The 109,987-nt window shown below is 61.1% G+C and carries 96 protein-coding genes and 2 pseudogenes; 57 read left to right on the forward strand and 41 right to left on the reverse strand.

The window, feature by feature from the left end; genetic code table 11:
- Positions 1 to 150 precede the first annotated feature (150 nt).
- Complete coding sequence (locus AC0QUY_RS28600) at positions 151 to 1,377, forward strand: glycosyltransferase family 4 protein (protein WP_475389569.1); 1,227 nt, start codon at positions 151 to 153, stop codon at positions 1,375 to 1,377.
- Here AC0QUY_RS28600 and AC0QUY_RS28605 read toward each other — a convergent pair.
- From AC0QUY_RS28605 to AC0QUY_RS28620, 4 genes are all read right to left on the reverse strand, one after another.
- Entirely contained in the window at positions 1,365 to 2,039 is a 675-nt protein-coding gene (locus tag AC0QUY_RS28605) for a hypothetical protein (RefSeq protein WP_475389570.1), read from the reverse strand. The two genes, AC0QUY_RS28600 and AC0QUY_RS28605, sit on opposite strands and share 13 nt — an antisense overlap.
- Before the next feature lie 9 nt (positions 2,040 to 2,048).
- Positions 2,049 to 2,525 (reverse strand): type II 3-dehydroquinate dehydratase, encoded by a 477-nt coding sequence (locus AC0QUY_RS28610; protein WP_475389571.1) that lies wholly within the window; start codon positions 2,523 to 2,525, stop codon positions 2,049 to 2,051.
- A 167-nt stretch (positions 2,526 to 2,692) separates the two neighbouring features.
- Positions 2,693 to 3,886: a CgeB family protein gene (locus AC0QUY_RS28615; protein ID WP_475389573.1), complete on the reverse strand. Its 1,194-nt coding sequence runs from the start codon at positions 3,884 to 3,886 to the stop codon at positions 2,693 to 2,695.
- Between the two features lie 1,754 nt (positions 3,887 to 5,640).
- Complete coding sequence (locus tag AC0QUY_RS28620; RefSeq protein ID WP_475389576.1) at positions 5,641 to 6,834, reverse strand: CaiB/BaiF CoA transferase family protein; 1,194 nt, start codon at positions 6,832 to 6,834, stop codon at positions 5,641 to 5,643.
- A 342-nt stretch (positions 6,835 to 7,176) separates the two neighbouring features.
- Here AC0QUY_RS28620 and AC0QUY_RS28625 point away from each other — a divergent pair, with 342 nt between their 5' ends.
- The 8 genes from AC0QUY_RS28625 to AC0QUY_RS28660 all read left to right on the forward strand — a co-directional run bounded on the left by AC0QUY_RS28625 (position 7,177) and on the right by AC0QUY_RS28660 (position 18,895).
- The gene (locus AC0QUY_RS28625) at positions 7,177 to 10,191 is read left to right on the forward strand and encodes a M10 family metallopeptidase C-terminal domain-containing protein (RefSeq protein ID WP_475389577.1); all 3,015 of its coding nucleotides are present in this window, start codon (positions 7,177 to 7,179) and stop codon (positions 10,189 to 10,191) included.
- 272 nt (positions 10,192 to 10,463) lie between these two features.
- Positions 10,464 to 11,642, forward strand: a complete 1,179-nt coding sequence (locus AC0QUY_RS28630) for an acyltransferase family protein (RefSeq protein WP_475389579.1) — start codon at positions 10,464 to 10,466, stop codon at positions 11,640 to 11,642.
- 377 nt (positions 11,643 to 12,019) lie between these two features.
- Positions 12,020 to 13,573, forward strand: a complete 1,554-nt coding sequence (locus tag AC0QUY_RS28635; protein ID WP_475389580.1) for a lipopolysaccharide biosynthesis protein — start codon at positions 12,020 to 12,022, stop codon at positions 13,571 to 13,573.
- A 3-nt stretch (positions 13,574 to 13,576) separates the two neighbouring features.
- Complete coding sequence (gene asnB / locus AC0QUY_RS28640) at positions 13,577 to 15,412, forward strand: asparagine synthase (glutamine-hydrolyzing) (RefSeq protein ID WP_475389581.1); 1,836 nt, start codon at positions 13,577 to 13,579, stop codon at positions 15,410 to 15,412.
- Positions 15,391 to 16,005: an acyltransferase gene (locus tag AC0QUY_RS28645; protein ID WP_475389583.1), complete on the forward strand. Its 615-nt coding sequence runs from the start codon at positions 15,391 to 15,393 to the stop codon at positions 16,003 to 16,005. The genes asnB and AC0QUY_RS28645 overlap by 22 nt, the downstream gene beginning before the upstream one ends.
- Positions 16,006 to 16,010: 5 nt before the next feature.
- On the forward strand, positions 16,011 to 17,078 hold the full coding sequence (locus tag AC0QUY_RS28650; protein ID WP_475389585.1) for a glycosyltransferase family protein: 1,068 nt from the start codon (positions 16,011 to 16,013) through the stop codon (positions 17,076 to 17,078).
- A gap of 33 nt (positions 17,079 to 17,111) precedes the next feature.
- Positions 17,112 to 17,969 (forward strand): class I SAM-dependent methyltransferase, encoded by an 858-nt coding sequence (locus AC0QUY_RS28655; protein ID WP_475389586.1) that lies wholly within the window; start codon positions 17,112 to 17,114, stop codon positions 17,967 to 17,969.
- Positions 17,966 to 18,895 (forward strand): NAD-dependent epimerase/dehydratase family protein, encoded by a 930-nt coding sequence (locus AC0QUY_RS28660; protein WP_475389587.1) that lies wholly within the window; start codon positions 17,966 to 17,968, stop codon positions 18,893 to 18,895. Before AC0QUY_RS28655 ends, AC0QUY_RS28660 begins: the two co-directional genes overlap by 4 nt.
- Here the strand turns inward: AC0QUY_RS28660 and AC0QUY_RS28665 are convergent.
- On the reverse strand, positions 18,883 to 19,272 hold the full coding sequence (locus AC0QUY_RS28665) for a hypothetical protein (RefSeq protein ID WP_475389588.1): 390 nt from the start codon (positions 19,270 to 19,272) through the stop codon (positions 18,883 to 18,885). The two genes, AC0QUY_RS28660 and AC0QUY_RS28665, sit on opposite strands and share 13 nt — an antisense overlap.
- Here AC0QUY_RS28665 and AC0QUY_RS28670 point away from each other — a divergent pair.
- Entirely contained in the window at positions 19,246 to 20,055 is an 810-nt protein-coding gene (locus tag AC0QUY_RS28670) for a glycosyltransferase family 4 protein (RefSeq protein ID WP_475389590.1), read from the forward strand. The genes AC0QUY_RS28665 and AC0QUY_RS28670 overlap by 27 nt on opposite strands.
- A 95-nt stretch (positions 20,056 to 20,150) precedes the next feature.
- On the opposite strand, the gene AC0QUY_RS28675 is transcribed toward AC0QUY_RS28670, so the two are convergent.
- Positions 20,151 to 21,488 (reverse strand): hypothetical protein, encoded by a 1,338-nt coding sequence (locus AC0QUY_RS28675; protein WP_475389591.1) that lies wholly within the window; start codon positions 21,486 to 21,488, stop codon positions 20,151 to 20,153.
- 721 nt (positions 21,489 to 22,209) lie between these two features.
- Between AC0QUY_RS28675 and AC0QUY_RS28680 the strand changes: the two genes are divergently transcribed.
- The 7 genes from AC0QUY_RS28680 (at position 22,210) to AC0QUY_RS28710 (ending at position 30,024) form a co-directional block, all read left to right on the forward strand.
- Positions 22,210 to 23,271, forward strand: a complete 1,062-nt coding sequence (locus AC0QUY_RS28680; protein ID WP_475389592.1) for a Gfo/Idh/MocA family protein — start codon at positions 22,210 to 22,212, stop codon at positions 23,269 to 23,271.
- Positions 23,268 to 23,735, forward strand: coding sequence for an acyltransferase (locus AC0QUY_RS28685; protein ID WP_475389594.1), 468 nt, complete (start codon positions 23,268 to 23,270; stop codon positions 23,733 to 23,735). Before AC0QUY_RS28680 ends, AC0QUY_RS28685 begins: the two co-directional genes overlap by 4 nt.
- 12 nt (positions 23,736 to 23,747) lie before the next feature.
- Entirely contained in the window at positions 23,748 to 24,848 is a 1,101-nt protein-coding gene (locus AC0QUY_RS28690) for a DegT/DnrJ/EryC1/StrS family aminotransferase (RefSeq protein ID WP_475389595.1), read from the forward strand.
- Between the two features lie 196 nt (positions 24,849 to 25,044).
- Positions 25,045 to 26,046: an NAD-dependent 4,6-dehydratase LegB gene (locus AC0QUY_RS28695; protein WP_475389596.1), complete on the forward strand. Its 1,002-nt coding sequence runs from the start codon at positions 25,045 to 25,047 to the stop codon at positions 26,044 to 26,046.
- A 5-nt stretch (positions 26,047 to 26,051) separates the two neighbouring features.
- Positions 26,052 to 27,275: a LegC family aminotransferase gene (locus AC0QUY_RS28700; protein WP_475389598.1), complete on the forward strand. Its 1,224-nt coding sequence runs from the start codon at positions 26,052 to 26,054 to the stop codon at positions 27,273 to 27,275.
- 65 nt (positions 27,276 to 27,340) lie between these two features.
- Positions 27,341 to 28,663, forward strand: coding sequence for a hypothetical protein (locus AC0QUY_RS28705; RefSeq protein ID WP_475389599.1), 1,323 nt, complete (start codon positions 27,341 to 27,343; stop codon positions 28,661 to 28,663).
- Between the two features lie 59 nt (positions 28,664 to 28,722).
- The gene (locus tag AC0QUY_RS28710) at positions 28,723 to 30,024 is read left to right on the forward strand and encodes an MATE family efflux transporter (RefSeq protein ID WP_475389601.1); all 1,302 of its coding nucleotides are present in this window, start codon (positions 28,723 to 28,725) and stop codon (positions 30,022 to 30,024) included.
- Positions 30,025 to 31,654: 1,630 nt separating this feature from the next.
- Here AC0QUY_RS28710 and AC0QUY_RS28715 read toward each other — a convergent pair.
- A complete protein-coding gene (locus AC0QUY_RS28715) occupies positions 31,655 to 32,644 on the reverse strand; it encodes an NAD-dependent epimerase/dehydratase family protein (protein WP_475389602.1) in 990 nt (329 codons plus the stop codon).
- A gap of 168 nt (positions 32,645 to 32,812) precedes the next feature.
- On the opposite strand from AC0QUY_RS28715, the gene AC0QUY_RS28720 reads away from it, so the two are divergent.
- Positions 32,813 to 33,613 (forward strand): FkbM family methyltransferase, encoded by an 801-nt coding sequence (locus AC0QUY_RS28720; RefSeq protein WP_475389604.1) that lies wholly within the window; start codon positions 32,813 to 32,815, stop codon positions 33,611 to 33,613.
- A 28-nt stretch (positions 33,614 to 33,641) separates the two neighbouring features.
- Here AC0QUY_RS28720 and AC0QUY_RS28725 read toward each other — a convergent pair whose 3' ends face one another.
- The 3 genes from AC0QUY_RS28725 to AC0QUY_RS28735 form a co-directional block, all read right to left on the reverse strand.
- Entirely contained in the window at positions 33,642 to 34,796 is a 1,155-nt protein-coding gene (locus AC0QUY_RS28725; protein ID WP_475389605.1) for a phytanoyl-CoA dioxygenase family protein, read from the reverse strand.
- Positions 34,797 to 34,885: 89 nt separating this feature from the next.
- Positions 34,886 to 36,079 carry a UDP-N-acetylglucosamine 2-epimerase gene (gene neuC / locus AC0QUY_RS28730; protein ID WP_475389606.1) on the reverse strand — a complete coding sequence of 398 codons (1,194 nt, stop codon included), beginning with the start codon at positions 36,077 to 36,079 and terminating at the stop codon, positions 34,886 to 34,888.
- Positions 36,076 to 36,822 (reverse strand): acylneuraminate cytidylyltransferase family protein, encoded by a 747-nt coding sequence (locus AC0QUY_RS28735; RefSeq protein ID WP_475389607.1) that lies wholly within the window; start codon positions 36,820 to 36,822, stop codon positions 36,076 to 36,078. The genes neuC and AC0QUY_RS28735 overlap by 4 nt, the downstream gene beginning before the upstream one ends.
- A 182-nt stretch (positions 36,823 to 37,004) precedes the next feature.
- Here AC0QUY_RS28735 and neuB point away from each other — a divergent pair, with 182 nt between their 5' ends.
- From neuB to AC0QUY_RS28775, 8 genes are read left to right on the forward strand one after another with little or no spacing between them, the layout of a single operon-like run.
- Positions 37,005 to 38,087, forward strand: a complete 1,083-nt coding sequence (gene neuB / locus AC0QUY_RS28740) for an N-acetylneuraminate synthase (protein ID WP_475389609.1) — start codon at positions 37,005 to 37,007, stop codon at positions 38,085 to 38,087.
- Positions 38,084 to 38,722, forward strand: coding sequence for an acetyltransferase (locus AC0QUY_RS28745; RefSeq protein ID WP_475389610.1), 639 nt, complete (start codon positions 38,084 to 38,086; stop codon positions 38,720 to 38,722). The genes neuB and AC0QUY_RS28745 overlap by 4 nt, the downstream gene beginning before the upstream one ends.
- Complete coding sequence (locus AC0QUY_RS28750) at positions 38,722 to 39,762, forward strand: nucleotidyltransferase family protein (protein ID WP_475389611.1); 1,041 nt, start codon at positions 38,722 to 38,724, stop codon at positions 39,760 to 39,762. The genes AC0QUY_RS28745 and AC0QUY_RS28750 overlap by 1 nt, the downstream gene beginning before the upstream one ends.
- A complete protein-coding gene (locus AC0QUY_RS28755; RefSeq protein ID WP_475389612.1) occupies positions 39,759 to 40,571 on the forward strand; it encodes an SDR family oxidoreductase in 813 nt (270 codons plus the stop codon). Before AC0QUY_RS28750 ends, AC0QUY_RS28755 begins: the two co-directional genes overlap by 4 nt.
- Before the next feature lie 37 nt (positions 40,572 to 40,608).
- Positions 40,609 to 41,793: an N-acetyl sugar amidotransferase gene (locus AC0QUY_RS28760; protein WP_475389613.1), complete on the forward strand. Its 1,185-nt coding sequence runs from the start codon at positions 40,609 to 40,611 to the stop codon at positions 41,791 to 41,793.
- Positions 41,794 to 41,841: 48 nt separating this feature from the next.
- Positions 41,842 to 42,480, forward strand: a complete 639-nt coding sequence (gene hisH, locus AC0QUY_RS28765) for an imidazole glycerol phosphate synthase subunit HisH (protein WP_475389615.1) — start codon at positions 41,842 to 41,844, stop codon at positions 42,478 to 42,480.
- A 13-nt stretch (positions 42,481 to 42,493) separates the two neighbouring features.
- The gene (locus AC0QUY_RS28770) at positions 42,494 to 43,270 is read left to right on the forward strand and encodes an imidazole glycerol phosphate synthase cyclase subunit (protein WP_475389616.1); all 777 of its coding nucleotides are present in this window, start codon (positions 42,494 to 42,496) and stop codon (positions 43,268 to 43,270) included.
- 4 nt (positions 43,271 to 43,274) lie between these two features.
- Positions 43,275 to 43,940, forward strand: coding sequence for an LbetaH domain-containing protein (locus tag AC0QUY_RS28775; protein ID WP_475389617.1), 666 nt, complete (start codon positions 43,275 to 43,277; stop codon positions 43,938 to 43,940).
- On the opposite strand, the gene AC0QUY_RS28780 is transcribed toward AC0QUY_RS28775, so the two are convergent.
- From AC0QUY_RS28780 to gmd (AC0QUY_RS28795), 4 genes are all read right to left on the reverse strand, one after another.
- Complete coding sequence (locus tag AC0QUY_RS28780) at positions 43,941 to 45,254, reverse strand: aminotransferase class III-fold pyridoxal phosphate-dependent enzyme (RefSeq protein WP_475389619.1); 1,314 nt, start codon at positions 45,252 to 45,254, stop codon at positions 43,941 to 43,943. It lies immediately after the preceding gene.
- 169 nt (positions 45,255 to 45,423) lie between these two features.
- Positions 45,424 to 46,659 (reverse strand): glycosyltransferase family 4 protein, encoded by a 1,236-nt coding sequence (locus AC0QUY_RS28785; protein ID WP_475389620.1) that lies wholly within the window; start codon positions 46,657 to 46,659, stop codon positions 45,424 to 45,426.
- Between the two features lie 14 nt (positions 46,660 to 46,673).
- On the reverse strand, positions 46,674 to 47,645 hold the full coding sequence (fcl, locus tag AC0QUY_RS28790) for a GDP-L-fucose synthase (RefSeq protein WP_475389621.1): 972 nt from the start codon (positions 47,643 to 47,645) through the stop codon (positions 46,674 to 46,676).
- Positions 47,626 to 48,702 carry a GDP-mannose 4,6-dehydratase gene (gene gmd, locus AC0QUY_RS28795; RefSeq protein ID WP_475389623.1) on the reverse strand — a complete coding sequence of 359 codons (1,077 nt, stop codon included), beginning with the start codon at positions 48,700 to 48,702 and terminating at the stop codon, positions 47,626 to 47,628. The genes fcl (AC0QUY_RS28790) and gmd (AC0QUY_RS28795) overlap by 20 nt, the downstream gene beginning before the upstream one ends.
- Before the next feature lie 427 nt (positions 48,703 to 49,129).
- Between gmd (AC0QUY_RS28795) and AC0QUY_RS28800 the strand changes: the two genes are divergently transcribed.
- On the forward strand, positions 49,130 to 49,603 hold the full coding sequence (locus AC0QUY_RS28800) for a hypothetical protein (RefSeq protein ID WP_475389625.1): 474 nt from the start codon (positions 49,130 to 49,132) through the stop codon (positions 49,601 to 49,603).
- 158 nt (positions 49,604 to 49,761) lie between these two features.
- Here the strand turns inward: AC0QUY_RS28800 and AC0QUY_RS28805 are convergent, their stop codons facing one another.
- From AC0QUY_RS28805 to AC0QUY_RS28820, 4 genes and pseudogenes are all read right to left on the reverse strand, one after another.
- Entirely contained in the window at positions 49,762 to 50,262 is a 501-nt protein-coding gene (locus AC0QUY_RS28805) for a D-glycero-alpha-D-manno-heptose-1,7-bisphosphate 7-phosphatase (RefSeq protein WP_475389626.1), read from the reverse strand.
- Between the two features lie 134 nt (positions 50,263 to 50,396).
- Positions 50,397 to 51,272 (reverse strand): NAD-dependent epimerase/dehydratase family protein, encoded by an 876-nt coding sequence (locus tag AC0QUY_RS28810; protein WP_475389627.1) that lies wholly within the window; start codon positions 51,270 to 51,272, stop codon positions 50,397 to 50,399.
- A gap of 449 nt (positions 51,273 to 51,721) precedes the next feature.
- On the reverse strand, positions 51,722 to 51,967 hold the full coding sequence (locus AC0QUY_RS28815; protein ID WP_475389628.1) for a hypothetical protein: 246 nt from the start codon (positions 51,965 to 51,967) through the stop codon (positions 51,722 to 51,724).
- Positions 51,951 to 52,121: pseudogene (locus AC0QUY_RS28820) on the reverse strand (YqaJ viral recombinase family protein); the annotation flags it as partial. The gene AC0QUY_RS28815 and the pseudogene AC0QUY_RS28820, both read right to left, overlap by 17 nt.
- 106 nt (positions 52,122 to 52,227) lie before the next feature.
- On the opposite strand from AC0QUY_RS28820, the gene AC0QUY_RS28825 reads away from it, so the two are divergent.
- Positions 52,228 to 52,644, forward strand: coding sequence for a hypothetical protein (locus AC0QUY_RS28825; RefSeq protein WP_475389630.1), 417 nt, complete (start codon positions 52,228 to 52,230; stop codon positions 52,642 to 52,644).
- A 1,188-nt stretch (positions 52,645 to 53,832) separates the two neighbouring features.
- A complete protein-coding gene (locus AC0QUY_RS28830) occupies positions 53,833 to 55,764 on the forward strand; it encodes a calcium-binding protein (RefSeq protein WP_475389631.1) in 1,932 nt (643 codons plus the stop codon).
- A gap of 766 nt (positions 55,765 to 56,530) precedes the next feature.
- Here the strand turns inward: AC0QUY_RS28830 and AC0QUY_RS28835 are convergent.
- The 3 genes from AC0QUY_RS28835 to AC0QUY_RS28845 all read right to left on the reverse strand — a co-directional run bounded on the left by AC0QUY_RS28835 (position 56,531) and on the right by AC0QUY_RS28845 (position 58,769).
- On the reverse strand, positions 56,531 to 57,658 hold the full coding sequence (locus AC0QUY_RS28835; protein WP_475389633.1) for an ERF family protein: 1,128 nt from the start codon (positions 57,656 to 57,658) through the stop codon (positions 56,531 to 56,533).
- 3 nt (positions 57,659 to 57,661) lie between these two features.
- Positions 57,662 to 57,901, reverse strand: coding sequence for a hypothetical protein (locus AC0QUY_RS28840; RefSeq protein WP_475389635.1), 240 nt, complete (start codon positions 57,899 to 57,901; stop codon positions 57,662 to 57,664).
- A gap of 61 nt (positions 57,902 to 57,962) precedes the next feature.
- Positions 57,963 to 58,769, reverse strand: coding sequence for a YqaJ viral recombinase family protein (locus AC0QUY_RS28845; protein WP_475389636.1), 807 nt, complete (start codon positions 58,767 to 58,769; stop codon positions 57,963 to 57,965).
- A gap of 111 nt (positions 58,770 to 58,880) precedes the next feature.
- Here AC0QUY_RS28845 and AC0QUY_RS28850 point away from each other — a divergent pair, with 111 nt between their 5' ends.
- The 3 genes from AC0QUY_RS28850 (at position 58,881) to AC0QUY_RS28860 (ending at position 61,214) form a co-directional block, all read left to right on the forward strand.
- On the forward strand, positions 58,881 to 59,123 hold the full coding sequence (locus AC0QUY_RS28850; protein ID WP_475389638.1) for a helix-turn-helix domain-containing protein: 243 nt from the start codon (positions 58,881 to 58,883) through the stop codon (positions 59,121 to 59,123).
- Between the two features lie 353 nt (positions 59,124 to 59,476).
- The gene (locus AC0QUY_RS28855) at positions 59,477 to 60,784 is read left to right on the forward strand and encodes a site-specific DNA-methyltransferase (RefSeq protein ID WP_475389639.1); all 1,308 of its coding nucleotides are present in this window, start codon (positions 59,477 to 59,479) and stop codon (positions 60,782 to 60,784) included.
- Positions 60,777 to 61,214 carry a DUF5681 domain-containing protein gene (locus AC0QUY_RS28860; RefSeq protein WP_475389640.1) on the forward strand — a complete coding sequence of 146 codons (438 nt, stop codon included), beginning with the start codon at positions 60,777 to 60,779 and terminating at the stop codon, positions 61,212 to 61,214. Before AC0QUY_RS28855 ends, AC0QUY_RS28860 begins: the two co-directional genes overlap by 8 nt.
- A 629-nt stretch (positions 61,215 to 61,843) precedes the next feature.
- On the opposite strand, the gene AC0QUY_RS28865 is transcribed toward AC0QUY_RS28860, so the two are convergent.
- Positions 61,844 to 63,067: a phenylacetate--CoA ligase family protein gene (locus AC0QUY_RS28865; RefSeq protein ID WP_475389641.1), complete on the reverse strand. Its 1,224-nt coding sequence runs from the start codon at positions 63,065 to 63,067 to the stop codon at positions 61,844 to 61,846.
- A gap of 89 nt (positions 63,068 to 63,156) precedes the next feature.
- On the opposite strand from AC0QUY_RS28865, the gene AC0QUY_RS28870 reads away from it, so the two are divergent.
- On the forward strand, positions 63,157 to 64,317 hold the full coding sequence (locus AC0QUY_RS28870) for an AGE family epimerase/isomerase (protein ID WP_475389642.1): 1,161 nt from the start codon (positions 63,157 to 63,159) through the stop codon (positions 64,315 to 64,317).
- 125 nt (positions 64,318 to 64,442) lie between these two features.
- Here the strand turns inward: AC0QUY_RS28870 and AC0QUY_RS28875 are convergent, their stop codons facing one another.
- From AC0QUY_RS28875 to AC0QUY_RS28900, 6 genes are all read right to left on the reverse strand, one after another.
- Entirely contained in the window at positions 64,443 to 65,282 is an 840-nt protein-coding gene (locus tag AC0QUY_RS28875) for an ABC transporter ATP-binding protein (RefSeq protein WP_475389643.1), read from the reverse strand.
- Positions 65,283 to 65,465: 183 nt separating this feature from the next.
- Positions 65,466 to 66,746: an ABC transporter substrate-binding protein gene (locus tag AC0QUY_RS28880; RefSeq protein ID WP_475389644.1), complete on the reverse strand. Its 1,281-nt coding sequence runs from the start codon at positions 66,744 to 66,746 to the stop codon at positions 65,466 to 65,468.
- Between the two features lie 58 nt (positions 66,747 to 66,804).
- Entirely contained in the window at positions 66,805 to 67,878 is a 1,074-nt protein-coding gene (locus AC0QUY_RS28885; protein ID WP_161855880.1) for a branched-chain amino acid ABC transporter permease, read from the reverse strand.
- Positions 67,879 to 67,884: 6 nt separating this feature from the next.
- Entirely contained in the window at positions 67,885 to 68,778 is an 894-nt protein-coding gene (locus AC0QUY_RS28890) for a branched-chain amino acid ABC transporter permease (protein ID WP_475389645.1), read from the reverse strand.
- Positions 68,779 to 68,926: 148 nt separating this feature from the next.
- Positions 68,927 to 70,858, reverse strand: a complete 1,932-nt coding sequence (locus tag AC0QUY_RS28895) for an AMP-binding protein (protein WP_475389647.1) — start codon at positions 70,856 to 70,858, stop codon at positions 68,927 to 68,929.
- A complete protein-coding gene (locus AC0QUY_RS28900; protein ID WP_065756420.1) occupies positions 70,855 to 71,676 on the reverse strand; it encodes an ABC transporter ATP-binding protein in 822 nt (273 codons plus the stop codon). The genes AC0QUY_RS28895 and AC0QUY_RS28900 overlap by 4 nt, the downstream gene beginning before the upstream one ends.
- A 292-nt stretch (positions 71,677 to 71,968) precedes the next feature.
- On the opposite strand from AC0QUY_RS28900, the gene AC0QUY_RS28905 reads away from it, so the two are divergent.
- From AC0QUY_RS28905 to AC0QUY_RS28925, 5 genes are all read left to right on the forward strand, one after another.
- The gene (locus AC0QUY_RS28905; RefSeq protein WP_161855877.1) at positions 71,969 to 72,643 is read left to right on the forward strand and encodes a Crp/Fnr family transcriptional regulator; all 675 of its coding nucleotides are present in this window, start codon (positions 71,969 to 71,971) and stop codon (positions 72,641 to 72,643) included.
- A 182-nt stretch (positions 72,644 to 72,825) separates the two neighbouring features.
- Positions 72,826 to 73,980 (forward strand): aromatic ring-hydroxylating oxygenase subunit alpha, encoded by a 1,155-nt coding sequence (locus AC0QUY_RS28910; protein ID WP_475389648.1) that lies wholly within the window; start codon positions 72,826 to 72,828, stop codon positions 73,978 to 73,980.
- A 76-nt stretch (positions 73,981 to 74,056) separates the two neighbouring features.
- On the forward strand, positions 74,057 to 75,139 hold the full coding sequence (gene gmd, locus AC0QUY_RS28915) for a GDP-mannose 4,6-dehydratase (protein ID WP_475389649.1): 1,083 nt from the start codon (positions 74,057 to 74,059) through the stop codon (positions 75,137 to 75,139).
- Positions 75,120 to 76,064, forward strand: a complete 945-nt coding sequence (gene fcl / locus AC0QUY_RS28920) for a GDP-L-fucose synthase (RefSeq protein WP_475389652.1) — start codon at positions 75,120 to 75,122, stop codon at positions 76,062 to 76,064. Before gmd (AC0QUY_RS28915) ends, fcl (AC0QUY_RS28920) begins: the two co-directional genes overlap by 20 nt.
- 117 nt (positions 76,065 to 76,181) lie before the next feature.
- On the forward strand, positions 76,182 to 77,159 hold the full coding sequence (locus AC0QUY_RS28925; RefSeq protein WP_475389653.1) for a Bug family tripartite tricarboxylate transporter substrate binding protein: 978 nt from the start codon (positions 76,182 to 76,184) through the stop codon (positions 77,157 to 77,159).
- Between the two features lie 138 nt (positions 77,160 to 77,297).
- Here the strand turns inward: AC0QUY_RS28925 and AC0QUY_RS28930 are convergent, their stop codons facing one another.
- From AC0QUY_RS28930 to AC0QUY_RS28940, 3 genes are all read right to left on the reverse strand, one after another.
- A complete protein-coding gene (locus AC0QUY_RS28930; protein WP_475389655.1) occupies positions 77,298 to 77,753 on the reverse strand; it encodes a hypothetical protein in 456 nt (151 codons plus the stop codon).
- A gap of 258 nt (positions 77,754 to 78,011) precedes the next feature.
- Complete coding sequence (locus AC0QUY_RS28935) at positions 78,012 to 78,770, reverse strand: outer membrane protein (RefSeq protein ID WP_475389657.1); 759 nt, start codon at positions 78,768 to 78,770, stop codon at positions 78,012 to 78,014.
- 301 nt (positions 78,771 to 79,071) lie between these two features.
- Entirely contained in the window at positions 79,072 to 79,308 is a 237-nt protein-coding gene (locus tag AC0QUY_RS28940; RefSeq protein WP_475389658.1) for a hypothetical protein, read from the reverse strand.
- A 257-nt stretch (positions 79,309 to 79,565) separates the two neighbouring features.
- On the opposite strand from AC0QUY_RS28940, the gene AC0QUY_RS28945 reads away from it, so the two are divergent.
- Positions 79,566 to 79,841, forward strand: a complete 276-nt coding sequence (locus AC0QUY_RS28945; protein ID WP_246738337.1) for a hypothetical protein — start codon at positions 79,566 to 79,568, stop codon at positions 79,839 to 79,841.
- 65 nt (positions 79,842 to 79,906) lie between these two features.
- Here the strand turns inward: AC0QUY_RS28945 and AC0QUY_RS28950 are convergent, their stop codons facing one another.
- Positions 79,907 to 80,752 carry a uroporphyrinogen-III synthase gene (locus AC0QUY_RS28950; RefSeq protein WP_475389660.1) on the reverse strand — a complete coding sequence of 282 codons (846 nt, stop codon included), beginning with the start codon at positions 80,750 to 80,752 and terminating at the stop codon, positions 79,907 to 79,909.
- A 140-nt stretch (positions 80,753 to 80,892) separates the two neighbouring features.
- On the opposite strand from AC0QUY_RS28950, the gene purU reads away from it, so the two are divergent.
- A complete protein-coding gene (gene purU, locus AC0QUY_RS28955; RefSeq protein WP_475389661.1) occupies positions 80,893 to 81,756 on the forward strand; it encodes a formyltetrahydrofolate deformylase in 864 nt (287 codons plus the stop codon).
- Between the two features lie 87 nt (positions 81,757 to 81,843).
- On the opposite strand, the gene AC0QUY_RS28960 is transcribed toward purU, so the two are convergent.
- Positions 81,844 to 82,122 (reverse strand): hypothetical protein, encoded by a 279-nt coding sequence (locus AC0QUY_RS28960; protein ID WP_475389663.1) that lies wholly within the window; start codon positions 82,120 to 82,122, stop codon positions 81,844 to 81,846.
- A gap of 345 nt (positions 82,123 to 82,467) precedes the next feature.
- Between AC0QUY_RS28960 and AC0QUY_RS28965 the strand changes: the two genes are divergently transcribed.
- The 6 genes from AC0QUY_RS28965 to AC0QUY_RS28990 all read left to right on the forward strand — a co-directional run bounded on the left by AC0QUY_RS28965 (position 82,468) and on the right by AC0QUY_RS28990 (position 88,339).
- On the forward strand, positions 82,468 to 83,640 hold the full coding sequence (locus tag AC0QUY_RS28965; protein ID WP_161855867.1) for an ABC transporter substrate-binding protein: 1,173 nt from the start codon (positions 82,468 to 82,470) through the stop codon (positions 83,638 to 83,640).
- Positions 83,641 to 83,819: 179 nt separating this feature from the next.
- Positions 83,820 to 84,689 (forward strand): branched-chain amino acid ABC transporter permease, encoded by an 870-nt coding sequence (locus AC0QUY_RS28970; RefSeq protein ID WP_057835590.1) that lies wholly within the window; start codon positions 83,820 to 83,822, stop codon positions 84,687 to 84,689.
- A gap of 7 nt (positions 84,690 to 84,696) precedes the next feature.
- Complete coding sequence (locus AC0QUY_RS28975; RefSeq protein ID WP_161855866.1) at positions 84,697 to 85,728, forward strand: branched-chain amino acid ABC transporter permease; 1,032 nt, start codon at positions 84,697 to 84,699, stop codon at positions 85,726 to 85,728.
- The gene (locus AC0QUY_RS28980) at positions 85,725 to 86,477 is read left to right on the forward strand and encodes an ABC transporter ATP-binding protein (RefSeq protein ID WP_161855865.1); all 753 of its coding nucleotides are present in this window, start codon (positions 85,725 to 85,727) and stop codon (positions 86,475 to 86,477) included. The genes AC0QUY_RS28975 and AC0QUY_RS28980 overlap by 4 nt, the downstream gene beginning before the upstream one ends.
- A complete protein-coding gene (locus AC0QUY_RS28985; RefSeq protein WP_161855864.1) occupies positions 86,470 to 87,186 on the forward strand; it encodes an ABC transporter ATP-binding protein in 717 nt (238 codons plus the stop codon). Before AC0QUY_RS28980 ends, AC0QUY_RS28985 begins: the two co-directional genes overlap by 8 nt.
- 34 nt (positions 87,187 to 87,220) lie before the next feature.
- Positions 87,221 to 88,339, forward strand: a complete 1,119-nt coding sequence (locus AC0QUY_RS28990; protein ID WP_475389665.1) for a cobalamin-independent methionine synthase II family protein — start codon at positions 87,221 to 87,223, stop codon at positions 88,337 to 88,339.
- A 105-nt stretch (positions 88,340 to 88,444) separates the two neighbouring features.
- On the opposite strand, the pseudogene AC0QUY_RS28995 reads toward AC0QUY_RS28990, so the two are convergent.
- A pseudogene (locus tag AC0QUY_RS28995) lies at positions 88,445 to 88,564 on the reverse strand (caspase family protein); the annotation flags it as partial.
- A complete protein-coding gene (locus AC0QUY_RS29000) occupies positions 88,543 to 89,109 on the reverse strand; it encodes a tetratricopeptide repeat protein (RefSeq protein WP_475389666.1) in 567 nt (188 codons plus the stop codon). The pseudogene AC0QUY_RS28995 and the gene AC0QUY_RS29000, both read right to left, overlap by 22 nt.
- Positions 89,110 to 89,279: 170 nt before the next feature.
- Between AC0QUY_RS29000 and AC0QUY_RS29005 the strand changes: the two genes are divergently transcribed.
- The 5 genes from AC0QUY_RS29005 (at position 89,280) to AC0QUY_RS29025 (ending at position 95,439) form a co-directional block, all read left to right on the forward strand.
- Positions 89,280 to 90,632 (forward strand): hypothetical protein, encoded by a 1,353-nt coding sequence (locus tag AC0QUY_RS29005; protein WP_475389668.1) that lies wholly within the window; start codon positions 89,280 to 89,282, stop codon positions 90,630 to 90,632.
- Positions 90,633 to 90,692: 60 nt separating this feature from the next.
- Entirely contained in the window at positions 90,693 to 91,886 is a 1,194-nt protein-coding gene (gene metK / locus AC0QUY_RS29010; protein ID WP_475389670.1) for a methionine adenosyltransferase, read from the forward strand.
- A 126-nt stretch (positions 91,887 to 92,012) separates the two neighbouring features.
- Entirely contained in the window at positions 92,013 to 93,440 is a 1,428-nt protein-coding gene (gene ahcY, locus AC0QUY_RS29015) for an adenosylhomocysteinase (protein ID WP_161855861.1), read from the forward strand.
- 222 nt (positions 93,441 to 93,662) lie between these two features.
- Positions 93,663 to 95,129: a flavin-containing monooxygenase gene (locus AC0QUY_RS29020; RefSeq protein ID WP_475389672.1), complete on the forward strand. Its 1,467-nt coding sequence runs from the start codon at positions 93,663 to 93,665 to the stop codon at positions 95,127 to 95,129.
- A gap of 157 nt (positions 95,130 to 95,286) precedes the next feature.
- Complete coding sequence (locus AC0QUY_RS29025) at positions 95,287 to 95,439, forward strand: hypothetical protein (protein ID WP_202639137.1); 153 nt, start codon at positions 95,287 to 95,289, stop codon at positions 95,437 to 95,439.
- Between the two features lie 726 nt (positions 95,440 to 96,165).
- Here the strand turns inward: AC0QUY_RS29025 and AC0QUY_RS29030 are convergent.
- Positions 96,166 to 96,567, reverse strand: a complete 402-nt coding sequence (locus tag AC0QUY_RS29030) for an ACT domain-containing protein (protein WP_475389673.1) — start codon at positions 96,565 to 96,567, stop codon at positions 96,166 to 96,168.
- 79 nt (positions 96,568 to 96,646) lie between these two features.
- Positions 96,647 to 96,961, reverse strand: a complete 315-nt coding sequence (locus tag AC0QUY_RS29035) for an EthD family reductase (protein ID WP_161855840.1) — start codon at positions 96,959 to 96,961, stop codon at positions 96,647 to 96,649.
- A gap of 479 nt (positions 96,962 to 97,440) precedes the next feature.
- Here AC0QUY_RS29035 and AC0QUY_RS29040 point away from each other — a divergent pair, with 479 nt between their 5' ends.
- On the forward strand, positions 97,441 to 98,397 hold the full coding sequence (locus AC0QUY_RS29040) for a fatty acid desaturase (RefSeq protein ID WP_475389675.1): 957 nt from the start codon (positions 97,441 to 97,443) through the stop codon (positions 98,395 to 98,397).
- 280 nt (positions 98,398 to 98,677) lie between these two features.
- Here AC0QUY_RS29040 and AC0QUY_RS29045 read toward each other — a convergent pair whose 3' ends face one another.
- From AC0QUY_RS29045 to galE, 3 genes are all read right to left on the reverse strand, one after another.
- Entirely contained in the window at positions 98,678 to 99,379 is a 702-nt protein-coding gene (locus AC0QUY_RS29045) for a fumarylacetoacetate hydrolase family protein (RefSeq protein WP_475389676.1), read from the reverse strand.
- 46 nt (positions 99,380 to 99,425) lie between these two features.
- Positions 99,426 to 101,246, reverse strand: a complete 1,821-nt coding sequence (locus tag AC0QUY_RS29050) for an ABC transporter ATP-binding protein (RefSeq protein ID WP_475389677.1) — start codon at positions 101,244 to 101,246, stop codon at positions 99,426 to 99,428.
- Positions 101,247 to 101,349: 103 nt separating this feature from the next.
- Positions 101,350 to 102,363: a UDP-glucose 4-epimerase GalE gene (gene galE / locus AC0QUY_RS29055; protein ID WP_161855836.1), complete on the reverse strand. Its 1,014-nt coding sequence runs from the start codon at positions 102,361 to 102,363 to the stop codon at positions 101,350 to 101,352.
- Positions 102,364 to 102,509: 146 nt separating this feature from the next.
- On the opposite strand from galE, the gene AC0QUY_RS29060 reads away from it, so the two are divergent.
- Complete coding sequence (locus tag AC0QUY_RS29060; RefSeq protein WP_475389679.1) at positions 102,510 to 103,538, forward strand: glycosyltransferase family 4 protein; 1,029 nt, start codon at positions 102,510 to 102,512, stop codon at positions 103,536 to 103,538.
- On the opposite strand, the gene waaF is transcribed toward AC0QUY_RS29060, so the two are convergent.
- Positions 103,520 to 104,584 (reverse strand): lipopolysaccharide heptosyltransferase II, encoded by a 1,065-nt coding sequence (gene waaF, locus AC0QUY_RS29065; RefSeq protein ID WP_475389680.1) that lies wholly within the window; start codon positions 104,582 to 104,584, stop codon positions 103,520 to 103,522. The genes AC0QUY_RS29060 and waaF overlap by 19 nt on opposite strands.
- A gap of 163 nt (positions 104,585 to 104,747) precedes the next feature.
- On the opposite strand from waaF, the gene rfaD reads away from it, so the two are divergent.
- The 4 genes from rfaD (at position 104,748) to AC0QUY_RS29085 (ending at position 109,900) form a co-directional block, all read left to right on the forward strand.
- Entirely contained in the window at positions 104,748 to 105,725 is a 978-nt protein-coding gene (gene rfaD, locus AC0QUY_RS29070) for an ADP-glyceromanno-heptose 6-epimerase (RefSeq protein ID WP_475389681.1), read from the forward strand.
- Positions 105,726 to 105,744: 19 nt separating this feature from the next.
- Positions 105,745 to 107,217: a D-glycero-beta-D-manno-heptose-7-phosphate kinase gene (rfaE1, locus tag AC0QUY_RS29075; RefSeq protein WP_475389683.1), complete on the forward strand. Its 1,473-nt coding sequence runs from the start codon at positions 105,745 to 105,747 to the stop codon at positions 107,215 to 107,217.
- 23 nt (positions 107,218 to 107,240) lie between these two features.
- Entirely contained in the window at positions 107,241 to 108,503 is a 1,263-nt protein-coding gene (locus tag AC0QUY_RS29080; RefSeq protein ID WP_475389684.1) for an O-antigen ligase family protein, read from the forward strand.
- A gap of 86 nt (positions 108,504 to 108,589) precedes the next feature.
- Complete coding sequence (locus AC0QUY_RS29085; RefSeq protein ID WP_475389686.1) at positions 108,590 to 109,900, forward strand: O-antigen ligase family protein; 1,311 nt, start codon at positions 108,590 to 108,592, stop codon at positions 109,898 to 109,900.
- Positions 109,901 to 109,987 lie beyond the last annotated feature (87 nt).

Consider the following 109,987-nt stretch of genomic DNA (forward strand, 5'->3'; position numbering starts at 1 on the left):
ATGGATCGCGGCGCTGGAGGATGCGATTGCGCGGGATGACCGTTCCACCATCCGCGCGGTGCTCAAGGACGCCGTGCCCGAGTTCGGCTCGAACGCCGCCTGATCTTTTTTCGGTGTCCGCCGGCCACGCGGGCCGGTTCGAAAGCCAAGATGCAGAAGTCCGGAAAAGTCGTCGTCGTCAGCCAGCATTATCCGCCGGACCCGAGCACGACGGCGGCGATCATGGCGGCGATTTCGGAACGCGTGGCGCGGGAAGCCGAAGTTCTGGTGCTGTCGGGAACGGCAGGCTCCGCCGCCGCAGCGGCCGCCGGCAAGCCTGCCGTCGTCGAAGTCAGGAACTGGATGCCCGGCAAGGCCGCATTGCTCAAGCGCGCCTTGGCCGAACTGCTGTTCACGATCCGGACGTTCATTGCGCTATTGGTGAAGTTGCGCCGTGGCGACGTCGCGCTCACCGTTCCCGCGCCCTTCATGCTGCCTTACGCCTTTGCCGCCGCCGCCAAATTGAAGGGCGCGAGGTCGGTGCTGATCATGCACGATCTCTATCCCGACGTTCTCGTCATGGCCGGCCTGTTGAAGCCGCAGTCGATCGTCGCGAAAGCGATGCGCGCGTTGAACGCGCCGATGTTTCGCGCGCTGGGCGCCGTCGTCATCATCGGCCGCGACACGGAGAAACTGCTGCTGCGCTATCGCGGAATGACCAGCGACAGGATCCGCTTCATTCCGAACTGGGCGACGCTTGCGCGTGGTGTCCGCGCGATCGAGCCTGACAATCCGTATCGGCGTTCGTTGTCCGCCCGTTTCGTCGTCGGGCTATCGGGCAATCTCGGCTTCACCCACGATCCCGTTATCGTATTCGAGGCGGCGCGGTTACTGCGGGACGATAAGGATGTCCATTTCCTGTTGTCGGGCTGGGGAGTGGGCTTCGAGCAGTTGAAGACGATGCAGGCCGAGGCAAGGCTTCCGAACGTCACGCTGGTCGACCGCGTCGAGGACGACCAGTTGGAGATTTTTCTTTCGGCCGCGGACCTTTGGATCATTCCGTACCGCAAGAGCGTCGCTGGCGTATCTGTCCCGAGCCGGTTCTACAATCTGCTGGCGATCGGCCGTCCGGTCGTCCTGGTTTCGGAAGCGGATGCCGAGGCGGCGCTGACGGTGACCGAACACGATGTCGGCTGGGTCGTCGAGCCCGGCAATGCTGATGAACTGGCGAAGACGGTCAGTCGCGCCGCCCGTTCCATCGACCCACAGCGGGCCGAACGCGCGGCCGAAATCTCCAAACGTTTCGAATTTGCCGCAGCCATGACAGGTTATTGTGAGCTGATCCGCGAGATCGCGCAGAAAGATTCTGTCGAGGCGCGGAAAAATCACGCGGAATAAGTGGTGCCCGGCAGGAGCCGCTTCGGCAAGCTGAACGCCAGCCGGTAAAGCGGCATCCCGTCGATCGCGCCATGATCCTCGGCAGGAAGCGTCTTGCGCAAGTGAGCGAGGGCGTCACGGACCGCGGCTTCGTCCAGTCCCTCGATCAGCAGCAAGGCGGCAAAGGAGCCGTCGTTGGCCCGCATGCCCTTTTCGCGGGTCTTGATCGAGGTCTGCGCGGCGTCGGTGAGCAGCAGGCGCGCGGCGATGATGCGGTTAAGGCGGGCGAGTTCGGCGACGGCTGTGGCGGCGTCCCAGGATGGCGCCGCATCGAGGCGCAGGGGCGCGACGACGCCGCCCTGGCCGGTGCCGGCCGAGGCTTTGATGCGGCCGCCGCCGCGCGCGAAATTGCCGAGCCTGGGCATGATGGCTTGCGACCATGGCGTCGGTGCGTTCAGCCGGGCCAGATAATCCGGCCCGCCGACGACGCGCTCGTCCTCGAGTTCGTAGAGGATGAAGTAACGGTTCACGGCGACGCCCAGCGCACGAAAGATTCGACACGCCAGAAATCCGTTGATGCCGACGCGCTCGGCGGCATGTTCGCGCGTGATCCAGTGCGCCCAGTCGGTTTCGTCCTGCGGCGTCAGATCGCTCCAGATGGCAAGATAGCCGGCTCCCTGCATGTTGTGATCCTACTTCGGGCCGAGGCGCAGGGCCGTCGGAAGGGCCGCCGGCAGCTTGCCGGCGCCTTGCAGCGCGGCCTGCATGGCGACGATGTAGCCGTAGGGGCCGAGGCCTGCGATCACGCCCTTGACCGCGGCCGAGAGCTTGGAGTGCCGGTGCAGCTCATCGCGGGCGTGGATGTTGGAGATGTGCACCTCGTAGATCGGCCCTTCGAAGATCTTCATGGCGTCGTACATCGCAATCGAGGTGAAGGAGTAGGCGGCGGGGTTGATGATGAGGGCGTCCGCCGAGGTCCGCGCGGACTGGATTAGGTCGACCAGCACCCCCTCGTGGTTCGATTGGTGAAACGCCAGCTCCGCGCCGGCAAAAGCGGCGAATTCCTCGCAGGAGGCCTTGATGGCCTCGAGCGTGGTCGAGCCGTAGATGTGCGGCTCGCGGATGCCGAGCATGTTGAGGTTCGGGCCGTTGAGGATCATGATGCGCATAAAATTTCACAGGATAATGGTGGGGCAGTGTAGCCGATCGCGGCGGCATGTCAGCCGGTGAACCATTTCGCCGGCACGGTGACAACGGAGGGATACAGCACCATCGGGAACAGCACGATAAGTTACGCGACCAGGCTTGTCGATCTGTCTGACGAAGCGCGGCAGCTTCATCGCGGCGCCCGCAAGGCTTCGACGAAACCCAGGATTTCGGCGGCACGGTGGCGGTAGGTGTGCTGAGCCATGGTTCTCGCTTGGCCCGCAGCGGCCGTTGTGGCACGGCTTTCGGTTTCGTCGAGGGCGCGGCCGATAACAGCCAGGCAATCGTCGATCGAGCGCCAGACGGCGACCTCGCGGTCCGGCGCGAACAGGGTGTTCAGATTGTCCTTGAAGTCGGTCAGCAGGAAGGCGCCGACGCCGGTCGCCTCGAACAGCCGCATGTTTCCGGCTTCCCGTCCGGCCATGTCGATGTGGGAATTGAGCGTGATCTTCGAGCGCCGCAGTGCCTGATACATGTCCGCGCCCCAGACTTCGTCCTGGAAGCAGCGATGCAGCGGGGAGGAGGCCGGCAGCGTCTGCGGGCAGTTGCCGAACAGCTTGAGATCGTAACGTTCGGCAACAGCCTCGAGCAACGCAATCCGCTGCTGGTGATCCGGCGACACCGTGCCGACAAAGGAAACCTCGATGTCGACGGCAGGCGCCGGCGGCAGCGCCTCGAGAATGGCGGGCTCGAACGCCAGATGATTGACCTCCGCGCGCACGCCGAGGCGGCGGAAGAAATCCACCGTCGCCGAAAGCTGCGACATCATCAGATCGTAGACCGACCAGTCCACGCCTCGGGATGGCGCAATCCCGATCTGTCCGATCAGGATGGGGTTACCGATCGCCTTGATGCCCCGCATCAGGCCGGGGTCGATGTGAAAAGTGTCCTGGTTGAGCACCACGTCGGGTCTGAAATCCTCGATCTGGGCCAAGAGGATTGCCTCGGCCTGCGCGTCGAGGCTGGGGCTGAGGCCGACCTTGCGGGCCAATGGCCGCAGCATCGGCTTGAGTGGCGTCACGGCGCGTTGCAGCCAGGCCGGCATCGAGGTGCTTCCGCTCGTTGTCTCAGGCCCCGCCGCCTTGACGGCCACGCCATGCTCGCGCGCCCATGCCGTCTGAAGCCAGGCGTTATTGACATGGATCTCCGCCGCCGAATGGCCGAGCGCGGCAAAGCTCCGCGAATAGAAGTCGGCGACGCCGAACAGGCTGCTGTTTCTCGCCGCCATCTGGGCGGCGTAACCGGCGCTTCCGAGCCCAGGCTGGCGGCGATAGAGCCAGCTCAGGAAGCGCGGGTAGTCCGCATTGAGCACAAGGATGCGCATGAATGGCTAGACCGCGTGACGGAAGCCGTAGTTCTGGTCGATCCACGCCTGGTAGGCGCCGCTGCTGACGTCACGCCATGGCTCGTGACCACTGCACGGCCTGCTTCACCCCGTTCTCGAAACCGACGCTGCAGCGGCTGCCGAGTTCGCTCGCAAGCTTGGTCCGGCGCAAAACGCTTCTTCAGCCAGGAGCTTTCATTCTCGGACGCCACGCGCGGCAACATGTCTGCCGGTGTACCATTTTGCCGGCAAAGTGACGAGTGCTGGAAACAGGGAGGAACAGGGCTGCTTGCCGGATCCCGCAGGGACGCGGCGGAACCTTCCGGATTATCCTGTCATGCTTGCTACAGATGAGATATCAGCGGGCGCGGGGGCTGCGAATCCCCATATCTTCCGCACCTGGCCATTGGAATGACGCGCCTCTCCCAACTGACTCGCCGCAACTTTCTGTTGGCGCTGCTCGCAAGCTTCTACCCGCGGTTTGAGGGGGCGAGGCCTCCGTCAGAGAATATCGAAGATAATTACTGGAAGGACGCAGCGATGGAGCCCCAAACTACGCCCGCTATTCGGCTGCGGGGCGCTTCGGGGATCGCTATGAGGCGCTGACGCTTGAGGCTGAATGCCGTAATTCGCGGAGCGAAAGCTATCGAAGCACTGCCGGGCGCCCGCAAACGCGCCGCCAACGAGTAAATGCGTAATAGAGGGATGCTGCATCTCCCTAGGAAGATCTCGGACAGCTTCGGGAAAAATGCTCTCTTGATGTGTTGATGTGTCCAAGATGGATTGAAAGACCTCTCTTCCGGCTTCAGCCTCTTTTAGTTGTGAAAGACAATCGTGAGCGAAGGCGATCTTCCATCTCGTTGGATTACAAATCCTGGCCCGGAAACCGTTTACCTTTGTCAATCTCTTGGATCTCACCCGCGTTTCATGCCATCATATTCCTCCAGCGATGTTCGCGGACGTCCTATCTCACGTTGTAGGGTTCGAAATAGCCCCCGAAGATCAAGAACAGCGAGAGCAGGATGCAACCTAGACGTTAAAGGGCCCTGACTTCCGAGACGTGCCGGTTCACGCTGGCGGGCCCCTTCGCCCAGTACTAGGTTATATTTGACGATCGATTCGGATGGATCCGTTACATGAGGATGAGCATCCCAGTGATGATGAGTGCGGGGGTGATAACTCTTGTTGGTCCACTCGTCGCTGCTTGCGTGAATTCGGATCAAGCGACGACATCGAGGACGACAGTTCGAGCAGGCGCACCGTGGGCACGGGACCTTAATGAGCCACCCCCAAGGCGGGAACCGGCCAATGAAGCGGTGCCACGGATAAAGTCCGATTTGGATGCTGCGCGAGAGAGAGTTAGCCCTTCATTGCGGAGAACGAATTGAGCCGGTCCCCCGTAGGACCTCAGTTCAGCTAGGGTTTGGCCGTCGACATTTCGTCGACTGCGGCCTTCAATGAATCCAAATCCGCCCAAATTGATCTTGTTTCCCTCCCGTTGGCCAGACCGGCTTCGGTAGCTTCTTCACCCTGTTCGTGCGAACGTTCAACTCGGGCAATGCCCTATAGATCAGATCCAGATACATCGTTGTCGCTCTTCTTGGCCTCAGCTAATTCCTTGGCCAAGAAGTCATACCGTTCGGTCGATGGTCTCTCTCTTCAGCTTGCGCCGGCCCCAATGCGGTTCTGTTCCTTTCAGTCCTTCTAAGAGCGTAGGCGGATAGAAGATTGTTTCGTGGAACGCTTGAATCGCCTCACACCACCTTGCGCTGGCGCAATTCGGCGATCTCGTCCGTGTCAAAGCCGAACTCGGCCAGCACTTCTTCGGTCTGCTCGCCGAACTCGGGTGGCCGTGCGGCCATGCTGCTCGGCGTGCGCGACAGTGTTACCGGCTGGCCGACGAGCTGGATGTGGCGATTCTCGTCGTTCGGCACGTGCTGGGCGATGCCGAGGTGCTTGACCTGGGTGTCCTCGAACATCTGGTCGATCGAATAGATCGGGCCGCAGGGCACGCCGGCCTCGTTCAATTCCTTGACCCAGGTTTCCGTCGATTTCTTCTCGGTGAGCTTACCGATTGCGGCGTTGAGCGCATCGCGGTTCTTCGAGCGCGCCGGCGCCGTGGCGTAATCGGGGTTGGTGATCAGTTCGGGCGCGCCGATCGCCTGCGCGCAGCGCTCCCAGATTCGTCCGCCCGTGGTCGCGATGTTGATGTAGCCATCGGAGGTCTTGAAGACGCCGGTCGGGATCGAGGTCGGATGGTTGTTGCCGGCCTGCCTGGCGACGTCCTGTTCCATCAGCCAGCGCGAGGCCTGGAAATCCAGCATGAAGATCTGGGCCTGCAGCAGCGAGGTCTGCACCCACTGGCCCTCGCCGGAGACGTCGCGCTCGAGGAGGGCGGTGAGGATGCCGAGCGCGCAGAACAGGCCGGCGGTGAGGTCGGCGACGGGAATGCCGACCCGCATCGGGCCCTCGCCGGGGGCGCCGGTGATGGACATCAGCCCGCCCATGCCCTGCGCGATCTGATCGAAGCCCGGCCGTTTGTGGTAGGGGCCGTCCTGGCCGAAGCCCGAGATGCTGCCATAGACGAGGCGCGGATTGACCTGGCGCAGGCTCTCATAGTCGATGCCGAGCTTGGCCTTCACGTCGGGACGGAAGTTCTCGACCACCACGTCGGCCTGCTCCGCGAGCCGCTTGAATACGTCGAGGCCCTTGGGGTCCTTCAGGTTCAGCGTCATGGCCCGCTTGTTGCGGTGCAAATTCTGGAAATCCGAGCCCTGGCGCGGGCCGCCCGGCTGCTCGCCGCCGCTGTCCTCCAGCAGCGCGTCGATCTTGATGACGTTGGCGCCCCAATCCGCCAGTTGCCGAACACAGGTCGGCCCGGAGCGGACGCGGGTGAGATCAAGCACGGTGAAGCGGGAAAGGGCCTGCGAAGCGCGTGGGAAAGGCATTGAGAAACCTTGTTTTTTTGGATTTTCGCTGATGGAAGGGCAGCCCGGCCCGACTTAAACAAATCTGGCGATGATTTCCAACAGCTTGTTCGGAGCCCGGCCGAAGGCACGGCGTGGCGGCACGCCGGTTCCGAAAACCCGCCTGCGCGGCAAAGCGGAATCGTACCCCCGCAAGACTACGGGGGTAATACCGAAGAATTTTTGCTTTTCGCCGCAATGGGTCGAAATTGAAGCGCGTGCGACAAGCCCGCTGGTAAACAAGCATTAACAAAGCGATTCTAGCGTCCCGTGTGCTTTTGCGAATTTCACGCAGTCATACGACCCTGCTGACGGGCTTGATCGATGAAGAAAAACCTTTCGCTGTTTGATGACGTCTGGACCTTTGCGGCGCCGGACGCCGGCAACGACGCGTCCATTGCGACGCCCGAGCCGGCAGACGACACGCTCTTCACCGATGACGGCGATCCGTTCCCCGTCGCGGCCGAAACCGTCACCACGATAGTGACGAGCGCAGCGAAACCGGTGGCGTCGATCGCGACGCTTGCCAACTACCTCGTCAACGGCTTCTGGCAATACAACGGCACCATCGCCCATCACTGGGCGTCCAACACCATCACCTACAATATCAATGCGCTGAACACGGCCGAGAAGTTTCTGGCCCAGTCGGCGCTGCAGGCGTGGTCCGAGGTCGCCAACATCACGTTCGTCCAGACGTCCGGCACGGCGAACATCACGTTCAGCAATTCCGGTACGATGCAGGCTTATGCGAGCGGGTCCTGGAATGGCTCGGGCGCAATCACCTCCATGAACATCGTGATCAGCTCCGACTGGGTCACCACCGACGGCGGCGCCAACGACGGCAAGACCGGCATCGACAGCTATGCCTACCAGACCTACATCCACGAAGTCGGGCACGCGCTCGGGCTGGGCCATCAGGGCCCGTACAATGGCAGCGCGTCGTACGCGACCAACGCGACCTACGCCAACGACACTTGGCAATATTCAATCATGTCGTATTTCTCGGAGCCGAACTATTCCGGGAGTTCGTACCGCTACGTCGTTACGCCGCAAATGGCCGACATCTACGCGGTGGCCTCGGTCTACGGGGCGGCGACCACGACCAGGACAGGCGACACCGTCTACGGCTTCAACGGCACTGCGGGCGCGGTATTCAATTTCGGCAACTACACATCGGCGCCGGCGCTGACGATCTACGATGCCGGCGGCAACGACACGCTCGATTGCTCCGGCTATTCGGCGGCGCAGACTATCGATCTGCATGCAGGCGTCTTCTCCTCGGTTGGCGGGCTTGTCAACAACATCGGAATCGCACTTAGCGCGACCATCGAGAAAGCCATCGGCGGCAGCGGCAACGACAGATTGATCGCGAGCAACACCAGCAGTACGCTATCGGGCGGCGGTGGCAGCGATACGCTGATCGGTGGTGCCGGAAACGACTCCATCTTGGGCGGCTCCGGTACTGACGTCGCCGTATTTGCGGGCTCCCGCAGCAATTATCTGATCGTTTTTAACTCCGCAAATCAGACATATACGGTGATAGATCAGCGAACTGGATCGGCCGACGGGGCGGACTCCCTTACGGAGGTCGAGAATTTCCAGTTCTCCGACGGGACCTTTGCGAGCTCGACCTTCACCAACTCGCCAACGGTTATCGAGGCGCAGGGATCGACCAGTCTGGTCCAGGTCTCCTCATATTACTTTCTTCAGAGCAATAGCAGCGGTCCCGGCCCCGAGCTGTATTGTTACGGAGCGCCGGTCGTAGCGGGACAGTTTGGCGCCTGGACGCTGATCGGATCGGAGAAGACAGCGAACGGCTATCAGGTCGTCTTGCAAAACGGGACGGCCGACAGCTACATCGTCTGGAGCGTCGACAACAACGGCAACTACATCACCAACACCGCACCTGCCTCAGGGGCCGGCATAGGCATTGTGTCGCTGGAAACGAGCTTCCAGCAGGATCTCAACGGCGACGGCACGATTGGCGTTTCCATCGCCTCAGGAACAGCCATCGAGTCCTTCGGGTCGACCAAGCTGGTCCAGGTCGGCAACAACTATTATCTTGCCAGCGTCAGTGGCAATTCCGGTCCCGAGCTGAAATGCTACGGAGCGCCGGTTGTAGTGGGCCAGTTCGGCGCCTGGACGCCGATCGGAACAGAACAGACGGCGAGCGGCTACCAGGTTGTGTTGAAGTACGGGGCGGCTGACAGCTACATCGTCTGGAGCGTCGACAGCAACGGCAACTATATCACCAACACTGCGCCTGCCTCGGGGTCCAGCTCCGGCATTGTATCGCTGGAAACGAGCTTCCAGCAGGATCTCAACGGCGACGGCACGATTGGCATAGCCGCCGTGTCAGGAACAGCCATCGAGTCCTTCGGGTCAACCAAGCTGGTCCAGGTTGGCAACAACTATTATCTTGCCAGCGTCAGTGGCAATTCCGGCCCCGAGCTGAAATGCTACGGAGCGCCGGTTGTAGTGGGCCAGTTCGGCGCCTGGACGCCGATCGGAACAGAACAGACGGCGAGCGGCTACCAGGTTGTGTTGAAGTACGGGGCGGCTGACAGCTACATCGTCTGGAGCGTCGACAGCAACGGCAACTATATCACCAACACTGCGCCTGCCTCGGGGTCCAGCTCCGGCATTGTATCGCTGGAAACGAGCTTCCAGCAGGATCTCAACGGCGACGGCACGATTGGCATAGCCGCCGTGTCAGGAACAGCCATCGAGTCCTTCGGGTCGACCAAGCTGGTCCAGGTCGGCAGTAACTATTATCTCACCAGCGTCAGCGCCAATTCCGGCCCCGAGCTGAAATGCTACGGAGCGCCGGTTGTAGTGGGCCAGTTCGGCGCCTGGACGCCGATCGGAACAGAACAGACGGCGAGCGGCTACCAGGTCGTGTTGAAGTACGGGGCGGCTGACAGCTACATCGTCTGGAGCGTCGACAGCAACGGCAACTACATCACCAACACCGCGCCTGCCTCGGGGAGCAGCTCTGGCATTAGGTCGCTGGAAACGAGCTTCCAGCAGGATCTCAACGGTGACGGCACGATTGGCGCTTCCGCCATCTCGCAAATGGCCCCGACTGCGCTAGGCGCTCATGACGCATTCCGATTCCGGGCAGATTTCGGTGAACAGGGTGGCGGAACTGATTCTGTCTGGCTGGCCGAATTTTCAGCCAGCTATGCAAACCCGGAAGCGCTTCCTGCGGTCGTGCAGGCAGATTCGTTGTTTCACCCAGCGACTGGCGGTCAGGATGCGATAATCAACGTCTTCGAGCACAACGACGTAAAGTTTCAGGTGGCCGAGCTGCCCGCTGGCTTTTTCATCCTGCATTAGCCTGACCAGCCCGGAAAACAACGGGCATGGACCTGTCCCGGAGCATGGGCTAATTCGATGCTGTCTGGCAAAGAGGGGCGAGCCTGCCCAGCGGCATTCGGTACCCTGATAACTGTAACCGAATTGCTGCTAAAGTGGGGCCTGATAAATTCAATCGCGCCACCAGCCCGGCGGCGAGAGCATAGGAACGTACGATTTGGCGAAGCAATGACCCCCTGGTGGCAAAGACTTGAGTTGTCAGTGCGCCATTTTTCCCAATCGCGATTCATCAGATGAGCGGTGGAGGTAACGTTAAGGTCGATGCAGCAACATCGAACTTGATGGATGCTTTGCGCGGCGTGAGCGCAATGATCGTTGCGTGCGTCCACGGATTCCAAGTGTTCGTCTTGCCCTATCATGGGGTCGGTTCTCCAAGCCATATCCTGACGAGCCTATTGGCTACTCACGCAGTGACGATGTTTTTCATCGTCAGTGGGTTTATGATATACGTCAGCACTCTTCGTCACAGAAATGCAGACGGGTCATTTCAAACGGCTAGGTTTGCCGAAGCGCGAATACTCAGAATTTATCCGCCGCTGATTGCGGCAATTGTCATCACGATCCTAGTTTACTTGTTGATCCAGCTTCTGGATCTGCACGGCCGGGAGAGCTTTCGGCTTGGAGGCGAACTATTCGTTGCCCGAGAGCGCGCGACACTCGAATGGTCGGCGCTTCCCAGCACATTCTTTCTGCTCTATGGGGCGGTCCCCGGAGCTCCGCCGCCCATCAACATGGACGGGCCGCTCTGGACCTTAAGCTACGAATGGTGGTTCTACATTCTCATATTTCTGTCAGCACGGCTTTGGAACGGCTGCTCAGTTTCTACCTTACTCCCGCTCGCCGCCATTGGCATCATGCTGCTATATGGTCGCAACACTTTGTTTCTTTGGTTTTTCCTGATCTGGCTCAGCGGCTTTTGGCTTGGGCACATTTATGTCAAGGGCCAACTATTCACCGACAAAGTTTGGCCAAGGGCGGCGGCGCTAGCCGTTAGCGCCTTGATCATGATGTTCGTCATGGGGCACGGGCACTTGGTCAGTGATCTGCTCAATCCTTTCGATACGCCTTCTGCTCAGAGAATGATGGTGATTGTGGGCGTCTTTCTTGCGCTTGTGGTGTCGGTCCTGATTCGCTGGGCGACTTCTTCAGGTGTAGCGATACCGAAGGCAATCAGCGGATTGGCACGATTTTCATATACACTTTATGTCATCCACTATCCGCTACTCCTGCTGAGTTTCAGCTTGCTGTACCCGTTGCTTCACAATCGTGGCTGGATGATCTCCCTGATCGCAGCCGCGGCCGTCCTTGCGCCGATTACCTATATCGCTTCAAAGGTGGCCCTTCTCGTAGAGAACAGGAAGCTGCTGAGCCGTTTGGTGTCTCGTACACGTTACCTGCAGCAAAAGGCTTGATGCGATCACGAGGCGGTAGCATCCTTCCCAGTCCGTGGAGAACAACTTTTATTCGGGTCAGCGAGCTGGTCTTGAAGAGCAAGCTGGCAGGACGAAAATCGGAGCCGGCGCGATCCAGCCAAAGAGAGCTAGTTTGATCGTCTGCATCATAAAGCAAAATCATAAAGCAAATTTATTTCAACGACTTGCAGGGGCTGCATTGCGGCGTCTTGATCGCTGCTGTAGATAGGCGATGGTGGGGTAAGCCCAGCAATTAGCGACCTCCCGGCTCGGTTCTTCCCTGTCGGCAAGTGCGCTTCCTAGTCATTCGTGGCACGGCATGTTCCCAGGTCGTTGGGTAGATCGACCGATCCATGTCGCGCCGGCCCGAAGATGATATGGCATTGAAGAAAAGTCCGACCGATCTGCTTGGTAATTCCGCCTGGAATGCAATCGCCTTTGGGGTGGCTGTTGCAATGAACCTGCTGATTCTGCCGTTCGTGGTTTTCCGTCTCGGTGTGGCGGCATTTGGGGTTGCAAGCTTGGTTACGGCGTGCGTGGCGCCCGCGCTGGCGTTCAGCAACGCGCTGGCATTGTCTACGACGCGTGAGCTTGCGCAGCGGCTGGCGCCGGCGCAGCGCGATGAGGCGCAGCGGCACTTCGCCACCGCGATGATGCTGGCCATCGGCATCGGCGGCTTGATCGCCATCATTCTCGGGCTGGCGGGGGCGCCGCTCGCGCGCCTGGCATTCCATCTCATTGGCCCGTCCGCGGACGATCTCGGACTTGCCTTCGTGCTGGCGGCCGCCGGATGGCTGTGTCAGTGCCTTTCCGCCGTTGTTCTGGCGTTATTCTCGGCGCGGCAGGATTATCGGCGGATTGCTGCGATCAGCATTGGCGGCACGGTGATCGCGACGGCATCGATGCTGTTGCTCATCCCGCACTGGCCGCACGCCTCGACATTTCTCGGCTGTCAGGCGTTGGGTTTCGCTACAAACCTGGCTCTCGCCTTCGGTTTGTCGCGTCGCGCGACCGCCGAATGGATGGCCCGGCCTGCGCTTCATCGCCGGCCGCTCGGTCATATGGTCAGGCTGGGCGGCTGGCAACTGGCTGCGCAGGCGGGCGCGGTCGTCGCCGTGCAAGCGGACCGATATCTGCTTGGCGCACTGTTGCAACCGCAATTCGTCGGATTCTATTCCATCGCGCAGCGGCTGGAAGAGGCGGTGTATATCGGCGTGCTGAAAGTCGGCGAAGTGCTGTTCCCGTTCTTCAGTACGCTGCAGGCAGAGGCCGACGATCGCAAGGTGGATTTGCTGTTTCGATCTTCCTGGGTTCTCAATGTCATTGCGGCAAGCGCAATCGGCGGGCTTGTCCCGGTTGCCGGCCCGCTGCTTCATCTGTGGACCGGTGCGGAAGTGGCCGCCGAAGGCCAGCGGGTACTCGTGATACTGTCGATCGCCGGCATCCTCGGATCGAGCGCAAACGTCTTCGCATTCTACTTTCTGGCGCAGGGCCGGTCGCGCTCGAATGCCCTGATCTCGCTGCTGACAGGCGTCGCAACTCTGTCGGCCAGCGCGGTCGTGTTGCCGTATTTCGGCTGGCAGGCGGCGGGCTGGAGCGCATGTTTCGGCATGATCGCCCAGATGATCACCACCGTCATCCTGCTGCGGACGAGTTTCAGTCTCGCCGGCATGTGGTCGCGTCTGGCCAATTTTGTGTTGATGCCGCTCGGGGCGGGCATCATCACGGCGCTGGCGCTGGGATATTGCCTGCGCGATGCGTCGTTCGGCCCTTCGCCGAGCTGGCCGTATGTGGGAAGCTTCTATTTCGTGGCGGCCGGTATCATCTTTGTCGTTGCGGTCGCCGTGTCGCGGATCGGGCCCCACGGTGCGACGTGCTGGCGGGACCTTCACGTGATCGTCAGCCGCCTCGTTCCTGTAAGGGAGCCGTAGAAAATGTGCGGAATTGCAGGCGTCATGAACCTCCGCGGCAACGCGGTCGAGCGAGCGGATATCTCGCGACTGACGAACCTCGTCGCGCATCGCGGACCATTCGGGGAAGGAATCTGGTTCAACGAAAAGCGCGACCTAGCCTTTGGTCACCGCAGGCTCGCGATCATCGATCCCGGGGAGGGCGGCTATCAGCCTATGGTTTCTGTCGACGGCCGTCATGTGATCGTGTACAACGGCGAAATTTACAACTTCCTCGAGCTTCGGCGCGAGCTCGAGGCGCAGGGCGCGGTCTTTCGCAGCCAGTCAGACACCGAGGTCATTTTGGCCGCGTGGCAAGCCTGGCAAGAAGGGATGCTGCCACGCTTTAACGGAATGTGGGCGCTGGCGATTTACGACACCAGAACCGAAGAGCTGTTTCTGGCGCGCGACCGCTTCGGCATCAAGCCGCTATTGTATGCGATGACACCGGAACGCTTTGTCTTTGCGTCCGAGCAGCGCGCATTGGCGCGAAGCGGCCTGATCAACGTGTCATTGGATGTCGATGTGGCGCGTCGGCTCCTGGTCGATGCTTTCGGCATTGAGGGGAGCGAGCGGACGCTTTGCCGGGAGGTGCGGCGCCTGCAGGCTGGGCACTGGATGTGGTTGCGGCGAGGACAGCTTGAAATCCGGCGCTGGTGGCGGACGGTGGATCACTTGCCGGCGATACCGGTAGCCGAGGCGGAATGCGTTGAACGCTTTCGCGAGATTTTCCAAGATGCCGTGGCGCTGCGCATGCGCAGCGACGTCCCGATCGGGACCTGTCTGTCGGGAGGATTCGATTCATCAGCCGTGATCTGTACCATGGCCGCGCACGAAAAGGCCGGCATGGGCCCGCGCGGCAGCACCTCGTGGCGCCACGCCTTCGTTGCGACGTTTCCCGGCGCCTCCAACGACGAGCGGCCGATGGCCGAGGAGGCCGCGGCCTGGGCGGACGTCGTGCCGACATTCCTCAAGGTCGGGCGGGGCGATGCGCTAACCGAACTCGATCGAATCCTCGATGACAATGATGATGTCTATATCGGACTTCCAAGCGCCGCCTGGTTGATCTATCGAGAACTCAGGCGGCATAACGTGACGGTGTCGCTGGATGGCCATGGCGCAGACGAGTTAATGGGGGCCTATCTCCAGGAAGGACAATCGGGAGCGTTTTGGATGCGAAACATGCTCGCAGGACTTGGCTCCGGTTCGGCGCTGGCGAGGCGAGGCACCGACGTTTTGCGGGTGCTGATGATCAAACGCCAGGGGCACTATTTCCTGCGCGGTGGTCTGCGCGATATTCCGTGCCGGCTTCCGCTAGTCGGTGACGACGATGTGCTGCCGCGCGACTGGGGTTCATTGAACCGGCGGCTCTATCAAATGTTTCACAGCACGGTGCTGCCTACCATCCTGCGAAACTTCGATCGCCTGTCGATGGCTCACGGAATCGAGGTCCGGATGCCGTTCATGGACTGGCGTCTGGTGACGTACACCATGGCATTGCCGCAGACATGCAAGTTCTCCGATGGCTATTCCAAAGCGATTGCGCGGCACGCGATGGCCAACCTCATGCCGGAATCCATTCGCATGGGACGCCGGAAGGTAGGATTCAATTCGCCGATGCCCGAATGGCTTAGCGGACCTCTGGCCGGATGGACCGCCGATTTGCTCGATCAAAGGGTACCGGCCTTTGCCGAACTGGTCGACGAGCAGGGCCTGCGTAAAACGGTCAGCCATTTGACTTCGTCAAAGCAGTGGGACTGGGAGTCGGCCAGTCGCATCTGGCCGTATCTGAATATGAAATGGATGCTGGCAAGATCCTGACCATGCAAAGACTCATTCTCACAAGCGTCGACACCATCCTTGGTTGGAAGAGTCGATTTTCCGGGGCGGTGAATATCGGATGTGGATCTACAATCGCATGGCGCCGCATCAGGCGGGCGGCCGGCAACACGTTGTCAGTGGGAGAAGATTCGATCATTCGCGCCGATATCAGCTTCGAGGAAACTGGGGGCAAAATTCAGATCGGAGATCGCACATTTATCGGACGGAGCCATTTGGTCTGTTATCGAAGCCTCTTCATCGGCGACGATGTCATCATGTCATGGGGAGTTACGATTGTGGATCACGACTCCCACAGTATCGATTGGATGGATCGCCGGAACGATGTTCGCGAATGGGGGGCCGGCCGAAAAAACTGGGAGCTGATCGCGCATGCGCCGGTCGTGGTGAGCGATAGGGCCTGGATCGGATTCAACGTGAGTATCCTGAAGGGAGTGACTATCGGAGAGGGGGCTGTCATCGGGGCATGTTCGGTTGTCACCCGCGATATTCCGCCTTACACTCTGGCGGCCGGGAATCCCGCCCGAGTAATCCGCGCGTTGAGCTTGCCGCCAGATACACGGCCGGCGGGTTAACTGTCATGCGTGTGTTCCAAAACAACGGCCTGTCACGTGGATTCCGTGTCCATCGACGCCAGTTGTCCTATCAGAGCTTTGCCGCCGGACGCGCGCAATTTCTGAAGACCAGATTTACCGCGTCCCATATTCTTCTGCCCGTGCTCACCGGCAGCCTGGACGCGTTTTACACCAATGGAGACGATGAACGGCTGCAGATGCTGTGGGCGAAAGAGAATGGTCTGCGGACAAAAGACCTCGAGCAAATTCTGCTCGCGCAGATCGAGCAACATCGCACTGAAGTATTCTATAATCTCGACCCGATCCGTTACGGCAGTGAGTTTGTTGCGAAGCTGCCGGGCTGCGTGAAGAAGTCGGTTGGCTGGCGAGCCGCCCCCTCGGGAAGCGCAGACCTGACGAAATACGACCTGATCGTGTGCAACTTTCCGTCAATTCTCGATAGCTGGCGACAGAAAGGCTGCCGGGTGGCGTATTTTTTTCCGGCGCACGATCCTGTGATGGATGCCTATGCCGCAGCTCGAAGTGATGAACTCGATGTCATATTCATCGGAGGATACTCACGTCATCACGTCAAGCGCAGCCAGGCGCTCCGGGCTGCGGCTTCGACGCCTGGTATCAGGGCACGCTTTTACCTCGAAGATTCACGCCTTACCCGATTGGCAAATTTTCTTCCTCCTGTGCCAGTGCTTCGCTCATACCGTCACCCAGACGAAATTCGTGGGATTCGCGCTGACCCGTTGTATGGTCTCGATGCATATGCAGCGATCGCCAAAAGCCGGATCGTGTTCAACGGTGCGGTAGACATGGCGGGGGAGGACCGCGGCAATATGAGATGCTTTGAGGCGACTGGATGCGGAGCGGTCCTTCTGACCGACGCAGGGCGCTATCCGGAGGGTTTCGTTGATGGCGAAACCATGCTGGAATATTCCGCGCCCGAGCAAATACCGGAACTGATCAAGAGGCTGATCAGAGATGAAACTTTGGCCAGATCCATCGCTCAGGCGGGTTGCGCCATGGTGAAAGAGCGCTATAGCAAACAACTGCAATGGACGAAATTTCAGGATCTGATCTGACCGGCGGGCCGGGCTAGCAAGTGCAAGGTTTGCATGTTGGACGAAAAGCCTCTCACGACTTGGGAAGATGCCGTGATCTGGCTGCGCAACCAGCCGGACCAGCGCCAGCTCGTGCTCGACGCGTTCTATGATGACCCTCTGATTGACGCAGCCGAGCGCTATTTTGCCAGTGCCGAATGGCAAGCGGTTTCGGAGTTTCTGGAGAATCGGACCGGCAAGGCGCTTGACGTTGGCGCCGGGCGCGGAATTGCGAGCTATGCACTGGCGCGGAGCGGATTTGTGGTTACCGCGCTCGAGCCTGATCCCAGTGCCGTGGTCGGGACAGCGGCGATCCGCCGCCTCGCGGCCGAGGCCCGTCTGCCGATCGAGGTGGTCGAGGAATTTTCCGAGCGCCTGCCGTTCGCTGACGGCACATTCCATGTCGTGTTCGCGCGGGCCGTGCTGCACCATATGCGCGATCTCGACCGCGCCTGCCGGGAAATGTTCCGCGTGCTTCGTCCCGGCGGAATGCTCATCGCCGCACGCGAACACGTGATCAGCAAGGAAGCCGACCTCGGCGCATTCCTCGATCAGCATCCGCTGCATCGCCTCTATGGCGGCGAGCATGCGTATCTTCTCGATCGGTATGTGGGCGCGCTAAGGGCTGCGGGATTTACCACAATCGAGGTGCTCGCGCCGCTGAAGAGTCCGATCAATCTGTTTCCCTACACGATCGAGACGCTTCGGGCGACCGTCGTGGAAAGATTGACGGACAAGATTCCGGTGAGATCGGTTTGGCGCGCTGCACTCGCTTCCAGGATTGTTTTCACATCGCTGCTTTCGATGGCAGAGCGCTTTGACCACCGGCCTGGCCGGCTCCACTCATTCGTCTGTCACAAGGCACAGGCATGACCGTGTGGGTTACCGGAGCCAATGGCTTCATCGGTCGGCATCTCGTTCGGGTGCTGACTGATCGGGGCAAGCGCGCTCACGGCATCGGCCATGGCGCGATCGGCGACGCTGAAAGGCGTCGCATTGGCCTTGAGCATTGGCTGAACGGCGAGATCGATGCGGCCAATCTCAATGCGCTTGCGGAACACTCCGGACTGCCGTCAACGATTTTCCATCTGGCCGGCGGGTCGTCGGTTGGGCTGTCGATCGCGCAGCCGTTTGAGGATTTTTCGCGCACCGTTACCAGCACGGCCAGATTGCTGGAGTGGCTACGCGGAGCGGCCAGGGATTGTCGCTTGATCGTCGCGTCGAGCGCTGCGGTCTACGGCGCGGGTCACGAGGGGGCGATTGCGGTGGGTGCCACAACGCTTCCGATGTCGCCCTACGGCCAGCACAAGCTGATGATGGAGCAACTGTGCCGAAGTTACGCTGTCACCTTTGGTTTGCGCAGCACGGTGGCGCGGTTGTTCTCGGTCTACGGGCCGAACTTGCGCAAGCAATTGCCGTGGGACATCTGCTCCCGCCTGCAAGCGGGTGAGCGAAACCTGGTGTTGGGGGGCACGGGCACGGAGCTGCGTGACTGGACCGATGTTCGTGATGTCGCCCGGTTGATGGCCGAGATTGACGGAAAGCCGCAGGTGGAGAACTTTCAGGTGGTCAACGGCGGATCCGGGCTTGGCACGACCGTGGCGCGGGTCGCCGCAATACTCGCAGAATGCTGGGGCGGAAGCATTTCATTGCAGTATTCTGGTATCGTTCGCGCCGGCGATCCATCAAGCCTGCTGTCGGACGACGCGATGCTGCGCTCGATGCCCTTTGACTGGAAGATCCCGGTCGAACAGGGCTTTGCGGATTATGTTTCGTGGTTCAAGGATCAGATCCGGTGAGCCCGGATGCGCCACTGCGTCTCGCATTCACGCATATTCCCCGCCGGCTCTGGGCCGGTGGCTACAATTATCAAAGCAATCTGTTTGCGGCGCTGAGCAGGTTCCGTCCCGGGGAGTTCACTCCCGTCGTGTTTGCCGGAACCGGTGACGATGATGCCGACCTTGCGCCGCTTGCCGCGATACCTGATGTGGAGGTGGTGCGATCGCCGGCGTTCGAGGGCCGGGCCGGTTTGGTTGCGGCGTTGACGCTGGGGCTTGACCGGAAGGCAGTAGCAGAATTCCGGACGCGTCGCATCGATGCCGTCTTCGAGGCCGCCCGCTTCTTTGGCCGACTTCTGCCCTATCGCGCAGTGGCCTGGCTTCCCGATTTTCAGCATCGACGGCTGCCTCAGCTTTTCCCGGCCGCGGCGCGGTGGCGTCGCGAAGCCGGCTTCCGTATGCAGATCGCATCCGGGCGGACCGTAATGCTGAGCAGCGAAAGCTCGCATCGCGATTTCAGGAAATTTTATCCCGGAGCGAAGAACGAAGTCTGCGTCGTTCGTTTCGCAACCCAGCCATCGCCGGCGTTGCTGACCGCAAATCCGGCCGAGATAGTTGCGCAGTACCGGTTGCCCGAGAAATACTTCTACCTGCCAAATCAGTTTTACACGCACAAGAACCATCAGGTGGTCGTGGATGCGCTGGCCATCCTGGAGCAGCGTGGGTTCGACGCGGTCGTGTGCGCCTCGGGCAGCACCGAAGATCGGCGCGAGCGCGACTATTTCGATGGGGTCATGGGGCGGGTGCGAAGCCGTGGGCTCGAAAAGCGTTTCCGCCATCTGGGAATGATTCCGCTATCGCATGTCTACGCGTTGTTGCGGGCGTGCACCGGGCTGATAAATCCGTCCCGATCCGAGGGATGGAGCACGACGGTGGAAGAAGCGAAATCCTTCGGCGTGCCAATGATTTTGTCCGATCTCGATGTGCATCGCGAACAGACCGCTGGCACGGCGCACTATTTCGGAACTGACGATCCTGTCGTCCTAGCGAACGAACTCATGTGTCTCTCAGAGAATTCCGGGGGACCTGTGATCCGCAACCTCCTTCCGAACCAGGATGTCCGCGTCGCAGCCTTTGCGGCGGACTTTGCCAAGACCGTTCGGCTTGCAATGCAGGCTTGACTTCGGTTGCAGGCCTGCCGATTGCTCGCCCGGCACGGACAATTTTCTGCATCCGTCGCTTTAAGCTCCAGGCCTATCGGTCACCGGCTAAGAGTTTAAGGGGGTGGCGTCGCCGTAACTCCGAACGCGTCGCGCGGTGTAATGTACCAAAGGACAAAAAGCACGCCGGCGCCATGGGTGAGCAGCACCGTTGTCAGGGGTACGTTAAGAAGCGCTTGGGCTAGAATAGCGCCCGAGATTAGGATGAATTGCGGCTGCAAACCGGCAGAGAGGCGATTGCCTATCGCAATCACAAGGCCCGCTGCGAATGCCGTAACCGGGGCAAAGAGGACTCCGACCGATGCAATACCCTCCGTCGCGAACAGTGACGCATTGAATTGTCCGCCAATGCCAAAAGCATTGTAAATGACGTTCGCCAGCTGCTCCTGATAGGGGCAAGCGACGAAGGGCTTGAGCAAGCCTATCTGACAGAAATGCGTCACGGGATGACTGAAGAAAAAGCTATTGTAATAGTCCATCGCTAACGAGGGAATCGCGATCATCCGAAAGTTCACAAGCCCAAAATAGGGCATGGTCATGCTGTAAGGCAGTATCTCCTGGTCGAACAGGATGATCAGCAACAATCCCACGGATATCGGCACAAGCAGCGAAAGAGTGACGGCAAGCTTGAAGTTGAAATATCTCGAAAGCGCTAACATCGCCACGAGCCAGAATGGCGTGAACAGGGCCAGTTTGCTAAGCGTGATCGGATAGAACGCCAAAAGCAAAAACAGAGCCGCGCCGGCACGCCAGATATTTCCGCGTCCCACGAAACAGGCGAATGCAAATGGCAGCAGCGCGTTGGATGTTGATCCGATCACGTAGTTCAGAAACACCGGAAATCCAAGTTCGTGGCGGTAGTTGTAGATGTTTTCAATGCTGACAAATTTAAAGCTGTAGCTGGCACCGACGAGAATCGTCGCTAAGCTCAGCAACAGGATCAGTGTGAGCAGACGATCTAATGCCGATAAGGACAAAGCATAGACTTGGCGAACGGGCGCGGAGATGAACAGGGCGGGCAACAAGAATCCGATCGCCGATGCTGCCGCAGAAAGCCCGGCTAGCCGATGATTGTAAATCAACTCTGAAAAACTATTCAGCCACAAATACCCCGTGAGCATCGTATAGGAATAGAAGCCAACGACATAACCGAAGCTGTTGCCGGCAAACGCAAAAAGCACCGAGATGACGGCAAACGCAGCTATCAGCACAATGGCGCTAGATACGCCCGAAGGACGAAAGGATATGTAATACTCCGAATAATAATGGGCAACATAAACAAGAGAAATACAGGACACCGCGATCAGGATCCAGTTCAGGAGGATTAAGCCCTGGCGCTTCCCAATCTGGAGGTCTAGTACGGGAGTTTGCTTTTGCTCGGTCAGATTTTCCATTTTTCGGAGCCGGGATCCAGGTTCGTGACGGCTTACAATCGACGTTTTCCGTAGGCAAGCGAAAGCTGGCGGCACTGTATTGAGGAATCGACGGGGTTGCCGCAAAGGCCACTTTCAGGTTACTAAGTGCCTAGGGCTTGAAAAAGTTTTGTTGCATAGGCCTCTCGTAAGGTTTTTGAGTTCCGAGTTCGGGGTTATCTCCCCTTCACGAGACATTTGCCAGCCCTCCGACTCGTTTGACAACAACGAACGATTGCCGATCGAAATCTACGAAGACGATGACCCGTCAGCCCCCCGCATGGCGTTCACGCCGACGTCGTTCGTATTAGTCGCGGTCGTTATTCCCATTGGAGCAACAACGGGGGCTATCTTCATTTTTTCCTCATCAGACAACAGCGATCCTCAGACCTTGGCTCGAGCCTATTGAGCTATCCAGCGTACTCGCTGAGAGCGATCGAGCATTATTCTTGCAATCGACTGCCGAAGCGTTCGCGCTTTTGGCTGAGGTCGTCGGAGCTTTTGCGTCAGATGACGCTGTCCGGGTTCGATAAGTCTTGCAGCCAGTGACATATTAATGAATGTGAGGCGGTTAGGCCGTATCAGGCGTTCAGATTTACGGAAAAGTGTCTAACGACAAAAATTGTTTGACTATCGAGAATGGCCTCTGGTTTGCTTGCTAAGCTGCTCATTGCAATGTGGTCGGTCAGTATAGGGACATATGATGATCAGATTCGGCTTGCTCGGGTGTGGGCGCATTGCCAAGCGTCATTCCGAATTGCTCGGAGGCGGTCATATCGGCGGAGCAAGGCTCGTCGCAGTCTGCGATCCGATTTCGGCGCGGGCCGACGCGATCGCGTCGAATTTCGGTGTTCCGGCGGATTACGATATCGAAGCATTCCTTGACCGAAGGGACATTGATGCGGTGGCAGTATTGACGCCGAGTGGAATGCACCCTGCTCATGTCATCGCCTGTGCAAAGGCTGGTAAGCATGTGGTCGTCGAGAAGCCAATGGCCTTGCGATTGCAAGACGCCGATGAAATGATCCGCTCCTGCGATGAGGCCGGCGTGAAGCTGTTCATTGTCAAGCAAAATCGTTTTAACGTTCCCGTTGTGAAGGCGAGGGAAGCACTGGAGGCCGGCCGCTTCGGCCGCCTCATCCTGGGCACGGTCCGCGTCCGCTGGTGCCGCGACCAGAGCTATTATGACCAAGACGCTTGGCGCGGCACCTGGGCCTATGACGGCGGCGTGCTCTCGAACCAGGCCAGCCACCACATCGATATGCTGGAATGGTTCTTCGGCGATGTCGTCAGCGTTCATGCCCGCGCCGTCACGGCGCTAGCAAAGATCGAAGCCGAGGACACGGCGGTTGCCACGCTGAGATTCCGCAACGGCGCGCTCGGAATCATCGAGGCGACAACGGCCGTGCGGCCAACCGACCTTGAAGGCTCGCTTTCGATTCTTGGCGAGAAGGGAACGGTCGAGATCGCCGGCTTTGCCGTCAACCAGATCCGGCACTGGCGCTTCGTCGATGAGCTTGCCTCCGACAAGGACGTGATCGAGAAGTTTTCCGTCAATCCGCCGAACGTCTACGGCTTCGGCCATCAGGCCTATTACCAGCACGTGATCGACTGCCTGGTGAACCAGCGCTCGGCGCTGGTCGACGGTCTCGAAGGGCGCAAGAGCCTTGAACTGATTTCGGCGCTCTACGAATCGATCGAGACCGGCGCCGAGGTGCCGCTTCGCTTCGCGCCGCGGCTCGGCCGGCTTGGTGTCGTGCCGTGAAGAAGCCGGAGATCTATCAGGCGGGCGTGCGCGACGTCGAATTCGGCAAAGGCGTCAAGATCGTCGAGCCGTGCAATCTTTACGGCTGCAAGATCGGCGACGAATGCTTTGTCGGGCCGTTCACCGAGATCCAGAAGGACGTCGTGATCGGCGCCGGCACGCGGGTGCAGTCCCATGCCTTCATCTGCGAACTGGTCACGATCGGCGAAAACTGCTTTGTCGGCCATGGCGTGATGTTCGTGAACGACACCTTTTCGACCGGCGGGCCGGCGCGCGGCAACAGGGAATTGTGGCGCGAGACCGTGATCGGCAACCGCGTCTCGATCGGCTCCAACGCCACCATCATGCCGGTCAGGATCTGCGATGACGTCGTGATCGGCGCAGGCTCCGTCGTGACGAGGGACATCACGACGTCAGGGACATATGCGGGCAATCCGGCACGCCGGCTGCTGGCGGACAAGTAGGGAAGATAGTCAATGGCGGTGCCTTTTGCGGATCTGCAGCTGCAGTATCAGAACATCAAGAGCGAGATCGACGGCGCGATTGCTTCCGTCATCCGCGACAACGCGTTCATTCGCGGCTCCTACGTCGATGCCTTCGAACGGGAGTTTGCCACTGCCGTCGACGTCAAGCATTGCGTATCCTGCGCCAACGGCACCGATGCGCTGTATCTCGCCATGGCCGCGCTCAAGGTTCAGCCGGGCGACGAGGTGATCACCACAGCGCACTCCTGGATCTCGACGTCGGCGATGATCACGCACGCCGGGGCCACCGTGGTGTTTTGCGATACGGATGGATCAACGTTCACGATTGATCCCATGGCGATCGAGGCCGCGATCACGCCGCGCACCGTCGGCATCGTTCCGGTGCATCTGTACGGCCAGCCGGCGGACATGGATGCGATCATGGCGGTCGCGCGCAAGCACAAGCTCTGGGTGATCGAGGATTGCGCGCAGGCGCATCTGGCGCGCTACAAGGGCCGGCAGGTCGGAACGTTCGGCGCGGCCGCGACCTATTCATTTTATCCGGGCAAGAATCTCGGCGCGATGGGCGATGCCGGCGCCATCGTCACCAACGACGCTGCGCTCGCCGAGCACATGGCCATGCTGGCGCGGCACGGCGGCTTGGTAAAACACCAGCATCATATCGAAGGCATCAACAGCCGGCTCGACGGCATGCAGGCGGCGATCCTGTCGGCGAAACTGCCGCATCTCGCGGCCTGGACCGAAGCGCGCCGGAACGCGGCCGAGTTCTACGATGCCGGCCTCAACCAGATCGAGGACGTTATCGTGCCTGAGGTCGCGCCGGGCCGCACCCACGTCTATCACCTCTACACGATCAGGCATCCGCGCCGCGACGCGTTGGCCGCTCACCTGAACGCCAATGGCGTGCAGACCGCGATCAATTATCCGACGGCACTGCCGTTCCTCGCCGCATATCGGCGGTTTGACCAACGGCCCGAGCAATTTCCGAATGCGTTCGCCGATCAGGGACGCATCCTGTCACTGCCGATGTTTGCAGAGATTGCCAGCGACCAGCTACAGGTTGTAACAGATCTGATCCGCGCGTTCCGCTGAGGCGGCTATTGCGGTATCATGGTAGTTATCAATGGGGACAGATAGTTCCGACAGTGTGAGATGGAAGCGTAAGAACCATGCTCCCAAGTTTTCTGTGCGTTCCGGCTGGTCTCTCGCCGAATGACTGTTTAGAAGCGGCCATACCAGACCGGGTACCTGTATTTCAGGGTAGCCTCGCTTGGCGAAGGGAACCGAAATGTCGCGGAAAATCTTGCTAACAGGCGCGGGCGGATTCATCGGATCCCACCTCGCGCAGGAACTGGTCCGCCTCAATTTCGCAGTCCGCGCATTTGTGCGCTACAACAGCATGGGCTTGCACGGCTGGCTTGATTCCTCGCCAGCCGAGATCCGTAAGGAGCTCGACATATTCGCGGGCAACGTGTGCGATCCAAATGGCGTTCGCACGGCGATGAAGGGATGCGACGCCGTATTGCATCTCGCAGCGCTAATCGCGATTCCCTATTCCTATCATTCGCCGGACACCTACGTCGAAACCAATATCCGCGGCACCCTTAATGTGTTGCAGGCGGCGCGAGATCTCGGTGTTGAGCATTTGGTGCACACCTCGACCAGTGAGGTCTATGGCACGGCCCAGTTTGTTCCGATCACGGAGGACCATCGTCTGCAGGGGCAATCGCCCTATTCCGCGACCAAGATCGGCGCCGATCAGCTCGCGCTATCATTCGAGCGTTCGTTCGGGACGCCGGTTACCGTGGTACGGCCGTTTAACACCTATGGTCCACGGCAGTCGGCGCGTGCGGTGATCCCGACCATCATTACCCAGATCGCGGCGGGCGCGCGCAAGATCAAGCTCGGCAGTGTCCATCCCACGCGTGATTTCAATTACGTCGCCGATACCGTCGGTGGCTTCCTGGCAGCGCTCGAATCGAAAGCCGGCATCGGTGAGGTCATCAATATCGGCAGTGCGTTCGAGATCTCGATCGGCGATACCGCGCGCATGATCGCCGAACTGATGGACGTGACGATCGAGATCGAGCAAGACGACGTCCGCGTTCGTCCCGAGCGCAGCGAGGTTGATCGCCTGTGGGCCAGCAACGCCAAGGCGCAGAAGCTTCTCGGCTGGTCGCCGCGCTTTGCCGGCGTGGACGGCCTGCGCAAGGGTCTCGAACAGACCATCGCCTGGTTCACCAAGCAGGAGAACCTGTCTCGTTATCGTGCCAATGCGTACACGCTGTGAACAAGATGAGCATTTCCTCCGCCCAGGCGAACAACCGTCCCGCCATACTTGATCTCAAGCCCGTGCTCGACGCCGTGGATGCCGTGCTTGGCGCGGCCGCCCGCCCGGTCGAGTTGCACGAGCCGCGCTTTGGTGCGCGCGAGCGTGAGCTGGTGCTCGATTGCATCGACACCAACTGGGTGTCATCCGCAGGCAAATTTGTCACTCGCTTCGAGGAGATGGTCGCCGCTGCGACTGGCTCGCGCCATGCAGTGGCGATCGTCAATGGAACCGCTGCGCTTCACGCTGCACTGGTGCTCGAAGGCGTTGAGAAGGGCGACGAGGTGCTGCTGCCTTCAATCACCTTCGTCGCCACGGCGAACGCCGTGAGCCACGCCGGCGCCATCCCGCATTTCGTCGATTCGACCTGGAATACGCTGGGGCTCGATCCTCAAGCACTCGAGGCGCATCTCGACACTATCGCCGTGCGGCGGAATGGCGCGTGGGTAAACAAGCAGACGGGCCGCCGGCTTCGCGCAGTGGTTCCGGTGCACATCTTCGGGCATCCGGTGGACATGGTCGCACTCGGCGCGGTGGCCGCCAAATACGATCTTGTGATCGTCGAGGACGCGACCGAATCGCTCGGTTCGACCTTGAACGGGCAGGGCTGCGGCACGTTTGGCCATTCCGCCGTACTCAGCTTCAACGGCAATAAAATCGTTACTACAGGCGGCGGCGGCATGATCGTGACCGATGACGAGGCGCATGCCCGTCACGCGCGACATTTTACCTCTACGGCGAAGAAGGCGCACGCCTGGGCATTTGACCATGACGAGGTCGCCTACAATTACCGCCTTCCCAATATCAATGCGGCGCTCGGCTGTGCGCAGATGGAGCGCCTGTCAGCGATGGTCGAAGCCAAGCGCGTGCTCGCCGAGCGCTATCTTCTTGCTTTCAGCGATTTCCCTTGGGCGCGCATTTATCGTGAGCCGAAGGGCTCGCAAAGCAACTACTGGCTCAATACGCTTGTGCTCGACCGCGAATACGCCGCTGAGCGCGACCGGCTGCTCGGAGCCCTGCACGGTCACGGCATTCGCGCAAGGCCGCTGTGGACGCCAATGCACCTATTGCCGATGTACCGGGACTGCCCACGTTCGCCGCTTCCAGTCGCCGAAGAGATGCATACGCGCTGCATTAACCTGCCGAGTAGCCCCTTCCTGGCCGAAAGCGCCAACAAGAACAAGGTCTAATGCCCCGCGTTGTCTTTTTCACCATTCATAGCACGACGCGGTGGTGGAAATACTTGGCGTCGCGCATGGAGTTTGCCGAGGCGGTCGTGCTGAGCGACTTACGGGCTGACGGTGATTATTCGCTGGTCGACGATTTCTACCGCTTTGTCGATAAGGGGGATGCGGCCGCTGTCGCACTTGCGCGGTTTGGCGAGGAGGGATGCGCGGATGTCATCCTGCGCTGCCGCGTACTCCGTAGCCTCAACCGCGATCTCGCGCTCAAACTGATCGGCGGCATGACCCAGGCGATCGAGCAGGCCTTCGATAGGCTTGATCCCCATCTCGTCATGACGTTTACCATCGACCGTTATGTCATGGACGTAATGGAGCGGATCGCGCGCCGGCGTGGCGTCGATTTTCTCGAAATGACGACATCGATCATTCCCGATCAGGTGATGCTCATGCGCCGCGGCCGGCCGGCCAGGTTGCGTGAGCCATCGACCGAGGATATCAATGCCGCAATCAGTCAGCTCTGCGCCGAAGATTTCGCGCCCGCTTATGTGCGCGATGCCAAGCGCTTTTCACGGGGCAGGTTCTGGCGCATATTCAGTTACTACTCTGTGCGTGGCGCCTTCTTCAATGTCTGGCGCTTCCTCAAGCGTGACCGCTACAATTGTCACTATCTCGACGCGCTAAAGCAACTAAAGCACAAGGTGCGCGTCGGCGACGTTGCCGCACTCAAGCTGCTCGACCATGGCTGGGATCAGCGGCTTGCCGATCTGCCGCGCGAGCGGCGAGTGTTCCTCGGACTGCAGCTCTTTCCCGAAGCCTCCATGGACTATTGGCTGAAGTCCCAGGACATGCTTGCGCATGACGACGTGCTAGTGCGCTGTTGCGAGGTGCTCGGCCGCGCGGGCTACCGCGTATTCGTCAAGGATCATCCGCTGCAATTTGGTTTCCGCCAGCGCGAGTTGTTCGAGCGGCTGTCAAAATTACCTTTCGTGACGCTGGTGCCCTATGACGTGCCGGCTAACGTGCTGATCGGAAAATGCGCAATCTCGGTGACGTTCACGGGGACGATCGGGCTCCAGGCAGCGCTGGCCGGACTTTGTTCAGTCGCGACCGAACCCTATTATGCAACCGAGCAGCATTTCGTGCACATCCGAGATGTCGGGGAAATCGACGTGCTTGCGGAGCGGCTTGCGCGATGGCGTCTGTCTGATGATCTCGCGACGACGCGGCGCGAGATCATGCGGCACCTCGCAGCAATTAGTGTTGAGGGAGATTATTTCGGCTGGCGTAATTTCGATCCCGAAAATGCCGCCGCGCGCGCGTCAGTCGAGCCATTGGCGCGTTCGCTGAACACGCATTTGCCGCGCTTCCTGAAGTCCTGCAGAACCGCCGCCTGACGATTAAGCAGGGACGCGCTGCAGCCGATGTCAATGGCCGGTGGGGATGGAACAGCGTGATGCGATCTCGTCTGCTTGACCTCGCTACTCGGCCGGCGATTGCGGGCACGGTCTCGGCGCTTATCCTGCGCGCATTGACGCTGGCAAGCCGCTTTCTGTTGTCGCTATTGCTGGCGCGCATGCTGTCGCCGGCAGAGATGGGGCAGTACGGTCTTCTGACCGCGACGCTTGCATTTGCGCTGCTCGCGGTCGGGCTCGAGTTCTACTCGTACACGCTGCGCGAATTGGTGCCGGCGACGCCGGAACGGCGGGCGCGGATCATCGCGGATCAGGTGACGCTCGGCTCGGTGGCGCTGCTTGCGATCGGCGTCGCGGTTTTCAGTGCGATCGGGGCGGGTTGGTTCCCAGCCCGTCTAGCGCCATGGTTCGTCGTGATCCTGATCACCGAGTATGTCTCGTTGGAGGCAACGCGCATTTTGATCATCACCTGGCGGCCGGTGCGCGCCTATATCGGTGTGTTCCTTCGCGGCGGCATCTGGGTCTATGCTGTCGCGCTTCTGATGTTCGCGGCACCTTCAACGCGGACGCTCGAGACCGTTCTGGTCTTGTGGGCGTTCGGCGGTGTGCTGTCGATCGCCTTTTCCGCTTTCTCGCTCTCCGATCTTCCCTGGCGTGAGTTGAAGGGATACCGGCCCGATTGGTCAGCCATCCGCGAGGGTCTGCGCACGGCTCGCCCCTTCATGTTCACTGCGGCTGGCGCGCTGGTCATCTCCTATGTCGACCGCTTCGTCATTGACATCTTCGTTGGCCGGGATGCGCTCGGCATTTACACATTCTATTCGACGATTCTGATCGGCCTGCTGTCGCTCGGCGGATCGGTATCACATCAGTTTCTGCCGAAGGTCATTGCGGGGTATGCCGCGGGGGTCGATGCCTACCGCGTTGCGCTCCGCTCATTCTTGTGGTCGATGCTGGTGCTGGCGTCGGGAACAGTGATCGTCTGCACTGTTGCTATGGCTCCGATGTTGTCGGTGCTCGGACTATCAACCTACGCGTCGCACATCGGGGTGTTTTACGCCATGCTGCCGGGAATCTTCCTGCGCATGCTGGCCGATGTTCCCTCCTACGCGCTCTATGCAGCGCGGTCGGACAATCATCTCCTGCTATGCAATCTCGGCTCGGCCGTGGTGTCGACGCTGCTCAACGTCCTTCTGGTTCCCACGTACGGAATCTATGGTGCGGCAGTGGCCGGCGGCATCGCCAGCACCGTACTATTCCTGTTGCTGGTCATACAGGCCATCCGGATAATGCGAGGCTCGCAGGGAACCCGCCCATCTGGAAACTGTCGGCCTGCCAACTGATCCGGACATGCTCTATCCGTGAACTAATGGGCGCCGTCATTGCGGTGTCAAAGTGACCCTGCTACACAACTTTAGGGTTTCGGCGCATTTGTAACGGGAAAATGCAGCGGCTTATTCATCTGGCGGGCAATCTCTCGTCACCCGCAATCCTCATCGTCTTGATCTGGTGCGCAGCGCTCTTAAGTGTCGCCATCGGACCAATAGACTATGCGGGACAGCCGTCCATTGTCGTGCTTACCGTAGTCGGCTCGGGCGTCGGCCTCTTCCTGGTCGGCTCTTGGGGTGGCATAGTTTTTTTCGTCCGCTATTTTTCGCGTCAGATGCAAATGCCTCCGCTTTCCAGGCGGATGCTGAATCGCATCGTCACCGCTGTGTCGCTGTTCGGTCTCGTCGGAATTGCGTTGGTCGCGCTTGACCGCACGATGCTGAGCGGGGTGAGCAATAGTGCCTACTCGGAGCTGTTGCGCTGCGCGCCCGGGCTGGTCGACGCCATATCGATCAAGCGGACGCCGCTGCTTTATGGCGGCTATGCCATGTTCTCCTTCGGCTTCGTGTCGGTGGTGCTGTTCTTGCTCAAGGGAGAGGAAATAACGGGATGGGCGGCGGCGCTGGCGCAATTGTCCATCGTCTCTCCAGTCGGTTATGCGGTGCTCTATTCAGGGCGGATGCCGATCCTGTTGGTTCTCGTTCTCGCTGTGATGGCGATGCTGGTCCGCCTCGCGCAAGGGCGGCCGCCATTGCCGCGCGGCCATTATCTCATCGTCAAGACGGTCGCCGCGATCGGGCTGTTTGCCATCTATTCCAGCGCGATCTGGACGAGCCGGCAGAATTTCTGCATCCAGATGTCGCCACTGATCACCGAGCTGCAGCAGGAGACGGTGCCGCGCGAGGTGCCTTCTGCCAATGCCAGCAAGCCGCCCGAGACCAGCGAGAAGATCACGGCAACTGATCTTAGTAATCGAATTACGGATCTTAGCAATCGAACTGCAGAGGCGCGTGCGGCTCTACCACCGGAGCAAAATCCGACTGCCGCCGATGGCGTCCTCCCGATGATGCTGGAAGCCTGGAATGTGAAGCCGCGGGGCTACGTCACGTCCGCGATCGAATCCAGCCGCCTATCACCACGTGGCGCGATGATCGGCCTGAGCACCTATTTCTATCTGACGCACGGGGTGCGCACGCTCGACCGGGCGTGGTACGCACGCGACAAGCTCACCCCGAAATGGGGAGTTTACGAGATCGGAGTACTGTCGCCGCTACTGCGGGTCTTCTTCCCGGGCAACCAGCACGTCGAGGCCATGGAGGCCGAGCAGAGAACTGCCTCCATCTACGGATTCTTCCCGACCGTGTGGGGCGCCGCCTTCATCGATTTCGGCCTTATCGGTGCAATCATTTACATCCTGATCTGGGGCGCCGTGGCGGGTTGGAGCGCGGCGGGAAGCAAGCATTCCGACCTGATGACGCCGTTGCTGCTGTTGGTCTTTATCCTCGCCAGCATCCTGCTCAGCGTGGTGCAGGGACCGTTGGGCGTGGCAAATTCGGCGTTGGTGCTGGTTTCGATGGTGGTGACTGGCTTCATGCTTGATTTTGCCAGGCTGCGGTCAGGATCGCCGGAGGATGCCGGGGAGCTTCAGTTGAATGGCTCCGCCACCTCAGACCGGTCAGCGTGCCGAGATGCCGCGAGCCACGCAACCGTCGCAGCGACGCCTTGCTCCATGTCAAACGGCAGATCGCCGCAGACCGACGCGGTAGGCTTGAGGTCGAATTGATACTGCGTGAGCACGTTGTTGAGGCGGAATGAATTGAATGGAAACTTCTTCATCCCGATCGCGTTCACCGCGTCGCCGCACAACGCCAATGCGTGCGCAACGGCGATTGGCACGTGTCGAAGGGTGCGAGAGCCGAATGCGCGCTGAAAGGCGTCGCACCAAGCGATGAGATCGATCGGGGTGTAGTCCGCAAGATAAAACGTTTGACGCTGGATCTGTTCGGCAGGTGCCACGAGCAGGCGCCAGTACTGGAACGCAATATTGTCGATGTAGCTGTAGGACTTCCAGAGCGGGCCGTGCCCGACGTGGAAATAGGACCCGCGCTCGATCATGCGAAGGAAGCGCTGGTAGTGCGCGCTCATGCCGGGGCCCCACACCGTGGTGGGCCGTGCCAGACACCATTCGCGCCCGGCGCCGTCAGCGCTGCGGACGATCTGTTCGGTGCGGACCTTGCTCTTTCCGTACAGTGTGTCCGCCGTGTAATCGGTGTCACTCTTCGGTACATAGCCGACGCGGCAGACGAGCTGCGACGAAGTCCAGATCCCTCGCCGGATCGACGGCGTCAGCCGTACCGCCTCGACCAGATTCTCGACGCCCTCGATGTTGGCGGCATAGCCCGCAAGATTGGTTCTCTCATCGAGGTCGATGCGCGCTGCGAGATGGACCAGCGCGTCGGGCGCCGCGTTCTGCACGGCCTCTTTGAGCCGATCGACCTCGAGAATATCGCAGACAATATCGGTTGCGGCAGCCGGAACCTTGTCGAGCCCCACGACCGCGCACCCCTCAGTGCGCAACCGCCGCATCAACGCCTGGCCGATGAAGCCGGAGCTTCCGGTCACGAGAATTTTCATGCTGGTGTCGCTGTCACTGCTGAAGGCGCGGTCGCTTGACCGGCTTGCCCCGCTGATTTACCAAATCGACCTGTCGATTGCAAATTCCACCGGGTCCTCCGGCGGACAATGCATTTGTGATCGATCTTGACATGTCACCCAGGCTCTTGCCCAACTGGCGTACGCTTCATGAAGGCATTCGTCTCAGCCGCGTTCCAGGCAATCAATCGCGTCCTGGAGCCGATCGGCCTGCGCCTGATGCGCACCAACACGCCGGTCCGGAACTTCGCGCTGTTCTTCAAGCATCTGAAGTCCCTGGGCTTCGAGGTCAAAACGGTGGTCGACGTCGGCATCGCTTTCGGCACCTCACCGATTTACGACGCGTTCCCGCGCGCCAAGTATTTTCTAGTCGAGCCGGTCGCGGAATGCCGTCCCGTGCTCGAGCAACTCAAGCAGCGGCTCGACGCGGAATATTTTCTGGTTGCCGCCGGCGCCGAGAATGGCGAGATCACCTTCAACGTCCATGACGATATCTCGGGCTCGAGCATCTTCGCGCAGGTCGAAGGCTCGGCGCTCGACGGCGAAGCGCGGAAGACGCCGATGCGTCGGCTGGATTCGTTGCTGCCGGAGAAGCTGGAGCATCCGATATTCATCAAGGTCGACACTCAGGGCGCCGAGATCGAGGTGCTCAAGGGGTTGGGCTCGCGCATCAATGAGATCGACCTCATGATCCTCGAGACCACAATGATGCCGATGCGCCATGGCATTCCGCAATTTGCCGATATCGTGCGCTTCTGCGACGAGGCAGGGTTCGCGGTCTATGACGTGCTCGAGGGGCACATGCGCTCGCTGGATGGTGCGCTCGCCCAGATCGATCTCGCCTTTGTCCGCAAGGACAGCCCGCTGCGCAGCCAGGCCGCCTATTTCAGCCCCGAGCAGCTCGTCGATTATCTCAAGCGGCCGAGCAAGCTGCTCGACGCGAAGAGCTGATCGCTCGTCATGCCGCCGGGAATGGGCCTCAGATTTCCGCGAGCAGGATGAAGAGGCAGCGGCGCTCGCCCTTGTTCACCATGCCGCCGCGATGCATGCCGTTGCCGTCGAACAGCACGCAATTGCCGTAGTTCGAGGTCGCGGCGAAATGTCCCTCGCGCAGCCGCGCCACATCGGGGGAGTTGTCGGGCAAGTCACCGCCGAAATCGGCCTTCTTGCGCAGGAACGCCGGCAATGCCATGAATTTCTTGCGCGCGTCGGGTCGCCGGCCCGAGAAGCCGCTGAAGTCGTTGGTCCGGCGCACCATGCCTTCGAACCAGCCGATCTTCGCATTCTGGCTGCCGCGGATGTAGCAGAATGGTCCGCCGTCGGGGCCGATGTCGTGGACGTAGATCGCGCATTTCAGCATGCCGTAAGTGGCATCGATGTGCAGGTAGCTGCCCCAGGGGTCGGCGAGCTGCGTGTCCGGGAACACCCGCTTCCAGAATGCGAGGTCCTGGTCGTTGATCTGCGCATTGACGTGCTTCACGCCGGCTGGACGGCCGAGATAGGCGCTCGCAGCCTCCATGATGCCGTAACGCTTGAAGATGTTTTCCACCGTCGCGAAGGCCTCCGGATCGGCGGAGCGCGTGCACCAGTAGACGTTGTCGTCGAACTTGCGGTTCTGCGGCGCAATGCTGGCACGGCGCTCGTCGAGCTTGGCAAAGCCCGGATTAGTCACGCTCCGGATCTGATCGATTTCATCGGGCGAGAGCGTCAGGCAGACGATACCGTCGGATTTAATCTTGTTAAGCAACGCCGGGTTGGCGGGCATCGCGGGGCGCCGCGCACCGGTCAATGTGCCAATCGCGCGGCTGGCGCGGATGCGCGCATACATCGAGATGTAGCGCAGCGCCGTCCGTGCGTTGAGACCGCTAAAGCCGGCTTCCTTGGTCAGCAGCGGCATGTTGTCGTAATCGACGATGCGGCGGATCGTGACGAAGGCGAAGGTTCGCAGGAACACATTCAGCGCGTAAAGCCGCTCACGGAAGGTCGGCCGGGGGAACATGCCGCCATAGGCCGGATGCGCGTCATAGTCGATCGAAGGCAGGGTGTTGCCGCGATAGGGCGGGATCGGCAGCTCACTGACATCGACGGCATGTGCCGCGGGCGCCGCATCCGTGAGGGAATCGATTGTCGTCATGTCACGTTTCTCCGGACCTGGCGCGGATCGTCTTAAAGTCGCTTGATCTATACAACCTGTGCCATTGCGCAGGCAACAATGGCCGGCGGTTATTCGCCCTCCTTTGCGTGTTCCGGCGCGACGGTTAAATCATGGAAATGCTTCGGGAAAGCGCCACGAAGGTCGATCGTTCGAAGGGTTCCAGCAATCCTCTCCGATGCACCTCCACGGCCATAGGGCGGCTCTTCGTCCGGATCGGCCTGGAACCGACCTTCGAAGATGCGCGCCAAACTTGCGAGAATGGCGGCCGAATCGGCCGGGCAATCGATGATGGAGGCGGCACGCAGCCGGCCGTGCTGGCGGTCGCCGATATTGATCGATGGCACGCCGATGGCCGGCGCCTCCAGGATGCCGCTCGACGAATTGCCAACCACGGCGTCGGCAAGCCGTAGCGCTGCCCAGTAACGCTCGCTGCCGAGCGAGGTGAAGTGAAAGGCGCGGTCTGGTCTTGCCGCGACGAAGGCCTTGATGGCGTCGTCGATCGCGCGATAGCCGGGATCGGCGTTGACGCCGGTGAAGACGATGCTGCGGTCCTTAACCTCGGCGAGCGCGCCGAGGAGTGCGGCGACGTTCGTCGCGTCCGTATCCGGCCGCGCCGTGGTCGAATGCAGTGTGACCAGGAGGAAGCGTTCCGGGCCACTGATGCCGAGCTTCGTGAACAGCGCGGTCCGGTCGAGGACAGGCGCCGTGCTGGCGAGATCAAGGCCCGGTGAGCCGAAATTGAAGACGAAATCGGGATTCTCGCCCATCTGGATCACGCGCTGCCTATAGGGCTCGGCCGCCACGAAATGCAGGCAGGCCATCTTCGTGATGGCATGGCGGATCGCATCGTCGAAGGCCCCAGCGGTGATCTCGCCGCCATGGATGTGAGCGATCGGAATGTTCAACAGCGTCGCCGCGATCGCGGCAGCCAGCACCTCGTAGCGGTCGCCGAGCACAACCAGAACATCCGGCGCAAGCTGGGGAAGCACAGCGGCAAAGCCGGAAACGCCGATGCCGGTACCGCGTGCCACCGTCTCGGCGCGATCGTCGTGCAGTTGCAGATCGATCTTCGCCGCGATCGAAAAGCCGTCGGCCTCGATGGCCCGCCAGGTCTCGCCGAAGCGCGGCACGAGATGCATGCCGCAGGCGATGATGGTGAGATCGACGTCATCCACCGCCTTCAACCGCGTCAGGATGTCCCGCAGCAAGCCGTAGTCGGCCCGCGAACCAGTAACCACGGCGATGCGGCGGCTTGCGGTCATGGGGATTTCCGCCATGGCGACGCGTCGAGCATGCCGTGCTCAATGACATAGGATGCGTAGGCGAGGTCGGCGGCACTCTCGATTTCGATTGAATGCAGGCGGTCCATCATGATGCCATAGCTTGCGGAAGGATCGGCATAGATCTTTCGGTGCTTGCGTATCGCCTCCCAGCCCACGAGGTAGAGCGCACCGTTCATGGTGACTTCAGGCGCCTGGTCCTGCCGCCGCTGCGCCGTCGTCTTCAGCATCTTCTCGACGATGGCGCCGATCGAGCCGTCCTCGCCCAGCGTCCCGACGAAGATCGAGGCCACTTCGGTCTCACGCATGCCGACCACCAGACTCGCCTTGCGCTTGGCGAACAGCTCGACCGCCTCGTCGAAATGTTCCGGCCGCGCGAAGGGCGATGATGGTTCCAGGAGCATGATGGCGTCGTAGCGCCGCCCTTCATGCGTCTCGATCCAATCCATGGCGTGAAGCACCACGTCGTTGGAGGAGGCGGTGTCGGTCGCAAGCTCGGCCGGGCGCTCGAACAGTACCTCGGCGCCATGGTGCTTCGCCTCGGCCCGGATCTCCGCGCTGTCGCTGGATACGATCAGACGCGAGCAGTAGCGGCATTGCCGCGCCGCCTTTGCCTTGTAGCCGACTAGGCTGAGACCACCGACCTCGCGCAGGTTCTTGCCGGGCAACCCCTTGGATCCCCCGCGGCCCACCAGCAGGAACAATATCTCCGGCGAATTGGTCATTTGCTCTCGACAATCCCGCTGTTAGCGCCAAACAAGGGCCGGCGCGATTCGTCGCCGGCCTGGGGGCTGAAGGGAACGCCGCAAGCCGCCCGCTTGCGTTGCTTTTACCAGTGTACTCGACTAAGACAACTCCTTGATTGGCGGGCGATTTCGATCGCCCCCGCGCTCAGCGACGAAACCACATGGATCGCCCAACCCTGATCATTGCCGAGGCCGGTGTTAACCACAACGGCGATCGCGCGCGGGCGCTTGAGCTGGTGGAGGCTGCCGCGCGGGCCGGCGCCGACGTCGTCAAGTTTCAGTCGTTTCGTGCCGATAAGCTGGCGACTGCGGGGGCCGCGAAGGCGAGCTATCAGCAGGCGACCACCGGCAACGCGCAGTCGCAGCTTGAAATGCTGCGCGCGCTGGAACTCAGCGAGGACGACGAAGAACGCATTGCCGCGGCCTGCGTGGCAGCCGGTATCACCTACATGTCGACCCCGTTCGATGCCGACAGCGCCACGCATCTGGTCCACCGAATCGGCGTCTCGACGCTGAAAGTCGGATCGGGCGATCTCACCAACGCGCCGCTGCTGCTACATCTGGCGCGCTTTCGGTTGCCGATCATCCTGTCCACCGGCATGGCGACACTGGCGGAAGTGGAGCAGGCGCTTGGCGTCATCGCCTTCGGCTATTTCGGTGGCGCCACGGCGCGGCCGGCAAGTGCTGATTTCGCAAACCTTCTGCTCGACCGCGCGATCTGGACGGAACTGCGCGCCAAGGTCACATTGCTGCATTGCACGACCGAATATCCGGCAGATCCGCGCTCGATCAATCTGCGCGCGATGGCGACGCTGGGCGATGCGTTGGGGCTTCCCGTCGGCTTTTCCGATCACAGCCGCGGCATTCATGTTGCGGTAGCCGCGGTCGCACTCGGTGCGGTCGTGATCGAAAAACACCTGACGCTCGATCGCAATCTGCCGGGGCCCGATCACCGCGCCTCGATCGAACCCGACGAAATGGCGGCGATGATTGCGTCGATCCGCGACGTCGAGGCTGCGATGGGCGATGGCCGCAAGGTGCCCGCGCGGGAAGAGATTCCAAATCGCACGGTGGCACGGCGGAGTCTCGTTGCGATCCGCCCAGTTGGTGCCGGCGAGCGCTTCACCGAGGACAATCTCGGCGTCAAACGGCCCGGCAGCGGCATCCAGCCGATCGAATACTGGAGCTATCTCGGCAGGACGGCGCAGCGCGACTATGCGGCCAACGAGGCGCTGGAGCCATGAGCCTGATCGTGCTCTGCGCCGGCGGTCATGCCCGCGTCCTCATCGAGGCATTGCGGAGCCGTGGCATACGTCCTGCCGCGGTCATGGAGCGTGACACCGCACTCCTGGGCAGGGTGGTCGGGGGTGTTCCGATCACAGGACCCGACGAAGACATCCTGAAGATGAGCGTCGATTCGGTCGAGCTTGTGAACGGCCTGGGCAACCGCGCCTCGCGCACCGATTCGGGCCTGTCCGGGCGGCGTACGCTGTTTGGCCGTTTCGCGGCTCTGGGTTACAGGTTTCCGGTGATTTCGCATGTCTCCGCGGCGATTGCCTCGGATGCGACGCTCGGCGATGGCGCTCAGGTGATGGCGGGTGCCGTCATCCAGCCGGCGGCGCGGATCGGGCGGAATGTTCTGGTGAATACGCGCGCGGTGGTGGAGCATGATTGCATCGTGGGAGACCACGCACATGTCGCGCCGGGAGCGGTGCTCTGCGGCGGCGTGTCGATTGGCGAGAGCGCCCATATCGGGGCCGGCGCGGTGCTTTTGGTGGGCGTCAGCGTGGGAGCGGGAGCCGTCGTTGCCGCGGGCGCCGTGGTCGCAAAGAACGTTAGGGCCGGCGCCTTTGCCTGCGGCGACCGGATTGGTTCGTGATGAAAGAAATATTCGTCGTCAGTGAAGATACGCCTTTGATAGAGACGCTGCGGCGGATCGATCAGGGCCATTTGCAACTCGCCGTGGTCGAGCGTGACGGCAAGATCATCGGCACCGTCACCGACGGCGACGTGCGGCGCGCGCTGCTCGGCGGAGTCGGGCTCGATGCCTCTGTCGACCTCGTGATGAACCGCACGCCGATCACGGCGCCGCTCGGCATTTCCAACCCCGCCGCGCTCAACCTGATGCGCAAGCATTCGATCCACCAGCTTCCGATCGTCGATGCGGAGGGCAGGGTGGTCGAGGTCAAGCTGATCGATGATTTAGCGCTCGCGCAGCAATCCGACCACTGGGTGGTCCTGATGGCAGGTGGCCTCGGCTCGCGGCTGAAGCCGCTGACCGATGACATACCGAAGCCCCTGATCCGGGTTGGCGACAAGCCGATCCTGGAGACCGTGCTCAGCGGTTTCGTCAAGGCCGGCTTCGGCAAGTTCTTCATCTCGGTCAACTACAAGGCTGAGATGATCCGAGACTATTTCGGCGATGGCTCGGCCTGGGGCGTCGAGATCAGTTATCTCCAGGAGAGCGCGCGCCTCGGCACCGCGGGCGCATTGTCGCTGTTGCCCGAGCGGCCAACGCAGCCATTCTTTGTCATGAACGGCGATCTGCTTACGACGGTGAATTTCGAGCAGATGCTGAAATATCATCGCGAGCACCAGGCGTTCTCTACTGTCTGCGTGCGTGAGCATTCGGTGACCGTGCCGTTCGGCGTGGTCGACTTCAACGATCATCGTCTGCTCGGCATCCGCGAAAAGCCGACCCAGAAGTTCTTCGTCAACGCGGGCGTCTATCTGCTCGATCCGGACGTGCTCGATCATCTCGATGGCAACGAGGCCGTGGACATGCCGACCCTGATCGAGCGGACGATCGCCACCGGCAAGCGTTCCGTGGTGTTCCCGCTGCGGGAATACTGGATTGATGTTGGCCGGCTCGACGATCTGCAGCGCGCCTCCGACGAGTTTCAAAGGATATTCGGATGAGCATCGAACGTTCGCTCCGCGAGATGATGTCACTCGACGGGCGCGTCGCTGTCATCACCGGAGGCGCCGGTCATATCGGCCGCGCGATTGCGAGCGGTCTGGCCGAGCTCGGCGCTACGATCGCGCTGGTGGATATGGCGGCGTCCGCTGGCAAACAGGCTGCGGCGGAGCTCGCGAAGAACTGGTCGGTCAAAGCGGACATGTTCGACTGCGATTTCGAGCAGGGAGAGGCGGTGAAGGATCTGCCGCGACGGGTACGCGAGGCATGCGGCGGCATCGACATCATCGTTAATTGCGCGGCCTTTGTCGGCACCAGCGGCCTTGAAGGGTGGGCCGTGCCGTTCGAGCAGCAGTCGGATGCGACATGGCGCCGGGCGCTCGAGGTCAACCTGACCGCGCCGTTCGTCCTGATACAGGCCGCAGCCGAGGATCTGGCCAAGTCCGGCCATGGCAGCGTGATCAATATTTCTTCGATCTACGGGCTCGCCGGCCCGGACTGGCGGCTTTACGAGGGAACCGCTCTGGGAAACCCCGCGGCCTACGCCGCAAGCAAGGGTGGCCTGGTCCAGATCACGCGCTGGCTTGCCACGACCATGGCCCCGAAAGTCCGGGTCAATGCGGTGGCGCCCGGAGGCGTCTTCAGGGCGACGCCAGAGCCCTTTTTGAGCCGGTATGTGGCCCGCACGCCGCTTGCGCGCATGGCGCGGGAGGACGATATGAAAGGCGCTGTGGCCTATCTAGCGAGCGATTTGTCGGCCTATGTGACAGGTCAGTGTATTGCGGTCGACGGGGGGTGGACGGCGTGGTAAGCCGACGACAAATCATGCAATCGCGAGAATCTCTGAAATGTTGAGCTGTAGCAAATGCTTGTTGCCGGAAACGGCGGAGGCAACATCGTTCGACGAGGCTGGTTCCTGCAGCGTTTGTCGTCAGATCGAGGTCCGGGACACCCAGATTGACTGGGACGATCGCTACAAGCAGCTCATGGAGCTGGTCGGCCAATACCGCGACAAGGGTCTTTACGACTGCATCCTGCCCTATTCGGGCGGCAAGGACAGTGTGTTCCAGCTCTGGTACGTCGTGCGCAAGCTCGGCTTGAAGCCCCTGGTGGTGCGCTTCGATCACTGGTTCTACCGGCCGCTAGTCGAAGAGAACAACACCAGCGTGTTCAAGCAGCTCGGCGTCGACGTCTTGAACTTCACGCCGAACTGGCACGTGGTGCGCGAATTGATGCTGGAGTCGTTGAAGCGCCGCGGCGACTTCTGCTGGCACTGCCATACCGGCATCTATGCCCACACGATGCAGATCGCGATCCGCTACGAAACGCCGCTTCTGATCTGGGGCGAGAGTCTCGCCGAATACCAGTCGTTCTACTCCTACGACGAGATGGAAGAAGTCGACGAGAAGCGCTTCAACCGCGCCATGAACCTCGGCATTACCGCTGACGACATGTACGAATTCCTCGGCGGCCGCGTCGCCAAGCGCGACCTCTATCCGTTCGTCTATCCGCCGCGCAAGGAATTGATGCGGATCAAGTGCCGCTCGGTCTGTCTCGGCAGTTACATCAAGTGGGACACCAAGAAGCACGTCGACATCATCAAGAGCGAGCTCGGCTGGAAAGGCCAGGAGGTCGAGGGTATTCCGCCGGAATACGACTATGAGAAGATCGAGTGCTTCTTCCAGGGCGTGCGCGACTACCTGAAATACATCAAGCGCGGCATGGGACGGACCAACCATCTCGCCAATATCGACATCCGCAACAAGCGCATGACGCGGGAGCAGGGTGAGGCGCTGGTGCGAGAATATGACGGCAAGCGGCCGCCGAGCCTCGATCTCTTCCTCGATTATCTGCAGCTGTCCGAGGAGCAGTTCCTGGGCATTGCGATGAAGCACGAGGTCAGTCCGTGGCAGTTCTCGCCGAATCAGGTTGAGCCGGGCCGCCGGATGCCCGACATGGATAAGTGGGATCGCACGCAGGTCCCCTGGCAGAACCATCCGGGCGTCGAGATTGGCGGCGGCAAGGACGACTAGTCGAGGTTGATCGGGTAGCGCGCTGAGGGCGCCGGGGGGAGCGGGGTGATGTCAGGCGTTGCGATCGTCGATTATGGCATCAACAATGTGCGGTCGGTGCGCAACGCCGTCGAATATTGCGGCTTTGACCCGGTCGTGACCCATGATGCCGGCACGATCGCGGACGCCTCACACGTGATCTTGCCCGGTGTCGGCGCGTTCGGCGACGCCATGACCAATATCCGCGCCCGCGGCATCGATGAGATTCTGGAACGGCATGTTCGAGAGAAGGGCAAGCCGTTCCTTGCGGTGTGTCTGGGCATGCAGCTCCTCGCCAAATCCTCCGAGGAGCATGCCGATGACGGCGTGCTCCATCGCGGACTCGGCTGGTTCGATGCCGACGTGCTGCGCTTGATGCCGAACGATCCCGCGCTGAAGATCCCGCATATGGGATGGAACATGGTGGCGAAGGAACGCAACCACCCGATCCTTTCCAATATCCGCGAGGGCAATCTGGCTTTCTATTTCGTGCACAGCTTTGCCATGCGCTGCAACGTGTCGGAGGACGTGGTCGGCCATGCACAATATGGCCAGCAGGTGACCGCAATCATCGCCCGAGATAATATCGCCGCCACTCAGTTCCACCCCGAGAAGAGCCAGGACAGCGGGATCGAGCTGATGAGCAATTTCCTTCGCTGGAATCCTTGAGAACTAGCCTGCGATGCTGAAGAAGCGCCTGATCCCGAAATTCCTGCTGCGTGACGGCAGGCTCGTCAAATATGTCCGCTTCTTTGAGAACGAGCGTGCCGCCGGCAATCCGGTGACGACGGCGAAGGTCTACAACGACTACGGCGTCGACGAACTGATCGTGCTCGACATCGTACCGAGCGAGGCCTCGCGTCACCGCGTGGTCGAGATCATCGAGCGGATGTCGGAAGAGATCTTCATGCCGTTTACGGTCGGTGGTGGGGTCAAGACGCTCGATGACGTCAACGCGCTGCTTCGGGCCGGCGCCGACAAGGTGTCGGTGAACTCGGAAGCGGTTCGGCGGCCGGAATTTTTGCGCGAGGCCGCGCGCACCTTCGGCGACCAGTGCATGACGGTGTCGATCGACTATAAGAAGATCAGTCCTCATCACGCCAGCGTGTTCATTGACGGCGGCCGCGAGCACGTAGCCCTCGATCCGATCGAATGGGCGCAGCGTTGCGAGGACCTTCATTGCGGCGAGGTGCTGCTCGGCTCCATCGACCGAGACGGCACCATGAGCGGTTACGACCTCGACATGATCCACAGGGCTGCAAACGTGCTGAGCGTGCCCCTGATCGTGTCCGGCGGCTGCGGCTCACTGCAGCACGCGATCGATGCGCTGGAGGCCGGCGCGTCCGCGGTTGCGATCTCTTCGATGTTCCTGTTCACCGATCACAGCCCGATCAAGCTGCGCAGCCATCTCTTCTCGCGCGGCCTCGATGTGCGGGCGAGTTCCAGCAGCAGGAACTAGCACCGTGCAGCTCTCGCTTCAGCGTAATGACCTCGCCGTCTATGTGCGAAAGCAGTTCGAGAATCTGTTTCCAGATGGTGCCGATCTTGGCGACCTGCCGAAATTCGTGGACCTTGCGCTCGGACGGATCGAGCACTGCTTCTCGCGCATGAGGCTCAAGGGCTTTTTTGTCAATGGCGAGGCGCGATTCTCACATTGGCACTCCGACCAGTACGCGATCTTCCTCTACTACCTGGCAAATACCGTGTTCCGCGAGCGACCGGGCCATCCTGTTGCCGACAAGGCCTACGCGCTCAACAAAGCCTTGCACGCGCTCGACGCATTCTACGAGGTCGAGTTACCCGACATATTCGCGGTCCAGCATCCGGTCGGCACTGTGCTCGGCCGTGCCAGCTATTCCGATTATTTCATCTGCTACCACAACTGCACGGTCGGCGCGAACCTCGAGAACGACTATCCGTCGTTCGGCCGCGGCATCGTGATGTATGGCGGCAGCCGCGTGATCGGGAAGACCGCCGTCGGCGACAACACCTTCGTGTCGACGGGCGCAATCATCATCGACGGCGGCGCGCTGGCCGCCGACAGCGTGCTGCATGGCATCTATCCGAAGGCCGCTCGCTCGCCGACGTCGCGCAACGTGAGGCGCGATATTTTCGGTGTGGACGCCTGATCAGGTCAGCCGCTTGAACCCGGAATGAGCGACCGGGCCGCGCAGCAATTGTTTGACGGCCTTCTGGTCCACTGCGGTGCGCAGCTCGCGGAACACCTCGTTCACGGTCTCAAGATAGCGGTCGACATGGGCGTCGGTATGCGCCCACATCGCATAGAACGATCCAGTGGCAAGGATGCCGCGGTCGAGCATCATCTGCGTGAACAGTGTACGCACCTCCTGCGCGTCAGGCAGATCGAAGGCGAAATGTCCGAGCGGCGAGATGCCGGAGATGTGCACCGGCAGGTCGGTTGCCTGCGCGGCGTGGGTCCAGCCCTCCTGGATGCGAGAGCCGATGCGCATCAGATGCTTGGCGACATTCTGCTCGCGATGCTTGCGCAAGGTTGCAAGTGCTGCAACAGGGCCGACGCGCTCGGTCCACGCAGTCGAGCTGACAAAGGTCTCCTGCGCCGCATCCATCGCCGACGCGCGGCCAACGATCGCTGCCATCGGAAATCCGTTGGCAATGGCCTTTGCGAATACCGCAATATCAGGATCGACGCCATAGGCGAGATGTGCGCCGCCGGAATTGATGCGAAGGCCCGATGTCACCTCGTCGAAGATCAGCACGGCCCCGCAGCGGTCGGCGAGTGCGCGGATACCCTTGATGAAGGCGGGTTCAGGCTCGCTTGAGCGGACCGGCTCCATCACGATCGCGGCGAGCCGCTCGCCGTTCGCGGCAACGATCGCCTCGATCTCGTCGAGCTTGTTGAAGTGGAACGGATGCATCAACCCGGCAAGACCGCGCGGCACCCCTTTGGTATCGAGGCCCGGCAGCAGGTGGCCATCGAGTGCAGTGGTCTCGCCGAGATTGGCACTGAGATACCAGTCGTGCCAGCCGTGATAGCCGCAGAATGCCACCATGTCGCGGCCGGTGGCCGCGCGCGCGATGCGGATTGCGATTGCCATCGCTTCGCCGCCGGCGCGGCCGAAGCGAACCATGTCCGCCCAGGGATGCAGCTCGATCAGGAGTTCCGCGAGCTCTATATCCTCGGCGCAATTCAGCGTCGACATCGAGCCCATATCGATAGCGGTCTTCACCGCGGCATCGACGTCGGGATCGGCAAAGCCGAGGATGGTGGCGCCGATGCCGCAATAGCTCATGTCTAGATAGGTCCTGCCGTCGAGGTCGACGACTTCAGCGCCCTTGGCCGACTTGAAATAGGTCGGCCACTGCTCGGGCAGGAACATTTCGGGCCGTTTGGAGAGCAATTGCGTTCCGCCAGGCATGACCTTGCGCGCGCGCCGGTAAAGCGTTTGGCCAGTGCTCGACATCGCATATTTCTCCTGCAGGGAAGCAGGCGGTGGATACCCTAAGCCCCCCAGTCAGGCAAGGTGCCGTCCCCGGCCACCGAATTGCATAAGGGGGCTCGCCACGGCACCGTCTCTCTTGACGAGCAGCGCGTGACGCGCACCCGCGGAGAGTTCTGCGGACCAGGCGCCTTCACGTTGTTTGACCGCTTCTGCGGTCCATCCTTGCCTGCGTGACGTCGTTGACGACGCGGCGATAAAGGCCAAGCGCGGCTTCTTCACGGTATTTGTAGGCAACGCTGGCCGCTCGCATTCCTTTTTCGGTCGTCGCCTGACGATCTCGTGCAGCTTCCCGGATAGCGCGGGCGAGCTCGACCGGGTCCTCGGGCGCCACCACCCATCCGATGGCCTCTTCACCGAGCGCCAGAGCTCCTTCAGAATTTGCTTCTGACGCGATAACAACCGGCCGGCCGACGGCCAGGAGATTGTAGAGGCGGCTCGGAATCGATACGCCGGCGATACTTCGGCGATAGGGTATCACCCAAAGATCCGCCGCCGACAGGAATGCGATAAGCTCATCTTCGGGGACCGGGCTCAGGATCGTGACGTTGGCGAGGCTTTCCTGGGCGTACAGGTCATTCAATTCCTTCCAGCCAACGCCCCATCCGGACAAGATGAAGTGAATGTCGCTGTCTGACTGCAGAAGTCTTGCTGCCTCAAACACCGTTGCAGGAGAGTGCGTGAAGCCGAGGTTGCCTGATAGGCCGACGATGAATTTGGAGGCCCCCGGAGCGCGGAAACGGCTGGATGGGTCGATCTCCCGGTATCCGATGGGGATAAGAGGCCAATTGGGGATGATGTGAAGCTTGTCTGGTCTGACGCCCGGATACTTCAGGATCAGGGGCGGCACATCCCGCCCGATGACGACGATAGCATCCAGGCTTCGAAACAGGAGCGTGTTGGCGAAGCGGATGAGCCGGGCCGCAAAGGACTTGGATTGGATCAGACCGGCCGCTTCGAGCGCTTCAGGATAGAGATCATAGATGAGGAGCAGCTTCGCCGCGCCGCGCAGTTTCGCCGCCAGAAGCACGGTGTAAGGCAACGTGAAAGGAGACGTTACGCAGAAGACGACGTCGCTGGATGTTGCTCGCCTCAAGACCGAGAAGAACATCCGTGCGGCCAGCAGGCAAACCGCCGCTGCGCGTTGCGCGAGCGCGGATTTGCGCGGGCTCCAGTTTTTGATTTCGATAACGGCCGGATTGTTGAGCGGATCGGCGCTAAGCGAATTCGGGTTGGGCGTCGCGGAAATAACGACAACCTGGTTATCTGCCGCGAGTGTTTCGGCGATCTTGCCCAGATACACCGCCGTCGTGCTCGTATCCGGAGGATAGAACTGAGTAGCGAGGATCAGCCGTGCAGAGTTGTGCATGTGTGAAGGCTGTCTTAAATATCAGGCTCTGATCGTCGATCTGTCGCCTGTTCCGTTCGGTATGCTTGGTAGGCGAGCTTGATGCCCTCCTCGAGCGAGGTGCTGGCGCGCCAGCCAAGCTTGGCCAGCCGGCTGACGTCGAGCAGCTTGCGCGGCGTGCCGTCGGGCCGTGAGGTGTCGAAGCTAATCTCGCCAGTATAGCCGACCGTCGTCCCGACCACGCGGGCGAATTCGGCGATGGTGATGTCTTCGCCGGTGCCGATATTGACCAGTTCGTTGTCCGAATAGGTCTTCATCAGATGGATGCAGGCGTCGGCGAGATCGTCGACATAGAGGAATTCGCGCCGTGGCGTCCCGGTGCCCCAGACCACGACTTCCCTGGCGCCGGAAACCTTGGCTTCGTGGAAGCGGCGGATCAGCGCGGCGACGACATGGCTGTATTCAGGATGATAATTGTCGCCGCTGCCATAGAGGTTGGTCGGCATCACGTTGATGAAGTCGGCGCCGTACTGGCTGCGATAGGCCTCCACCATCTTGATGCCGGCGATCTTGGCAATCGCGTAGGGCTCGTTGGTCGGCTCCAGCGGCCCCGTCAGCATGCAGTCCTCGCGCAGCGGCTGCGGCGCAAGTTTGGGGTAGATGCAGGACGAGCCGAGGAACATCAGCTTCTCGGCGCCATGGACGTGCGCCGCATGGATCACGTTCGAGGCGATCGCCAGATTGTCGTAGAGGAATTCGGCGCGCAGCGTGTTGTTGGCGACGATGCCGCCGACCTTGGCCGCCGCCAGAAACACCACCTGTGGACGTTTGGCGGCGAACCACGCATTGACCGCGGCCTGATCGCGCAGATCGACCTCATTGCGGGTCGCGGTTAAGAGTTCGACCTGTTCCTGTGCCAGCCGGCGCACCAGCGCCGAACCGACCATGCCGCGATGGCCGGCGACGTAGGCCGTCTTGCCCCTCAGTTCAAACGGCAGGCTTGCCATTGGCGACCTCCCGCCGCGCTTCTGCGAGATCGCTCGCGACCATTTCCTTGACCAGTTGGGCAAACGACGTCCTGGGCTTCCAGCCGAGCTTGTCCCGGGCCTTGCTGGCGTCGCCGACCAGAAGATCGACTTCGGTGGGGCGGAAGTAGACGGGGTCGATGCGCAGGATGGTCTTGCCGGACTTTTTGTCGACGCCGGTCTCGTCGACGCCCTGGCCACGCCATTCGATGCGGCGGCCAACTTCGGCAAACGCCACCTCGACGAACTCGCGCACCGAACGGGTCTCGCCGGTCGCCAGCACGAAATCGTCTGCCACGTCCGCCTGCAGGATTTTGTGCATGCCCTCGATATAATCCCGGGCATGGCCCCAGTCGCGCTTGGCGTCGAGATTGCCGAGATAGAGCGTGTCTTCGAGGCCGACCTCGATGCGGGCGACGCTGCGGGTGATCTTGCGGGTCACGAAGGTCTCGCCGCGGATCGGGCTCTCATGGTTGAACAGGATGCCGTTCGAGGCAAACATGCCGTAGGCCTCGCGGTAGTTGACCGTGATCCAGTAGCCGTACAGCTTGGCGACGCCGTAGGGCGAGCGCGGGTAGAACGGCGTGGTCTCCTTCTGCGGCACTTCCTGGACCAGGCCGTAGAGCTCTGAGGTCGAGGCCTGATAGAACCGCGTCTCCTTCTCCATGCCGAGAATGCGGATCGCTTCCAAGAGCCGCAGCACGCCGATGGCGTCGGCGTTGGCGGTGTATTCCGGGCTTTCAAAGCTGACGCCGACATGGCTCTGGGCAGCGAGGTTATAGATCTCGGTCGGCCTAATCTGCTGCATCAGCCGGATCAGGTTGGTCGAGTCGGTCATGTCGCCGTAATGCAGCAGGAACGGCACGCTGCACGAATGCGGATCCTGGTAGAGGTGATCGATGCGCGCGGTGTTGAACGAGGACGACCGCCGCTTGACGCCGTGGACCTCATAGCCGAGGCCAAGCAGATATTCGGCGAGATAGGCGCCGTCCTGGCCGGTGACGCCGGTAATCAGCGCAACAGGCGATTTCCGTGTCATAGCTCCAACCTATACAAAGTTCTGGAAGATCCCGTACGAGACGCGTGACGCGAATCATTGGCGAGTAGGCCACAATCTAAAGCTCGCCGGCGCTTCCCGTGCTGATTCGGTTGCCGTTCACGAGTTTATCCAAGCCGGCCCGGCCCTCCTTAACCTAAAAAAGTTGGCAAATGCAAGCGAAGGCCTCTGTTCGTTCGGCCGTCGGCTCCGTCATCTGCATCTCAGCGCTAAGATGGTTCAATCTGCGTCCCGAGCCGAGCGCATCGACGGTCGACGTGCGAAAAACAAACAGTTAGAGTAGAAGGGTTCCGCAGCTGCGCGATGTGTCTGGTGCGGAGGCGTCCGGTTGTGTATCTCATGGACTCACTCTATTCGCTTTCTGAAGGACGGCTTTGCCAACACGAACCGGCTGCTATAAATCACATTTGTGGCCATTGTCCCCGTGATCGTCTCAAATAAGCTCATCAAGCTGTCCTGCGCTATCGCTGCAGTTTGCACCTATTTTGTTGCAGCACATTGGCTGCAGGTTACCTACGCGCCAGATCCAAACCTCGCTTTTGGCCCTGACGTTCCGGGTGCGAAGATCCGGCTCATGCCACCATTTGCGCAACTCGAAGGCTCGAAATTCGCAGTAGCGAAGGAGAGATATAAGTTGTTCGACGATTTGGCCGACTCCGAAGATAACCACGGCCGCTCCACCATTGAACTTTACGAGAATGACACACGTCTAGGACCGGCACACAGCGATCATTCGGACATCGCCAAGTTAGGCCGCGGCCGTTTTTCTCATTGGAGGAAGAATGGCACGACGGTATATTGGTCTTCAAGCGACAATACTGATCCAGCGACGAATGGTAGAGCTTATTGGATGGTCAGACCCTCTCAATCTGAAAAACATTAGCTCCATGCCAGGTAATGTTGATGCTGTCACTGACAATCCCACTGCGTGGTCGATGCTTTATCGCTCATCTCTAACCGCTAGATACCTTGATTACTGTTAGCGGCCGCACCCATTCGATCTAGCACTCAGGATCGATGCGGACGAAGTATACTAAGTCCTCATTCCAGGATCGATCTCAAGAAATGCTCGAGGTTCTGGCCCGCAAACAGATATCCTTTTATTCCAGCCGCCCGTGCTGCTTCCAGATCAGTGAACTTGTCGCCTATGAGAATGCTGCGACTGACGTCCACCGGAAAGCGCTTTAACAGATCGTTGATCATGCCTGGAGCAGGCTTGCGTCGATGGCTTACTCGACGATACCGCTCTATCACGGCCTCGGGATGATAAGGACAGTACTCGAACGCATCAATATATGCTCCGATTCTGGCCAAATCGTTCATCATCACCTTGTGTAATGCTTCAACGTGAGTTTCCTCATAGAAGCCTCTGGCCACGCCCGATTGATTGGTAACGACGAATACAAAGTAACCAGCATCATTGGCTGCTTTTATTGCTTCGCGTGCGCCATCAATCCACCTCAGCTTGCTGATGTCGAACACATAACCGCTATCCTCGTTCAGTACTCCATCCCGATCGAAGAAAACTGCTGGTCTCTTCATTTCGCTACCTTGAGGCCACGGAATGCCATCCGGCCAGAGCTAACTAGATTTTCCAATTCTGGCTTTGAATGGTACAGGAGCTTTGCTGCGTCGCAGCTGTGAAGAACCTTGTTGCTGCCACGAGCGCAATTCCCTCAGGATGGCTCCCAACCGATCGCGAGCAGTTTGGTTGGAGGAGCCACCAGGGGCCGCCCGATCCGTTCCCAAACTGCTGTCTGGCCTGTGGCGTTAAGCGCTGCTCTAATCCATCTTTCGGGCGCAGGAATCAACCAAGGTGATCTGCCCATGCCGACGCGGTGACGAGCGATGAGATCTGCGACCGTTACCGGTTTGGGATCCGATACGATAAAAGTTTCTCGCTTCGCGCGGGGGCTGTTGAGCGCCATCTCGACCGCCAAGTTGAAGTTTTGAATCGACAGGACGGATCTCTGCGCGGTCAGCGATCCGAACGGCAGCGGGATGGGGAGACGCGAAAGCCGGTGAACGGCCGCGAAGTTTCCTTTCTCGCCGTCACCATAAATCACGACGGGCCGCAAGATCGTGAATGAAATGCCCGTCGCGCGGATGGCCTGTTCAGCGGCGAACTTGGATCGTCCATACGCATTATAAGGCGTTGGAAAATCATCCTCGGTCAGCTCATGATCTGCATAAGACCCGGACTGAGCGGCGATCGAAGAAACGAAAACTAGATGCTTTGTACCGCCGCGGGATATCGCCCGCGCAAGCGCCGACGTCGCACGATGATTAACTCGATCGTAAAGACTGTCATCGGCATGTTTGTGCGCTATTCCGGCGAGATGTACCACCGTGTCGCATTGCGACAGGAGGGGCTGCCAGTCGAATAGCATCGATATGTCCGGAAGAGAGACGGCGGCGATGTTCGGATTATCAAAAGTAAATGCCGCTCTTGATGCCGCGATCACCTTGTACCCCCGCATGGCGAGGTAGCGAACGAGATGGCGTCCGACGAACCCGTCGGCGCCGGTCACGAGCACTCTGGGTTTTTCCATGTTGAGGCCATCCTGGCAGAATGATGCCACGGCGCTCTTTTGCGATCCGGTCGGCCCCTCAGCAGGCCCAAGTCGCGAGATCATAAGCCCGGTGACAGGTTCTGGCCAAACTTGCTGTTGCATGAAATCCGCAATTTAAGAACTGAACGACAAGCGTAGGGCGGCCAATATAGCCGCCCGAATCAGATCTGGCCAACTAACGGTTAGCAAGGGAACTCCCAGCAAAGGCTAGCTTATACCCGTGGAAGATATTGAAAGCAGCAAGATCCGGCAAGGTGTCGGGTGCATCTAGGTCGTTATCTCCAGCGATAATCTCCAGTGCAAATAGTACGTACGCCGGGCGTATGTCAGGGTCGTTCCCATCCGGCGGAGTGTCTCGGTCTCTCTGCTAGAACAGACTGGCCAATCTGCGGAAAGCCACTCGCCGGATGAATGGGCGAGCAACGTGATCAATGAATCTGCGTCGCACTTGGTTCAGTCCGAGTAGTTTGTATGGTTGCAATCTCCTGCTGGCTTAAGGCCTTTCGAACAATGTCTAGACCGCTCGCCTGAGAGGCGTAGCGAAAGGTGCGATGCTCCTTGCGCGGCAAGGGGGAGCGGATCGCCGCCACCAAGGTTTCCGGGTTGGTCGGTTCGGCCTGCGCTTTAGCAAGCGCCGCCACGATCGCGCCAATGCGCTCACTGGACCGGTGCATAAGCCGTTTCCATCTCAATCGGATCCAAAACTGATCGCGCAAGACTTCGAGCGCTTCGCTCGGATATCGTGCCCGACGGCCTCCTTTGCGTCCTCAGGGAGGGTTGCTTGAGCTCTGCTTTGGCAATCTCGTGATTCTGGTGCGCGGAGCGTGTCCCCTCATTAGAGGAAACTATAATCTGCCTCAATGTCGGTTAAGTGGCAGACAAAAACCGCTCCACTCGTGATAGTTGCATAACGTCACCGATGGACCCACCCCACATGCAAGTCAGTGGTAAATTGAAATGGGCAGTGGCCGGCATTATCGGCTATTTCGCGCTCGCCTCTTACTTCAAGTATTCCTACCCTCTTTCAGGAAAAGAGTTTGCTGTCCTTCGTGGCTTCGAGCGATTGGGAGATTCGCACTATGCCGTGGTTGCACATAGTTGGGTTCCCAGAGGCGCGCGATTAGGCGAAGCGGATTCCGAGGACGATAACGAGCGCTCTCGCGTGTTGATCTATGAAGACGACAAACCGCTAGGCCCACCGCACAGCTCGCACGCAGATATTGCCAGGCTGGGCATGGGCCGTTTCTCACACTGGCGCGGTCAGGGCTTTGTGTTTTCCTCGAGCGACAACAGTGATCCGGCGACCAATGGTCGTTCATACCGAGCCGTCGTGCCGGGGACAACCGATTAGGCCATCTCACTCAGCCGACCTTATCATTCTGATACTCGGACGCACGAACCTTCAGCGCGCAAGATCAAGCTCGGGCGCGCGCGCAGCAAGTGGGTGCATCCGGGACGTAGAGTAATGACGCTGGTCAGGTGTCCGGCGGAAAGTAGCGTCGCAACGTCAACCTGATTGCGAAGTACAGAACGACGCACGTCACAGCGACAAAGGCGATACCAGACGGCATGATACTTTTTCCTACTACACTAAACGCGCACTCGAAATTACCAGAAAACCTTCGAATGGAACCCAAGCTAAATTCTGTCGGGAAAGAGGGCTTAGTTTCCTCCTCTTGAGGTAACATGGTGGCAAAGAGCCGGTTCGCGGAAGGCTAGCCCTAAAGTTCTCTATGAATCGGCGTTGAAAGACCTAGTCCTGTTCGACGCCCGCATGGCGCGATCTGGGCCAACGTGGTCGCCACCGTTCTCTGCAACGAGGACTAGCGCCTCCCTGGCGGCCTTGCCGTCGGCACTTCCTGTAGGTGGCGGCATCCCTCAAGGTGAGGAGCTAACGGCCACTCGGAAGCGGTATTGGAATCCTCAAACGAGGTCGACTAGGGCAACAAAAATCTACTCAGGCAATGATCTCGGGTGGTCCTGATGTTCAATCCGATTTGCGCCGATTTTTTTCGCGCGCTGGTCTGTGACGTTGGTCATTGGGTCAGTCCAGACGTCGATGTGGACGTGTCCGAGAACGTCGAGAGCCGGACACTATGAGCAGGGCCGCGCCAGCGTGAACCCGACGGGCCCGCTCTTCCCCCGATGCATTTCACATGAGGGCCAGCATCACAACCAGCATCATACACACGACGGTGCGTCGTCCCATCCGGTTCACGCCAGAACCTCAAACTCAAACGCAAGGACGTCGGGGTCCTTAACTGCTCGGGTATGATGATAGCTTCAGCAGAGACCATAACCTGGCCCGCTTACTGCCACCCTCGAAATCCGATCGCACGTCGGCGCCGCGCTTACCGCGGGCCTGCCGGACGAACTGCGGTCCGATGTCCGATAGCGGACGCGATTAGGTCAGCGATCCGCGGGCAGGTGGCTGGATCGATAATCGCCGCAGAAGACGACGAGCCATTTAGGGGTACCCCTGGAACTTTCCAATTTTTCCCGAATTGCTGCCGCCGGCAGGATTTCGGGAGGAATGGTCATGGCTACTGGCGCTTTTGATCCTATCACCGGCGTTCTCACTGTCGTCGACGACTCTGCGGACAACGTAACAACGGTCTCGCGCAATGTCGCTGGCGAGATCCTGATTGACAGCGGAGCGGTCCCTGTTCTCGGAGGAACACCCACTGTCGCAAACACTGCGCTCATTCAGGTGTTTGGTCTTGAGGGCAACGACACTCTCACCTTGGATGAATCAAACGGTGCCCTCCCACGCGCTACGATTTATGGAGGTACGGGTAACGACGCAATTACTGGTGGCTCGGGAGCAGACACGCTTTTCGGCGAGGCGGGTGACGATCAACTCTTTGGGAGGGGCGGTGCCGACTTTCTGTTCGGCGGAGGTGGAAATGACACACTTACCGGCGGCGACGGTGACGATCAAGTTTTTGGCGAAGATGGCAACGATCGCCTAGTGTGGAATCCCGGTGATGACAGCGACCTCTTCGAGGGTGGGAGCGGAATCGACACCGCAGAAGTGAACGGCGGCAATGGCAGCGAGACCTTTACAGTTAGCCCAAATGGTAGCCGCGTGCGTTTTGATCGCATCGACCCAGCTCCGTTCACACTGGACATCGGTACGACTGAGAATCTCGTCCTGAACATGAATGGCGGAGACGACATTTTCTCCGCATCAGGCAATCTATCTTCGCTAATCCAGATGACGGTGGATGGCGGTGCTGGCAATGACACGATCGGAGGCGGCAACGGAGTTGACCTTCTCTTGGGCGGAGAAGGCAATGACCGTATCGATGGAAACCAGGGGAATGACGTCGCCCTCCTCGGCACAGGCAACGATCTGTTCATATGGGATCCCGGTGATGGCAGCGACACCGTTGAAGGACAGGCCGGCTATGATGCCCTGATCTTCAATGGGGCAAATGTGAGCGAGAACTTCGACGTCTCAGCGGACGGCGACCGAGGCCACCTGTTCCGAAACGTAGGCAACATCAATATGGACCTCAACGATGTCGAGGCTATCGTGGTTCGCGCCCTCGGGGGCGCAGACACCATCACCGTCGGCAATACGGCCGGCACTGATGTTTCGGAGATATCGATCGATCTCGCTCCGACGATAGGAGGCGTGGGTGGAGATGGTCAGATTGATAGCGCAATCGTCAATGGCACCTCTGCGAACAATACGATCCAGATTGCCGGCGTCGGAGCCGATTACACGATCTCCGGAGCGAGCGCCTTCGTATCGGTGTTGTCGTCCGAAGCGCAGGATCAACTAACCGTAAATGGTCTTGGCGGCGACGACTTCATTTCGGCAGCGTCGCTGTCCGCGACTGTGAATCTCACCCTCCTTGATGGCGGAGCAGGAAATGACACGATCATCGGTAACGCATCCGCAAACACCATAGTTTGCGGAGATGGGAACGACTACCTGATCGGATTAGGTGGAGACGACACGCTCATTGACGGATCCGGCTTGAACACCCTTCAGGGCGGGACAGAAGACGACCTCTACGCAGTTCAGTCGCAGAATGATAGCATCGTCGAGTTTGCGGCTGAAGGAACCGATGAAGTGCAGACCTTTTTGACTTCGTACACTCTGCCGCAGAATGTCGAGAACCTAGTGTTTGTTAATAACGTGTCCCATACGGGTATCGGTAACTCCGGGAACAACCGTTTCACAGGTGCCGGTGCAGATGACACTTTCACCGGAGCAGGAGGAGCCGACATTTACGACTATCGCGTCGCCGGCAACGGTCTCGACACGATCAATGACTTCGACGTCACAAATGCTTCGCCGGATCATGATCTGATCGACCTCTCAGGAAGAGGATTGAACTTTGCGTCGTTATCCGTGACCGTCGTTCCTGGTGGATCCGTCATCGGAATTCCGGGCGGGGATGCTATTTTCCTCAAGGGAGTTACAACCGGGATTGATAACGGAGACTTCCTCTTCTAGGCCGTGTTGCAAGCTTCTGACGATGACGCGCATTGATGTCGACAACGATCGACCGCGTTCGATGGTCGACGGGAAACGTTCGCTGCCTTATCGCTTCGACTCGCTCTGCCTGTCGCTATATCGACGGAATGTCGTCCCGCGTTAGGATGGCAACACCCCTGCACCAGCAGCGATGCCGCTCTTGGTTAGTATAGCTCGCATATCTATCACTCTGAACGATGATGGCGCTTTGCGTTATCTCATGTGATGACGATTGTTTATCTCACGGAGCAAAGACATGCGGCGGTTTTGAGCGCTATTTAGCAAGACCTCAAAGCCAAGAAGACATCACATCACGTATCTGCGGATAGACCTGCGTGTTCATTGCATTCGAGTCGTATCCGTAAGTCGCAAGGCGCACGTCGATTACGCGTGCTGCCGTTGGTGTCTATTCGCCAGATCCGGGCGTTTCGTCGGATGTGGTAGTGCGCGGCTTCCTCCATCTCGGGTAGCAATTCGGCGAGATCGATATGTCAGGCTCTGTTCGATAGCTTTTTAAGTGATCCAACGACTGTGCCGCAATACGCGGTAGCGCTAGATCTCCCAGGACAATTCAACCACATCGATCACCAGCAGCCAGTCGATCACAGTGCTTGGTGCGAGGTTGGCGGATTTTGTTTGGCGCGTCAGCTCATATCTTTCGAGTGCAGGAGCAAGGGCGGAACCGAGAGTGATTCGAGCTCCGCGGGTTGATAGTGTTAGGCCTTGAGGGTATTGATCGGCGCATTCATGTTGCGAGTCCCGGGGACCTCGTTGTGTGTGCGGCGTTTGCCAATACCGCAGCTCCGTCTTGGCCGCCGGTGTGGCTAGTGTCCCACAGTTTTTTGGCAATAGGCATCGGCGCGATCTGCATGTTCGCCCACCAAGCCTTCTCGTTACCGTGGCGATGCAAATCTTGATGGTGAGTACGGCAGAGTGGCACGGTAAACTCGTCGCTGACCTTGCGCCCCAAGGCTTTTGTTTGGGCGAACTTCAGGTGGTGCGGGTCTGAAGGCATTTGTTTGCAGATTAGACATGGCTGACTTCGTACAAATGAGAGATGTGCTTTGCTCCGCTTGCGGACAGGTTCCTTGGGGAAAGCCAGATGAGCCACCGGCTCTTCCACGACACTCGGCGCGGAAGGTTCTCCTTGTATGCTGCCGCCCAACAAGCCGGCGGAAAGGATGATTTCTCCGAGCCTCTGTTGGTACGCGGTTTCGATCAACCGGGCATGGTCCTCCAACAGGGCATTCTTACGCAGAAGCCCATTTTCGGCCCAAGTCAGAAGTTCGTTCTCGGCGGCTAGGGAAAGGATCTCGCCCAGCATCTGGTCCTTCAGTTGGGCGGATTGGTCTTGGCTCAAGATTGGGGAACGTTGCAGAACGTTCCTGTCCTGTTTTCTCTTGGACCCGGTGGCAGTACGAAGTTCGGTGGGCCGAGGACTCGGCAACGTCTTCGGCGCATCAAGATCGTCCTCTCCGGCAATGCCGACCAAGGTGAACAGGGCATAGCGCCGGGCATAGGTCAGGGCTGCGCCCATCCGGTGGGGAGCCATCATTTCGGCGACTGGGCACACCGGCCATTCGGAGGAAATCCATTCGCCCGAGGTGTGGAACAAGGTGGTGGTGAGCTTGATCAGCCCGGTCTCCGGCTCAATTGCCGTAGCTTGCACGGTAGCGATTTCGTGTTTCGTGAGGCACTTGCGCACGATGTCAAGGCCGCTGGCGAGCGAGGCATAGCGGAAAGTGCGGCTCTCCTCGTGCGGGAAGGGAGAGGCGATGGTTGCGGTCAGCGATTTCTCCGGGTTTTCCAGTTCAGCCTGAGCTCTGGCGAGCGCTCCGGTGATTTGGCTGATGGTGTCGCTTGACCGCGGCATTGGCTATCTCCGGGGATACAGCTCGGCCAAGAGGTCAACCTGGATCGCCAGGACCAGCCCGGCGATGACCATCTGCTGCTCCAGGTGGCCGGCCAGGCTAACGAGGACGTCGTCTTGTTCGCAGCTCGATCGAAAGGCGCATAACTTTCTCCAAAGCTCACTGAACAGCTCGAAGGCCGTCTGGTACAGCTCCGGTGGATCACGCGAAGGATCGAGGTGGACGAAGTCAAACGGCGGTTGCATGGGCAGACCCCGCGATGCTCGAATTGGCGCGACTAATGTTCGGTGTACGATGCCGAGGTACCTAATCGATGCCTACCAGTTCGAAGCTGATCGCTCCCGATTTCGAGCGCTTGGCCCGAACGCCATGGCCGTCTGCTTGCTTGGCATCTTCAGGGACCAGCAATTTCAGCTCCATTTTGGACCGCTCATGCTCCAGCGCGGCCGCCCGCGTCCGGCGATAGATCTCGGCAAACTCCGCCCACACGTTTGAGCCGGTCATATCGACGACACGCACCGCCTCGAGACGCGGTCGTGGCGGTTCCACCCCGAAGAGTCGGGGTGGCTCGCCGGTCTCGACGCAGCGCCAGAACTTCTTCTCCGCCGTGAGCAGGAGATGCTGGTAAAGAGGGTCGGCATGAACTTTGATTTCCACCCATTTGCCACCGCCGGTGATGATCGACAGTACCGCTGCGCGGGCGGCAACCACCCACATGTTGTGCTGCAGCTGCGGCATATGCTTTTCAGCCGCCGCCTCCTCGGAGAAATTCCAGGGCAGCATGAACTTGGCCTCGAATACCTCGCCGGTCTGATTAACCTGCCCGTCCAGGGTCGCGGCCATCCACTTGTGGACGGGATGCGCAAGCCGCTGCTGCACGTATTCGACGGCGTAGCCCGTTTGCCGCTCGTACCAGGCTCGGTTGAGGTGCTCGGTCACCGTGCCGAGCTGCACCAGCAGATCCCCTGACAAGTCCTCCGGCTCAATCTCACCGCGCTTTTCCTTCCAGAGCCGGAGTAGAGCGGCTGGATTGTCGCCCATGATGATCCGGGCATCAGAGCCGCCGATGAAGCTGCGCCTACTGGTTGAATCAGCTAACATTCGAAATTGCATGATTTCCTTCCTCCCGACACCAAGGTAGTTTTTCGTCACTATGACACGAAATCAGTACAATGTCATTATAACCGGAGGGCCGGACATTGCAACCGAAATCAGGACAATGTTATGATTTTGCCAGTGCAGTGCCGGATGGCCCGTGCTGCTGTTGGGTTGGGTGTCCGGGAGCTTGCGGCAGCTGCCAAGGTGTCGATTGACACCGTCACTAGGTTTGAACGAGGAGACGAGCTCAAGGAACGGACGATCGAAGCTTTACAGCGTGCGTTAGAAGCCGCCGGAGTCCAGTTCATCGACGAGAACGGTGGCGGACCTGGCGTGCGTATCCGCAAGCCGAAGAAAGCCAAGCTCTAGGTGACCGACATTCATTGAGGCGAGCTTCGCATGCGGGAGACGCTTTGGACGCGCTCTTGCGAAGATCCCTTATTCGCAGTCAACCGTTTCCGAGGCCCTCTCGTTTTTGACGCGAGCCCAGCGAAACGAACGGATATTCTGACGGTGAAGTCAGTTACGAATTGCTAACAGGTTTCGGACAAGCTCTGGACCCACTAGCTGCGCCTTTTTCTCTGAGCGCCAACGGGTCTCCGTTGTGGATCAGCTAGGCGGCGGTGTTCAGGCGGCGTTTCCCTGATTTTGAAGCGGAACAAGGATGTTCGATGTCCTCAGGCATCGATGTTGAAGTTCGCTCTATCGGAAGAGGCCCCGTCATGCGCAACCAATTGAAAGTGGTCTATCGAGACATTGATAAGCTGATCCTGGATAACAGGAATCCACGACGCCACAGTCGACGCCAAATCGCTCAGATCGCCGACAGCATTCGGCATTTCGGCTTCAACGTCCCGGTCCTCGTCGATGCAGATGCGAGGGTCATCGCCGGCCACGGGCGCGTTCTCGCCTGCCGAGAGCTCAAGCAGACAATCGTCCCCACCATCGCGGTCGAGCACCTGTCGCCAGCGCAAGCCCGCGCCTTCGGAATTGCGGAAAACCGGCTCGTGGAGAATGCAAGCTGGAATAAGCACCTGCTTGCGACGCACTTTCGCGAGCTTTCGGCGATTGATCTGGATTTCAAGCTCGATGCCACGGGCTTCAACGTTTCTGAAATTGAGCTGATGATCGGAAACGATCACGAGACATTTGCACCAATGGTTGACGCTGCGGATCAATGGTCAAGCATTGCTTCCGGTCCACGCGTTGCCAAAGAGGGCGATCTCTGGCTTCTCGGATCGCACCGGGTGCTTTGTGGCAACGCGCTGGACCCCGCCGCTTATCGAACTTTGCAGGGGGCGGACCTCGCCGATCTTGTGTTCACCGAGCCAGCCTGCATGCGAAGCGCTGGCGACGGGCCAGGCCAGGTGCCTGATCGCGAGTCCGTGACGACGTGCGGACAAAGGCGACACGCTGAGTTCAGCGATTTTTTGAGCACGGTTTGTCGAAATCTTAAATGCTTTAGCCAGCCCGGCTCAATCCACTTCCTTTGCATGGATTGGCGCCACGCCGAAGCGATGTTGGAAGCCGGCAACGCGATTTGTTCCGAGCTGAAGGACATTTGCGTTTGGGTAAGACCGCATGCCGAAAAGGGTTCCTTCTATGGCAATGCGCATGATTTCATCTTCGTATTCCAGAGCGAGAAGAGCGCGCACTGCGACGTTGCTCAGCGCAGTAAGCAAGGTCGTCGGACCAACGTTTGGAGGCATCCGGCACCAAATGAATTCAGCCGGCGGGCGGAAGGCCATCGCCTCGACATGCATCGGGCGGCAAAGCCCGTGGCCTTGGTTGCTGATGCAATTCTAGATGGCTCAAAACGCGGCGACTTGGTGCTCGATCCGTTTCTTGGCAGTGGCACATCATTAATCGCCGCGGAGAGGGTTGGACGGCGCTGCAATGGGCCGGAGGTCGACCCCCTCTGGGTCGATGTCATTGTCAGGCGTTGGCAAGCCTTCAGCGGCAAGTCCGCTACGCACGCGGTAACGGGTGAAAGCTTTGAATGCCAGGCGAAGGCAGCCAGCCATGTCTAAGGAAGGGAAAGACTATATCGTCGGATATCAGCGCCCGCCGAAGCATGGCCAGTTCAAAAAGGGGCAATCCGGAAATCCCTCCGGCCTTCGTAAGAAGCCGACAAAAACAAAAACCCTTGCCGACGCGCTCTTCGAAGAGCTCCAAGAAGAGATCACCGTGCACGAGAACGGCAGAAGTTACAAAATCACAAAACTGGAAGCCTTGGTGAAGCGGGCGGTGAACCAAGCGCTTCAGGGGGACATTCGGCCTCTCAAGGTCGTGCAGGCAATCGAGCCCGTACTTGATTCGTCTCTCAAGGCGGTTGACGCCAAGCATCGGGAGGGTACGGAAGCAAGGGAGCGGGTCAGGGCGAAACTGGAAACCTTGATGCGGCGCCTCGAAACAAGAGCGTCAGAAAAAGACGGTCTGGCGCGCTCTCCGGATGAGTGAAAACACGCGGATGCCGCCTCCCGTGGCAGAAGCAGCTGATTGGGCGAAGCGCGGTTCAAGCGCGTGCCGTGCACCTGTAAGCCGGGGGTACTGAGCTCTGCAACCTTGTGCGGCTGTTTGCTTCACTATGAGTCTAAGGGGTGATGTTGGCCAAGTGCTTATCAGCAAATGGCCTAACGAGGCATCTGGAATGCGACGAGGTGCCCGCTACCGCCGGTCGTGGTGCAGTTAGGTCCTCCCGCTTACGCCGCCGTTTCGGGGTTAACATCTATCAGCGCCACGAGAACCGAGGCGGCGGACGTCGCAACTTCGTAACTGCTTGACCTGCCGCGCTGCTACTCCATCGAGCGCGATCGGATTAGTTGCGCTTGGTTCGGCCCATGTGAAAAGGCTTCGAGCAACGGCCACCGGATTGATAGTGGGATTGAGCGGATGCGAAGCTGATTTTCCCTGCTTGCCAAGAAAAATTCCCTGCCACCGCGCACGAAATTCCCTGCAGCAATTACCAGAACTCCCTGCGTTGCTTTGATTTTGCAAGGATATTCCCTTTTCAACCGCAAAGGAGGCCTCGCAACAGCGACATTTCCCTGCAAAATTCCCTGCTGGCAGGGAATTAGTGTCTCTCTACGCTACCGGTCGTCTGATATCACCCTGCCGTCATTCGGCAACGAGCCGGCGCCAACCAGTTCCACATTGCCGCCGAGCTTCGTCACCGCGCGTAGCGTTGCTGTGAGTTCGTCCCGCAGACTTGCGGCGGGTGAGGCTGTCTCCGCCTTTAGCGTCATCAGATCGCTTTCGCCGGATCGTGTGACCACGAGGCGCAGCCGGCCGAGCTCTGGATGGCGCTTGCCAATCTCGGCGATCTGCTCGGGGCGGACGAACATGCCCTTCACCTTGGTGGTCTGGTCGGCGCGGCCCATCCAGCCCTTGATGCGCATGTTGGTGCGCCCGCACGGGCTCGTTCCCGGAAGTGTTGCCGTGAGGTCTCCGATCGCGAGCCGGATCCAGGGATGCTGCGGGTCAAGTGTGGTGACAACGATCTCGCCGACATCGCCGGGCGCTACGGGATCGCCGGTGCCGGGATGAACGATTTCCATGATCAGGCCCTCGTTGACGACCATGCCTTCGCGCGCCGGCGTCTCGAACGCGATCAGGCCGAGGTCGGCAGTGCCGAACGCCTGATAGGCGTCAATGCCGCGCGACTTGACCTCGTCCTGCAGAGATTTCGGGAACGCCGCGCCGGAGACAAGCGCTCGCTTGATCGAAGAGACGTCGCGCCCGGCATTCGCGGCGGCGTCGAGCAGGATTTTCAGAAAATCGGGAGTGCCGCTATAGCCGACCGGGCGGTACGCCTCGATCAGTTCGAACTGCTGCTCGGTATTGCCGGGGCCGGCCGGGATCACCGCGCAGCCCAGCGCCCGCGCCGAGGCGTCGAAGATGAATCCGCCCGGCGTTAGATGGTAGCTAAAGGTGTTGAGCACGACGTCGCCGGGCCGGAAGCCCGCTGCGAACATCGCCCGCGCGCCGCGCCACGGGTCGGTGTGAACAGGTTCGGGCTCGAAGATCGGCCCCGGCGAGGTAAACAGCCGCCCGAACGATCCCAGCGGTCCCGCCACGAACCCGCCGAAGGGCGGCGCGGCCTTGTGCAGGGCAGGGAGTTCCGACTTGCGCAGCACGGGCAGGCGCGCCAGCGCGGCCCGGCTGGTGAGGGCAGCGGGATCGACGCCCTTCAGGCGCTCGGTATAGGCCGGCGCGACCAGCGCCTTGCGCAGCACATCTGGAAACCGGGAAAACAGCTCCGCCTCGCGTTGGGCCGGCTCGCGCGTTTCAAGGGCGTCGTAATGGTCGGTCATGGCTGATGCCTTAGATTTACGTCGATTGCGTGCCGCTTCTGACGTGCTATCAGACGGCTTCTACCGGTGTTGATGTTCCAGGGAACGCAATGGCTGAAAGAGATACCGCTGCGGCGGCAGACGCACTGAATTCGGCCGATATCGTCGCGAAGCTGAAGCTTCGCATGATCGAGCACTGTCTGCCGCTTTGGTCGACCGAAGGTTGGGACGACAGAGCGGGCGGCTTTATCGACCGGCTCACTCCGGATGGCCGCGCTGATTTCGCGGCGCCGCGCCGCGTCTTCGTGCAGGCGCGCCAGATCTATTGCTACGCCAAGGCGGCGCAGATGGGCTGGTATCCGGAAGGACGCGCGATTGCGTTGAAGGGACTGGAGCATCTTCTGGCGAAGGCGAAGGCCCCCGACGGCAAGCCCGGCTTTGTGCACACGCTGAAGCCTGACGGGACGGTGCTTGATCCGCTGCGCGATTCCTACGACCACGCCTTTATCCTGCTGGCGCTTGCAACCGCCTACGGGCTCGATCGCGATGCGCAGGTCCGCACCGAGATCGATGCGCTGTGCCATTTCATCGACACGCAGCTGCGCTCGCCGCATGGCGGGGTTCACGAGGGATTGCCGGTATCGATGCCGCGCCGGCAGAACCCGCAGATGCATCTGTTCGAAGCGATGATTGCGGCGTTCGACGCGACGCATGATCTCGTGTTCCAGAACAGGGCCGGTAATTTCTTCAGCCTGTTTCTGGCCAATCTCTACGACAAACAGCGGCAAGCGCTGGGCGAGTATTTCGAGGAGGACTGGTCGAAGATCGAGCCGGTCAGTGTAGAGCCCGGACATCAGGTGGAGTGGACCTGGCTGCTGAAGGGCTTTGAGCGCATCACGGGTTGTCCCACGGGGCGCTACCGCGGCGAATTGCTGGCGTCGGCGCTGCGTTATCGCGACGAGGCGACCGGCTGCCTGGTCGACGAAGGCGATGCGATTGGCAATATCCGGCGGCATACGCGGCGGCTGTGGCCACAGACCGAAATCGCCAAGGCGTGGATCGCGCAGGCCGAAGCGGGCGAGGTGGGCGCGGAAGACGAAGCGCGCGCGGCGCTGGCACGGCTCGAACGGCATTATCTCAGCCACCCCGTTGCGGGCGGCTGGTACGACCAGTTCGACCGCGACGGCAACTCGCTGGTCGCAACGATCCCTGCATCCTCGTTCTACCATGTCCTTTGCGCGGTCGCGGAAGCGGAGCAGGTGATCGGTTAAATGATCGGTGGTTCTGATGGAGTCAGAACCGCACAGCTTTTTGTTTTGACGCGTTTTCTTCACGCGAACCGGTTCCCACCCCCGGATCAAGTCCGAGGGCATGCTTCGCTTGAAAACGCTGTGATTCACAGCCACCGCTTTCGCCGCTTGAAGCTCTTCAGGTTCTTAAAACTCTTGCGCTGGTCGCCGGCGCCGCCGAGGTAGAATTCCTTGACGTCCTCATTGTCGCGCAATTCTTCCGCCGTGCCGTCGAGCACGACCTTGCCTTGTTCCATGATGTAACCGTGGCTCGCCACCGACAGCGCCGCGCGCGCGTTCTGCTCCACCAGCAGGATGGTGACGCCGAGGTCGCGGTTGATTGCCTTGATGATCCCAAACACCTCCTTGACCAGCAACGGCGACAGGCCCATCGACGGTTCGTCCATCAGAATCATTTTGGGGCGCGCCATCAGCGCGCGCCCGATCGCCAGCATCTGCTGCTCGCCGCCGGAGAGATAGCCGGCAAGCCCGGTGCGTTCCTTGAGCCGCGGAAAATATCTGAACACCATGTCGATGTCGGCGGCGATTTCGTTGTCGGTGCGCGTAAACGCGCCGAGCTTGAGATTTTCGATCGATGTCATGTCGGCGATGATGCGGCGGCCCTCCATCACCTGGAAGATGCCGCGGCGGACGATCTTGTCGGGATCGATGCCGTTGATGCGCTCGCCGTCGAAAACGATTTCGCCGCGGATGACTTCGCCGTCCTCGGTCTTGAGCAGGCCCGAGATCGCCTTCAGCGTCGTCGACTTGCCGGCGCCGTTGGCGCCGAGCAGTGCCACGATCGCCCCCTTCGGCACTTCGAGGCTGAGGCCGCGCAGCACCAGGATGACCTTGTCGTAGACCACCTCGATGTTGTGGACGCTGAGCAGCGGCGTCGCTTGTGCCGCTGACGGTGCGGGACGGTTGATTGTGGTTGCTTCAGTCATGTTTCCTGATCCTGGCGCTAGTGGTGGAGCGCGCTTTCACTCCACCGACATCACCCGCGAAAGCGGGTGATCCAGTATTCCAGAGGCATCTACGACCGACCGGGACGCTGCGGCGTACTGGATCCCCCACTTTCGCGGGGGATGACAGTTGAGGATTGAGGCGCCTATCGGCGTCTCCTGACCTTACCAGCCGAGCCACTCGGGCTTGCGCGGCAGGTCGATCGTCTTCACCTTCTCCATCTTGATGCCGCCGTTCTTGACGAGATCGTTGAGGGGAGCGTCGGTCGCGCCGGCGACCTTCATGCGATAGAGATCGACCTTGAGCGTGCCGCGGTGATCGGTCTCGGTGAAGGTCGAGGGGTTGCAGATGCCTTCGCCGCCGGCGGGCACCCAATCCTTCTTCTGATAGAAGCCCTTCTTGACGTTCTCGCCGGTGGCACCGCCGTTCTTGGCAGCCCATTCAACGGCTTCCTTCATGTAGAGCGCGGTGCAAACGCCGGCGATGTAATGCACGGGACGGTAGGTGGTGCCGGCCGTATCAGACATCTTGGAGATTTCCGTAAAGGTCTTCATGCCGGGCGCGTTGCCGCCCCATGCCACCGCAGTACGCAGCGGAAACACTACGCCATCGGCGGCAGCGCCGGCGGCCTTGGCGGCGTTCTCGTCCATGCCCCAGACGTTGCCGAGGAACTGCACGTCGACGCCGGCGGCCTTGCAGGCGTTGAGCACGGAGATGTTGGAGCCTGCGGTATTGCCGAGATAGGCGTAGTTGGCGCCCGAGCTCTTCAGGGTCAGGCACTGCGCGCTGTAGTCGCCGGGCGTCAATGCGAACACGATCGGCGGCAGCAGCTCGAAGCCGAGTTCGGCGGCAATCGCTTCACCCGCCGCCTTCGGCGCGTTCGGGTAGGGGTGGTTGGCGCCCATATGGACGAACTTCGGCTTGCCGGGCTTGCCCTTGGACTTCCAGTCTTCGGCAGCCCAGGTCAGCATGCCGCGTACGGCATCCGAGTAGCTCGGGCCGTAGAAGAAATTGTAAGGCGCGGGCTTGGCCTTGCCGCCGGCGCCGGTGGGATCGGAGAGCGCTGCGGCATAGGATGCCGAAATATCGGGGATCTTGTCCTGCGCCAGGAATCCCGTCAGCGCTTCGGTGTCGGCGGTGCCCCAGCCTAGAATGGCGGAGACCTTGTCGGCGCCGGACCATTTCTTATACTGGGCGATCGCGCGCGGAACCTGATAGCCGTAATCGACGGTATCGAGGTTGACCTTGGCGCCGTTGATGCCGCCGTTCTTGTTGATCCATGCATAGGTGTCGGCGACACCTTGTCCGAACGGCGTTCCGACGTCCGAGGTGGGCCCTGAATAGTCGGTGAGATGCCCCAGCGCGATCGGCGCCTGGGCCGATGCCGCAGTAGAACCCACCAGCAAGGCAAGCGAGGCGGTGCTCAATAGAGTCTTCATCGTCATGGACATGGTCCTCCCGGTTACTTCTCGAGGTCTTCTCGTTGTTCGTCCCGTTCCGACCTCAATGCGAGAACGGGTAGAGTTTCCAGTACGCCTTGATCTGCCGCCATCGATGCGCCAATCCATCCGGCTCGAACACCAGAAAAACGATGATGATCACGCCGATGGCCATCTCGCGCAGGAAGGCGATGTTGTTCTTCAGTCCGAGGAATTGGTCGATCGGGCTGTCGCGCAGCGCGACGCTCAGCCATTCCATCGATTCCGGCAGCAGCACCATGAAGGCTGTGCCCATCAGCGTGCCCATGATCGAACCGAGCCCGCCGATGATGATCATCGCGAGGAAGATGATCGAGCGATCGATGCCAAAACCTTCGTTGGAGACCACCTGGTTGTAGTGCGCATAAAGCGCGCCGCCGACGCCGGCAAAGAAGGCGGCGAGGCCGAACGACAGCGTGCGGTACTTGGTCAGGTTGATGCCCATGATCTCGGCGGACAGATAATGGTCTCGCACCGCGACCAGCGCACGTCCGTCGCGCGAACGGATCAGGTTCGTCACGAGGAGGTAGCAGACGACGACATAGGCCAGCACGACGTAGAAGTACTGCTTGTCGCCGCGCAGCGTGTAGCCGAAGATCGAGAACGGCTCGGCGCTGGCCGGCACGCTGCCGCCGGTGAACCATTCGGCCCGCGCAAAGAAGTCGAGCAGGATGTATTGCGCCGCCAGGGTCGCGATCGCGAGATAAAGCCCCTTCAGCCGCGCGGCCGGCAGGCCGAAGATCAGGCCGACGGCCGCCGTCACTACGCCTGCGAGCGGAATGCAGAAGAAGACGGGGATCCCGAACCGGTTCGAGAGATAGGCCGAGGTGAAGGCGCCGAAGCCGAAAAAGGCGGCGTGGCCGATCGAGATCTGGCCGGTGAAGCCGACGACGATGTTGAGCCCGAGGGCGGCGATGCCGAAGATGCCGATCTGGATCAGCAGACTGAGGACGTAGGCGCCGACGACATGGGGCGCAAGGCAGATCAGGACGATGCCAAGGATCATGGCATTGCGGCTGGTGGTGGTCGGAAACACGGTGGTATCCGCCGCGTAGCTGGTGCGGAAATCGCCGGCGGGAATGAGGGTCTGGCCTGCCATAATTGATTACACCCGCTCGATGTCCTTGGTGCCGAACAGTCCGTACGGCTTGATCATGAGAATAATGATCAGCGCATAGAACGGCGCGATCTCGTAGAGATTGCCCCAGTGCAGATATTCGCTGTCGAGAAAGTGCGCGACGTTTTCCAACAGCCCAATGATGATGCCGCCGAGTACGGCGCCGCCGACGCTGTCGAGGCCGCCGAGGATCGCGGCCGGAAACACTTTCACGCCATAGGCGGAAAGCCCAGCCGAAACGCCGTTGACGACGGCGACCACCACGCCTGCGACGGCGGAGACGGTGGCCGAGATCGCCCAGGCCATCGCGAATACGCTCTTCACGGAAATGCCGAGCGACTGCGCGACCTGCTGGTTGAACGCGGTGGCGCGCATGGCGAGACCATATTTGGAGAGGCGGAAGAACCACGCCATGCCGATCATCATCGCCACCGAGACGGCGAGGCTCATCAGATAGACGGTCTGCACCTGCAGACCGAGGATGTTGACGTTCTGGGTCTGGAAGATGCGCGGGAACGGCTGCAAATTGACGCCGAACATCCACTTCATCAACGCGGAAAACACCGTCGACAGCGCGATCGTCACCATGATCACGGAAATGATCGGCTCGCCGATCATCGGCCGCAGGATGACGATCTGGATCGCGATGCCGAACAGGAACATGAAGACCAGCGTGATCGGCATGCCCAGGTAGAATGGCACCTGGTATTTCGTGAGCAGCCACCAGCATACCCAGGCGCCGATCAGCAGTAGTTCGCCTTGCGCGAAGTTCACGACCTGAGTCGCCTTGTAGATCAGCACGAACGACATCGCGACCACGCCATAGAGCGTGCCGACCACGAGGCCGTTGACCAGGAGCTGGATGAGAAGCTGGGTGTTCATGCCAAGTCACCAGACGTACAAGCTGTCATCGCCGGGCTTGACCCGGCGATCCATCGCCTGAAGAAGCGCTTTTTCCGAAGAGGATGGATGCGCGGGTCAAGCCCGCGCATGACGATCAGTTCTGCGGCGCCGCTAGCAGACATCAGCATCATTCCGCGGCCTCCGCCATCGGCGCGGGCCCGCCGAGATCGACGACCCGGAGCGTGGTGCGGATGCGCTGGGTGGTGCCGTCCTGGAATCGGATGACGGTGTCGACGGGAATGTCGCTCTTGCCGCCGTAGATCGCGTCGATGATATCGGCGTACTTCTCGTTGATGACGCTGCGGCGGACCTTGCGGGTGCGGGTCAGCTCGCCGTCATCGGCGTCGAGTTCCTTGTACAGCAGCAGAAAGCGCGAGATGCGCTGCGCCGGCGGCAGCGTGGCGTTGACGCCTTCGACCTCCTTGCGCAGCAGCGCATAGACCTCGGGCCGCGAGGAGAGGTCGGTGTAGGTGGTGAACGAGATGCGGTTCTTCTCCGCCCATTTCGAGATGATCGAGTAGCGGATGCAGATCATCGCCGCCAGCGTGTCGCGGCCGGCGCCGAGCACGACGGTCTCGGCAATGTAGGGCGAGAACTTCAGCTTGTTCTCGAGATATTGCGGCGAGAAGCGCTCGCCGCGCGAGGTCTCGGCGAGATCCTTGATGCGGTCGATGACGACGAGCTGTCTGTCCGCATTGAAATAGCCGGCGTCGCCGGAATGCATCCAGCCGTCCTTGATGTCGGCGGTCGAGGCCTCGGGATTCTTGTAATAGCCGAGGAACATGTTGGGGTGGCGCACCACGATCTCGCCGACACCGTTGACATCGGGATTGTCGACGCGGATCTCGATATCGGAGGCCATCGGCACGCCCGTCGTGTCGGGATCGACCTTGCCGGCCGGATGCAACGTGTAGGCGCCGAGTAGTTCGGTCTGGCCGTAGAGCGTGCGCAGCGGCACGCCCATCGCCTGGAAGAACTTGAAGGTATCCGGTCCGAGCGCAGCGCCCCCGGTCGCGGCCGAACGCAGCCGCGTGAAACCGAGGCGGTCGCGCAGCGCGCGGAACAGCAACTGATCGGCAAATATCGAATGCTTGCCCTGCGCCAGCGCCGAAAGCCCGGTCTTCATGCCGATGTCGAACAGCTTTTGCTTCAGCGGCGAAGAGTCCATCACGCCGGCACGGACATCGGCAGCGATCGATTCCCAGAGCCGCGGCGCGAACAAGACGAAGGTCGGCGCGATCTCGCGGAAATCGTGCATCATGGTCTCGGGCTCTTCGACGAAGTTGACCTTCATCCGGCAGAGCAGGCCTTTGCCGAGCGCATAGACCTGTTCCATGATCCAGGGCAGCGGCAGCACCGAAACGTATTCGTCCTCCGGTCCCTTCGGATCGAACGCCAGATAGGTCGCGCAATGTTTCAGCACGCGTCCCGCCGCCAGCATCGCCAGCTTGGGATTGGCTGTCGTGCCTGAGGTGGTGCAGAGGATCGCGACATCCTCGCCGCGGGTCTCGTCGACCAGCCGGTCGTAAAGGCCGGGTTTGCGCGCGGCGCGGTCGCGGCCCATCTTGGCCAGCTTTTCCGCCTCCATCAGCCGCGGATCGTCGTATTTGCGCATGCCGCGCGGATCGGAATAGACGATGTGCTTGAGGTTCGGCGCGCGGTCGGCCAGCGCCAGCAGCTTGTCGACCTGCTCCTCGTCCTCGGCAAACACCAGCTTGGCCTCGCCGTAGCTGAGCAGATAGGCCGCTTCCTCATCCAGCACGTCACGGTAAAGGCCGAGGCTCATGGCGCCGATGGCATGCGTTGCAATTTCCGCCGCGACCCAATCAGGGCGATTGTCGCCGATAATGCCGATGACGTCGCCGCGCTTAAGACCCAGTTCAATCAGGCCGAGCGCGAAATCATGCACGCGCGCTTGGTAGTCGTTCCAGGTGAAGACGCGCCACAGCCCGAGGTCTTTTTCGCGCAGCGCGATCTCGCCGCCATGCTCCTTCGCGTTAAGGCGCAGCAGCTTCGGAAAGGTATCCGCCCTCGCGGCGCGTGCGGCGTAATCCATCATGCCGCGCTCTCCCGCGGTGCCGGCTTGTCGTCGGGATCGACCAGCACCTCGTCCTCTTCGCCGAGATAGGCGCGTTTCACATGGGGATCGGCGAGCACGGACGCCGGATCGCCCTCGGCGATCTTGCGGCCGAAATCCAGCACCATGACGCGGTGGGAGATGTCCATCACCACGCCCATGTCATGCTCGATCATCATCACGGTCATGCCGAACTCTTCGTTGAGATCGACGATGTAGCGCGCCATGTCCTCCTTCTCTTCGAAGTTCATGCCGGCCATCGGCTCGTCGAGCAGGATCAGTTGCGGCTCCAGCGCCATCGCCCGGGCGAGTTCGACACGCTTGCGCAGGCCGTAGGGCAGGGTGCCGGCGGTGGCCTTGCGCACCGACTGCAGGTCGAGGAAGTCGATGATCTCCTCCACCTTGCGGCGGTGTTCGAGTTCCTCGCGCCGGGCGCCGGTCAGCCAGTACAGCGAGCCCGTGATGAAATTGTTCTTCAGTAGGTGGTGCCGCCCGACCATGATGTTGTCGAGCACGCTCATATGGTGGAACAGCGCCAGATTCTGGAAGGTGCGGCCGATGCCCAGCCGCGGCCGTGCGTTCGGATTGAGGCCGGTGATGTCCTTGCCGCGGTAGAACAGTTTGCCTTCGGTCGGCTTGTAGCGGCCGGAAATGCAATTGACGATCGAGGTCTTGCCGGCGCCGTTCGGGCCGATGATCGAGAACAATTCGCCCTCGTTCACGCCGAATGAGACCTCGGTCAGCGCACGGACGCCTCCGAAGCGCAGCGACACCCCGCGCACTTCCAACGTATGAGCCACTCATTCCCTCCAGATGTGGCGCCTGGGCAGCGCTCTTTATGTCGTTCGCGATTCTACATCGGCCGTAACCTGCGGGCCATCCGACTAACGATGCCGGGCAACGCCGGCTTCGCGCGCGGTAACGCCGCACCCCGCCGCCACGCACGCTCGCCCGGGCCGAGGTGGCCCTCCTTACGGCAATGCGGTAGTTTGAAATGTCTTTTGCCTGACAATTCGTCGGGAAATTTCGCAGGCTGCATTTCTGCTGCGGTGCAGCAAGAGAATCGATGGGGACGCGACGGTTGATGCGGTCATGATTGCTGCGGAGTACCTCAAGCGCATCGCGGCCTGGTCGCGTGAACTGAACGAGCGGGAAATCGAGGCCGCGCGTGCCGGCATTGTGGAGAAATCCTATCGTGCCAACGAGCACATCTTCATGCGCGGCGATCCGTTCGATTACTGGACCGGCATTGTGACGGGCCTGGCCCGCATGAGTACCGTGTCGAGCGGCGGCAAGGCGGCGACCTTCGCCGGCCTCACGGCCGGCGCCTGGTTCGGCGAGGGCTCGATGCTCAAAAGCGAGCCGCGTCGCTATGACGTGGTGGCGTTGCGCGACACGCGGCTGGCGCTGATGGATCGCGCTACCTTCTTCTGGCTGTTCGAGAACAGCGTCGCGTTCAACCGCTTTCTGGTCAGGCAGCTCAACGAGCGGCTCGGCCAGTTCATCGGGGCGCTGGAACATGGCCGCACGCTGGATGCGACCGGTCGTGTCGCGCGCTCGATCGCCTCGCTGTTCAATCCGATACTGTATCCGGACTTGACGCGTCATCTCGAAATCACCCAGGAGGAGATTGGAGCCCTGTCAGGCTTGTCCCGGCAGAACGCCAACCAGTGCCTGAAGCGGCTGGAGAAGGAGGGCCTTCTGCGACTGGAATATGGTGGGGTGACAATCCTCGACCCCGAAAAGCTGCGCCATTACGGCGAATAAAATCGGCTTCGACGTCTTCTGAAAATTGACCAAAGGAAGCACCTTGCGGGATCGCTCGCGTTGTTGTGTTCGCATCTGATACGGTGCCGTATTGAAAATCGAAACTGCAAGTGGTATTGATACGGTAGCGTATCAAAGATGTGTGATCGGTTTTTGAGACCACAGCCGGCCGGAGGTGTTCGATGAGCAGGCAGGATCAGGTCAATCTTTTGAAGCGGCTGTTGCATTACCTGGAGACCCGGACCACGGCGATGGCGGATAGCCCGTGGCGCAACGAGGTGTCGGCCTACACGGATGCAGAGCGCCTCAAAGAGGAGCAGCGGGTTCTGTTTCGCAAGCATCCGCTGGTCATGGGCTTCGCTTCGGAGTGGCCCGAGCCGGGGAGTTTCAGCACCGACGATTATGCCGGTTTGCCCGTTCTGATCGTGCGGGGACGCGACGGCAAATTGCGCGCCTTCCTGAACGTGTGCCGCCATCGCGGCGCCAAGGTCGCGCAAGGCTGCGGCAAGGCGCGGCTGCTCTCATGCCCCTATCATGCGTGGACCTATGATCTCGCCGGCCAGCTGATGGGCATTCCCGACGAGCGCTGCTTTCCCGACGTGCGCGGCGAGCGCGCATCGCTCGTCGAGCTGCCACTGTGTGAAAAGCACGGTCTTGTGTGGGTGATGCCGACCGCGGACGGTTCGACGGCTTTCGACATCGATCCATGGCTTGGGGGGCTCGCAGACGAGCTTGCGTCTTTTGGATTTGCGTCCTGGTCGTTCTACGACCGGCGCGAGATTCCGGAGACCATGAACTGGAAGATTGTCGTGGATACGTTCAACGAGGGCTACCACGTCGGCTTCCTGCACCGCGATTCCCTGCGCGACATCCTGCATGGCAACGTGACCGATTTCGAGGCGTTCGGTCTCAACCATCGCCTGACGTTTCCGCGCAGGAAACTCGAGCGGCTCAAGGCCGAGCCCGAGGACACCTGGGATTTGATGTGGAATACGACGCTGGTCTATTCGCTGTTTCCCAACACGGTTCTGCTGGTGCAGGGCGACCATGTCGAACTGGCGCGGGTGTTTCCCCGCGAGGGACGCACGGACCGCGCCGTCATGGACCTTGGGCTATATGTGCCGAAGGCGCCGAGCACCGAGGAAGAGCGCATCCATTGGGACAAGAATATGCAGCTCGTTCTCGATGTCGTCACGGGCGAGGATTTCCCGACCGGGCGCAGCATTCAGATCGGCCTGACATCGGGCGCGCAGACGCACACCGTCTACGGCCGCAACGAGCCCGCGATGATCCACTACCATCAGTCGATGCAGACGGCACTCGGCCTAAGGGTCTGAAACTGAGCGGCTTTCGGATTAGACTCGGCCTCTGGCGGATGCTATGGCCTGCGCCGCGCAGGGGCTTGGAGAGACTATGACGGCTCAAAATCCAAAACGTGTGGCGCTGATCACCGGCGTCACCGGACAGGACGGCGCCTATCTGGCCGAATATCTGCTTGGCCTCGGCTATGAAGTCCACGGCATTAAGCGGCGGTCGTCCTCGTTCAACACCGCGCGCATCGATCACCTCTACCAGGACCCGCATTCGCGCAACGTGCCGTTCCTGCTGCATTACGGCGACATGACCGACTCGACCAACCTGATCCGGCTGATGCAGCAGATCAGGCCGACCGAGATCTACAACCTCGCCGCCCAGAGCCATGTCGGCGTCAGCTTTGAAAGCCCGGAATACACCGCCAACGCCGACGCGATCGGCGTGCTGCGGCTGCTGGAGGCGATCCGCATTCTCGGCATGGAGAAGGAGACGCGGTTCTATCAGGCCTCGACGTCCGAGCTCTATGGTCTCGCCCAGGAGGTGCCGCAGCGGGAATCCACGCCGTTCTACCCGCGCTCGCCCTATGGCGTTGCGAAACTTTACGGCTACTGGATCACGGTCAATTACCGCGAGGCCTACGGCATGTATGCCTCGAACGGCATCCTGTTCAACCACGAGAGCCCGATCCGGGGCGAGACCTTTGTAACGCGCAAGATCACGCGCAGCGTTGCCCGCATCGAGACCGGGCTGGAAGACACGCTCTATCTGGGCAATCTCGAAGCCAAGCGCGACTGGGGCCATGCGCGCGACTATATCGAGGGCATGCACCTGATCCTGCAGGCCGATGCGCCCGACGATTTCGTGCTGGCGACCGGCGAGACTCGTTCGGTGCGCGAGTTCGTCGAGGTGGCGTTTGCCGAGGTTGGCCGCCGCATCGAATGGCGCGGCCAGGGCGTCGACGAGACCGGCGTCGACAAGAAAACCGGCAAGACCGTGGTCCGCATCGATCCGGTTTATTTCCGGCCGACCGAAGTCGATCTTCTGGTCGGCGATGCGAGCAAGGCGCGGGACAAGCTCGGCTGGAAGCCCAAGACGTCCTTCACCCAGATGGTCAAGGAAATGGTCGCGAGCGATCTCGCAGAAGCCCGGCGGGAGGCGGCAGGTGGCAAGCATTCCCTTTGAGCTGAAAGGCAAGACCGTCTACGTCGCCGGGCATCGCGGCATGGTCGGCTCGGCGCTGGTGCGCAGGCTGGCGGCGGAAAACGTCGAACTGCTGACGGCGACCCGCAGCGAAGTCGATCTGCGCGATCAGGCGGCGGTCAACCAGTGGTTCGCCACGAAGCGTCCGCAGGTGGTGTTTCTGGCAGCGGCCAAGGTCGGCGGCATCGTCGCCAACAACACGCTGCGCGCCGAATTCCTCTACGACAATCTGGCGATCGCCTCGAACGTGATCCATGCGGCGCACGTCAATGGCGCCGAGAAGCTGATGTTCCTCGGCTCGTCCTGCATCTACCCCAAACTGGCGCCGCAGCCGCTGCGCGAGGATTGCATGCTGACGGGGCCGCTGGAGCCGACCAACGAGCCCTACGCGATTGCCAAGATCGCCGGCATCAAGATGGTGGAGGCCTACCGCAGCCAGTACGGCGCCGACTTCATCAACGTGATGCCGACCAACCTCTATGGCAGCGGTGACAATTATCATCCGGAATACAGCCACGTCGTCGCCGCGCTGATCCGCCGCTTCCACGAGGCCAAGGTGTCTGGCGCGAAGCATGTCGTGGTCTGGGGCACCGGCACGCCGCGGCGCGAATTCCTCTATGTCGACGATCTTGCCGACGCCTGCATTCATTTGATGAAGACCTATTCCAGCGACGAACTGGTCAATATCGGCACCGGCGAGGACATCACTATCGCCGAGTTCGCCCGCGTGGTCGCCGCGACCGTCGGCTATACCGGCGAGATCGGCTTCGACACCTCACGCCCGGATGGCACCCCGCGCAAGCTGCTCGATGTCAGCCGGCTGGCCAAGCTCGGCTGGCGCGCCAGCACCGGGCTCGAGGAAGGCATCCGGCTCGCCTATCAGGCGTTCCTGAGCGAGACGAAGTGACGCGGTAAACCCTCCGCCGCCCACTTCAGAATATCTGTCGGCTTCGCGACGCCGCGCGGATAGGATGCCTGCACCCAGGCGCGCCGCAAGAGCCGCCGCTGCGTCGGAGGAAGCATGATGAAGATTCAACGTCGTCAATTTTTGCAACTCGCAGCCGGTGCGGCTGCGGTTCCGCTCACATCTGCAAGCGGAAGCGCGCAAGCCTATCCATCCCGCCCGGTTCGCCTCGTGATCGGTTATACGCCCGGCGGCTCGGCGGACCTCACGTCGCGCCTGATGGGGCAGTGGCTGTCGGAAAAGCTCGGGCAGTCCTTCGTCATCGAGAACCGGCCGGGCGGCGGCACCAATATCGCGACCGAGTCCGTGTTGCGCGCCGCGCCTGACGGCTACACGCTGCTGCTGGTCGCGCCGGCGAATGCGATGAACGCCACGCTCTACGACAAGCTGCCGTTCGATTTCATGAAGGAGATGGAGCCAATCGCCGGCATCATCCGCTTTCCCAACGTGGTGGTGGTACATCCGTCATTGCCGATCAAGTCAATTCCCGAATTGATCGCCTATGCCAAGGCCAATCCGGGCAAGCTCAACATGGCATCGTCAGGCAACGGGTCGACGATCCACATGTCGGGCGAGCTGTTCAAGATGCTGACCGGCATCAACATGCAGCACGTGCCCTACCGGGGCGGCGCGCCGGCGCTCACCGACATGCTGTCCGGCCAGATGCATGTCATGTTCGACAACCTTCCGACCTGCGCCGAGCACGTCAAATCCGGCAAGCTGCGCGGGCTTGCGGTCACCAGCACGACGCGCTCGGACGTGCTGCCGGATCTGCCGCTGGTCGCTGACTTCCTGCCGGGCTACGAGGCGAGCGCTTGGTACGGCCTCGCCGCGCCAAAGGGCACGCCGGCAGATATTGTCGATAAGCTCAACAAGGCGGTCAACGAGATCCTTGCCGACCCGAAGGCGAAGGCGCGCTTTGCCGAGATCGGCGCCATCCTGCTGCCGGGTTCGCCCGCAGATTTCGGCAAGCTGGTGGCTGACGAAACCGAGAAATGGGGCAAGGTGGTCAAGTTCGCGGGCGCCAAGGTGGATTAGGGCGCGGAGTCATCAAATCGGCGGGCAAAGATTTGCTGCGCAGCTTCGCTCGAATTGATCTTCGATCAATCTAAAGAGGCGGCTGGAAGCCGCCTCTGTGAAGCCGAGCGTCGCGATGATCGCGCCTCGCTCTGGATGTCACCAGGTACCGTGGCCAAACCAGCCATAGTGCCCTGGCCAGTGCGCTGGCCGCGCCATCATGAACTCATGCGGCGCCTTGCGCTTCTTCGCCGGTTTGCGTTGGTGCTGCTGCTTCACCTCTCGCCTTCTTGGGTCCGACGCCCGGAGCTGGACGGCGTCAGATGGTCGCAATTGCGCAAGATCTTCCGGCGCTTTGATCGGGACGTCGGCGCGCGTTATTGCTGGATCGGGAACTTTTAGCTCCGCGTTCGCAATCTTCTGGGGGACTATCGTTGGAAGGCTGGTGTCGAAAACCACGCGCTCCGGCAACTTCTGCTCGGAATGGATGCGGATGGTGACCGGATTTGAACTTGCCTCGATGGCAACCGGCAGCATCGGCAAACAGGTGTTCGCGATAAGCAGGAGCGCGAGCAGCGTCCCGCCAATGACGAGGAAATATCGGGCCAGGGGCATACGTCGCTCCGCGGCCCCCCGTTGTCATTCATGGTTGGGTTTCGTCGTGCTGCCCTTGATCCAGATCAAGTCGGCTCGTTACGCGCGCAGGTGACCTGGCTTGCCATCAGGCGCGGAACGCTGTGCAAGGCAAGCTTCGGTCATCCGGGAGGTGACAGCACCCCTGTCATGGCTTGATGCCCGCCGGCCGATCGTTGCAGATGACAATCAGCCCCGGGCAGTGCCGGGGCTGATGTTTACGTCAGGACCGGCGACCAATCAGTAACGGGCCGCGACCGGCGCAGCATAACCGCCGAAGCGGTAGTTGATGCGCAAGGTGACCATATCCACGTCTTGGGTGATCCGGCTGTTGGCAAAGGAGGCGGCAAACACAGGGAGGCCCGTGAACGAATTATTAGCATCGCCCATGAACAGGTGGTCGTATTCAAGACCGATCGACCAGTTCGGTGCAAAGCCGTACTCAAATCCGACACCCACGACGCCGCCCCAGCGGGTCGCGCTGGCCGAGGCCAGGTCAACAAGGAATAGGTCATCGCGGATGGTAAAGCGGTTGCTCGTCACCGCCGCACCGCCCTTTATGTAGAGCAGCGCTGCATTCCAGGCGTAGCCAACCTGGCCGGTAAAGAGGCCGATGCCATCGGTTGTGGTGCGAAGCGAGAGCGTAGGATCGAACAGGCTGACGCGCGAGTGGCTGAGATCCGCCCAATCGCCCTGGGCTTCCACGCCAAACACCCACTGATTGGCTTGCCAGCGATAACCGATCTGGCCGCCGGCGAGGCCGCCGGACCGCGAGCTGCAGCCCTCATCGAAGGTGCCCAACACGACCACATTAACTAAATCCCAACAATTGCGGCTCTGACCCCAACCGCCATTGGCGCCGATATAGAAGCCGCTCCAATTGTAGATTACCGGCAGCGGAGCGGGCGGCGGTGCCTTGACGGCCATGTCCGCGGCTGATGCGGGAGTCCCCAGGCAGAGTGCCAATAAACCCGCAGTACTAAGTAGCAGTTTCCTCATGATACGTTTCTCCAATATTTTCCGTCTATATGTTCGAACACGCATCCGTCGCCCGTCTGCGCGTCCTAGTCCCCCAACTTCCGATTCGAAGGCTATGCGCGGGTCTGCAGAACCCCCGTGCCAAAATGGCAACACTCAAGGGAATTGGTGCCTGGGCGATTTCTTTTTCTGGTGTTGACGGGTACGGGCTTCGGCTTGGGCTAGGGCGCCCCACATCGGTGCCGATCCGCCTGAGCGGCTTTGGCTGATGCAACACTGGATAAGACCGAGTCAGACCGCCCGCGCATGGGGAAGCGGCGGCCTACTCCTCCTGCTCGTCGGTCAACCAGGCTGCAATGTCGTGCGAGGACACAAGCTGCCGTGGAACGTGAGGATTGATTGTGCCGGCAAAGACAATCAATCCCTCATGCAGCCTGGCACGGGCGAAGTCCTTGGCTTCCGCTTCCGTCTCGAAGGTCGTGGTGAGGCGAGGGCTTCGCCGTTTCGGGAGCACGCCGCGCTTATGCACTTCATAGGTCACATACCAGGTAGCCCGCATCTTCCACCCATGCACGTCGTCAACCGCGCCTGAGTGAGAGATCAGGCGTGGTTGGTGTCAGACGCCAGGAGCGGGCAACCCAAATTCACGAACCCCGATTGCCGGCAGCGCCACGATGCGTCTGATCTCGCCTGATGGGGACTTGCCGCCGCTGCGGCGGCGTTGATCTACGTCAAGCTCTGAGCCGCCTGCGCAGCAAGTGTAGCCCAGGAGCGGGGCGCGCGGACACGAGAACTCAACTCGGGAGGAAAAACCCAATGAAATTAGCTCGTCCAAAATTTATCCTGCTTGTGGCAGCCACGCTGGGCTGCGGCATCTTCGGAACGATCGAGTGGTCGCGGGACAACGGTCTTGCGTTATCCGTTCAAAGCGCTGAGGCCAGAGTAGGACGACCGGCAACGCCAATGAGCGTCGCGGGTGTCGCCCGTCGTACGACAAGACGCGCGGTCGTTGGCGGTGCGGCCGTCGGTGCGGCGGCAGCAGGCACAGCCTGTGTGCGCGTGCTTGTGAACGGCAGATACGTATGTCGCTGATGCGTATCTTGCTGGTGGTCGCAGGGCCGCTGGAATTGCCGAACGTATGATGCTGCCCGCGCGCGTCAGCTTCTTGCTGCTGCGCGCGGCGGGTTCTTGCCAAGCGCCGCCGCCATCGCCGAGATCAGCGGCCGCATGAAGAAGGCGTCCTCGGCCGGATAGATGTCGGTGCGCAGGCCGTGAGACTTGAGTTCATCCGATACCGCCGGTCCGACGGAAGCGATCGGGGTGCGATCGAGCCCATCGCGTAACCGGTCCTCGCAACCTTTTGCCCGTGCGACTTCCATCAGGCGGCGGATCTGGCCGAGATTGGTCAGCGCGATCGCATCGACGCGGCCTTCCGCCATCTCGTCGATCGCCGCGATGATGTTGGCATCCGCGGCCTGCGCATCATAGGCATAGGGTAGCACGGTATCGACTTCAGCTCCTTGCGCCTTGATCTCGCCGATCAGGACGCTGTGATCCTTATCGGGGTAGAGCTGCAGGCCGAGGCGGTGGCCGCGGAGATCAAGCCGCGACAGCATCTCGGCGACGCCTTCGGAGGTCGGCTTCTCCGTCGTCATCTCCGGCTCCAGCCCGATTTCGCGCAGCGCCTTGCCCGGCTTGGGCCCGCGAGCGAATTTGCGCGCCTTGCCGAGCGAGGCGACGAACGCCTGTTCGGCATCGATGCGCCGCACGACCTTCATCAGCCGGCGCAGGCCTTCGCCGGTCATCAGCACCAAATCGTCGAGTGGCTTTTCGATGGCCCGTCTGATCCAGGCCTCGACCGGCGCCGGGTCCGGCGCGTCGTGGATGGTGAACATCGGACATTGCAACACGTCGGCGCCCTGCTCGGTGAGCAGGCGGGAAAACTGCGCCTCCTCGCGCGTTTCCAGGATCAGGATGCGGTAGCCGTTCAATCTGTCAGCCATGATCTCGCTCCAACGCAGATACTGCGTGCTTTGTTCATCCTTCCTCCGGTTTCCGGATTGGCGCAAGCGCGTCTGTGGTGATAGAGCAGGGCGCAAATCCGAAATTTCACCTTTCTGCCTGAATTGTAATCAACTCCGCCATGCCCGATCATCAATTCGTCCTGACCCTGTCGTGCCCGGATCGCCCCGGAATCGTTTCCGCGGTGTCGACCTTTCTCGCCCATAACGGGCAGAACATCCTGGACGCCCAGCAGTTCGACGACGTCGAGACCAAGAAATTCTTCATGCGGGTGGTGTTCACCGCCGCCGACCTAGCCGTCGAACTGCAGGCGCTGCAGACCGGCTTTGCCGCGATCGCCGAGCGCTTCGGCATGGACTGGCAGATGCGCGACCGCGCCAACCGCCGCCGGGTGATGCTGCTGGTCTCCAAATCGGACCATTGCCTGGTCGATATTCTCTATCGCTGGCGCACCGGCGAACTCGAGATGATCCCGACCGCGATCGTTTCCAACCATCCGCGCGAGACCTACGGCTCGCTCGATTTCGGCGACATTCCATTCCACTACATGCCGGTGACGAAGGAAACCAAGCGCGAGCAGGAAGATGCGGTCTGGAAGCTCGTCCAGGACTCCGAGACCGATCTCGTAGTGCTGGCGCGCTACATGCAAATCCTGTCGGACGAGATGTCGGCCAGGCTGTCGGGACGCTGCATCAACATCCACCACTCATTCCTGCCGGGCTTCAAGGGCGCGCGGCCCTACCACCAGGCCCATGAGCGCGGCGTCAAGCTGATCGGCGCCACCGCGCATTACGTCACGCGCGACCTCGACGAAGGCCCGATCATCGACCAGGACGTCGAGCGCATCAGCCACCGCGACACACCCGAAGATCTCTCGCGCAAGGGCCGCGACATTGAACGCCGCGTGCTGGCGCGCGCCATGCGCCATCACCTGGAGGATCGCGTGATCCTCAACGGCCGCAAGACCGTCGTGTTCATGGATTGACGTAGCATTTTCGAGCGAAGTGGGTACCGGTTCGCGTGAAGAAAACGCATCAAAAAAGGAATCTAGAGCCTGATCACTGATCGGGCTCTAGCGCGCCGCATCCTGCGCGGCCGGCGCCGACTTTTCTTCCTTGTCGCGTTCGGAGGCCGGCAACAGGCGCTTCCGCTCGCGCTCGCGCATGTACTCGTCGTACTTTGCGGTGCCCGGGCGCGGCGGCGCATCCGCCGGCAGTCCGCCGATCGCGGCCGGAATGGCGTCGCTGACTCCGGCGGCGAGTTTCTCGTTGATGGTCCCGCAGCCGCTCAGGCCGCAGCCCGTGAGGGCAACGGCTGCGATCGTGGCAATATGGCGCGCGCTGGTCGGCATCGGCAGTAGATTACGCCTTTGGCGGTTAAGGGTGATGGATTTAGGGCGCTCCATCCAAGGAACTTTGCCGCCGCGCATATTTGTTGACAGCACCATTTCATTTATACAATCGTACAAATGGGTGGCGCTTCCCCACGGACCCTGATGTTCGATAGTATTTAGATACCCAATAGATGGGCGCAAGCGACGCGCGTCGTCGCGGGCACGCCCATCGTCCGATTGACAACATGATGCCCGGGGACGCCATGTTGCCGCGCTACCCGGCGGAAAAATCTGGGTTATGGTGAGATCAAGGGCCGGGGACTCGGTTCGAGGACACAAGGCCGATCAGGGGGAGGGATGCTCATGTCTATTCGCAGTCAACTATTGCTGGCCGCAGGCTCGGTCGCCGCGATGCTGGCGCTTGCGCCGGCGCAGGCACAGGAGACCGTCAAGATCGGCCTGATTCTGCCGATGACCGGCGGCCAAGCGTCGACCGGCAAACAGATCGACAACGCGGTCAAGCTCTACATGCAGCAGAACGGCGATACCGTCGCCGGCAAGAAGATCGAGGTCATCCTCAAGGACGACGCGGCAGTTCCCGACAACACCAAGCGCCTGGCGCAGGAATTGATCGTCAACGACAAAGTCAATTTCATTGCTGGCTTCGGCGTGACGCCGGCGGCACTCGCGGCGGCGCCGCTGGCAACGCAGGCCAAGATCCCGGAAATCGTGATGGCGGCGGGCACCTCGATCATCACCGAGCGTTCGCCCTATATCGTCCGCACCTCGTTCACGCTGGCGCAGTCGTCCACCATCATCGGCGACTGGGCCGCGAAGAACGGCATCAAGAAGGTCGCGACGCTGACCTCCGACTATGCGCCGGGCAACGATGCCTTGAACTTCTTCAAGCAGAATTTCACCGCCGGGGGCGGCGAGATCGTGGAAGAAGTGAAGGTGCCGCTGCAAAACCCTGATTTCGCTCCGTTTCTGCAGCGCATGAAGGACTCCAAGCCCGACGCCGTATTCGTCTTCGTGCCGGCAGGACAGGGCGGCAACTTCATGAAGCAATATGCCGAGCGCGGGCTCGACAAGTCGGGCATCAAGGTGATCGGCCCCGGCGACGTGATGGACGACGACCTGCTCAACGGCATGGGCGACGCGGCACTCGGCACGGTAACCGCGCATCTTTACTCCGCGGCGCATCCCTCGGCTGCCAATAAGGAATTCGTCGCCGCCTACAAGAAGGCCTTCGGCCAGCGTCCGGGCTTCATGGCGGTCGGCGGCTATGACGGCATCCGCCTGATCTACGAGGCGCTGAAGAAGACCGGCGGCAAGACCGACGGCGATGCGCTGATCGAGGCGATGAAGGGCGCAAAGTGGGAAAGCCCGCGCGGCCCGATCTCGATCGATCCGGAAACCCGCGACATCGTCCAGAACATCTACATCCGCAAGGTCGAGAAGGTCGACGGCGAACTCTACAACGTCGAGTTCGCGACCTTCGAGGCGGTGAAGGATTCCGGCAAGACGAAGAAGTGATGGCGAAGCCGTCATTCCGGGGCGCATGCACTGCACCCTCCACGTCATGCCCGGGCTTGTCCCGGGCATCCACGACTTTCTTCCGCGGCAAGTCGCAAGGAAGACGTGGATGGCCGGGACAAGCCCGGCCATGACGCCATAGTTTCAGTTTCGCTTCAGACCTTGGCCAAGCTTTTTACATGACCACGCTGTTCACCATCCTGTTCGACGGTGTCGCCTACGGCATGCTGCTGTTCGTGCTGGCCTGCGGGCTGGCGGTGACGCTCGGCCTGATGAACTTTGTGAATCTCGCCCATGGCGCCTTCGCCATGGCGGGCGGCTATATCTGCGCGGTGCTGGTCAACAACCAGGGCTGGCCGTTCTTTTCGGCGCTGCCGCTGGCGTTTGTTTCGGCCGCGGCGATCGGCGTGGCGCTGGAGCGCACACTTTACCGCCATCTCTACACCCGCAGCCATCTCGACCAGGTGCTGTTCACGATCGGGCTGACCTTCATGTCGGTCGCGGCGGTCGACTACATCATGGGATCGTCGCGGATCTTCATCAAGCTGCCGGCGGCGCTCGAAGGGCAGTTCGACTTTTTCGGTGTCGGCATCGGCCGCTACCGGCTGATGATCATCGTGATCTGCGGCCTGCTCACGGTTGCCCTGCAATTGATCCTGGCGAAAACCCGCTTTGGCAGCCGCCTGCGCGCGGCGGTCGACGATCCCCGCGCGGCAAGCGGCCTTGGCATCAACGTTCCGCAGGTCTTCGCCTTCACCTTTGCCTTCGGCTGCGGTCTTGCAGGGCTGGGCGGCGCGCTGAGCGCCGAGATTCTCGGGCTCGATCCGTATTTCCCGCTGAAGTTCATGATCTACTTTTTGATCGTAGTCACCGTCGGCGGATCCTCCAGCATCACCGGGCCATTTCTCGCTTCGCTGTTGCTCGGCATCGGCGACGTCGCCGGTAAATATTACGTGCCGAAGATGGGGCCGTTCGTCATCTACACCATCATGATCGTGATCCTGATCTGGCGCCCGAACGGTCTGTTCGGCCGCGCCGCCGCGCGATGAGCCCGCGATGACCGCAGTTTCCGACGTCTCTTCCCATGCCATCGCCCGTGCCCGCTGGCGGCCGGCCGAGATCGTATTCTGGGTCCTGGCGCTGTCCTGCGCGTTCCTGTTCCCATCGCGCTATCTGATCATGACCGACATCTTGAGACTGGCGCTGTTCACGCTGTCGCTCGATCTGATCCTCGGTTACGCGGGCATCGTTTCGCTGGGGCATGCGGCCTTCTTCGGCGTTGGCGCCTATTCCGCCGGGCTGTTGGCGCTGCACGGGATCATCAACGAGCCTGTCATCGCGCTGGTGGTGGCAGGGCTGGTCGCCATGGTGCTTGGCTTCCTCACCAGCTTTCTCGTCATCCGCGGCGTCGATCTGACCCGGCTGATGGTGACGCTCGGCATCGCGCTGCTGCTTGAGGCGCTGGCGGAACGCTTTTCCAACATCACCGGCGGCACCGACGGGCTGCAGGGCATCGAGATGCAGCCGATCCTCGGCATGTTTGCGTTCGATATGTTCGGAAAGACCGGCTTCTTCTATTCGCTGATCGTGCTGTTCCTGCTGTTTCTGCTGGCGCGGCGGATCGTGAATTCGCCGTTCGGCCTGTCGCTGCGCGCCATCAAGAACAATCCGTTGCGGGCGTCCGCGATCGGCGTGCCTGTCAACCGCCGCCTGATCGCGATCTATACGGTCGCGGCGTTCTACGCCGGCATCGCCGGGGCGTTGTTCACACAGACCACGGCGCTGGCCTCGCTCGATGTGTTCGCCTTTGAGCGCTCGGCCGATCTGATGCTGGTGCTCGTGATCGGCGGTACCGGATATCTCTACGGCGGGCTGATCGGTGCTGTTGTCTTCAAGATGCTGCAGGAACTGTTTCAGACCATCACGCCACAATACTGGCTGTTCTGGATCGGGCTCGTGCTGGTGGTGATGGTGCTGATCGGCCGCGAGCGCATCCATCGCTGGGTGCTTTGGGGGCCGAATCTCGTCATTCGTCAGGTGTTCGGACGCAAGGCCGTCGTCGCCGTTCCCGAAAGCGATGCGCCATGACCATCGTGCTGGAAACCAGAGGGCTGGAAAAATCCTTCGGCGGCCTGCGGGTCACCCGTGATCTGTCGTTGAAAGTGGAGCAGGGCGCCCGCCATGCCCTGATCGGGCCGAACGGCGCCGGCAAGACCACCGTCATCAACCTGCTGACCGGCGTGCTCAAGCCCAATGCCGGACAAATCCTGCTCGAGGGCAATGACATCACCAACCTTGCGGTTCACAAGCGGGTGCTGCGCGGGCTGTCGCGCACCTTCCAGATCAACCAGCTCTATGCCGACCTGACCCCGCTCGAAACGATCGGACTCGCTGTCTCCGAACGGCTCGGCCGCGGCGGCGACTGGTGGCGGCGGATGGGCACGCGCAACGACGTCAACCGGGAGGTCGCCGAAACGCTCGGGCGCTTTCATCTGCTCGACGTGATGAACGAGCCCACGTCGACACTGCCTTACGGCAAGCAGCGCCTGCTCGAGATCGCGGTCGCGATCGCGACCAGGCCCCGCGTGTTGCTGCTCGACGAGCCTGCCGCCGGCGTGCCCGAGAGCGAGCGCCATGACATTCTGGCCGCCGTTGCGGCGCTGCCACGTGACGTCACGGTGCTGCTGATCGAGCATGACATGGACCTCGTATTCTCGTTCGCCGACCGCATCTCGGTGCTGGTCAACGGCGCCATGCTGGTGGAGGGTCCGCCGGACGAGGTGGCGCGGGATCCGCAAGTGAAGGCGGTCTATCTCGGCGAGGCTGCCGATGTCTGATCTTCTCGCCATCGATGCCTTGCGCGCCGGCTACGGCGAAGCGGTGGTGCTGCCTTCGATGTCGCTGACGCTCGGCGAAGGCCAGGTATTGGCACTCTTGGGACGCAACGGCACCGGCAAGACCACGCTGATCAATTCGATCGTCGGCATCACCCGCCGTTTCGGCGGCGCGATTGCGCTCGGCGGGCTGGACATCACGGCGATGCGCCCGGACCAGCGGGCGCGGGCCGGGATCGGCTGGGTGCCGCAGGAGCGCAACATCTTCCGTTCGCTGACGGTCGAGGAAAACATGACCGCGGTGGCCCAGCCCGGTCCGTGGACTGTCGAAAAGGTCTACGAGATGTTTCCGCGGCTGAAGGAACGCCGCAGCAATTTCGGCAACCAGCTATCCGGAGGCGAGCAGCAGATGCTGGCGATCGGCCGCGCGCTGACCCTCAATCCAAAAGTGCTGTTGCTGGACGAGCCGACCGAGGGGCTGGCGCCGATCATCGTTGAGGAATTGTTAAAGGCGCTCGGCACCATCACCCGTGCTGGCGGCATCTGCTCGATCATCGTCGAGCAGAACGCGCAAAAGATTCTGGGGCTGGCCGATCGGGTTGTGATATTGGAACGTGGCGCAATCGTGCATGATGCGGCAAGCCACGCGTTGAAGGCCGATCCCGCGGTGCTCGAACGCTATCTCGGCGTTGCCGGCGCCGCCGCGCACTAGATTGCCGCGCACAAGATTGATGGGAGTTGAGACCATGCAGAGAACCAAGCCCCCGTTCCGCGCCGACGAGGTCGGCAGTCTGTTGCGGCCGCCGCGCATCAAGGAAGCGCGCGCCAAGCTGGAGAAGGGCGAGATCACGGCCGAGGATCTACGCAAGGCCGAAGACCTCGAGATCGAGAAGGTCGTACACCGGCAGGCCTCGATCGGCCTGAAGCTCGCGACCGACGGCGAATTCCGCCGCTCCTGGTGGCATTTCGATTTTCTCGCCAAGCTCACCGGCTGCGAGCTCTTCCATCCCGAAACCGGTATTCAGTTCGCAGGCGTCGAGACCCGCCATGACGCCGTCCGCGTCATCGGCAAGCTCGATTTTCCCGACAACCATCCGATGCTGGATCACTTCCGCTTCCTGAAGAAGCATGCCGATACAGCCCACGTCACGCCGAAGATGACGATCCCGTCACCTGCCGTGCTGCATTTCCGCGGTGGCCGCAAGTCGATCTCGAAGGAGGTCTACCCTGACCTCGAGGAATTCTTCCTCGATCTCGGCAAGACCTACCGCAAGGCGGTGAAGGCGTTCTACGACGCCGGCTGCCGCTATTTGCAGTTCGACGACACCGTGTGGGCCTATCTCTGCTCGCAGGACGAGTTGCAGAAGGCGCGCGATCGCGGCGACAATCCCGACGGCCTGCAGGAAATTTACGCGCGCGTCATCAACTACGCGCTGGCGGATCGGCCGGCCGACATGGTGGTGACCACCCATGTCTGCCGCGGCAATTTCCGCTCGACCTGGATTTCGTCCGGCGGCTACGAGCCGGTGGCCGAGACCATGCTCGCCGACACCAACTACGACGGCTATTTCCTCGAATATGATTCCGATCGCGCCGGCGGATTTGAGCCGCTGCGGTACTTGCCGAAGGGCAACAAGGTCGTGGTGGTCGGCGTCATTACGTCGAAGTTCGGCGAGCTGGAGAAGAAGGACGACATCAAGCGCCGCCTCGACGAGGCCGCCAAGTTCGCGCCGCTTGAGCAACTCGCGGTCTCGCCGCAATGCGGCTTTGCTTCCACCGAAGAGGGCAACATCCTGTCCGAGGAGGAGCAGTGGGCGAAGCTGAGCCTCGCGGTGGAAGTGGCGAACGAGGTGTGGGGAAAGTAACTCAGGCTGTCATTCCGGGGCGTCGCGAAGCGACGAACCCGGAATCTCGAGATCCCGGGTTCGATGCTGCGCATCGCCCCGGGATGACGGCGTGAAGTCACACCCTCACTTCTCCGCCAGATAGACCTCGCCCAATAGCGACGAGTTCGACCACGGCACCTGCTTGCCCTTGGTCGCGGCAACGACTTCGGCGCGCACGCGTGTCAGCATCTGCTGCACTTCCAGGCGGCCGCCATGTGCATGAACACGCGGCTGGAGATTCCCTTCTTGTCCGAGCCGAACAGTTCGATCGCATTGGCGAAGTCGACCAGCGCCCGCTGGTGGTCGCCCGCACCTTCGAGGGCTATGCCGCGCAGATAGTGCGCCTCGCGATTGGACGGCGCGCGACGGATGAATTCGTCGGCGACTTCGACCGCTTTCGGATAGTCGGTCAGCCGCAGATAGATGTCGATCGATCGGTGCAGGGCCGTGACCGGCGCGCCGCAATTCATGACGAATTTGTAGAGCCCGTTGGCCGCCTCTCGCCGGTAGCCGGCGTTGTCCAGCGCCAGCGCGAGATCGCCGATGCTTTTCTGGTCGCATGGCTCGCGCTTGAGCTCTTCGAGCCGAAGCCAGACGTTGGGATCGCGCGCGGCCTTGACCGGCAGTGCGCCAAGTCGCTCGTAAACCGTGGAAAAGACCTGGTCGGGATTTTCGTCCTGATAACCCGCAATTGCCGGGGCCTGTGCTGCAAACAGCAGCAAGGCGGCGGCGCAATATCGCCTAAGCATTCTCGCCCCAAAGTGTCATTTCATCGTCTTGTATATTGGCAAGTGCGGCGGGTTCCAATGACACTGCTCCGGTTTTCGGAGCATAGACGCGTTGGGCAGATGGTGGTAGGACATATGTATCACCTAACGCTGCCCACCGGCGCTTCCCAATGCTTCAGCTCCCTGGCCCGATGAAAAACGACCAGATCCTCAGCCAGATCACCGAGTTCTGCCGTCAGTCCGACATGGCGGAGACGACGTTCGGCCGGCGGGTGGTCAATGATGGCAAGCTGGTGCATCGGCTGCGCGAAGGCAAACGCATCACCATCGACACGCTGGATCGCATCCAGGCCTATATCGCGGCGTCCACCGGCGCGCTGCCCCCACCGCGCGGACTCGACGTGCCGCCGGAGAAGCGCGATCCCAGAGGCAATTTCCGCTTCTTTGAAAACCGGCAGAAATACCTGCTGTTCGTCCATACCTGCAGCGAAAAGCGGGTGATTGCCGAGCGGGTGGCGCTGGAGCTCTCCAGCCTGCACCCGCGGCCGCCGGCGCTTCGGGTATTTGACGCCGGCATTGGCGACGGCACCGTGCTGGCGCGAGTGATGCGCTCGATGCACGGCCGCTTTCCCCATATGCCGTTCTATATCGCCGGCAAGGAGCTCAGCCTGGAGGATGTCCGCCTGACGCTCGACAAGGTGCCCGACCGGCTGTTCGAGCACCCGGCGACGGTCGTGGTCCTGACCAACATGCATTACGCCGAGGCGCCCTGGCTGACGCCGGCTTCGCCCACGGCCGCAGCGGGTATGCTCTGGCACGAGGTCGCCCTGCGGGGGGCCTCTTCGGGGGAATTCGAGACTCAGATCGCCGAACTGGGGCCGTTTCTGGAGCACAACTGGCGGGCCAATATCAGCCCCAAATCGGGCATGCCGATCTATGAACGGCCGGTAGCGCTGGTCGTGTACCGGGAGGACCACCGGTTCCTGCTTGATTCGATCATCCCCCGGGCGGGCCGGACCGAGGCCAATTTCGACCTCGTGATCGCGTCCCAGCCGTACCGGGCCAAATCCTCTGTGAATTTCCGCGCCAAGCGGATCATTGCGCCGCTGGCCCGCTCGCTTCGGGCAGGGGGCCGTTTGATCGGAATTCACTCCCACGGCCACGATCCGGGCCTGGAAATCATCCAGTCGGTGTGGCCGGGAGAAAATCCTTTCGCCGTGAGCCGTCATGAGCTATTGCGCGCGGTGAAATACGAGCTGGGATCGGCCGGGCGCGACCTTAACTTTAATGCCTACGCCGATAACCGTTCCATCTTCCGTTATGATATGGAAGCGCTGCCCAACGAGGTAACCGGCTCGATCGGAACCTCGACGGCCTTTGCAGCGTGGAATGCGGCGGTGTATGTCGCCCAAATTGAAGACGACCGGTTGACGGAAATGACTGAAAACAGCCGAACCCTCGATGCCACGCGAGAGGTTCTGCGCAAGCATAATGGGCTTTGGTTTTACGACGAATCCTATGTCATCTCGCGTCGTCGCGACTGACACTTCAGGAACACATTCACGAACAACCGTCGGAGTACGGCGAAAAGAGGGGTTTGCTTGATGCGCGCGTCTTACCTGTTCACCAGCGAGTCGGTCTCGGAGGGGCATCCCGACAAGGTCTGCGACCGTATTTCGGATGAGATCGTCGATCTGTTCTACCGGGAAGGGCCGAAGGCGGGCATCGATCCGTGGCAGATCCGCGCGGCCTGCGAGACGCTCGCCACGACCAACAAGGTGGTGATCGCCGGTGAAACCCGCGGCCCGGCGTCGGTCACCAACGACCAGATCGAAAGCGTGGTGCGCGGGGCGATCAAGGACATTGGCTACGAGCAGGAAGGCTTCCACTGGGAGAAAGCCGACATCGAGATCCTGTTGCATCCGCAGTCGGCCGACATTGCGCAGGGCGTCGATGCGAAGCAGCCCAGCAACCAGGAAGAGGGCGCGGGCGACCAGGGCATCATGTTCGGCTACGCTACCAACGAGACGCCCGATCTGATGCCGGCGCCGATCTTCTATGCCCACAAGATCCTGCGGCTGATTTCCGAAGCGCGTCATTCCGGCCGCGAGAAGGTGCTCGGCCCGGACTCCAAGAGCCAGGTCACCGTGCAGTACGAAAACGGCAAGCCTGTCGGCGTGCGCGAGATCGTTGTCTCGCACCAGCATCTGGTCGAGGACCTCTCCTCCAATCAGGTTCGTGACATCGTCGAGCCCTATGTCCGCGAAGCGCTGCCCAAGGAATGGATCAACGGCAAGACCATCTGGCACATCAATCCGACCGGCAAGTTCTACATCGGCGGTCCCGACGGTGATTCCGGCCTCACCGGCCGCAAGATCATCGTCGACACCTATGGCGGCGCGGCGCCGCATGGCGGCGGTGCGTTCTCCGGCAAGGATCCGACCAAGGTCGATCGTTCGGCCGCCTATGCCGCGCGCTACGTCGCCAAGAACATCGTCGCGGCCGGCCTCGCCGACCGCTGCACGCTGCAGCTTGCTTACGCGATCGGCGTGGCGCGGCCGCTGTCGATCTATATCGACACCCACGGCACCGGAAAGGTGCCGGAGGACGTGCTTGAGAAGGCTGCTGCGAAGGCGATGGATCTGACGCCGCGCGGCATCCGCACCCATCTCGATCTCAACCGGCCGATCTACGCGCGTACCTCGGCCTACGGCCATTTCGGCCGCACGCCCGACAATGAAGGCGGCTTCTCCTGGGAGAAGACCGATCTCGTCGAACCGCTCAAGCGCGCGGTCTGACTTTTGCGTCATTCCGGGGCGCTCGCGACCGCGAGCGAACCCGGAATCCTTATCCATCATTTCGAGATTCCAGCTTCGCCTCTTTTGGGCGACCCGGAATGACGAGTTCAACAACAGGACGCTCTCATGAACGCCCCCACCAAGCCCGCCTTCACCGACTACATCGTCAAGGACATTTCGCTCGCCGATTTCGGCCGCAAGGAAATCTCGCTGGCCGAGACCGAAATGCCGGGCCTGATGGCGACGCGCGAGGAATACGGTCCGAAGCAGCCGCTGAAGGGTGCCCGCATCGCCGGCTCCCTGCATATGACGATCCAGACTGCGGTCTTGATCGAAACGCTGGCAGCCCTCGGCGCCGACATCCGCTGGGTGTCGTGCAACATCTATTCGACGCAGGACCATGCGGCCGCTGCGATTGCCGCCGCCGGCATTCCGGTGTTTGCGGTGAAGGGCGAGACGCTCGCCGAATACTGGGACTACACCGCCAAGCTGTTCGACTGGCACGGCGGCGGCACGCCCAACATGATCCTCGATGACGGCGGCGACGCCACCATGCTGGTGCATGCCGGATACCGCGCCGAGCAGGGCGACACGGCATTCCTCGACAAGCCGACGTCCGAGGAAGAGGAAATCTTCTATGCGCTGGTCAAGCGCCTGCTGAAGGAGAAGCCGAAGGGCTACTTCGCGGAGATCGCCAAGAACATCAAGGGCGTCTCGGAAGAGACCACGACGGGTGTGCACCGCCTCTACGACATGGCGAACAAGGGCACGCTGCTGTTCCCCGCGATCAACGTCAACGACAGCGTCACCAAATCGAAATTCGACAACCTCTATGGCTGTCGCGAGTCGCTGGTCGACGGCATCCGTCGCGGTACCGACGTCATGATGTCCGGCAAGACCGCGATGGTCGCGGGCTTCGGCGACGTCGGCAAGGGCTCGGCTGCCTCGCTGCGCCAGGCCGGCTGCCGCGTCATGGTCTCCGAAGTCGATCCGATCTGCGCGCTGCAGGCGGCGATGGAAGGCTATGAAGTCGTCACCATGGAAGACGCCGCGCCCCGCGCCGACATCTTCGTCACCGCGACCGGCAACAAGGACATCATCACCATCGACCACATGCGCGCGATGAAGGATCGCGCCATCGTCTGCAACATTGGCCACTTCGACAACGAGATCCAGATCGCCGGCTTGCGTAACCTGAAGTGGACCAACATCAAGCCGCAGGTCGACGAGATCGAATTCCCCGACAAGCACCGCATCATTCTGCTCTCGGAAGGCCGCCTGGTGAATCTCGGCAACGCCATGGGCCATCCGTCCTTCGTGATGTCGGCGTCGTTCACCAACCAGACGCTGGCGCAGATCGAACTCTGGGCCAACAACAAGGACGGCAAGTACGAGAAGAAGGTCTACGTGCTGCCGAAGACGCTGGACGAGAAGGTCGCCCGGCTGCACCTCGCCAAGATCGGCGTCAAGCTGACCGAGCTGCGCAAAGACCAGGCCGACTATATCGGCGTCAAACCGGAAGGCCCGTTCAAGTCGGATCACTACCGCTACTGATTTCAGGCAGGACGTCCCGGTGTAGGCGCCGTCCTGACGTGAACGCCAAAGCACCAGCAAGCCCCGGAGCGATCCGGGGCTTTTTGCTTGCCTGCGGCACAACCTGCGACGGTTGAAATTCAACAGCAAATTTCGATACAGCCTGTATCGCTGCGGTAAGCTCACAATGCGAGTTGCAATTTCTGCCTGCTGACCATTACATCTGAGAGCAGGGAGAACGCCATGACCGATACGGCAGAACATTTCGACGTCCTCATCGTCGGCGCGGGCCTGTCCGGCATCGGTGCGGGCTATCATTTGCAGGAGAAGTGTCCCGGCAAGAGCTACGTCATTCTCGAGGGACGCGATTGCATCGGCGGCACCTGGGATCTGTTTCGCTATCCCGGCATCCGCTCCGACTCCGACATGTACACGCTCGGCTATTCGTTCCGTCCCTGGACCGAGCCGAAGGCGATCGCCGACGGACCGCGCATCCTGAACTATGTGCGCGAGACCGCTTCCGACAACGGCATCGACAAGAAGATTCGTTTCCATCATCGCGTCAAACGTGCGTCGTGGTCGTCGCCGGATTCGCGCTGGACGGTGGAAGCCGAACGCACGGTGGGCGAGGGCGCGACCGAGACCGTGCGCTTCACCTGCAGTTTCCTGTTCATGTGCTCGGGCTATTACAAATACGAGGAGGGCTACACGCCGGAGTTTTCGGGCACGGCGGATTTCGAAGGCCAGATCGTGCACCCGCAGAAATGGCCTAGGGATCTCGACTATGCGGGCAAGCGGGTGGTGGTGATCGGCTCGGGTGCCACCGCGGTGACCCTGGTGCCGGAGATGGCGAAGACGGCCGCCCACGTCACCATGCTGCAGCGCTCGCCGACTTACGTGGTGGCACGGCCGGCGGAAGATGCGCTCGCCAACAAGCTGCGCGAGAATCTTTCGGCGAAACTCGCCTATCATTTGATCCGCTGGCGCAACGTGCTGTTCGGCATGTATTTCTTCCAGCTCTGCCGGCGCAAGCCGGACCGCGCCAAGCAGTTGATCCTCGGCGGCGTGAAGATGGCGCTGGGCCCGGAATACGACGTCGGCAAACACTTTACACCGCGCTACAATCCGTGGGAGCAGCGGCTGTGCCTGGTGCCGGACGGTGACCTGTTCAAGTCGATCCGCGACAAGCGCGCTTCCGTCGTCACCAGCGAGATCGACACTTTTACGAAGAGCGGCATCAAGCTGAAGGACGGCAGCGAACTCGAGGCCGACGTCATCGTCACCGCGACCGGGCTGGTCCTGCAGGTGGTCGGCGGCCTCGAGGTCAGCGTGGACGGCCGCACGGTCGATTTCGCGCGGACGCTGAACTACAAGGGCATGATGTATTCGGACATTCCGAACCTGGCCTCGGCGTTCGGCTACACCAATGCGTCGTGGACGCTGAAATGTGATCTGACCTGCGAGTATGCCTGCCGTCTCATCAACTACATGGACCGCAACGGCTACAAGCAGTGCATGCCGCACAATGTCGATCCCGATGTCACTGAAATGCCGTCGCTCGATTTCTCCTCCGGCTATGTGCAGCGCTCGATCGCCAAACTGCCCAAGCAGGGTTCCAAGCGGCCGTGGCGGCTGTACCAGAACTACGCGCTCGACATCGTTACCCTGCGCTACGGCAAGGTCGACGACGGGGTAATGCAGTATTCGTGAAGTCGCGCCTGGCGGCTGCGTCCGGACGCGGCATGCGTTATTTCGCGTATACGTAGCTGAATGCGAATCGTCCAAAGTGTCCTCACGGTTAACGCCGGATTAACCGGCGTGCCGATACGCTGCGTGTCTTGCGGCACCTGACAGCACGAGGAAGCCCATGGACGCCCAGCGAATTGCCGTCGATGCCCTGGTGGCGCTGACCGATTGCGACCGCGAGGCGGCGGTTGCCTTCATCCGCAAATTCTATCTGGCCGGTGTCCGCGACCCGAAGCGGCTGACTTTCAAGGGCCTGCAGGCGTTGCGGGGCTGAGGCGCGGGCGGCTCGTGACCTCTCCGCCGTCATTGCGAGCGGAGCGAAGCAATCCATCTTTCCGCGCATGAGGTGACAATGGATTGCTTCGCTGCGCTCGCAATGACGTGGATATAGCTTCGCGATCTCGCGACATGTTTTGCCCGAGGTTTGCATCTTCTTTCGCCCTCCTTGAAATCAGAGGGCGCAGGGAAGACCGGGTGCTTGCTGCACCCGAGGTCTCGTGTGCCGTTGCGCATAAGGAAAAACGCACACGAGCATACAGGTACAGCGGAAACACTCCGGCCTTCCCTGCGCAATGGCTTTACGTTACTTCGTGCTCTCCCCGGAGAACGGCTCTTTTGCCTCCGTCGCTCCACGAGACAATTCGTGAAACTTAACGCCAGCACCGCGGCGTCCGAACCACACGACTTCGCCGTACGCCTCACGTCACGTACGTCGTCGTGACATCAGCGTCCATCGCATCTCACCGCACGTTCGTGACGATCGCGAAGCGCCCCTCATCTTGCCGTGAGACGGACGGAGTTATGCGACTGATTTGCCCGACCTGTTAAGCGGAATATTTTTGATTCGTGGACTTGACACGATTTCGGAAAATCAGAATTGATTTGCCCTCGGGTTATCTTGTCGCAGGGTGCGCATAGAAAATGCACTTGCGCGCGAAGCAAATCAGTTCGCAGGGATGTCATCCTCCCGGATTTCGCTTCGCTCATCCGGGCTACGGCGCTACGCTTGCCTCGACATGGATAGAAGATGTCGCAGAGCCTCATCCGCCCTGTGCTCCGGCACAAACAGATGATCGTGGTAGAAGGCCGACACGGCATTCACGCTGATGCCGGCTTCGGCCAGGCGGCCGGTGACTGCCGTCAGGAAGCCGACGGCTTCAAGCGAGGAATGAACCGTCAGTGTGATCAGCCGCGACACACATTGATAGGAGAGCCCGGCGCTTTCGGCTTCCTCACGCCGCACCACGAAGGTCGTCCCCTCGCGTTCGCGGAAGATGTGCACCGGGGTGAGGGTGGCTGGAATTTCCTCGTCGCCCGAAATGCTGCAGAAGACGAAGACGCCTTCGTGCATCTCGGGCTTCATATTTTGCAGCAACGTCGCGAGATTGCGTTCGCCCGGCATAGATCCGTCTTTCAAGGCGCACGCCGCGAAATCGGCGGGTTACGCTTTCGCTAACCCGCCCTACATCGCGAGCCAGGAGTCAGCCAACGACGACTTCGCTGATCTGGATGACCGGGGCCTGGTCGGTATAGTTCGGAATGTCGGCCATGATCTCCTTGGCGTGAGGCCCGAAGCCGGCCTGGAAGGCCTCGATCGAGTCGCAGAAGATGTGACACATTCCGACGTAGGTTGCGGGAGCGCCGGGTGCTCCGCCGGCCAGGCCCTTGTCCACCGTATAGGACTTGCACGCATCGCCCATGCGGGCTTTCACAAGTGGCATATGCTTGTCGCGATAGTAATCGTGATCGAAGCGCCCGCCGGGCGTATTGGGGTACATTACGCTTACCTTGATCATGTGTGTCCTCCGATCCGATGTTCGCCGTTTTAATCGGCAATATCGAAAATCTGCGGCAGTTTTGCGGATCTTGCAACCAGAAGGCGGCTTGTGTCGGGTGACCGGGGCAAAGCGGACGTCATCCGCCATCGCGCGCATGTTCAAAATTGACCAAAGGGGACTCCGGGAGCGCGGCGTTGCAGTCCTTGACGCCACCCCAATTCGTGTCCATATGCGGTAATCGACACTTGGCCGAACGACTGGGCCGCTTTGCCTTGCGCTACTGACAGGCACGCACGTTTCAGACCCTTCTCCCAAAATCGATCAATTGTCGAAGTTGCCGATCCCTCGGTGCTTCGATCTTCCGTGCACTGTCAGAAGGAGATATCTCCGTGCATAAGAGAGCTGCGCAGCCCTCTAACGGGCAAGCCAGCCCTGGCTTGCTTCAGCCTGCCCATGGCGGCGATGACGTCCCCGACGCTCGACGCTGGAAGCGCATTTTGGACGACTACAGCACCCCAAATCGGCTCCGCAGCGTTAGCGAGTTGGCGATCACGGCTTTGCCACTCACAATTCTGTGGACCGCGGCCTGGTTCACGTTTTCCCTCGGCTATGCTTGGGCTTCATTACTGATCGCGATTCCGGCTGCCGGCTTTCTCGTGCGCCTGTTCATGATCCAGCACGACTGTGGTCATGGCACCTTTTTCGCCAGCCGTCTGGCAAATGACTGGGTCGGCCGCGTCATCGGCGTGCTCACGCTCACGCCCTACGACTGTTGGCGCCGCATGCATGCGACGCATCATGCCACCACCGGCAACCTCGATCGCCGCGGTATCGGCGATCTCGATACGCTGACAGTGCGCGAATATCGCGCCCTTTCCTGGTGGGGTCGTCTGAAATACCGTCTTTACCGACACCCGCTGATCATGTTCGGGGTCGGACCAGCCTACCTGTTTCTTTTGCAACAGAGGCTTCCCGTTGGCCTCATGCGCAATGGTTGGCAGCCCTGGGCCAGTACAATGGCAACCAATCTCGCGATTGCCGTCATCGTAGCTGTTCTCACCTGGTTTATCGGCATCAAGGCGTTCCTGCTCGTGCACCTTCCGATCATACTTCTCGCCGCCACGGCCGGCGTATGGCTGTTCTACGTGCAGCATCAGTTTGAGCACACGAGTTGGGAGCGCGACGAGAGCTGGAACCTGCATCAAGCCGCTCTGCACGGCAGCTCACATTACGAACTGCCGGCGCTGCTACGCTGGTTCACGGCCAATATCGGTATTCATCACGTGCATCACCTCTCCAGCCGTATTCCCTATTACCGGCTGCCGCGCGTGCTGCGCGACTACCCTGAACTGCGCGACGTCGGCCGCATCACGCTCCTGCAGAGCTTCCGATGTGTGCGGCTTGTGTTATGGGACGAGGCGCGGCGCCGCCTGGTGTCGTTCCGGGAAATCTGAACCCGGGACTTTCAGGAAGCGGCGCCAAATCGCGCCGCACCATCGCGATAGCGGTCGAGGACCGCGTAGGATGGGTGGAGCGCAGCGATACCCATCAATGCACTCGATGACGGCGAGCGGTTGAACCCTCGCGAAATCCTTCAGTAATTATCGGTGGGAGCTGATGGGTATCGCCTTCGCTTGAGCTACGGCGAACAAGTCGCTCCACCATCCTACGCATCAACAAAAAGCCCCGGACAGGTCCGGGGCTTTTCATTCGTGAGAGCTTGCAGGCGGCGGCCTATTCCGGCTTGCCGATATTGACCTTCAGCGTGCCGACGCCGTCGACGCCGCATTCGATCTGGTCGCCGGGCTGGAGCTGCGAGACGCCGGCCGGCGTGCCCGTCATGATGATGTCGCCAGCGGCGAGTTTGACCTGCTGCGAGAGCTGCCAGATGATTTCTGGCACGTTCCAGATCAGTTCGGTGAGGTCGCCTTTCTGCGCCTCCTTGCCGTTCACCGTCAGCCAGATCTTGCCCTTGGTGGGGTGGCCGATCTTGGCAGCCGGCTGGATCGCGGAGCAGGGCGCGGAATAGTCGAACGACTTTCCGACTTCCCACGGCCGCTCCTTCTTGCGCGAGGCGATCTGCAGGTCGCGGCGGGTGAGGTCGATGCCGACGGCGTACCCATAGACATGGTCGAGCGCCTTCTCGGTGGGAATATTGAGGCCGCCGCTCTTCATGGCGACGATCAGCTCGACCTCGTGATGCAGGTCCTTGGTCAGCGGCGGATAAGGAATCGTAGCGCCGTCGGGCACCAGCATGTCGGCGTGCTTGCCGAAGAAGAACGGCGGCGCGCGCTCGTCATTGCCCATCTCGCGGATGTGCTCGAGATAGTTGCGGCCGACGCACCAGATGCGGCGCACCGGATAGGTGCCGGTCTCGCCGACGACGGGAAGGGTGGGCTGCGGAATTGCGGGAATGACGTAAGAGGCTGCGTTCATGAAAAAGGTCTCGGATGGTTACAGGTGGAAATCCGGCGGGTCGCTTTTACGCGGTTGCGCTGACTGGCGCCAGACTGGGATGGCCGGCATCGCGCTGCTGCAGGCGGAAGAAGGAAGCATAGCGGCCGCCGCGGCGCAGCAAATCGTCATGCTGGCCGCGCTCCACGATCTCGCCGGCCTCGACCACCAGGATGGCGTCGGCATGCATGATGGTGTGGAGGCGATGGGCGATCACGATGGTGGTACGGTTCCGGCAGAGATGTTCGATCGCCTCCTGCACCGCTTTTTCAGATTCCGAATCCAGCGCCGCGGTGGCCTCATCCAGGAGAATGATCGGTGCGTTCTTGAGCAGCGCCCGGGCGACTGCGATGCGCTGGCGCTGACCACCGGAGAGCTGCGTGCCGTGCTCGCCGACCGGGGTGTCGTAGCCGAGCGGAAAGCCCATGATGAAATCATGCGCGCAGGCCGCTTTGGCGGCCGCCACGATCTCGTCCTGGCTGGCGCCTTCCTTGCCGAAGGCGATGTTGGCGCCGATGGTGTCGCGGAACAGATAGACGTCCTGCCCGACATAGCCGGTCTGTCGCCGCAGCGACTGCCGCGACACGCCCGCGATCGCCTGGCCGTCGATCAGGATTTCGCCCTGCTTCACTTCATAGAGTCGCAGCAATAACGCCAGCACCGTGGATTTGCCGCCGCCGGAAGGGCCGACCAGGGCGGTGGTCTTGCCGGGCTCGGCAACGAAGCTCACGTTCTTCAGCACCGGCTCGTCAAGCCGGTAGGAGAAACTGACGTCGCGGAACTCGACCCGCGCGTTCGACAGCTTCAGCGCCGGCTTGTCGTTGTCGGCAGGCTCGCTCGCCGGGCTGTCGACGATTTCGAGCAGCATGCGCGCGCCGACCAACTGGCTGTTGAGGTCGATGTTGAGGCGCGCCAGCCGCTTGGCCGGTTCGGTCGCCAGCAGGAACGCCGTCATGAAGGAAAAGAATTGCCCGGGCGTGGCGCCGAGCGCCACCACGCTGTAGCCGCCATAGAGCAGGCAGCCGGCGACGGCGAAACCGCCGAGCATTTCCATCAACGGATTGGAGCGGTTGGAGACCCGCGCCATCTTGTTGGCGTTGCGCTCGACGGCGGCGATGTTCTCGTCGATGCGCCGCTGCATGGTGTCTTCCAGCGTGAACGCCTTCACCGTGCGGATTCCCTGCAGCGATTCCTGCATGGTCTCCATGATGTCGGCGCTGCCGGTGAACTGGTTGTGCGCGAGGCCCTTGATGCGCTTCACCAGCTTGCGCAGGATCAGCATCGCCGGCGGCACCACCACAAGTCCGATAAACGATAAAACCGGATCCTGCGTCACCATCACGAATATCAGGCTGACCAGCAGCATGACGTCGCGTCCGACGGCATTGATCAGCAGCGTCAGGACATCGGTGATGGATTTTGCGCCCGACGTCAGCCGCGCCAGGAATTCGGAGGAATGCCGTTCGGAATAGAAGCCGATGCTCTCGCTCATCAGCTTGGCAAACAGCCGCCGCTGGTTGTTGGCGAGAATGGCGTTGCTGATCTTCGACAGGATCACGGTGTGGCCGTAGGTCGCCAGACCCTTGATGAACAGCAGCACCACGGTGACGCCGGAGAGAATGGCGATGCCGAGGACGTTCTTGTCGATATAGGCCTGGTTGATCACCTGCCCGAGGATATAGGCGGAGCCCGCCGTGGCGCCGGCGGCCACCCCCATCAGCGCGAACGCGGTCAGATAGCGCCGCCAGTAGACGAAGCCCTGTTCCATGACGAGGCGGCGAATCAGGATCGCCGCGCCGTAGGGATCGTCGGTAATTTTTCTTGTCGGTTTGCTTGGAAGTTCGGTCATCCGCGTTCCATCGACGGCGCCGGGCGAACCGGCGCGTCAGGGCTCGTGCGATGCCTCCTTGCCTGCTTAACAGGGCTTTTTCAAGCCCTATAAGTGCTTGATTTCACGCCGATTGCGCGTGCTGCGGAAGGCCGCCGCGCTCGCTGAACAGCTTCTTTTCCCAGGTCAGCGCATGGCCCGCGATGGTCTCGAGATTGTCGTATTGCGGCGTCCAGTCGAGCATGGCGCGGATGCGGCTGGTATCGGCGACCATGGTCATGATGTCGCCGGGACGGCGCGGCGCGTATTGAACCGCGAAATTGCGCATCGAGACGCGGCGCACGGCCTCGATGGTCTCCAGTACCGAATAGCCTCGGCCGTAACCGCAGTTCAGCGTGATCGAATTTCCGCCGTCGCGCAGGTATGACAGCGCAGCGCGATGGGCCTGCGCGAGATCGCTGACATGGATGAAGTCGCGGATGCAGCTTCCATCCGGCGTCGGATAGTCGGTTCCGTAGACGTCGACCTTGGCGCGCTGCCCGGTGGCGGCTTCGACCGCGATCTTGAGCAGATGCGTCGCGCCGACGGTAGAAAGCCCGCAGCGGACCTGCGGATCGGCGCCTGCGACGTTGAAATAGCGCAACACGACATACTTCATGTCGTGTGCGCTGGCGACGTCATGAAGCATGATTTCGGTCATCAGCTTGGAAGAGCCGTACGGCGACATCGGCCGCGTCGGCGCATGCTCCGATACCGGCACCTGGTCCGGATTGCCGTAGACGGCGGCCGTCGACGAGAAGATGAAGCGGTTGACGCCGCCCTTGACCGCGGCATTCAGAAGGCTGCGGGTCGTCACGGTGTTGTTGCGGTAATAGCCGAGCGGATCGCGCATCGAATCCGGTACCACGACGGAGCCTGCGAAATGAATGATGCTCTCGACGCGGTGCTGGGCGATCACGCCCTCGACGAGATTTTCGTCGCCGGCGTCGCCGATGAACAGCGGCACGGGCCGCGGCAGGAAGGCGGAAAAACCGGTCGACAGGTTGTCGATCACGACGACGCTTTCGCCGGCATCCACCAGCGCATGAACCATATGACTTCCGATATAGCCGGCGCCGCCGGTGACGAGCACGGTCATAGGCCACCTCTCCCGATTTATTTGGTGGCGATGCTAGCGGGGCTGCGGTGAAGAGGGGGTTTCGGCGCGGGCGAACTGGCCACTATGCTTAATGTTGCGTATAGGAACCTTCCCAACCGGAGCCGGACGTACCGAGCGAGAACAATTTGGCCAGTGATCTGCAACTGATCGTGCCGAATCTGCACAGGCGCTATTCCGGCGTTACCGCCACCAACCGGATGGTGGCGCCGGTACTCGCCACAATGTACCGCGCGGCATGGCTGGGTCCGCACGCGCCCCACGGCATCGCGCGGATGGGTTTTGCGGATCTGTTGAAACTGTGGCGTCGCCGCACCTCCCTGATCTGGCATGCGCGGCGCAATGACGAGATGATCGCAGGGCTGTTGCTGCGCGCGCTCGGCTGGCCGCTGAAACTGGTCTTTACGTCCGCCGCACAGCGGCATCACAAGCGGCTGACGCGCTGGCTGATCCGGCAGATGGACGCCGTCATCGCGACATCGGAACTGTCGGCATCGTTTCTCAAGCGCGAGGCAACGGTGGTGATGCACGGCGTCGATACGATGCGCTACGCGCCGCCGGCCGATCGCGCGGTGGCGTTTGCGGAGGCAAAACTGCCGGGACGTTACGCCATCGGCTGCTTCGGCCGGGTGCGTGCGCAAAAGGGTACGGATGTTTTCGTCGAGGCGATGTGCCGGCTGTTGCCGCGCTATCCGGATTTCACCGCCGTCATCGTCGGCGCGGTCGTGCCGGAGCAGCGGGGTTTTGCCGATGGCTTGAAACGACAGATCGACGCCGCCGGGCTGCAATCGCGCATCGTCATCACCGGCGAGCTCGAAATCGAGCAAGTGCAGCGCTGGTATCAGCGGCTGACGATCTACGCCTTCACCTCGCGCAACGAAGGCTTTGGCCTGACGCTGATCGAGGCGATGTCATCGGGCGCGGCGCTGGTGGCTGCGCGCGCGGGGGCAGCGCAGTTCGTGGTCGAGGACGGCGTAACCGGCGTGCTGACGCCGCCGGGCGATGCCGACGCGCTGGTGGCGGCGCTGGAGCCCTTGATGCGCGATCCGGCAGCGGCGATTGCGATGGGCGAGCGCGCACGAAAGCGCGTCATTGAAAAATTCAGTCTGGAAGCGGAAGCGAACGCGATCGCCGCGGTTTATCGGGCGCTTGACTGAGCCATCACGCGCTGCGCGATGTCGGCCACCTCGGACGCTGCTATGTCGCGCATGCAGCGGTGATCGTTCATGGTGCAGACGGTGCGCTGGCAGGGTTGGCAGGACAGCTTCGATTTGGTCTGCAGCACCGTCGCGGCAAGGCCGTTCAACGGCGCCCAGAGATAGGGGCTGGTGGGACCGAAAATGCCCATGGTCGGCGTGCCGATCGCGGCCGCGATGTGCATCAGGCCGGAATCGTTGGAGATCGCAACGCTCGCTGCTGCCATCGCCAGAACGCCGTTGCGCAAATCAGTGCCAGTGAGGTCGCGGGCCCTGCCGCCGGTGGCGGAGACGATTTCCTGCGCCAGTGCCTTCTCGCCGGGACCGCCGACCACCCAGACGTCGAGACCGCGTTCGATCAGGAGCTGCGCGGCTTCCGGATAATAGGTCCATCGTTTTGAAGCCCCGACGGAGCCGGGGCCCAGCGCCACGGCAGGACCCATACCGAGCCCATTCGTCTGCCGCCAGCGGGCGGCTTCCTCCGGCGGAATCACGAGCTGCGGTACCGGCCATTCCGGCGGCAGCGGCGCGCCTGATGGCAGCGCCAGCGCGGCGTTCTTGTCGATGAAGCGGGGCAGGGCCTTTTCGCCCCAGCGCATCCGGTTGATCAGCCCGAATCGCACCTCGCCAAAAAAGCCGACCCGTTCGGGGATCCCGGCGAGCGCCGGAGCAATCGCCGCCTTCCAGGTGCGTGGCAGGACGAGGGCGGTTCCATAGTTGCGGGCGCGGAGTTCAGCGGCCAGCCCCCTCTGCTTGGCGATGGCAAGCCGGCTGCGGGGCAGGTCCCAGACGATCCCGGCACGGACGCCCGGCATGTAATCGACCAGGGGCGCGCACAGGGGGGTGACCAGCAGGTCGACCGGGCGGTTCGGCCAGCGCTGTTTCAGGACCCGCACGACCGTGTGGCCGCGAACGAAGTCGCCAATCCACATATAGGGGACGATCAGGATCGGCCTGGTATCGGCGGCATCCTCCAGTTCGATTTCATGTGATGAATTTAAATTCATATCTTGACTGGTGCGCCGCTAACCGATTACGGCACCGTCGGTAACCGCTCCGCATCAGTAGGTAAAGCCGGTCGATGGCCTTTGCTTCGGCCAGAGAAGCAAAGTTGCCTGCCGCCTGGGAGTGGGGCAAAGCTTTCGCCGAACAATCGAGGCAGGGGATGGCATGTTGCTGGTGACCGGGGGTGCCGGTTTTATCGGGTCGAACGTCGTGGCGGCGTTGAATGACGCCGGCCGGGATGTGGCCGTGTGCGACATGCTCGGGCACGACGGCAAATGGCGCAACCTGGCCAAGCGCCGGCTCGCCGATTTCGTGCCGCCCGCGGAACTGATGGACTGGCTGAAGGGCCGCCGGCTGGAGGCGATCATCCATCTCGGCGCCATCTCCGAGACCACGGCGACCGACGGCGACCTGGTGATCGAGACCAATTTTCGCCTGTCGATGCGGCTCCTGGACTGGTGCACGGCGAATGCCACGCCGCTGATTTACGCGTCCTCGGCCGCCACCTATGGCGACGGCAGCAGCGGCTTTGGCGACGACCCGTCCATGGATGCGCTGAAGAAGCTGCGGCCGATGAATCTCTACGGCTGGAGCAAGCATCTGTTCGACATGGTGGTGGCGGAGCGCGCCGCGCGCGGCGAACGGCTGCCGCCGCAATGGGCCGGGTTGAAGTTCTTCAACGTGTTCGGCCCCAACGAGTATCACAAGGGCACGATGATGAGCGTGCTGGCGCGGCGCTTCGACGACATCAAGGCCGGGCGTCCCGTGCAACTGTTCAAATCCCATCGCGAAGGAATCGCCGACGGCGACCAGCGGCGCGACTTCATCTATGTCGACGACGTCGTGCGGGTGACGATGTGGCTGCTGTCGACGCCTGATGTGAGCGGCATCTTCAACGTCGGCACCGGCACCGCGCGCAGCTTCCGCGACCTGATGCTGTCGGCCTATGCCGCGCTCGGCATCACGCCGAACATCCAGTATATCGACATGCCGGAGCAGATCCGGGGCAGCTATCAGTACTTCACCCAGAGCGAAGTCGATCGGCTGCTGCGCGCCGGGTATAATGGCGGCTTCACTGCGCTGGAAGACGCGGTCGAGACCTATGTGAAGGCCTTTCTCGACCGCGCCGATCGCTTTCGCTGACGGGCTTTAAGGTGGACAGATGTTCGATTTCGAAGCCCTGAGCCAGGCGATCCCGCGTCAGACCGTGCTCTGCGTCGGCGACCTCATGCTCGACGAATTCGTTTATGGCGAGGTGTCGCGCGTTTCGCCGGAAGCGCCGGCGCCCGTGATCGCCGTCCAGCGCAGCGAGACCAATGTCGGCGGCGCCGGCAACGTCGCGCGCAACATCGCTTCTCTCGGGGCGCGCTGCATCTTCATCGGCCTGATCGGCGAGGACGAGGCTGGCGCGAAGCTGAAAGCCAATCTGGCGCGAGAGAAGCTCATCGAGGCGGTGCTGGTCTCCGATTCCTCGCGCCCGACGACGCGCAAGGTGCGCTTCGTTTCCGAGCATTTTTCCACCCACATGCTCCGCGCGGATTGGGAACTGTCCGTGCCGGCCGCGGCCGATGTCGAGCAAAAGCTGATCGATGCGATCCTGCCGCAGGTCGCGCGCGCCGATATCGTGCTGCTGTCCGACTACGCCAAGGGCGTGCTGACGGCGCGTGTCATCCGCAACATCATCGATGCCGCGAAGAAGCTCGGCAAGCGCGTGATTGTCGATCCCAAGAGCGCCAATTTCGCGATCTATCGCGGCGCCACGCTGCTGACGCCCAACCGCAAGGAGTTCGCGGAAGCCACCCGCAGCCGCGCCGACAGCGACCAGAACATTGCCGGCGCGGCGCAGGACGCGATGGTTCTCGCCGATTGCGAGGCGATGCTGGTGACGCAAAGCGAGCACGGCATGACGCTGGTGGTGCGCGGCGGCGAGGCGATCCACGTGCCGGCGCTGCCGGTCAAGGTGCGCGACGTCTCGGGCGCGGGCGATACCGTCGCCGCGGCGCTGGCGCTGACGCTCGCGGCCAGGGCGGATTGGGAGACGGCGCTCAGGATGGCGAATGCGGCGGCGGCCGTCGCGGTCGGTAAGAAGGGGACCGCTACCGTGACGCCGGCGGAACTGCGGCGGAAAATCTTGCCGCATGCCTCGCTGGCGGCGGAGGAAAAAATCGTCGCTGCCGGCGGCGATCTCGATGCGCATCTTTTGGACTGGCGCAGGCAGGGGCTGCGCATCGGCTTCACCAATGGCTGCTTCGACATTCTGCATCCCGGCCACGTCAAGGTGCTGACGGCCGCGCGCGGCGCCTGCGACCGCCTGATCGTCGGCCTCAACAGCGATGCCTCGGTGAAGCGGCTGAAAGGCGAGGGGCGCCCGGTGCAGGACGAGCGGGCGCGCGCCGAAGTGCTGGCGGCGCTGGAGGCGGTCGATCTCGTCGCGATCTTCGAAGAGGACACGCCGATCGAACTGATTACGAAGGTGAGGCCAAGCGTGCTGGTCAAGGGCGGCGACTACACCCGCGAGCAGGTCGTCGGCCACGAGATCGTCGAGGCTACCGGCGGCGAGGTGATGCTCGTCGACATTCTGCCAGGCCACAGCACGACGTCGCTGGTCGGCCGCGCACGGGGAGACAATGCGTGAGCGTTAGTGCTGTGGTGCCACCGATGTCCCTGGTGCGACGATATTGGCGTGACCGCGCGCTGTGGATGACGATCGCGGATATCTTCGCCATTCTGGCCGCGTTTGCGCTGCCCTGGTCGACGACGGTGTTGGCGATCTTCGTGCTCTGCTGGCTCGGCGCCGTGGCCTGGGTGATGGACTGGCGGGCCTACGGGCGTTTGCTGAAACAGCCGATCTGCTACTTGCCGCTCGCACTGGTCGGTCTGGCCGCCGTGGGTACGTTATGGGCGGACGCGATGTGGAGCGTGCGGCTTGCCGCCATCAGTCCAGCCCTCAAGCTCCTGGTGCTGCCGGCGCTGTTCTATCATTTCGAGCGATCGTCACGGGGGATGTGGGTCTTTATCGCATTCCTGGTGTCCTGCGCGCTGCTGATGGTGATGTCGTGGCTGGTCGCGATTTATCCAAGCCTCTCGCTCAAACCAGGTGAAGATGCGTATCGCGGCATCTTTGTCAAAAACTACATCGACCAGAGTCAGGAGTTTGCACTCTGCGCGATCGCGCTGATCTATCCGATCGTCAGTCTGCTGCGGGTGAAGAAGATGCGGCAAGCATTGGTGCTGTGCGCAGTTTCGCTCGGTTTCATCGCAAACATGGCGTTCGTAGTCGTCTCCCGGACCGCCATCGTTACAATGCCGATCATGCTGGCGGTGTTTGCGCTGCTTCACCTGAGGCGACGCACCAGTTTGATCATCATAGGCGTAATGATCGCTCTCGTGGGCGTCCTTTGGTTCACCACGACCGACTTGCGCTGGGGCCCCAAGAGATTTCTCAGGGATTATCAGCTCTACAAGACGGAACAAACGGTGACATCGATTGGGCTTCGGCTCGAGTTCTGGCAAAAATCCGTGCGGTTCTTTTCGGAGGCGCCGGTCTTCGGTCACGGAACAGGCTCGCTGCGCGGACTCTTCGAGCGGGCTGCGACCAACTACTCCGAATCGCCTGCTGGCTCGGTTATAAGCAATCCTCATAATCAGACGCTCAATGTCGCCGTGCAGTGGGGCGTCATAGGCGTGATACTGTTGTATGCGACGTGGCTGTCGCATCTGTTGCTGTTCCGCGGCAACGGCCTCGTTTCCTGGATCGGGTTGCTGGTCGTCGTACAGAACATGTTCACCTCTCTGTTCAACTCGCATCTGTTCGACTTTCACGAGGGATGGATGTACGTGCTCGGCGTCGGCGTTGCCGGCGGCATGACCCTCGCGGCCAAACAACGCAGTGAGAAAGCGGATCCGGTGACGCGACCATGAGTGTCGACGGTGAGCGCGGGGAGCCGCGCTCGATCAGTTGGATTTTTTCTCGGATATTTGCGTTCCGCCACGATCCGGCGGCGCGGATGCTGAACGTTGACCTGATTGCGGTCGCGGTTGCCGTCCTGCTGCCGTGGTCGACCAGCGGCGTCGGTATCGGCATGACGATATGGTTTTTCGCCCACGTCGCGGTGGTCGAATGGCGCCCGTTCCTGCGCTCGTTGCTGCGGCCGATTTGTGCGCTTCCGATTGCGCTTGTGGCTTTGGCCGCGATCGGAACCCTCTGGTCGGATGCGCCCTGGAACGCACGCACCTACGCTTTGAGTCCGGCGACAAAGCTGCTCTTTTTGCCGTTCCTGCTCTATCATTTCGAACGCTCGACGCGCGGCATGTGGGTATTCGTCGGCTTTCTGGTTTCCTGCGCGCTGCTGGTGCCGGTATCCTGGCTGGTGCTGCTCGAACCATCCCTCACGCTCAAGGAGGACGATGCGGAGCGGGGCATTTTCGTCAAAAACTACATCGACCAGAGCCAGGAATTCGTGCTGTGCACGGTCGTGCTCGCTTTCCCCATCATCACATTGCTGCGAGACGGGAAAATCAGACAGGCATTGTTGCTGACCGCGGTCGCGGCCAGTTTCATCCTCAACATGGCGTTTGTCATCGTGTCGCGCACGGCGCTGGTCACGCTGCCGATCATGCTTGCCGTGTTCGCGATGGCGCATCTGAGGTGGCGGACCAACATGCTGCTGTTCATAGCCGCAGTCGTGCTCGGCGCGCTGGCCTGGACCTTATCGCCGCAATTGCAGGCGACCACCGACAAGTTCTCGCGGGATTACCGCATCTATAAGGAATTCAATCAGCCGACGTCGATCGGGCTGCGATTGGAATTCTGGGAGAAGTCGTTGCGGTTCTTTGCCGAGGCGCCGGTGATCGGCCACGGCACGGGATCGACCCGACGGTTGTTCGAGGCGGCGGCAACCGGGCCTGCGGCGTTGGCGCAGGGGGCGGTGATCGGGAACCCGCATAACCAGACCCTCAACGTCGCGGTCCAGTGGGGTGCTGTCGGGGTCGTGATCCTGTACGCAATGTGGTTTTTTCATTTCTCGTTGTTTCGCGGCGAGGGGCTAGCGGCCTGGATCGGGCTGATGGTGGTGCTGCAGAACGTATTCAGTTCGCTGTTCAACTCGCATCTGTTCGATTTTCACGAGGGATGGATGTATGTGCTCGGCGTCGGGGTAGCTGGCGGCATGGTGCTTCGCGCCAGATCCGGGGCTGCCGAATCCTCCGGAACAGCCCCGGGCATGATCGCTGGCATGCGCGCCGGAGATAAGATATCAGCGGGCGAGGGGACGCGCCTCGCGAATCCCGATCGTTCCCGCATCCGGCCATTGGAATGACGCCTCTTTCGCAACTGACCCGCCGCAATTTCCTGATCGCAGCGCATGATGGGCTGGCGACGGCGCTTGCGCTGCTGGCGAGCTTCT

The sequence above is a fragment of the Bradyrhizobium sp. WYCCWR15520 genome (genome assembly GCF_056174665.1).

Bases quoted from the DNA above. Each gene is read 5' to 3' on its own strand.
- AC0QUY_RS28600 (WP_475389569.1), top strand. From the start codon at position 151: ATGCAGAAGTCCGGAAAAGTCGTCGTCGTCAGCCAGCATTATCCGCCG.
- AC0QUY_RS28605 (WP_475389570.1), bottom strand. From the start codon at position 2,039: ATGCAGGGAGCCGGCTATCTTGCCATCTGGAGCGATCTGACGCCGCAG.
- AC0QUY_RS28610 (WP_475389571.1), bottom strand. From the start codon at position 2,525: ATGCGCATCATGATCCTCAACGGCCCGAACCTCAACATGCTCGGCATC.
- AC0QUY_RS28615 (WP_475389573.1), bottom strand. From the start codon at position 3,886: ATGCGCATCCTTGTGCTCAATGCGGACTACCCGCGCTTCCTGAGCTGG.
- AC0QUY_RS28620 (WP_475389576.1), bottom strand. From the start codon at position 6,834: ATGCCTTTCCCACGCGCTTCGCAGGCCCTTTCCCGCTTCACCGTGCTT.
- AC0QUY_RS28625 (WP_475389577.1), top strand. From the start codon at position 7,177: ATGAAGAAAAACCTTTCGCTGTTTGATGACGTCTGGACCTTTGCGGCG.
- AC0QUY_RS28630 (WP_475389579.1), top strand. From the start codon at position 10,464: ATGAGCGGTGGAGGTAACGTTAAGGTCGATGCAGCAACATCGAACTTG.
- AC0QUY_RS28635 (WP_475389580.1), top strand. From the start codon at position 12,020: ATGGCATTGAAGAAAAGTCCGACCGATCTGCTTGGTAATTCCGCCTGG.
- asnB (WP_475389581.1), top strand. From the start codon at position 13,577: ATGTGCGGAATTGCAGGCGTCATGAACCTCCGCGGCAACGCGGTCGAG.
- AC0QUY_RS28645 (WP_475389583.1), top strand. From the start codon at position 15,391: ATGGATGCTGGCAAGATCCTGACCATGCAAAGACTCATTCTCACAAGC.
- AC0QUY_RS28650 (WP_475389585.1), top strand. From the start codon at position 16,011: ATGCGTGTGTTCCAAAACAACGGCCTGTCACGTGGATTCCGTGTCCAT.
- AC0QUY_RS28655 (WP_475389586.1), top strand. From the start codon at position 17,112: ATGTTGGACGAAAAGCCTCTCACGACTTGGGAAGATGCCGTGATCTGG.
- AC0QUY_RS28660 (WP_475389587.1), top strand. From the start codon at position 17,966: ATGACCGTGTGGGTTACCGGAGCCAATGGCTTCATCGGTCGGCATCTC.
- AC0QUY_RS28665 (WP_475389588.1), bottom strand. From the start codon at position 19,272: ATGCTGAAAATCGGGAAGCCAGGCCACTGCGCGATAGGGCAGAAGTCG.
- AC0QUY_RS28675 (WP_475389591.1), bottom strand. From the start codon at position 21,488: ATGGAAAATCTGACCGAGCAAAAGCAAACTCCCGTACTAGACCTCCAG.
- AC0QUY_RS28680 (WP_475389592.1), top strand. From the start codon at position 22,210: ATGATCAGATTCGGCTTGCTCGGGTGTGGGCGCATTGCCAAGCGTCAT.
- AC0QUY_RS28690 (WP_475389595.1), top strand. From the start codon at position 23,748: ATGGCGGTGCCTTTTGCGGATCTGCAGCTGCAGTATCAGAACATCAAG.
- AC0QUY_RS28695 (WP_475389596.1), top strand. From the start codon at position 25,045: ATGTCGCGGAAAATCTTGCTAACAGGCGCGGGCGGATTCATCGGATCC.
- AC0QUY_RS28700 (WP_475389598.1), top strand. From the start codon at position 26,052: ATGAGCATTTCCTCCGCCCAGGCGAACAACCGTCCCGCCATACTTGAT.
- AC0QUY_RS28705 (WP_475389599.1), top strand. From the start codon at position 27,341: ATGGAGTTTGCCGAGGCGGTCGTGCTGAGCGACTTACGGGCTGACGGT.
- AC0QUY_RS28710 (WP_475389601.1), top strand. From the start codon at position 28,723: ATGCGATCTCGTCTGCTTGACCTCGCTACTCGGCCGGCGATTGCGGGC.
- AC0QUY_RS28715 (WP_475389602.1), bottom strand. From the start codon at position 32,644: ATGAAAATTCTCGTGACCGGAAGCTCCGGCTTCATCGGCCAGGCGTTG.
- AC0QUY_RS28720 (WP_475389604.1), top strand. From the start codon at position 32,813: ATGAAGGCATTCGTCTCAGCCGCGTTCCAGGCAATCAATCGCGTCCTG.
- AC0QUY_RS28725 (WP_475389605.1), bottom strand. From the start codon at position 34,796: ATGACGACAATCGATTCCCTCACGGATGCGGCGCCCGCGGCACATGCC.
- neuC (WP_475389606.1), bottom strand. From the start codon at position 36,079: ATGACCGCAAGCCGCCGCATCGCCGTGGTTACTGGTTCGCGGGCCGAC.
- AC0QUY_RS28735 (WP_475389607.1), bottom strand. From the start codon at position 36,822: ATGACCAATTCGCCGGAGATATTGTTCCTGCTGGTGGGCCGCGGGGGA.
- neuB (WP_475389609.1), top strand. From the start codon at position 37,005: ATGGATCGCCCAACCCTGATCATTGCCGAGGCCGGTGTTAACCACAAC.
- AC0QUY_RS28745 (WP_475389610.1), top strand. From the start codon at position 38,084: ATGAGCCTGATCGTGCTCTGCGCCGGCGGTCATGCCCGCGTCCTCATC.
- AC0QUY_RS28750 (WP_475389611.1), top strand. From the start codon at position 38,722: ATGAAAGAAATATTCGTCGTCAGTGAAGATACGCCTTTGATAGAGACG.
- AC0QUY_RS28755 (WP_475389612.1), top strand. From the start codon at position 39,759: ATGAGCATCGAACGTTCGCTCCGCGAGATGATGTCACTCGACGGGCGC.
- AC0QUY_RS28760 (WP_475389613.1), top strand. From the start codon at position 40,609: ATGTTGAGCTGTAGCAAATGCTTGTTGCCGGAAACGGCGGAGGCAACA.
- hisH (WP_475389615.1), top strand. From the start codon at position 41,842: ATGTCAGGCGTTGCGATCGTCGATTATGGCATCAACAATGTGCGGTCG.
- AC0QUY_RS28770 (WP_475389616.1), top strand. From the start codon at position 42,494: ATGCTGAAGAAGCGCCTGATCCCGAAATTCCTGCTGCGTGACGGCAGG.
- AC0QUY_RS28780 (WP_475389619.1), bottom strand. From the start codon at position 45,254: ATGTCGAGCACTGGCCAAACGCTTTACCGGCGCGCGCGCAAGGTCATG.
- AC0QUY_RS28785 (WP_475389620.1), bottom strand. From the start codon at position 46,659: ATGCACAACTCTGCACGGCTGATCCTCGCTACTCAGTTCTATCCTCCG.
- fcl (WP_475389621.1), bottom strand. From the start codon at position 47,645: ATGGCAAGCCTGCCGTTTGAACTGAGGGGCAAGACGGCCTACGTCGCC.
- gmd (WP_475389623.1), bottom strand. From the start codon at position 48,702: ATGACACGGAAATCGCCTGTTGCGCTGATTACCGGCGTCACCGGCCAG.
- AC0QUY_RS28805 (WP_475389626.1), bottom strand. From the start codon at position 50,262: ATGAAGAGACCAGCAGTTTTCTTCGATCGGGATGGAGTACTGAACGAG.
- AC0QUY_RS28810 (WP_475389627.1), bottom strand. From the start codon at position 51,272: ATGGAAAAACCCAGAGTGCTCGTGACCGGCGCCGACGGGTTCGTCGGA.
- AC0QUY_RS28815 (WP_475389628.1), bottom strand. From the start codon at position 51,967: ATGCACCGGTCCAGTGAGCGCATTGGCGCGATCGTGGCGGCGCTTGCT.
- AC0QUY_RS28825 (WP_475389630.1), top strand. From the start codon at position 52,228: ATGCAAGTCAGTGGTAAATTGAAATGGGCAGTGGCCGGCATTATCGGC.
- AC0QUY_RS28830 (WP_475389631.1), top strand. From the start codon at position 53,833: ATGGCTACTGGCGCTTTTGATCCTATCACCGGCGTTCTCACTGTCGTC.
- AC0QUY_RS28835 (WP_475389633.1), bottom strand. From the start codon at position 57,658: ATGCCGCGGTCAAGCGACACCATCAGCCAAATCACCGGAGCGCTCGCC.
- AC0QUY_RS28840 (WP_475389635.1), bottom strand. From the start codon at position 57,901: ATGCAACCGCCGTTTGACTTCGTCCACCTCGATCCTTCGCGTGATCCA.
- AC0QUY_RS28845 (WP_475389636.1), bottom strand. From the start codon at position 58,769: ATGCAATTTCGAATGTTAGCTGATTCAACCAGTAGGCGCAGCTTCATC.
- AC0QUY_RS28850 (WP_475389638.1), top strand. From the start codon at position 58,881: ATGATTTTGCCAGTGCAGTGCCGGATGGCCCGTGCTGCTGTTGGGTTG.
- AC0QUY_RS28855 (WP_475389639.1), top strand. From the start codon at position 59,477: ATGCGCAACCAATTGAAAGTGGTCTATCGAGACATTGATAAGCTGATC.
- AC0QUY_RS28860 (WP_475389640.1), top strand. From the start codon at position 60,777: ATGTCTAAGGAAGGGAAAGACTATATCGTCGGATATCAGCGCCCGCCG.
- AC0QUY_RS28865 (WP_475389641.1), bottom strand. From the start codon at position 63,067: ATGACCGACCATTACGACGCCCTTGAAACGCGCGAGCCGGCCCAACGC.
- AC0QUY_RS28870 (WP_475389642.1), top strand. From the start codon at position 63,157: ATGGCTGAAAGAGATACCGCTGCGGCGGCAGACGCACTGAATTCGGCC.
- AC0QUY_RS28875 (WP_475389643.1), bottom strand. From the start codon at position 65,282: ATGACTGAAGCAACCACAATCAACCGTCCCGCACCGTCAGCGGCACAA.
- AC0QUY_RS28880 (WP_475389644.1), bottom strand. From the start codon at position 66,746: ATGACGATGAAGACTCTATTGAGCACCGCCTCGCTTGCCTTGCTGGTG.
- AC0QUY_RS28885 (WP_161855880.1), bottom strand. From the start codon at position 67,878: ATGGCAGGCCAGACCCTCATTCCCGCCGGCGATTTCCGCACCAGCTAC.
- AC0QUY_RS28890 (WP_475389645.1), bottom strand. From the start codon at position 68,778: ATGAACACCCAGCTTCTCATCCAGCTCCTGGTCAACGGCCTCGTGGTC.
- AC0QUY_RS28895 (WP_475389647.1), bottom strand. From the start codon at position 70,858: ATGATGGATTACGCCGCACGCGCCGCGAGGGCGGATACCTTTCCGAAG.
- AC0QUY_RS28905 (WP_161855877.1), top strand. From the start codon at position 71,969: ATGATTGCTGCGGAGTACCTCAAGCGCATCGCGGCCTGGTCGCGTGAA.
- AC0QUY_RS28910 (WP_475389648.1), top strand. From the start codon at position 72,826: ATGAGCAGGCAGGATCAGGTCAATCTTTTGAAGCGGCTGTTGCATTAC.
- gmd (WP_475389649.1), top strand. From the start codon at position 74,057: ATGACGGCTCAAAATCCAAAACGTGTGGCGCTGATCACCGGCGTCACC.
- AC0QUY_RS28925 (WP_475389653.1), top strand. From the start codon at position 76,182: ATGAAGATTCAACGTCGTCAATTTTTGCAACTCGCAGCCGGTGCGGCT.
- AC0QUY_RS28930 (WP_475389655.1), bottom strand. From the start codon at position 77,753: ATGCCCCTGGCCCGATATTTCCTCGTCATTGGCGGGACGCTGCTCGCG.
- AC0QUY_RS28935 (WP_475389657.1), bottom strand. From the start codon at position 78,770: ATGAGGAAACTGCTACTTAGTACTGCGGGTTTATTGGCACTCTGCCTG.
- AC0QUY_RS28940 (WP_475389658.1), bottom strand. From the start codon at position 79,308: ATGCGGGCTACCTGGTATGTGACCTATGAAGTGCATAAGCGCGGCGTG.
- AC0QUY_RS28945 (WP_246738337.1), top strand. From the start codon at position 79,566: ATGAAATTAGCTCGTCCAAAATTTATCCTGCTTGTGGCAGCCACGCTG.
- AC0QUY_RS28950 (WP_475389660.1), bottom strand. From the start codon at position 80,752: ATGGCTGACAGATTGAACGGCTACCGCATCCTGATCCTGGAAACGCGC.
- purU (WP_475389661.1), top strand. From the start codon at position 80,893: ATGCCCGATCATCAATTCGTCCTGACCCTGTCGTGCCCGGATCGCCCC.
- AC0QUY_RS28960 (WP_475389663.1), bottom strand. From the start codon at position 82,122: ATGCCGACCAGCGCGCGCCATATTGCCACGATCGCAGCCGTTGCCCTC.
- AC0QUY_RS28965 (WP_161855867.1), top strand. From the start codon at position 82,468: ATGTCTATTCGCAGTCAACTATTGCTGGCCGCAGGCTCGGTCGCCGCG.
- AC0QUY_RS28970 (WP_057835590.1), top strand. From the start codon at position 83,820: ATGACCACGCTGTTCACCATCCTGTTCGACGGTGTCGCCTACGGCATG.
- AC0QUY_RS28975 (WP_161855866.1), top strand. From the start codon at position 84,697: ATGACCGCAGTTTCCGACGTCTCTTCCCATGCCATCGCCCGTGCCCGC.
- AC0QUY_RS28980 (WP_161855865.1), top strand. From the start codon at position 85,725: ATGACCATCGTGCTGGAAACCAGAGGGCTGGAAAAATCCTTCGGCGGC.
- AC0QUY_RS28985 (WP_161855864.1), top strand. From the start codon at position 86,470: ATGTCTGATCTTCTCGCCATCGATGCCTTGCGCGCCGGCTACGGCGAA.
- AC0QUY_RS28990 (WP_475389665.1), top strand. From the start codon at position 87,221: ATGCAGAGAACCAAGCCCCCGTTCCGCGCCGACGAGGTCGGCAGTCTG.
- AC0QUY_RS29000 (WP_475389666.1), bottom strand. From the start codon at position 89,109: ATGCTTAGGCGATATTGCGCCGCCGCCTTGCTGCTGTTTGCAGCACAG.
- AC0QUY_RS29005 (WP_475389668.1), top strand. From the start codon at position 89,280: ATGAAAAACGACCAGATCCTCAGCCAGATCACCGAGTTCTGCCGTCAG.
- metK (WP_475389670.1), top strand. From the start codon at position 90,693: ATGCGCGCGTCTTACCTGTTCACCAGCGAGTCGGTCTCGGAGGGGCAT.
- ahcY (WP_161855861.1), top strand. From the start codon at position 92,013: ATGAACGCCCCCACCAAGCCCGCCTTCACCGACTACATCGTCAAGGAC.
- AC0QUY_RS29020 (WP_475389672.1), top strand. From the start codon at position 93,663: ATGACCGATACGGCAGAACATTTCGACGTCCTCATCGTCGGCGCGGGC.
- AC0QUY_RS29025 (WP_202639137.1), top strand. From the start codon at position 95,287: ATGGACGCCCAGCGAATTGCCGTCGATGCCCTGGTGGCGCTGACCGAT.
- AC0QUY_RS29030 (WP_475389673.1), bottom strand. From the start codon at position 96,567: ATGCCGGGCGAACGCAATCTCGCGACGTTGCTGCAAAATATGAAGCCC.
- AC0QUY_RS29035 (WP_161855840.1), bottom strand. From the start codon at position 96,961: ATGATCAAGGTAAGCGTAATGTACCCCAATACGCCCGGCGGGCGCTTC.
- AC0QUY_RS29045 (WP_475389676.1), bottom strand. From the start codon at position 99,379: ATGAACGCAGCCTCTTACGTCATTCCCGCAATTCCGCAGCCCACCCTT.
- AC0QUY_RS29050 (WP_475389677.1), bottom strand. From the start codon at position 101,246: ATGACCGAACTTCCAAGCAAACCGACAAGAAAAATTACCGACGATCCC.
- galE (WP_161855836.1), bottom strand. From the start codon at position 102,363: ATGACCGTGCTCGTCACCGGCGGCGCCGGCTATATCGGAAGTCATATG.
- waaF (WP_475389680.1), bottom strand. From the start codon at position 104,584: ATGAATTTAAATTCATCACATGAAATCGAACTGGAGGATGCCGCCGAT.
- rfaD (WP_475389681.1), top strand. From the start codon at position 104,748: ATGTTGCTGGTGACCGGGGGTGCCGGTTTTATCGGGTCGAACGTCGTG.
- rfaE1 (WP_475389683.1), top strand. From the start codon at position 105,745: ATGTTCGATTTCGAAGCCCTGAGCCAGGCGATCCCGCGTCAGACCGTG.
- AC0QUY_RS29080 (WP_475389684.1), top strand. From the start codon at position 107,241: ATGTCCCTGGTGCGACGATATTGGCGTGACCGCGCGCTGTGGATGACG.
- AC0QUY_RS29085 (WP_475389686.1), top strand. From the start codon at position 108,590: ATGCTGAACGTTGACCTGATTGCGGTCGCGGTTGCCGTCCTGCTGCCG.